The sequence below is a fragment of the Vreelandella massiliensis genome, from assembly GCF_900155385.1.
GTDB classification, from domain to species: domain Bacteria; phylum Pseudomonadota; class Gammaproteobacteria; order Pseudomonadales; family Halomonadaceae; genus Vreelandella; species Vreelandella massiliensis.
Genome location: NZ_LT699745.1, coordinates 763140 through 872195 on the forward strand (window position 1 = coordinate 763140; position 109056 = coordinate 872195).

The 109056-nt window shown below is 59.8% G+C and carries 116 protein-coding genes, 4 tRNA genes, 1 other RNA gene and 1 pseudogene (1 of these 122 cut by a window edge); 77 read left to right on the plus strand and 45 right to left on the minus strand.

The window, feature by feature from the left end:
• The first annotated feature begins 96 nt into the window (after positions 1 to 96).
• Complete coding sequence (ilvA, locus tag BQ9846_RS08150; RefSeq protein ID WP_075880525.1) at positions 97 to 1611, plus strand: threonine ammonia-lyase, biosynthetic; 1515 nt, start codon at positions 97 to 99, stop codon at positions 1609 to 1611.
• A gap of 472 nt (positions 1612 to 2083) precedes the next feature.
• Here ilvA and BQ9846_RS08155 read toward each other — a convergent pair whose 3' ends face one another.
• From BQ9846_RS08155 to BQ9846_RS08165, 3 genes are all read right to left on the minus strand, one after another.
• Entirely contained in the window at positions 2084 to 2722 is a 639-nt protein-coding gene (locus tag BQ9846_RS08155; protein ID WP_075880526.1) for a 5-formyltetrahydrofolate cyclo-ligase, read from the minus strand.
• Between the two features lie 20 nt (positions 2723 to 2742).
• Positions 2743 to 2925, minus strand: a non-coding RNA gene (ssrS, locus tag BQ9846_RS08160) — 6S RNA.
• 47 nt (positions 2926 to 2972) lie between these two features.
• Entirely contained in the window at positions 2973 to 3275 is a 303-nt protein-coding gene (locus BQ9846_RS08165) for a cell division protein ZapA (RefSeq protein WP_075880527.1), read from the minus strand.
• Positions 3276 to 3440: 165 nt separating this feature from the next.
• Here BQ9846_RS08165 and BQ9846_RS08170 point away from each other — a divergent pair, with 165 nt between their 5' ends.
• The 4 genes from BQ9846_RS08170 to BQ9846_RS08185 all read left to right on the plus strand — a co-directional run bounded on the left by BQ9846_RS08170 (position 3441) and on the right by BQ9846_RS08185 (position 8011).
• Complete coding sequence (locus tag BQ9846_RS08170; protein WP_075880528.1) at positions 3441 to 4019, plus strand: UPF0149 family protein; 579 nt, start codon at positions 3441 to 3443, stop codon at positions 4017 to 4019.
• Between the two features lie 62 nt (positions 4020 to 4081).
• Positions 4082 to 5449 carry a Xaa-Pro aminopeptidase gene (pepP, locus tag BQ9846_RS08175; RefSeq protein ID WP_075880529.1) on the plus strand — a complete coding sequence of 456 codons (1368 nt, stop codon included), beginning with the start codon at positions 4082 to 4084 and terminating at the stop codon, positions 5447 to 5449.
• A gap of 58 nt (positions 5450 to 5507) precedes the next feature.
• The gene (ubiH, locus tag BQ9846_RS08180; protein ID WP_075880530.1) at positions 5508 to 6725 is read left to right on the plus strand and encodes a 2-octaprenyl-6-methoxyphenyl hydroxylase; all 1218 of its coding nucleotides are present in this window, start codon (positions 5508 to 5510) and stop codon (positions 6723 to 6725) included.
• A complete protein-coding gene (locus tag BQ9846_RS08185; RefSeq protein WP_083651528.1) occupies positions 6725 to 8011 on the plus strand; it encodes a UbiH/UbiF/VisC/COQ6 family ubiquinone biosynthesis hydroxylase in 1287 nt (428 codons plus the stop codon). The genes ubiH and BQ9846_RS08185 overlap by 1 nt, the downstream gene beginning before the upstream one ends.
• Here the strand turns inward: BQ9846_RS08185 and BQ9846_RS08190 are convergent.
• The 3 genes from BQ9846_RS08190 to gpmI all read right to left on the minus strand — a co-directional run bounded on the left by BQ9846_RS08190 (position 8008) and on the right by gpmI (position 12141).
• Complete coding sequence (locus BQ9846_RS08190; RefSeq protein WP_075880531.1) at positions 8008 to 9351, minus strand: S41 family peptidase; 1344 nt, start codon at positions 9349 to 9351, stop codon at positions 8008 to 8010. The two genes, BQ9846_RS08185 and BQ9846_RS08190, sit on opposite strands and share 4 nt — an antisense overlap.
• 66 nt (positions 9352 to 9417) lie before the next feature.
• On the minus strand, positions 9418 to 10569 hold the full coding sequence (locus tag BQ9846_RS08195) for a murein hydrolase activator EnvC family protein (protein WP_075880532.1): 1152 nt from the start codon (positions 10567 to 10569) through the stop codon (positions 9418 to 9420).
• Between the two features lie 6 nt (positions 10570 to 10575).
• Positions 10576 to 12141, minus strand: coding sequence for a 2,3-bisphosphoglycerate-independent phosphoglycerate mutase (gene gpmI, locus BQ9846_RS08200; protein WP_075881698.1), 1566 nt, complete (start codon positions 12139 to 12141; stop codon positions 10576 to 10578).
• 190 nt (positions 12142 to 12331) lie between these two features.
• On the opposite strand from gpmI, the gene BQ9846_RS08205 reads away from it, so the two are divergent.
• The 7 genes and pseudogenes from BQ9846_RS08205 (at position 12332) to BQ9846_RS08230 (ending at position 15968) form a co-directional block, all read left to right on the plus strand.
• Positions 12332 to 12754: a rhodanese-like domain-containing protein gene (locus BQ9846_RS08205; protein ID WP_075881699.1), complete on the plus strand. Its 423-nt coding sequence runs from the start codon at positions 12332 to 12334 to the stop codon at positions 12752 to 12754.
• 68 nt (positions 12755 to 12822) lie between these two features.
• On the plus strand, positions 12823 to 13365 hold the full coding sequence (gene secB, locus BQ9846_RS08210) for a protein-export chaperone SecB (RefSeq protein ID WP_075880533.1): 543 nt from the start codon (positions 12823 to 12825) through the stop codon (positions 13363 to 13365).
• Positions 13366 to 13854, plus strand: a pseudogene (locus tag BQ9846_RS08215) (16S rRNA (uracil(1498)-N(3))-methyltransferase); the annotation flags it as partial.
• Between the two features lie 345 nt (positions 13855 to 14199).
• The gene (locus tag BQ9846_RS16695; RefSeq protein WP_159437919.1) at positions 14200 to 14358 is read left to right on the plus strand and encodes a hypothetical protein; all 159 of its coding nucleotides are present in this window, start codon (positions 14200 to 14202) and stop codon (positions 14356 to 14358) included.
• Positions 14359 to 14497: 139 nt separating this feature from the next.
• Positions 14498 to 15277 carry a 3'(2'),5'-bisphosphate nucleotidase CysQ gene (gene cysQ, locus BQ9846_RS08220; protein ID WP_422821894.1) on the plus strand — a complete coding sequence of 260 codons (780 nt, stop codon included), beginning with the start codon at positions 14498 to 14500 and terminating at the stop codon, positions 15275 to 15277.
• Positions 15267 to 15485 carry a hypothetical protein gene (locus tag BQ9846_RS08225; protein WP_075880535.1) on the plus strand — a complete coding sequence of 73 codons (219 nt, stop codon included), beginning with the start codon at positions 15267 to 15269 and terminating at the stop codon, positions 15483 to 15485. Before cysQ ends, BQ9846_RS08225 begins: the two co-directional genes overlap by 11 nt.
• 210 nt (positions 15486 to 15695) lie before the next feature.
• The gene (locus BQ9846_RS08230) at positions 15696 to 15968 is read left to right on the plus strand and encodes a hypothetical protein (RefSeq protein WP_075880536.1); all 273 of its coding nucleotides are present in this window, start codon (positions 15696 to 15698) and stop codon (positions 15966 to 15968) included.
• A gap of 30 nt (positions 15969 to 15998) precedes the next feature.
• On the opposite strand, the gene BQ9846_RS08235 is transcribed toward BQ9846_RS08230, so the two are convergent.
• The 3 genes from BQ9846_RS08235 to BQ9846_RS08245 form a co-directional block, all read right to left on the minus strand.
• Entirely contained in the window at positions 15999 to 16331 is a 333-nt protein-coding gene (locus BQ9846_RS08235; protein WP_075880537.1) for a type II toxin-antitoxin system PemK/MazF family toxin, read from the minus strand.
• Complete coding sequence (locus BQ9846_RS08240) at positions 16331 to 16585, minus strand: AbrB/MazE/SpoVT family DNA-binding domain-containing protein (protein WP_075880538.1); 255 nt, start codon at positions 16583 to 16585, stop codon at positions 16331 to 16333. Before BQ9846_RS08240 ends, BQ9846_RS08235 begins: the two co-directional genes overlap by 1 nt.
• 302 nt (positions 16586 to 16887) lie before the next feature.
• Entirely contained in the window at positions 16888 to 17745 is an 858-nt protein-coding gene (locus BQ9846_RS08245) for an Rpn family recombination-promoting nuclease/putative transposase (RefSeq protein WP_075880539.1), read from the minus strand.
• Positions 17746 to 18174: 429 nt separating this feature from the next.
• On the opposite strand from BQ9846_RS08245, the gene BQ9846_RS08250 reads away from it, so the two are divergent.
• From BQ9846_RS08250 to BQ9846_RS08270, 5 genes are all read left to right on the plus strand, one after another.
• Positions 18175 to 18783, plus strand: coding sequence for a hypothetical protein (locus BQ9846_RS08250; protein ID WP_075880540.1), 609 nt, complete (start codon positions 18175 to 18177; stop codon positions 18781 to 18783).
• A gap of 95 nt (positions 18784 to 18878) precedes the next feature.
• Complete coding sequence (locus BQ9846_RS08255) at positions 18879 to 19235, plus strand: hypothetical protein (protein ID WP_075880541.1); 357 nt, start codon at positions 18879 to 18881, stop codon at positions 19233 to 19235.
• 199 nt (positions 19236 to 19434) lie between these two features.
• Positions 19435 to 20817, plus strand: a complete 1383-nt coding sequence (gene fliD / locus BQ9846_RS08260) for a flagellar filament capping protein FliD (RefSeq protein WP_075880542.1) — start codon at positions 19435 to 19437, stop codon at positions 20815 to 20817.
• Positions 20818 to 21066: 249 nt separating this feature from the next.
• Entirely contained in the window at positions 21067 to 22476 is a 1410-nt protein-coding gene (gene fliD, locus BQ9846_RS08265; protein WP_075880543.1) for a flagellar filament capping protein FliD, read from the plus strand.
• A 43-nt stretch (positions 22477 to 22519) separates the two neighbouring features.
• The gene (locus BQ9846_RS08270) at positions 22520 to 23920 is read left to right on the plus strand and encodes an MBL fold metallo-hydrolase RNA specificity domain-containing protein (protein WP_075880544.1); all 1401 of its coding nucleotides are present in this window, start codon (positions 22520 to 22522) and stop codon (positions 23918 to 23920) included.
• A 71-nt stretch (positions 23921 to 23991) separates the two neighbouring features.
• On the opposite strand, the gene nhaD is transcribed toward BQ9846_RS08270, so the two are convergent.
• Positions 23992 to 25470 (minus strand): sodium:proton antiporter NhaD, encoded by a 1479-nt coding sequence (nhaD, locus tag BQ9846_RS08275; RefSeq protein ID WP_075880545.1) that lies wholly within the window; start codon positions 25468 to 25470, stop codon positions 23992 to 23994.
• A gap of 427 nt (positions 25471 to 25897) precedes the next feature.
• On the opposite strand from nhaD, the gene BQ9846_RS08280 reads away from it, so the two are divergent.
• Positions 25898 to 27760: a putative bifunctional diguanylate cyclase/phosphodiesterase gene (locus tag BQ9846_RS08280; RefSeq protein ID WP_075880546.1), complete on the plus strand. Its 1863-nt coding sequence runs from the start codon at positions 25898 to 25900 to the stop codon at positions 27758 to 27760.
• Between the two features lie 3 nt (positions 27761 to 27763).
• On the opposite strand, the gene BQ9846_RS08285 is transcribed toward BQ9846_RS08280, so the two are convergent.
• The 9 genes from BQ9846_RS08285 to BQ9846_RS08325 all read right to left on the minus strand — a co-directional run bounded on the left by BQ9846_RS08285 (position 27764) and on the right by BQ9846_RS08325 (position 36637).
• Positions 27764 to 28279, minus strand: a complete 516-nt coding sequence (locus BQ9846_RS08285; protein ID WP_075880547.1) for a DUF2878 domain-containing protein — start codon at positions 28277 to 28279, stop codon at positions 27764 to 27766.
• Positions 28279 to 29601: an SAM-dependent methyltransferase gene (locus BQ9846_RS08290; RefSeq protein WP_075880548.1), complete on the minus strand. Its 1323-nt coding sequence runs from the start codon at positions 29599 to 29601 to the stop codon at positions 28279 to 28281. The genes BQ9846_RS08285 and BQ9846_RS08290 overlap by 1 nt, the downstream gene beginning before the upstream one ends.
• Before the next feature lie 2 nt (positions 29602 to 29603).
• Complete coding sequence (locus BQ9846_RS08295; protein WP_075880549.1) at positions 29604 to 30389, minus strand: DUF1365 domain-containing protein; 786 nt, start codon at positions 30387 to 30389, stop codon at positions 29604 to 29606.
• Complete coding sequence (locus BQ9846_RS08300) at positions 30386 to 31759, minus strand: NAD(P)/FAD-dependent oxidoreductase (protein WP_075880550.1); 1374 nt, start codon at positions 31757 to 31759, stop codon at positions 30386 to 30388. Before BQ9846_RS08300 ends, BQ9846_RS08295 begins: the two co-directional genes overlap by 4 nt.
• An 11-nt stretch (positions 31760 to 31770) precedes the next feature.
• Entirely contained in the window at positions 31771 to 32541 is a 771-nt protein-coding gene (locus BQ9846_RS08305; protein ID WP_075880551.1) for an SDR family NAD(P)-dependent oxidoreductase, read from the minus strand.
• A gap of 42 nt (positions 32542 to 32583) precedes the next feature.
• Positions 32584 to 33015 carry a nuclear transport factor 2 family protein gene (locus BQ9846_RS08310; protein WP_075880552.1) on the minus strand — a complete coding sequence of 144 codons (432 nt, stop codon included), beginning with the start codon at positions 33013 to 33015 and terminating at the stop codon, positions 32584 to 32586.
• 55 nt (positions 33016 to 33070) lie between these two features.
• Positions 33071 to 34480 carry a deoxyribodipyrimidine photo-lyase gene (gene phrB / locus BQ9846_RS08315; protein ID WP_075880553.1) on the minus strand — a complete coding sequence of 470 codons (1410 nt, stop codon included), beginning with the start codon at positions 34478 to 34480 and terminating at the stop codon, positions 33071 to 33073.
• A gap of 26 nt (positions 34481 to 34506) precedes the next feature.
• Entirely contained in the window at positions 34507 to 35427 is a 921-nt protein-coding gene (locus BQ9846_RS08320; protein WP_075880554.1) for a MerR family transcriptional regulator, read from the minus strand.
• 166 nt (positions 35428 to 35593) lie between these two features.
• A complete protein-coding gene (locus BQ9846_RS08325; RefSeq protein WP_075880555.1) occupies positions 35594 to 36637 on the minus strand; it encodes an NAD(P)/FAD-dependent oxidoreductase in 1044 nt (347 codons plus the stop codon).
• Between the two features lie 127 nt (positions 36638 to 36764).
• Between BQ9846_RS08325 and BQ9846_RS08330 the strand changes: the two genes are divergently transcribed.
• Complete coding sequence (locus BQ9846_RS08330; RefSeq protein ID WP_075880556.1) at positions 36765 to 37670, plus strand: TIGR01777 family oxidoreductase; 906 nt, start codon at positions 36765 to 36767, stop codon at positions 37668 to 37670.
• Here the strand turns inward: BQ9846_RS08330 and rapA are convergent.
• Together rapA and BQ9846_RS08340 are read right to left on the minus strand one after the other, a co-directional pair.
• Entirely contained in the window at positions 37667 to 40612 is a 2946-nt protein-coding gene (gene rapA / locus BQ9846_RS08335) for an RNA polymerase-associated protein RapA (protein ID WP_075880557.1), read from the minus strand. The genes BQ9846_RS08330 and rapA overlap by 4 nt on opposite strands.
• A 137-nt stretch (positions 40613 to 40749) precedes the next feature.
• A complete protein-coding gene (locus BQ9846_RS08340) occupies positions 40750 to 41550 on the minus strand; it encodes a TlpA disulfide reductase family protein (RefSeq protein WP_075880558.1) in 801 nt (266 codons plus the stop codon).
• A 110-nt stretch (positions 41551 to 41660) separates the two neighbouring features.
• Between BQ9846_RS08340 and BQ9846_RS08345 the strand changes: the two genes are divergently transcribed.
• The 3 genes from BQ9846_RS08345 (at position 41661) to BQ9846_RS08355 (ending at position 44721) form a co-directional block, all read left to right on the plus strand.
• Complete coding sequence (locus tag BQ9846_RS08345) at positions 41661 to 41897, plus strand: hypothetical protein (RefSeq protein ID WP_075880559.1); 237 nt, start codon at positions 41661 to 41663, stop codon at positions 41895 to 41897.
• Positions 41894 to 43357 (plus strand): SLC13 family permease, encoded by a 1464-nt coding sequence (locus BQ9846_RS08350; protein WP_144049402.1) that lies wholly within the window; start codon positions 41894 to 41896, stop codon positions 43355 to 43357. Before BQ9846_RS08345 ends, BQ9846_RS08350 begins: the two co-directional genes overlap by 4 nt.
• 152 nt (positions 43358 to 43509) lie before the next feature.
• On the plus strand, positions 43510 to 44721 hold the full coding sequence (locus tag BQ9846_RS08355; RefSeq protein WP_075880560.1) for an ABC transporter substrate-binding protein: 1212 nt from the start codon (positions 43510 to 43512) through the stop codon (positions 44719 to 44721).
• Positions 44722 to 44792: 71 nt separating this feature from the next.
• On the opposite strand, the gene BQ9846_RS08360 is transcribed toward BQ9846_RS08355, so the two are convergent.
• The 6 genes from BQ9846_RS08360 to typA all read right to left on the minus strand — a co-directional run bounded on the left by BQ9846_RS08360 (position 44793) and on the right by typA (position 52228).
• Entirely contained in the window at positions 44793 to 46103 is a 1311-nt protein-coding gene (locus BQ9846_RS08360) for a branched-chain amino acid ABC transporter permease (protein WP_075880561.1), read from the minus strand.
• Complete coding sequence (locus tag BQ9846_RS08365; protein ID WP_075880562.1) at positions 46103 to 47107, minus strand: branched-chain amino acid ABC transporter permease; 1005 nt, start codon at positions 47105 to 47107, stop codon at positions 46103 to 46105. The genes BQ9846_RS08360 and BQ9846_RS08365 overlap by 1 nt, the downstream gene beginning before the upstream one ends.
• 30 nt (positions 47108 to 47137) lie before the next feature.
• A complete protein-coding gene (locus BQ9846_RS08370) occupies positions 47138 to 47842 on the minus strand; it encodes an ABC transporter ATP-binding protein (RefSeq protein ID WP_075880563.1) in 705 nt (234 codons plus the stop codon).
• Positions 47843 to 47921: 79 nt separating this feature from the next.
• Positions 47922 to 48692, minus strand: coding sequence for an ABC transporter ATP-binding protein (locus tag BQ9846_RS08375; RefSeq protein ID WP_075880564.1), 771 nt, complete (start codon positions 48690 to 48692; stop codon positions 47922 to 47924).
• Between the two features lie 56 nt (positions 48693 to 48748).
• Positions 48749 to 50194 carry a sodium-dependent transporter gene (locus BQ9846_RS08380; RefSeq protein WP_075880565.1) on the minus strand — a complete coding sequence of 482 codons (1446 nt, stop codon included), beginning with the start codon at positions 50192 to 50194 and terminating at the stop codon, positions 48749 to 48751.
• 207 nt (positions 50195 to 50401) lie between these two features.
• The gene (typA, locus tag BQ9846_RS08385; protein WP_075880566.1) at positions 50402 to 52228 is read right to left on the minus strand and encodes a translational GTPase TypA; all 1827 of its coding nucleotides are present in this window, start codon (positions 52226 to 52228) and stop codon (positions 50402 to 50404) included.
• Between the two features lie 143 nt (positions 52229 to 52371).
• On the opposite strand from typA, the gene BQ9846_RS08390 reads away from it, so the two are divergent.
• The 48 genes from BQ9846_RS08390 to BQ9846_RS08625 all read left to right on the plus strand — a co-directional run bounded on the left by BQ9846_RS08390 (position 52372) and on the right by BQ9846_RS08625 (position 88119).
• Positions 52372 to 53355, plus strand: a complete 984-nt coding sequence (locus BQ9846_RS08390; protein ID WP_075880567.1) for a biotin--[acetyl-CoA-carboxylase] ligase — start codon at positions 52372 to 52374, stop codon at positions 53353 to 53355.
• Positions 53352 to 54191 (plus strand): type III pantothenate kinase, encoded by an 840-nt coding sequence (locus BQ9846_RS08395; RefSeq protein ID WP_075880568.1) that lies wholly within the window; start codon positions 53352 to 53354, stop codon positions 54189 to 54191. Before BQ9846_RS08390 ends, BQ9846_RS08395 begins: the two co-directional genes overlap by 4 nt.
• A gap of 131 nt (positions 54192 to 54322) precedes the next feature.
• Positions 54323 to 54406: transfer RNA gene (locus BQ9846_RS08400), tRNA-Tyr, on the plus strand.
• A gap of 77 nt (positions 54407 to 54483) precedes the next feature.
• Positions 54484 to 54557, plus strand: a tRNA-Gly gene (locus BQ9846_RS08405).
• A gap of 30 nt (positions 54558 to 54587) precedes the next feature.
• Positions 54588 to 54662, plus strand: a tRNA-Thr gene (locus tag BQ9846_RS08410).
• 161 nt (positions 54663 to 54823) lie between these two features.
• A tRNA-Trp gene (locus BQ9846_RS08415) sits at positions 54824 to 54899 on the plus strand.
• 70 nt (positions 54900 to 54969) lie between these two features.
• A complete protein-coding gene (gene secE / locus BQ9846_RS08420; RefSeq protein WP_075880569.1) occupies positions 54970 to 55353 on the plus strand; it encodes a preprotein translocase subunit SecE in 384 nt (127 codons plus the stop codon).
• An 8-nt stretch (positions 55354 to 55361) separates the two neighbouring features.
• Positions 55362 to 55895 carry a transcription termination/antitermination protein NusG gene (gene nusG, locus BQ9846_RS08425; RefSeq protein ID WP_075880570.1) on the plus strand — a complete coding sequence of 178 codons (534 nt, stop codon included), beginning with the start codon at positions 55362 to 55364 and terminating at the stop codon, positions 55893 to 55895.
• Between the two features lie 100 nt (positions 55896 to 55995).
• A complete protein-coding gene (gene rplK, locus BQ9846_RS08430) occupies positions 55996 to 56427 on the plus strand; it encodes a 50S ribosomal protein L11 (RefSeq protein ID WP_075880571.1) in 432 nt (143 codons plus the stop codon).
• Between the two features lie 2 nt (positions 56428 to 56429).
• A complete protein-coding gene (rplA, locus tag BQ9846_RS08435; protein WP_075880572.1) occupies positions 56430 to 57122 on the plus strand; it encodes a 50S ribosomal protein L1 in 693 nt (230 codons plus the stop codon).
• A gap of 322 nt (positions 57123 to 57444) precedes the next feature.
• The gene (rplJ, locus tag BQ9846_RS08440) at positions 57445 to 57948 is read left to right on the plus strand and encodes a 50S ribosomal protein L10 (RefSeq protein ID WP_075880573.1); all 504 of its coding nucleotides are present in this window, start codon (positions 57445 to 57447) and stop codon (positions 57946 to 57948) included.
• A gap of 97 nt (positions 57949 to 58045) precedes the next feature.
• Positions 58046 to 58417, plus strand: coding sequence for a 50S ribosomal protein L7/L12 (gene rplL, locus BQ9846_RS08445; RefSeq protein WP_075880574.1), 372 nt, complete (start codon positions 58046 to 58048; stop codon positions 58415 to 58417).
• Positions 58418 to 58623: 206 nt separating this feature from the next.
• Positions 58624 to 62700, plus strand: coding sequence for a DNA-directed RNA polymerase subunit beta (rpoB, locus tag BQ9846_RS08450; RefSeq protein ID WP_075880575.1), 4077 nt, complete (start codon positions 58624 to 58626; stop codon positions 62698 to 62700).
• A 10-nt stretch (positions 62701 to 62710) separates the two neighbouring features.
• Complete coding sequence (rpoC, locus tag BQ9846_RS08455; protein WP_075880576.1) at positions 62711 to 66928, plus strand: DNA-directed RNA polymerase subunit beta'; 4218 nt, start codon at positions 62711 to 62713, stop codon at positions 66926 to 66928.
• A gap of 157 nt (positions 66929 to 67085) precedes the next feature.
• Positions 67086 to 67460 (plus strand): 30S ribosomal protein S12, encoded by a 375-nt coding sequence (rpsL, locus tag BQ9846_RS08460; protein WP_043529100.1) that lies wholly within the window; start codon positions 67086 to 67088, stop codon positions 67458 to 67460.
• A 152-nt stretch (positions 67461 to 67612) separates the two neighbouring features.
• Entirely contained in the window at positions 67613 to 68083 is a 471-nt protein-coding gene (rpsG, locus tag BQ9846_RS08465) for a 30S ribosomal protein S7 (RefSeq protein WP_016915771.1), read from the plus strand.
• A 108-nt stretch (positions 68084 to 68191) separates the two neighbouring features.
• Positions 68192 to 70315, plus strand: a complete 2124-nt coding sequence (fusA, locus tag BQ9846_RS08470) for an elongation factor G (protein ID WP_075880577.1) — start codon at positions 68192 to 68194, stop codon at positions 70313 to 70315.
• 29 nt (positions 70316 to 70344) lie between these two features.
• Complete coding sequence (gene tuf / locus BQ9846_RS08475) at positions 70345 to 71538, plus strand: elongation factor Tu (RefSeq protein ID WP_075880578.1); 1194 nt, start codon at positions 70345 to 70347, stop codon at positions 71536 to 71538.
• Positions 71539 to 71709: 171 nt separating this feature from the next.
• On the plus strand, positions 71710 to 72021 hold the full coding sequence (rpsJ, locus tag BQ9846_RS08480; protein ID WP_009098983.1) for a 30S ribosomal protein S10: 312 nt from the start codon (positions 71710 to 71712) through the stop codon (positions 72019 to 72021).
• Positions 72022 to 72185: 164 nt separating this feature from the next.
• Positions 72186 to 72824 carry a 50S ribosomal protein L3 gene (gene rplC, locus BQ9846_RS08485; RefSeq protein ID WP_075880579.1) on the plus strand — a complete coding sequence of 213 codons (639 nt, stop codon included), beginning with the start codon at positions 72186 to 72188 and terminating at the stop codon, positions 72822 to 72824.
• Positions 72825 to 72838: 14 nt separating this feature from the next.
• Complete coding sequence (gene rplD, locus BQ9846_RS08490; protein WP_075880580.1) at positions 72839 to 73444, plus strand: 50S ribosomal protein L4; 606 nt, start codon at positions 72839 to 72841, stop codon at positions 73442 to 73444.
• The gene (gene rplW / locus BQ9846_RS08495; protein ID WP_075880581.1) at positions 73441 to 73737 is read left to right on the plus strand and encodes a 50S ribosomal protein L23; all 297 of its coding nucleotides are present in this window, start codon (positions 73441 to 73443) and stop codon (positions 73735 to 73737) included. Before rplD ends, rplW begins: the two co-directional genes overlap by 4 nt.
• A 17-nt stretch (positions 73738 to 73754) precedes the next feature.
• Positions 73755 to 74582 carry a 50S ribosomal protein L2 gene (rplB, locus tag BQ9846_RS08500; protein WP_075880582.1) on the plus strand — a complete coding sequence of 276 codons (828 nt, stop codon included), beginning with the start codon at positions 73755 to 73757 and terminating at the stop codon, positions 74580 to 74582.
• A gap of 32 nt (positions 74583 to 74614) precedes the next feature.
• Positions 74615 to 74890 (plus strand): 30S ribosomal protein S19, encoded by a 276-nt coding sequence (gene rpsS / locus BQ9846_RS08505; protein WP_009098993.1) that lies wholly within the window; start codon positions 74615 to 74617, stop codon positions 74888 to 74890.
• A gap of 18 nt (positions 74891 to 74908) precedes the next feature.
• Entirely contained in the window at positions 74909 to 75241 is a 333-nt protein-coding gene (gene rplV, locus BQ9846_RS08510; RefSeq protein WP_010626471.1) for a 50S ribosomal protein L22, read from the plus strand.
• A gap of 11 nt (positions 75242 to 75252) precedes the next feature.
• Complete coding sequence (gene rpsC / locus BQ9846_RS08515; protein WP_075880583.1) at positions 75253 to 75954, plus strand: 30S ribosomal protein S3; 702 nt, start codon at positions 75253 to 75255, stop codon at positions 75952 to 75954.
• 15 nt (positions 75955 to 75969) lie between these two features.
• A complete protein-coding gene (rplP, locus tag BQ9846_RS08520) occupies positions 75970 to 76383 on the plus strand; it encodes a 50S ribosomal protein L16 (RefSeq protein WP_075880584.1) in 414 nt (137 codons plus the stop codon).
• Positions 76383 to 76574 (plus strand): 50S ribosomal protein L29, encoded by a 192-nt coding sequence (gene rpmC, locus BQ9846_RS08525; protein ID WP_016915779.1) that lies wholly within the window; start codon positions 76383 to 76385, stop codon positions 76572 to 76574. The genes rplP and rpmC overlap by 1 nt, the downstream gene beginning before the upstream one ends.
• Before the next feature lies 1 nt (position 76575).
• A complete protein-coding gene (gene rpsQ, locus BQ9846_RS08530; RefSeq protein ID WP_009099001.1) occupies positions 76576 to 76836 on the plus strand; it encodes a 30S ribosomal protein S17 in 261 nt (86 codons plus the stop codon).
• A gap of 51 nt (positions 76837 to 76887) precedes the next feature.
• Complete coding sequence (gene rplN / locus BQ9846_RS08535) at positions 76888 to 77259, plus strand: 50S ribosomal protein L14 (protein WP_075880585.1); 372 nt, start codon at positions 76888 to 76890, stop codon at positions 77257 to 77259.
• A 14-nt stretch (positions 77260 to 77273) separates the two neighbouring features.
• On the plus strand, positions 77274 to 77588 hold the full coding sequence (gene rplX, locus BQ9846_RS08540) for a 50S ribosomal protein L24 (RefSeq protein WP_054640903.1): 315 nt from the start codon (positions 77274 to 77276) through the stop codon (positions 77586 to 77588).
• A gap of 18 nt (positions 77589 to 77606) precedes the next feature.
• On the plus strand, positions 77607 to 78146 hold the full coding sequence (rplE, locus tag BQ9846_RS08545) for a 50S ribosomal protein L5 (protein WP_075880586.1): 540 nt from the start codon (positions 77607 to 77609) through the stop codon (positions 78144 to 78146).
• A 10-nt stretch (positions 78147 to 78156) separates the two neighbouring features.
• Positions 78157 to 78462, plus strand: a complete 306-nt coding sequence (gene rpsN, locus BQ9846_RS08550) for a 30S ribosomal protein S14 (protein ID WP_075880587.1) — start codon at positions 78157 to 78159, stop codon at positions 78460 to 78462.
• A gap of 33 nt (positions 78463 to 78495) precedes the next feature.
• Positions 78496 to 78888, plus strand: coding sequence for a 30S ribosomal protein S8 (rpsH, locus tag BQ9846_RS08555; protein WP_075880588.1), 393 nt, complete (start codon positions 78496 to 78498; stop codon positions 78886 to 78888).
• Positions 78889 to 78897: 9 nt separating this feature from the next.
• Positions 78898 to 79428 (plus strand): 50S ribosomal protein L6, encoded by a 531-nt coding sequence (gene rplF, locus BQ9846_RS08560; protein WP_075880589.1) that lies wholly within the window; start codon positions 78898 to 78900, stop codon positions 79426 to 79428.
• Positions 79429 to 79437: 9 nt separating this feature from the next.
• A complete protein-coding gene (gene rplR / locus BQ9846_RS08565; protein ID WP_075880590.1) occupies positions 79438 to 79788 on the plus strand; it encodes a 50S ribosomal protein L18 in 351 nt (116 codons plus the stop codon).
• Positions 79789 to 79799: 11 nt separating this feature from the next.
• Positions 79800 to 80300: a 30S ribosomal protein S5 gene (gene rpsE / locus BQ9846_RS08570; protein ID WP_075880591.1), complete on the plus strand. Its 501-nt coding sequence runs from the start codon at positions 79800 to 79802 to the stop codon at positions 80298 to 80300.
• 5 nt (positions 80301 to 80305) lie between these two features.
• Positions 80306 to 80488, plus strand: a complete 183-nt coding sequence (rpmD, locus tag BQ9846_RS08575) for a 50S ribosomal protein L30 (protein WP_075880592.1) — start codon at positions 80306 to 80308, stop codon at positions 80486 to 80488.
• A gap of 3 nt (positions 80489 to 80491) precedes the next feature.
• Complete coding sequence (gene rplO / locus BQ9846_RS08580) at positions 80492 to 80926, plus strand: 50S ribosomal protein L15 (RefSeq protein ID WP_075880593.1); 435 nt, start codon at positions 80492 to 80494, stop codon at positions 80924 to 80926.
• The gene (secY, locus tag BQ9846_RS08585) at positions 80927 to 82258 is read left to right on the plus strand and encodes a preprotein translocase subunit SecY (RefSeq protein WP_075880594.1); all 1332 of its coding nucleotides are present in this window, start codon (positions 80927 to 80929) and stop codon (positions 82256 to 82258) included.
• A gap of 30 nt (positions 82259 to 82288) precedes the next feature.
• Positions 82289 to 82402: a 50S ribosomal protein L36 gene (gene rpmJ / locus BQ9846_RS08590; protein WP_008959154.1), complete on the plus strand. Its 114-nt coding sequence runs from the start codon at positions 82289 to 82291 to the stop codon at positions 82400 to 82402.
• A gap of 159 nt (positions 82403 to 82561) precedes the next feature.
• On the plus strand, positions 82562 to 82918 hold the full coding sequence (gene rpsM, locus BQ9846_RS08595) for a 30S ribosomal protein S13 (protein ID WP_075880595.1): 357 nt from the start codon (positions 82562 to 82564) through the stop codon (positions 82916 to 82918).
• Between the two features lie 52 nt (positions 82919 to 82970).
• On the plus strand, positions 82971 to 83357 hold the full coding sequence (gene rpsK, locus BQ9846_RS08600; protein WP_009723883.1) for a 30S ribosomal protein S11: 387 nt from the start codon (positions 82971 to 82973) through the stop codon (positions 83355 to 83357).
• Positions 83358 to 83369: 12 nt separating this feature from the next.
• Positions 83370 to 83990 carry a 30S ribosomal protein S4 gene (gene rpsD / locus BQ9846_RS08605; protein WP_075880596.1) on the plus strand — a complete coding sequence of 207 codons (621 nt, stop codon included), beginning with the start codon at positions 83370 to 83372 and terminating at the stop codon, positions 83988 to 83990.
• 115 nt (positions 83991 to 84105) lie between these two features.
• Complete coding sequence (locus tag BQ9846_RS08610) at positions 84106 to 85101, plus strand: DNA-directed RNA polymerase subunit alpha (RefSeq protein ID WP_075880597.1); 996 nt, start codon at positions 84106 to 84108, stop codon at positions 85099 to 85101.
• Positions 85102 to 85140: 39 nt separating this feature from the next.
• On the plus strand, positions 85141 to 85527 hold the full coding sequence (rplQ, locus tag BQ9846_RS08615; RefSeq protein ID WP_075880598.1) for a 50S ribosomal protein L17: 387 nt from the start codon (positions 85141 to 85143) through the stop codon (positions 85525 to 85527).
• A gap of 234 nt (positions 85528 to 85761) precedes the next feature.
• Positions 85762 to 87162 (plus strand): D-alanyl-D-alanine carboxypeptidase, encoded by a 1401-nt coding sequence (locus tag BQ9846_RS08620; protein WP_083651531.1) that lies wholly within the window; start codon positions 85762 to 85764, stop codon positions 87160 to 87162.
• A gap of 81 nt (positions 87163 to 87243) precedes the next feature.
• Entirely contained in the window at positions 87244 to 88119 is an 876-nt protein-coding gene (locus BQ9846_RS08625; protein WP_075880599.1) for a DMT family transporter, read from the plus strand.
• Here the strand turns inward: BQ9846_RS08625 and thiE are convergent.
• Together thiE and BQ9846_RS08635 are read right to left on the minus strand one after the other, a co-directional pair.
• The gene (thiE, locus tag BQ9846_RS08630; protein WP_075880600.1) at positions 88097 to 88747 is read right to left on the minus strand and encodes a thiamine phosphate synthase; all 651 of its coding nucleotides are present in this window, start codon (positions 88745 to 88747) and stop codon (positions 88097 to 88099) included. The genes BQ9846_RS08625 and thiE overlap by 23 nt on opposite strands.
• Before the next feature lie 63 nt (positions 88748 to 88810).
• Positions 88811 to 89155 (minus strand): hypothetical protein, encoded by a 345-nt coding sequence (locus BQ9846_RS08635; protein ID WP_075880601.1) that lies wholly within the window; start codon positions 89153 to 89155, stop codon positions 88811 to 88813.
• Between the two features lie 164 nt (positions 89156 to 89319).
• On the opposite strand from BQ9846_RS08635, the gene gloA reads away from it, so the two are divergent.
• Positions 89320 to 89853, plus strand: coding sequence for a lactoylglutathione lyase (gene gloA, locus BQ9846_RS08640; RefSeq protein ID WP_075880602.1), 534 nt, complete (start codon positions 89320 to 89322; stop codon positions 89851 to 89853).
• Between the two features lie 2 nt (positions 89854 to 89855).
• The gene (locus tag BQ9846_RS08645; RefSeq protein WP_075880603.1) at positions 89856 to 90221 is read left to right on the plus strand and encodes a DUF6164 family protein; all 366 of its coding nucleotides are present in this window, start codon (positions 89856 to 89858) and stop codon (positions 90219 to 90221) included.
• Here BQ9846_RS08645 and BQ9846_RS08650 read toward each other — a convergent pair.
• The 8 genes from BQ9846_RS08650 to BQ9846_RS08680 all read right to left on the minus strand — a co-directional run bounded on the left by BQ9846_RS08650 (position 90218) and on the right by BQ9846_RS08680 (position 96731).
• On the minus strand, positions 90218 to 90883 hold the full coding sequence (locus BQ9846_RS08650) for a cupin domain-containing protein (RefSeq protein WP_075880604.1): 666 nt from the start codon (positions 90881 to 90883) through the stop codon (positions 90218 to 90220). The two genes, BQ9846_RS08645 and BQ9846_RS08650, sit on opposite strands and share 4 nt — an antisense overlap.
• Positions 90884 to 91020: 137 nt before the next feature.
• Entirely contained in the window at positions 91021 to 92043 is a 1023-nt protein-coding gene (locus tag BQ9846_RS08655) for a metal ABC transporter solute-binding protein, Zn/Mn family (protein WP_075880605.1), read from the minus strand.
• Between the two features lie 54 nt (positions 92044 to 92097).
• Positions 92098 to 92988 (minus strand): metal ABC transporter permease, encoded by an 891-nt coding sequence (locus BQ9846_RS08660; protein WP_075880606.1) that lies wholly within the window; start codon positions 92986 to 92988, stop codon positions 92098 to 92100.
• Positions 92972 to 93703, minus strand: a complete 732-nt coding sequence (locus tag BQ9846_RS08665) for a metal ABC transporter ATP-binding protein (protein WP_075880607.1) — start codon at positions 93701 to 93703, stop codon at positions 92972 to 92974. Before BQ9846_RS08665 ends, BQ9846_RS08660 begins: the two co-directional genes overlap by 17 nt.
• Positions 93700 to 93849, minus strand: a complete 150-nt coding sequence (locus BQ9846_RS16780; RefSeq protein ID WP_165697906.1) for a hypothetical protein — start codon at positions 93847 to 93849, stop codon at positions 93700 to 93702. The genes BQ9846_RS08665 and BQ9846_RS16780 overlap by 4 nt, the downstream gene beginning before the upstream one ends.
• A 229-nt stretch (positions 93850 to 94078) precedes the next feature.
• Positions 94079 to 95338, minus strand: a complete 1260-nt coding sequence (locus BQ9846_RS08670; RefSeq protein ID WP_075880608.1) for a dicarboxylate/amino acid:cation symporter — start codon at positions 95336 to 95338, stop codon at positions 94079 to 94081.
• Positions 95339 to 95717: 379 nt separating this feature from the next.
• Positions 95718 to 96035, minus strand: a complete 318-nt coding sequence (locus BQ9846_RS08675; protein WP_075880609.1) for a hypothetical protein — start codon at positions 96033 to 96035, stop codon at positions 95718 to 95720.
• A 75-nt stretch (positions 96036 to 96110) separates the two neighbouring features.
• Positions 96111 to 96731: a hypothetical protein gene (locus BQ9846_RS08680; protein ID WP_075880610.1), complete on the minus strand. Its 621-nt coding sequence runs from the start codon at positions 96729 to 96731 to the stop codon at positions 96111 to 96113.
• 505 nt (positions 96732 to 97236) lie between these two features.
• Here BQ9846_RS08680 and glnA point away from each other — a divergent pair.
• From glnA to BQ9846_RS08705, 5 genes are all read left to right on the plus strand, one after another.
• Positions 97237 to 98643, plus strand: coding sequence for a glutamate--ammonia ligase (gene glnA / locus BQ9846_RS08685; RefSeq protein ID WP_075880611.1), 1407 nt, complete (start codon positions 97237 to 97239; stop codon positions 98641 to 98643).
• A 100-nt stretch (positions 98644 to 98743) separates the two neighbouring features.
• Complete coding sequence (locus tag BQ9846_RS08690; RefSeq protein ID WP_075880612.1) at positions 98744 to 99268, plus strand: DUF4124 domain-containing protein; 525 nt, start codon at positions 98744 to 98746, stop codon at positions 99266 to 99268.
• Positions 99269 to 99536: 268 nt separating this feature from the next.
• Positions 99537 to 100610 (plus strand): nitrogen regulation protein NR(II), encoded by a 1074-nt coding sequence (glnL, locus tag BQ9846_RS08695; protein ID WP_075880613.1) that lies wholly within the window; start codon positions 99537 to 99539, stop codon positions 100608 to 100610.
• The gene (gene ntrC, locus BQ9846_RS08700; RefSeq protein WP_075880614.1) at positions 100603 to 102033 is read left to right on the plus strand and encodes a nitrogen regulation protein NR(I); all 1431 of its coding nucleotides are present in this window, start codon (positions 100603 to 100605) and stop codon (positions 102031 to 102033) included. The genes glnL and ntrC overlap by 8 nt, the downstream gene beginning before the upstream one ends.
• A gap of 125 nt (positions 102034 to 102158) precedes the next feature.
• Complete coding sequence (locus BQ9846_RS08705; RefSeq protein ID WP_083651533.1) at positions 102159 to 103322, plus strand: GGDEF domain-containing protein; 1164 nt, start codon at positions 102159 to 102161, stop codon at positions 103320 to 103322.
• Between the two features lie 23 nt (positions 103323 to 103345).
• On the opposite strand, the gene BQ9846_RS08710 is transcribed toward BQ9846_RS08705, so the two are convergent.
• From BQ9846_RS08710 to phnC, 8 genes are all read right to left on the minus strand, one after another.
• A complete protein-coding gene (locus tag BQ9846_RS08710) occupies positions 103346 to 104245 on the minus strand; it encodes a ChaN family lipoprotein (protein WP_075880615.1) in 900 nt (299 codons plus the stop codon).
• Between the two features lie 44 nt (positions 104246 to 104289).
• Entirely contained in the window at positions 104290 to 104460 is a 171-nt protein-coding gene (locus BQ9846_RS16545; protein ID WP_144049403.1) for a DUF6435 family protein, read from the minus strand.
• A gap of 73 nt (positions 104461 to 104533) precedes the next feature.
• The gene (locus BQ9846_RS08715; RefSeq protein WP_075880616.1) at positions 104534 to 105058 is read right to left on the minus strand and encodes a YqiA/YcfP family alpha/beta fold hydrolase; all 525 of its coding nucleotides are present in this window, start codon (positions 105056 to 105058) and stop codon (positions 104534 to 104536) included.
• Between the two features lie 97 nt (positions 105059 to 105155).
• Positions 105156 to 105695 carry a phosphatase PAP2 family protein gene (locus tag BQ9846_RS08720; RefSeq protein ID WP_075880617.1) on the minus strand — a complete coding sequence of 180 codons (540 nt, stop codon included), beginning with the start codon at positions 105693 to 105695 and terminating at the stop codon, positions 105156 to 105158.
• Positions 105667 to 106830, minus strand: a complete 1164-nt coding sequence (locus BQ9846_RS08725) for a glycosyltransferase family 4 protein (protein WP_075880618.1) — start codon at positions 106828 to 106830, stop codon at positions 105667 to 105669. The genes BQ9846_RS08720 and BQ9846_RS08725 overlap by 29 nt, the downstream gene beginning before the upstream one ends.
• Before the next feature lie 97 nt (positions 106831 to 106927).
• A complete protein-coding gene (gene phnE, locus BQ9846_RS08730) occupies positions 106928 to 107743 on the minus strand; it encodes a phosphonate ABC transporter, permease protein PhnE (protein WP_075880619.1) in 816 nt (271 codons plus the stop codon).
• 21 nt (positions 107744 to 107764) lie between these two features.
• Entirely contained in the window at positions 107765 to 108592 is an 828-nt protein-coding gene (gene phnE / locus BQ9846_RS08735; RefSeq protein WP_075880620.1) for a phosphonate ABC transporter, permease protein PhnE, read from the minus strand.
• Positions 108589 to 109056 carry the 3' portion of a phosphonate ABC transporter ATP-binding protein gene (gene phnC, locus BQ9846_RS08740; RefSeq protein WP_075880621.1) on the minus strand. The gene runs 387 nt beyond the window's last position, so only the last 468 of its 855 coding nucleotides appear in the window; its start codon lies beyond the right edge, outside the window; the stop codon is at positions 108589 to 108591. Before phnC ends, phnE (BQ9846_RS08735) begins: the two co-directional genes overlap by 4 nt.

Genomic DNA, 109056 nt, shown 5'->3' on the forward strand with positions numbered 1-109056 from the left:
CGCTGAAGTGCTAGACGCCACTAGGCGCTATCTGCTACCAATAGGGGCTTTGTCCGATCTGCGCCGCGATGGCCATCACTCCTGTGGGATACCAGCATGCTCGAAGCTACCGTGAAGAAAATCCTCCAAGCCCGCGTTTACGAAGCGGCTTGCGAGACCCCGATTTCCCCCGCGCCTTTTCTCTCACGCCGCTTCAACAATACGATTTTAATTAAGCGTGAAGATCTACAGCCGGTCTTCTCCTTTAAGATTCGGGGCGCCTATAACAAGATGGCGCAGCTAAACGATGAGCAGAAAGCCAAGGGCGTCATTGCCGCTTCCGCCGGTAACCATGCCCAGGGGCTGGCCATGGCGGCCAAACAGATGGGGGTCAAAGCCACCATCGTCATGCCGCGGATCACCCCAGAGATCAAGGTACAAGCGGTGCGCGCCCGTGGCGCGAAAGTCGTGCTGAAAGGCGATGCGTTCGCCGCGGCCGCCGAGCATGCCCAGGCGTTGATCCAAGAGCACGGCTACACCTACATTCCGCCGTTTGACGATATCGACGTGGTGGCCGGCCAAGGCACCATCGCGGTGGAGATGCTGCGCCAGCACGCCGGGCCCATCGATGCGATTTTCGTCCCCGTGGGCGGCGGCGGGCTCATTGCCGGTGTGGCGGCTTACGTGAAGTATTTGCGCCCGGATATCCAAGTCATCGGGGTGGAGTCCGAGGATAGCGCCTGCCTAAAAGCGGCGCTTGCCGCCGGTGAGCGCGTGGTGCTGGATCAAGTCGGGGTATTTGCCGAGGGGGTCGCGGTGGCGCAAATTGGTGAGGTGCCGTTCTCGATCATGCAGCACCTGATCGAAGATGTGATTACCGTCACCGCCGATGAGATGTGCGCCGCGGTGAAGGATATTTTCGAGGATACCCGCGCGGTGTCGGAAACGTCCGGGGCGCTGTCGCTCGCGGGGTTGAAGAAGTACATTCAGCAGACGGGCGCGGAAGGCCAGACGCTGATGTGCATCAATTCCGGCGCGAACACCAATTTCGACCGGCTGCAGCATATTGCCGAGCGCACTTCGCTTGGCGAGCAGCGCGAGGCGATTTTAGCCGTCACCATCGCCGAGAAGCCCGGCAGCTTTAAAAAGTTCTGCCGCACGCTGGGTAAGCGTATGGTCACCGAGTTTAGCTACCGCTACGCCGATGAAAACGAAGCGCATATTTTTGTCGCCGTGCAGGTCAAGCCGGGCGGAGAGGATCGTCAAGCCGTGATCGACAAGCTCACCGAGGCGGGGTATCAGGTCGAGGATTTGACCGACAACGAGCTGGCCAAGCTGCACATTCGCCACTTGGGTGGTGGGCGGCCGAGCGAGCACTTTGCCGAAGAGCTCTACCGCTTTGAATTCCCCGAGCGCCCGGGGGCGCTGATGAACTTTCTCACGCAGCTGCCACAAGACTGGAATATCTCGCTGTTCCACTACCGCAACCACGGGGCGGCCTACGGTCGTGTGCTGGTCGGGATGCAGGTGCCTAACGGCGACCGGGTGAACGTGGAGAAGCACCTGGATACGATCGGCTACCGCTACTGGAAGGAGAGCGATAACCCTGCCTACCGGCTCTTTATGGCGTAGGGTTATGGATCAGTGTCTCTATGCGGTAGTGTAACGTAATGTGTTTGAAGTGAGTGGATACTTACTCGCTACCCCTGCACTGCCGTGCTGTGTGATCAAAGGCAAACGCTTAAACTAACGCTGTTCGATAACGCCTTTAGCCATTGCGAGACGTAGCCGATTGGCCCTATAGTCGCTAATGAAATAGTCGTCAGCAAAATAGTGTAAAAACCTCATCTCTTGAGCACCGACCGACTAGCAAAGAAAAATTATTATCTAACGTTTGGCACTGTGGTAAATCGTGGAGAAGTAACATGCGTCGGAAAAAGCCAGATATGGTCATGTCTTTGATGGTGGTGTTTGCGCTGGGGGTATTGGTAACGGGGTACGCGCAGGCGCTCGCCGGCAGCTAACGCTTCCTACTCGCGCTAAAACATCCCAAAAAGGCCGCGTTGCATTTAGCCACGCGGCCTTTTTGCGCCTGTGTATGGCGTTAGGGCCGGACGATGTGGGTATCGGTGACAATGGCGCTGAGCGGGATATCCCAGGGTTCCGTGGGCAGCTTATCCACCTCCTGGCAAGCGTGGGCGACACCGATCAGCCTCGGGGCCGGGCGGCGGTGGCGGATAAACGCCAGCGTGCGGTCGTAAAAGCCGCCGCCCATGCCCATGCGATTGGCGTTGGCGTCAAACCCCACTAGCGGAACGAGCATCGTGTCCAGCGCCCAAGCGGGCAGGCGGTTGCGGCGCTGGGCGCTAAAGCGCAGCTCAGGCTGCCAAATGTTGAAGCGGTTTTTGATCATCGGGGTGTCGGGGCGATAAGCCACAAACCAGAGCGAATTGTCCGCTAACGGGCGCAGGACGGGCAGGTAAACGCCGACGCCACGCTGGCGCAGCCAGGGAATGATCGGTGTGGGGTCGATTTCACCGTGAACGGGGAGATAGAGGCTAATGCGCTTGGCGCGCTGGATCTCGGGCAGTGCTTTGAGGCGCTTGCTCAGTTTTTCGGCGGCAAGGCGCTGTGCTTGGGGCGAGAGAAGGCGGCGGCGGCGTTTTAGCGCGCGGCGCAGGGCAGTTTTTTCAAGCGGTGTTGTGGTGGCGCGATGGTGGGCGGTGGCGTCGTCAGTGAGCATGTTAAGCCTTTCTTGGCAGTGGGTTCCCCAGAGTGCCGCTGTCGTTCTGGCCCTGAACCCAAAGGTTCAGGTGGGTGGCCGCAGCCAAACCGTTAGGCTTTCCGTCGCACGGACATGCACACGGGTCTGGCTAGCATTTGGCCCCCTAGGTATTGCGCATAGGCTCAAGGGACGTAAACGACTGGCGCACACCCCAGGGAACCTCTTCATCCTAACAGAGCGATGGCCGATACCAAAGGCAAGCGTGTCATTAACGCCGGTGGGAGGCTTTTTCCAGCGCGCTCTCCAGCCGTTGGCTCAAGCGGGTGAGTTCGGCTTCGTCATCGCGGCGTTCATCCAGCGTTTCGAGTAACTCATGGGTAATATTGAGTGCCGCCATGATGGCGATGCGCTCGCTGCCTAAAACGCTGCTTTGTGCGTGAATGCCGTGCATGGCGCGGTCTAAGTAACGCGCGGCCCGCTCAAGCTTAGTCTCTTCGCCCGAGTCGCAGGCAATCATATAGCTGCGACCGAGGAGGGTAATTTCTTTGGTTGGCCGCTTAGCGGTACTCATAAAGGCTCCGGCACGGGTCATTTGATTGACCGATGCGTTAACATCACTGCACAGGAAGGATAACCGGCGTTTACTATAAGAGAGCCGCTTGCGCGGGGTCAACGCGCGGGGCTGGGCGCTGCGTTTTTCTCATTCACACGATCTTTTGCCAAGCGAGTGATTTTTATGTCCCTAATCGACGAGCGCCAGGATTTTTCCGACATCGCAGATGTGTTTCTCCTTCACGGCAGCATGCAGTCGCCGGCCTTTTTAGACGGACGGCTATGCGCGCTGTTGGCGCTAAAAGACCTGTCCGCTGAAGCGTGGCTTGACGAGGTGTGTATCACGCTAGGGGTCGACCAGCCCAAGGATCAAGAGAGCGGTGAGCGGCTACTCGGCTGGCGCAAACAGACCCTTGAGGCGCTGAGTGCCAGCGAAATGCACTACGCTCCGCTGCTGCCCGATGAACTTTTCTCCCTGGCCGAGCAGGCTCAAGGGCTCAAGGAGTGGGCGCAAGGTTTTGTCGAAGTGCTCGATGAAGCGGTGGATGACACCTTGCGCCAACGCTGGTCGCAAACCTTGCGTGAGGCGCTCGATGACTTGCCGGCGCTGGCGCAAATCGAGACCGAGATCGACGATAGCCCAGAAAACGAGAACGATCTGTTCGCCCTTACCGAGCACGCGCGCATGGCGGCGATGATGCTGTATACCGAACAGCATCCCGGCCAGCCTCAGGTGGAGCAGTCCGATGCTCCGGTCCACTGACCGCCCCCGCTCTTTGCCCTCACGTGGCCACCATCCGTCTTACCGATTGAAAAGGAGTTTGCATGCTGCCCGATGTCCTCCCGCGCCCCGACGCTATCTCGCCGGAGGTCTACCGCGCCCGCCGCGCCGCCCTGATGCGCCAGCTGCCCGCGAATGCCGCCGTCCTGCTGCCCGGTGCCTCGCTGGTGACGCGCTCCCATGACAGCGAATTCCCTTTCCGCCAGAACAGCGATTTTTATTACCTGACCGGTATCACCGAGCCCGATGCCCTGCTGGTGCTGCTACCGGGTGCTAAAGGCAGTGGAGAGGGCGACGAAGACGTAAACGGTGAGAGCATCCTGTTCTGCCAAGAGCGCGACCCCACCCTGGAGGCGTGGACCGGGCGTCGTCTGGGGGCTGAGGGGGTGGTGCGCGAACACGGTTTGGATCAGGCCTTTGAGAACGGCGAGCGCGATGAGCGCCTAAGAGAACTGCTGCAGGGGCGCGAACAGCTCTACGTGCCACTAGTCAGCGCTGACGCCGTGGCCCTGGCCGAAGACGCCTATCAGCAAGCGAAAGCGGGCCAGCGGCGCGGCCAAGCAGCGGTACGCGGTTGGCAGGACATCAGCCCGCTGATCCACGAGATGCGGCTGATCAAAAGCGCGCAAGAGATCGAGGTGTTGCGCCACGCCGCGGCGATTTCCGCCCGTGCGCACTGTCGTGCCATGCGAGCCGCCGCGCCGGGGCTTTTTGAGTACCAGCTGCAGGCGGAGTTAGAGCATGAATTTATGTGGCAGGGCGGCAGTGGGCCGGCGTACAGCACGATTGTCGGCGGTGGCGCCAATGGGTGTGTCTTGCACTACATTGAGAACAGCGCGGTGCTGAAAGCAGGGGAGCTTGTATTGATTGATGCCGGCGCTGAGTTTGATCTCTACGCTGGCGACATTACCCGTACCTTTCCGGTCTCCGGTACGTTCAGCGCCGCGCAGCGCGCCGTTTACGAGGTAGTGCTGAAGGCTCAAGCGCGCGCGGTTGCCGCGGTTAAGCCGGGGAACACACTGTTCGATATTCATCAGGGCGTGGTGCGCGACCTGACGAGCGGGCTGATTACGCTTGGGCTGCTGGAAGGCGACGTGGACGCGCGCATCGAAGACGAGAGCTACCGGCGCTTCTATCTGCACTCGACGTCGCACTGGCTCGGGCTTGATGTTCACGATGTGGGCACGTATCGCCTTGACCCTGATACGCCGCGCCCACTCTCGCCGGGCATGGCACTGACCGTTGAGCCGGGGCTCTATATTCCCACTGACGACGATATCCCCGCTGAGTACCGGGGTATCGCCGTCCGTATCGAAGACGATGTCGTGGTGACGGAAAGCAGCCACGAGGTGCTCACCGCCGATGTGCCCAAACAGGTGGCGGATATTGAGGCGCTGATGGCGAAGAAATAACCAGCCTTGTCTGCCCTTTAGTGCTGTTATGTAATTTACATTACGATTGGAGTGCGCGATGGTGACGCCCAAAAAAGCAGTGACACACGATATCGTGATTATTGGCGGTGGCTTGGTCGGCGCGAGTCTCGGCTGTGCCTTGGCGCCGCTCATCGAGCGCCACGCGCTGCGTGTGGCGGTCATTGAGGCTGCCCCATTGCCGTCCAGTGAGGCGCCGCTCACCTGGCAGCCGAGTTTTGATGCGCGCGCCAGCGCCATCGCCGAGGGGGCTGCACAGCGTTTTCGCCGCTTGGGGGTATGGGAGGCGATGCGCCAAGAGGCCGCGCCCATCAAGCGTATCCATATCAGCGAGCGTGGGCGCTTTGGCGCCACACGCCTCAACGCGGCCGATGTGGGCGTCGACGCGCTCGGCTATGTCATTCCTAACGCCTGGATGGGGCGCGTGCTCCACTACCATTTAACGGGGCTTCCCCTTGAGTGGCACTGCCCGGCGCGGGTGGAGACGATCGCGCCGATCGCCGAAGGGCACCGGCTGACGCTGTCTGATGGCAATGAGCTGGTGGGAGCGCTGACGGTGCTCGCCGATGGCGGACGCTCGGGGTTAAAAGAGCAGCTAGGCATCGACAACGCGCATGCGCCTTATGAGCAAACGGCGCTGATTGCCAATGTGGCGGTGAGCCAGCCGCATCAAGGCATCGCCTATGAGCGCTTCACCCGCGACGGGCCGATTGCGCTCTTGCCGCTACCGGGTAACGCCATGGAGTTGGTATGGACGCACCCGGCCGGGGAGGAAAAAGCCCGCATGACGCTTTCAGACAGTGAGTTTCTGGCCCAGCTACAGGGGGCCTTTGGCGACCGCGCCGGGCGCTTTACCCATGTCGGCAGCCGCCACGCCTACCCGCTCACCCTCACCACGGCGCGCGAGCCGGTGCGACCGGGGCTTGCGGTGCTGGGTAACGCCGCCCACGCGCTGCATCCGGTGGCGGGGCAAGGATTTAACTTGGCGCTGCGCGGGGTGACCGATCTGGTCGATACGCTGAGTGACGGCCTCGCTGCCGGTCAGCCGCTAGGGGCAATGGCGTTGCTTGAGGCGTTCGAGCGCCGCCGCGAGGATGACCGCGCCAATGTCATTCGTTTTAGCGACGGGCTGGTGAGGCTCTTTGGTCTCGATCTGCCGCTATTGAGCCACGCCCGCGCGGCGGGGCTTATCGGTCTCAACCTCGCCGGGCCGCTGCGCCGCAGCCTGGCGCGTCGCGCCATGGGAGTCGAACGCTGATGAGCAAAGGGAATACAGATACCGTGAACCAGGACACCGTGAACGGAAATAACAGCCGCGATACGAGCGAGTTTGACGCCGTGATCGTCGGCGGCGGCATGGTCGGGACAACGCTGTGCGCGCTGCTCGTTGAGGCGGGCATGCGCGTGGCGCTGGTGGAAGCCCAAGAAGCGCCGGTACGTTTGGAGACGCTGGATCTGAACCAGCCCGCCCCACGGGTTAGCGCGCTGACGCCGGTATCGCAACGGCTTTTAACGCACTTGAACGTATGGCCGGCAATGGCGGCGGCGCGAGTCACGCCGTATCACTTTATGCACGTGTGGGATGGCGAGGGCAGCGGTGAAATTCGCTTCTCCGCCGACGAAGCCGGCGTGCCGGCGCTGGGGCATATTGTCGAAAACCAGGTAACGCTCGCGGCCCTCAACGACCTGCTGGCCGGGCACCCGAAGGTCACGCGTATCGATGGCGCCCGCGTTGAGGCGCTGCAAACCTCGGCGAAGGGGCGCTGGCTGGTGCTGGATAAGGGCCGCGAACTGCATGCGCCGCTGGTGGTGGCCGCGGACGGGGCGCGCTCGGTACTGCGCGACTTGGCCGAGATCGACGTTAGTGAGGACGACATGGATCAGCACGCGGTAGTGACCACGGTGCGTTGTGAAAAGCCCCACGGCGGCACCGCGCGTCAGGTGTTTCGCGACGGTGAGCCGCTGGCGTTTTTGCCGCTCACTATCGCCGGTGACGACCACTACTGCTCGATTGTCTGGTCCACCTCGCCCAAGCGGGCCAAGGTGCTATGCGAGTTCGACGCAGACGCGCTCGGCGAGGCGCTGGGGCGGGCCTTCGAACACCGCTTAGGCAAGGTTGAGGTGTGCGATAGCGCTTACCGCTTCCCGCTGGTGCAGCGTCATGCGCGGCGGTATGTTCAGCCGCACTTGGCGCTGGTGGGGGATGCGGCGCACAGCATCCACCCGCTGGCGGGACAAGGCGTTAATCTTGGGCTGATGGATGCCGCGGTGCTGGCGGAGGAGGTGGTGCAGGCTTGGCGGCGCGGCGCGCCCTGGGGAAGCGAGGCGATTCTGCGCCGTTACGAGCGCCGCCGCCGGGGGGATAACGCCGCGATGCTGGGGCTGATGAAAGGCTTCAAGCTGCTGTTCGGTGCCGAGCACCCTGCCTTGACCCTGGCACGCAATGTCGGCATGAGCGGCATGGACCGGCTGGTGCCGCTCAAGCGCGTGGTGATGCGCCAAGCCACCGGCGAGCGCGGCCGCTTGCCGGCGAGTTGCCGCTAGTTGCGGCGGCGGTCCACCACGTTGAGCGCTTTGAGCAGGTTCAGCGCTTCGCTAAGCTGGTAGTCGTCGCGCAGGCGCTGAGACAATGCTTGGCGCTCGCGGGTCTCGCCTTGGGAGCGCAGGTGGCCCTCCAAGTCAGCCTCGCGCAGTTGGCGCTGGTTCTCGGCGACTTCAAGCCGGCCGCGCACCACGGCCACGTCGGGCTCGATGCCCTGGGCCTGAATGGAGCGGCCGCTGGGCGTGTAGTAGAGCGCGGTGGTGAGCTTTAGCCCCTCGCCGTTACCCAGCGGCATGATCTGCTGTACCGAGCCCTTGCCGAAGCTGTCGGTGCCCATGATCACCCCGCGGCGCTGATCTTGAATCGCGCCGGCGACGATTTCCGCCGCCGAGGCGCTGCCGCCGTTGATCAGTACCACTAGCGGAATATCACCGGCGGGTGTGTTGGGTGTGGCGGAGAACTCCATTTGCGTGTCCGCCAAACGTCCTTCGGTATACACCACAAGCCCTTCGTCCAAGAACAGGTCGGCGACATCCACGGCGCTCTGCAGCACGCCGCCGGGGTTGTTGCGCAGGTCGAGCACAAGCCCGTTCAGTTCGGCCTCGTCCGCCATGCTTTGCAGCGCTTCGCGGGCTTGCTCGGCGGTGCGCGACTGGAACTGGCTGATGCGTAGGTAGCCGTAACCGGGTTCTAGGCGTTCGTACTTAACGCTTTCGGTACGGATTACCTCCCGCGTGAGAGTAAATTCTCGCGGGCTCTCCTCGCCGCTACGCAGTACCGATATTTCCACTGTGGTGCCCGGCTCGCCGCGCATCAGGCTAACGGCTTCCTGCAGCGATAGGCTTTCGGTTGGCGTGCCGTCAATGCTGATAATGATATCCCGCGACATTAATCCCGCTTTGGAAGCAGGGGTATCGTCTATCGGGGTAATCACCATCAGCTGGCCATTTTCCATGCCCACCTCGATGCCGATACCGCCAAACTCGCCCTGAGTCGATTCGCGCAGGCTTTGAAACTCCTCTTCATCGAGGTAAGCCGAGTGCGGGTCCAGCTCGTTGAGCATGCCGCGCATGGCGTTACGCAGTAGCGTGCGATCGTCGACCTCCTCCACGTAGGCGCGTTTGATGCGCTCAAACACTTCCGCCAAGGTTTGGATCTCTTCCAGCGGTAAGTCGTCTAGCTCGCTCGATGCCGACAGGTTGTCGCTCGGCAGCATCTCGGTGGTCTGCGCCTGGGCAAAAGGAGCCATCGAGACGAGCGAGGCCGTGAGGAGCGCCACTGGCATCACAGAGGCCAAAAGCCGCTTGGCCGGTGAGGTGACCGCATTGATAAGTCGCGTCATGAAGACTCCGCTGACGATCGGCAGCTGGCTGCCAAAAAATGAGGGTAATGGCGCAAGCTTATCCCGTCAGCGGCGGGCAATCCAACGCTTGGGGTTAATTGGTTCGCCACTTTGGCGCACTTCAAAGTAGAGCGCGGCTTGCGCTTGCCCGCCGCTGTCGCCGACACGGCCAATTTCGTCGCCGCGATTGATGCTTTGCCCAGGCCGAGCGCTGAAGCGTTGCAGGTGGGCGTAGAGGGTCATCACATGGTCGCCGTGGTCGATAATCAACAGGTTACCAAAGCCGCGCATCCAGTCGGCGAATACCACGCGCCCAGCGTGAACGGCGGCAACCGGCGTCCCGGCGCGCGCCTCGATCACAATGCCGTTGTAGTGGACACCCTTTTGGTCGTGATACGCCGCGCTAATCGTGCCGTGTACTGGCCACGGCAAGTCGCCCTGCGTGCGGCTAATTTGCGTGCTGGGGGCGGGCCCGTCAAGGCGCGCCATCTCCTGGCGTATTTGCTCCAGGGCGCGCTGAGCCTGTTCGCGCTCTTGCTCTAAAGCGGCGAGTCGCTGCTCTTCGCTTTGAAAGCGCGAATCGAGCGTGGCGACAAGCTCTCGCCGCTCGGCGGTACGCTTTGCAAGGGTGGCGCTTTGGCGCTCGAGCTGTTCGCCGAGGCTATCCAAACGCTGCCGGCGCTTGGCGAGTTCCGCCTCGGTGTCGGCGAGGGCGGTATCGAGTTCGGCAATCGCCTCGATCCGGGCTTGGCGTGCCTGGGTTAAGCGGTTGAGGTAGGCCTGCATGCGGTCGAGTTCGGCGGGGTCACCCTGGTTGAGCAGCAGCTTGAGTTGCGGCGTGGGGCCGAGACGGTAGAGCGCCGCTAACTGCTCGGCAAGCGCATGAGACTGCTCGCTGCGCTGACGCTCCAGGCGCTCGCGATGGGCGCGCAGTTGGTCGCTTTCGTCGGCGAGCTCGCGCCGCTCGGCTTGTAGCGCGTCCAGGCGTTGGTGCGTTTCGGCGAGCTGGGTTTCAATCTCGCGCAGCTCGCGCGAGGCGTCGCTGCGGGCGGTGTCGGTGGCGCTTAAGCGCTCATTGAGCGTTTCAATCTCCTCGCCGAGCGCATCGAGCTTGCGCTCGGCATCCGCTTCGCTGGCTTGGCTAGGAGCCAGCGAAAGCCTGCCTCCCCCTATCAGGATGAAAGCGAGCAGGGCGCAAGCGAACGCAAGACGCCGCATCAAGATTTAACGCAGCGTGATCAGCGATTGGCCGGTCATGGCCTCGGGCACCGGCTGATTCATAAGGGTTAACAGCGTGGGGGCGAGGTCGCAAAGGCGCCCCTCATCGAGGGTGGCGTGACGCTCGCCGACGTAAATCAGCGGCACCACAAAGGTGGTGTGGGCCGTTTGCGGGGCGCCGGTGTCGGGGTTGACCATCTGCTCGGCGTTGCCGTGGTCGGCGGTGATCAGGCAGGCGCCGCCGGCGCGCTCGATGGCTTCGACCACGCGACCCACGCAGGTATCGACGGTCTCGATGGCTTTTACCGCCGCATCGAAATCACCGGTATGGCCGACCATATCGCCGTTGGCGTAGTTGCACACGATCAAATCAAAGGTGCCACCGTCGATCGCCTCCACCAGCTTGTCGGTGATCTCAAAGGCGCTCATTTCGGGCTTTTCGTCGTAGGTGCGCACGTCTTGCGGCGAGGGCAGCAGAATACGGGTTTCCCCCTCGAACTCCGTTTCCTGCCCGCCGGAGAAGAAGAACGTCACGTGAGGGTACTTCTCGGTCTCGGCGATGCGCAGTTGCGTAAGCCCGCGCTTGGCGACCACCTCACCCAGGGTGTCGCTGAGATCCGATGGCGGGAACGCCGTGGGCGCGGGAATATCGGCGGCGTACTGGGTCATCATCACGATGCCGTCGCCGGCAAGCGCCGGGTGGGCGTGGCGATCAAAGCCGGTGAAGTCGGGTTCGGCAAAGGCGCGGGTGAGCTCGCGGGCGCGGTCGGCGCGGAAGTTGGCGAAAATGGCGGCGTCGCCGTCACCAATCACTACCGGCTCGCCCTGCGGGCGAATGCGGGTGGCCGAGACGAACTCATCGGTCTCGCCGCGCGCGTAAGCCTCTTGTAGCGCGGTTTGGGCATCCACCGCCTCATACTCGGCGCTGCCTTGGGTTAACAGCGCATACGCCTGCTCGACGCGCTCCCAGCGGTTATCGCGGTCCAGCGCGTAGAAGCGCCCGATGATCGACGCCACGAAGCCGTTCTCCGCGCCCACCAGTTCCGCCAGGCGGGCGTTGGCGCGCTCGATGGAAGGCAGCGCGCTTTTGGGCGGCATATCGCGGCCATCGAGAAAGGCGTGAATATAGATGTGTGTTGCGCCGCGGCGGGCGGCAAGCTCGGCGAGCGCGAGTATATGGTCTTCGTGACTGTGCACGCCGCCAGGGGAGAGAAGCCCTAGAAGATGCACCGCGCGACCATTGGCGATGGCTTCGTCAATCGGCTGCGTTAGCGTGGTGTTCGTGTCGAGCTCAACATTTTCCACCGCTTTGGTGATGCGGGTGAGGTCTTGGTAAATGATGCGCCCGGCGCCGAGGTTCATGTGGCCCACTTCAGAGTTGCCCATTTGCCCGTCCGGAAGGCCCACATGGTGGCCGTCGGTGTGGACGAACGCGTGCGGGCGCTCCGCCCAGAGCCTGTCCATGACCGGCGTGTTGGCGGCGGCCACGGCGTTGTGCTGGGTGTCGGGGTTGTGGCCGTAGCCGTCCAGGATAATCAGCGCCACCGGGCGCGGCGTGTTTGACGTGTCCATGAAAACCTCATAATGACCGAACAGCGACGCGGGGTCGCGGCGAGCGTAAGCTTGGGGCATGATAGCGCAGGCAGCCACCGCGCGTCATGACGAGTCCTGCGCGCAACGCCGTGTGGGGTGTATACTGTGGCGCTTTCACGGCGGCGAAGCCGCTTTCAATTTGTGCATTGACCAAGAGATTGTGCTCGCGATGATCGATCAGCTGTTCGAATTCGTACAGAACCACCCGTTGCTGGTGGGCATGTTTTTGCTCGTCTTAATCGCCTGGATTATTTACGAGACGCGCAGCGCTTCCACGAGCGGCGTGACCTCGGCGCAAGCCACGCAGCTTATCAACCGCGAGGATGCGGTGGTGCTGGATGTGCGTGAGAGCAAAGACTTTAAAGCCGGGCATATTGCCGGGGCGCGTAACATCCCGCAAAGCAGCCTCGATAGCCGCATGAACGAGTTGGAAAAGCAGAAGAGCCAGCCCATCATCGTGGTCTGCAAGCACGGCCAGAGCTCAGGGGCGGTGCAGGCGAAGCTTGCCAAAGCGGGTTTCGAGCGCGCCTTTAAGCTCAAAGGCGGCATGATGCAGTGGCAGGCTGACGGCTTGCCCGTGGTAAAAAAATAAGCGCTTTGACATTAACCTAATCGAAGGCGCGCCGTACGGCGCCTTATCTTAATTTAGCAGGAGTTAACATGGCGGAAGAGAACAATACCCAGCAGGGCGGCAGCCAACCCACCAATGCGCAACAGGCCGGCGCGCAAGCGGGTGAAAAATCGCAGCTGAAATTCTCGCTGCAGCGCATTTACGTCAAAGATATCTCCTTTGAAGCGCCCAATTCGCCGAGCGTGTTTAAGCAGGCGTTCAAGCCCAAGGTGAGCCTCGACCTGAACACCTCAAGCACCAAGATTGCCGACGACCAGTACGAAGTCGTGGTCAAAGTGACCGCGCAGGTCAACGACAACGAAACCGGCACGGCCTCGTTTCTCGCCGAAGTCGAGCAGGCGGGGCTTTTCCGTATCGCCGGGATCGAAGGCGCGCAGCTGGATCAAACCCTGGGTGCGTTCTGCCCCAACCTGCTGTTCCCTTACGCCCGCGAGTGCGTCGATAGTCTGGTCAACCGTGGCGGCTTCCCACCGCTGATGCTGGCGCCGGTCAACTTCGAGGCGATGTACGCCCAGCGTAAGCAGCGTGAAGCGCAGCAGGCGCAAGCGGCGCAAGAGGAAAACGCGCAATAAATGCAAGCGGCTGACTGGTACGCCGTTCACGGCAAAATGCCGCGCGTTTATGTGCCGGCGACCTTCGAACAGGGCGCAACCCTTACGCTGCCAGAGGGCGCGGCGCGCCATGTCACCCGCGTGCTGCGCATGGGCGAGGGCGCGCCGCTGGTGCTGTTTGACGGCCACGGCGGTGAAGCGGGGGCGCGTATCAGCGAGGCCTCGCGCAAGGGCACCACGGTCACGCTTGAGGCCTTATGGCCGGGCACCGGGGAGTCGCCGCTGGCGGTGCACCTGGGCCAGGCGATCTCCAAGGGCGACCGCATGGACTACGCCATTCAGAAGGCGGTGGAACTTGGTGTGGCGGCGATCACCCCGCTCTATACCGCGCGGGGCGATGTGCGCTTGAAAGGCGAGCGCGAAGCAAAAAAGCTCGCCCACTGGCAAGGCGTGGCGGCGAGCGCCTGCGAGCAGTGCGGCCGCGCGGTGGTGCCGCCGCCAAAAACTCCTGAAAGTACCCTTCCAACGCCATCTTCCACGGACTGTCGTGGTCAGCGGTTCGGGAGGTATCCGTTTCGCTCATGCGCACTCCTATTTCAATAGGTCGATTCTACTACGGCAGGGCTTGTCAAGCGCTATCGCCGCTCATGCTATCGGCCTGCTACGTCAAGAAAAAAGAACCCACCTAAAAAGCCCTGCCCCACGCTGCCGATTAAGGGCAGGCGTGAGGCAGGGGCATGGCCGACGATAATATGCAGCCATCCGTACTGCCTCGGTGACCATTTTGCGGGTGGTTGATTACCACATGTCTCCCGTCATTGTTTGCTACTATCGGGCCATCTTTGCATAGCGCCGGTGACGCTCGTCGACATCCGCACGGCGCTGGCCGCCGTGGCGAAGGATAAACGCCAAGATATGTATCTCGCACTGGATGAGCACGAAGCCACAGCGATTAACAATGCCAAAACGCTTTATCAGCGCGTACAAGCGCTGCAAACCCGTGGAAGCGCATGATCAGCGTGAGCGAGGAAAACCTCAGGCCGAGTGGTATCCGTTCATCCTGAGCCTGTCGAAGGAGGGTCTTCGACAAGCTCAGACCGAACGGAGCTTCGACAAGCTCAGCGTGAATGAATGAGGCAGCGACAAAATGAACATGACGAAGCGATTAGACGATGTCGAACGCATTGCCCGCGAGGCGGGCGATGCCATCATGGCGGTGTACGCGCGTGAGTTCAGCGTCGAAGAGAAGGCAGATAAAAGCCCGCTGACCGAGGCGGACAGAGCCGCGCATGAGATTATCGTCCGTGAGCTCAACGCGTTGCCCGAAGGCATTCCGGTGCTCTCCGAGGAGGATATCGACGCCTTCTCAGGCCCGGACGAGAAGGGCCGCTACTGGCTGGTGGACCCGCTCGATGGCACCAAAGAGTTCATCAAGCGCAACGATGAGTTTACCGTCAACATCGCCCTGATCGAGCAGGGCAAGCCGGTGCTTGGTGTGGTGGTGGCGCCCGCGCTGGGCACGGCGTATCTCGCTGCGGAAGGCCTGGGCGCGACAAAGGTGGATCCGTTTGGCACTCGCCATACCCTGCAAGTGGCGGGAAGACCCGAGACCACGACGCCGTGGCGTGTCGTGGGCAGCCGTTCGCACCCGAGCCCGTATCTCGCGGAGTGGCTTAACACGCTTGGCAAGCACGAGATGCTGCCCATGGGCAGCTCGCTCAAGCTCTGCGTGATCGCCGAGGGCAAGGCCGATGTCTACCCGCGCCTGGGGCCCACCTGCCTGTGGGATACCGGTGCTGCCCAAGCGGTAGTGGAGCAAGCCGGCGGCCGGGTGGAAACGCTACAAGGTGAGCCGCTTTCCTACGCCACCCCGAGCAAGAAACTCAACCCGCATTTTGTGGTATGGGGCCACAGGGACATTCATGACACCTGATGAGCACCAATACGTTATCGATGAGCTGCAAGCCGTGATTGATGAGACACAGCAAACGATCGAGCGCTTTGAGCACACGGGAATGGATGCGGAGATGCCGGAGGATTACGAAAAGCTGCTCGCGATTCTGGATGACGCGGTGAAGCAGCAGCGCGAGCATACGCAAGCGATGTTGGGCGAGGATGACGCTTCGACAAGCTCAGCGTGAGCGGTAGACGTGATGGATTGACCTGCCCCTCCTCAACGTCGTGGGTTATGTTGAGGTTGAGGCAACAGCGCAGAGCCACTATTGAGGGAGGGTCTTCGACAAGCTCAGCGTGAGCGGTAGACGTGATGGATTGACCTGCCCCTCCTCAACGTCGTGAGTTATGTTGAGGTTGAGGCAACAGCGCAGAGCCACTATTGAGGGAGGCAGATCATGACACAGTCTAGCGTAAATCAAGCGTCTTTTGGGGAGCGCCTTAGCGGTGCCTGCGACGTCCACGCCGCGTATATAGTGCTGGATGTGCATAAAGCCACTATCGCTGTTTCGATCGCCGAAGCGGGGCGGAAAGAGCCTGAGTTTCGTGGCGAGATTCCTAACGAGCCCAAGGCCATTGACAAGATGATTCGCCAGCTCAGCCAGCGTTTCGACGGGCAGCCGCTGTTGTTCAGTTATGAGGCTGGCCCTTGCGGCTGTAGATGTGCTTAATGGCGCGCTTACCGGCAGAGTGAATCGGCATCAGCTAACCAAAGTTGCCAGCTTCGCCAGAACGTCGTCCATCACTTCTTGAGGAACGCTTTCCAGGCGCCGCCCTTGCCGCGCTTCGATATCCAGGGTTCGTAGCTGATTGCACAGCACAACGCCGGTTGTGGTCGTGCCGATACCGTCCAATGAAACGCTGAACCCTCGTGATCGAGCGAAGCCGCCGCCAGTGCTGATAGGCGCGACCAGTGGCGTACCCATTGCGAGATTGAACGCGTCCGGCGACACGATCAGTACTGGGCGCACTCCTTGCTGTTCATGGCCCCGAGTGGGGTTGAGCGAGACGAGATAGATATTACCACGCCGCATTAAAAAAGCTCACGCCCGATAGGGCCGGAATCCAGCCACTCGCGCTCGTCGGCGGGCATCTCCGCTGTGGTGTCGCACTGAGCCAGAAGCTCCTCAAGGGAATACGTCGGTTTGGCAGGTGCCATGATCAGGCGTCCGTGCTCGATTTTGACCTCGACTTGGGAGCCTGCGTCCAGGTGTAGCTGATCAAGGAACGCACGCGGCACCGACATCATGACGGAACCGCCGACACGGCGAAGGTTGGTTGTGCTCATACAAGCCCCCTGCGCATGGCAGCGCATTGATGCTTTGTTAAAAAATGAAAGTTATATGAAAGTATAACTTACTGGCTTCTGTGCGACAAGCGGTTGAGTCCTTCAAAGCCGATTTGGGTGCCCGGCCAAGCTTGGAGGGCCGCGGCGCTTCCAAGGCTGATATAGGGGTGGGAGGGCGATTTATCGTGCGATGTGTTTGGGTGGCTAGGCCAACCCCTCTTCTCGCAGCGCTCGTTCACGCAAAAACGCCAAGCGGCGGGTTTCTTCATCGGCGCTGAGCTCGCGGATGCGGTTCATCGCCATCAATGCCTCACCTCATCGCGAAGCGCCTTTACGTCGGATTCTGTTAAACCAGAGGCAGCAGCGATTTGAGCATCGTCCAACAGGTGCATCGAAATCAGTCTTCTTGCCACCTCCAGGCGTCCTTTCTCGATGCCCAGCTTTTCGCCTTCGCGCCTCGCATCATTCAAAAACGACACTTCATCCCGCAATGCTCGTTCCCGCACAAAGGCCAAGCGGCGGGTTTCTTCATCGGCGCTGAGCTCGCGGATGCGGCTCATCGCACGCTTGACGGGTTCATGGGCGACATTGGCCATGGTGAGTTCCTCCTGCCAGTGCTTGAAGAAAGTGATCCAGGCGCGCAACGGGCCTTCCGGCAAGCCCAGGCGATCCGCCTTGTTCAGTTCGATCAGGTTCATCTGCAAAACGTTCCCCAGCGAAATATGGGGTTGGCGTTCATCGCGCATCTCGAAGCGCCAAATGGCTTGCTCGCGCTCGGCGGTGGTTTCCCTGAACAGGTCGAAGTCCAGCAGGTGCAGGCCCACCGAGGCCCGCAGCTCTTCGTAGTCCTCCCCAGCACTAAGCTGATTGCCCAGCGTGCGAGTCAGGTAGAACAGACCTCGCTTGTGCCAGGCGCCGTAGCGACGCACCTGCACCTCGACATTGTAGCAGTGGCCGTCACCGTCACGGGCCAGCACGTCAAGGATGATGTATTTGCCGGTGAGTTCGGTTGGCTCGATGTTGGGGTTAAGAATTTCAACGGAGGCAATATCAGGCAAATCCGGGCGCAGATCGTTGATCAGATCCACCAGCAGGTCTGGAGCTTCAGCGAACAGCCGCTTGAAGACGTAATCGTTGGTGGGATCAAGTAATGCGCTCATGCAACCTCCTGCGTATTGTTTCCATTTTACCACGGCAGTAGCTGCAAGGCGCTCGCTATGCCATACCTAGAGAGAAATGAAACCCGCATTTTGTGGTGTGGGGGCACGAGAAGCTGCTCGCGATTCTGGATGTTGCGCTGAAGCAGCAGCGTGAGCATACGCGGGTGATGTTGGGTGAGGATGACGCTTCGACAAGCTCAGCGTGAGCGGGTTCGCGCCTCGGGCTTTTCGAGGAACGGTCATCCTGAGCCTGTCGAGGGAGGGTCTTCGACAAGCTCAGCGTGAACGGCGCCTTCATTTATATTAGAAAGTATAGATTCATTAGTTGGTCTAACTGGCGTAGGCTATCAGCCTTGATGTACCTCAAATTGTGTTAGCGGCACCTCTGGCAGGCTGTGTTGGGTGCGGCAACAAAAATGAGAAACGGCCATGGAACCCACAACACTCCCGCTTTTAATCGCGATTTTGGCGGTTTGGGCAAGCCTTAACGGCGGCTTGGTGGTGATTTACCTGCTGGTGTCGGGTGAAACACTGGGCTTTAACCTGGGCTTGAGTAAGCGCAAGCCCCGCAAGCAAGTCGACGATGTGGCGTCAGCCCCCACGGATGACGCCCCTGTGCTGGTGGATGAAAGTGCCGGCGCCTGGGGGCTTTTTGTGATGTTTGATGACCCCACGATCGCCTCTAACGAGCGCTTGAGCATCGTGCTCTCGTCCGCCGGGGCGGTGTATGAGAGCAGCAGCAAATCCTTCACCGTGGCGGGGGATTCACCCCGTAACCCCATCTATATCGCTAACGCTTACCCGCCCGGCACCTTGCCTACCTTCAACCAGGATAACGGCCATTTCCCCGTGAAGGGTGTCAGTGTGAAGATGCTAAAAAAGAGCAAAAGCGCCACGCCCAATAAGCTTCAACTGGTACGCTTGGTGAATTTGGCAAAAGAGCTTTCCCGCATCGGCGGTAAGGTAGTCGATGCGGAGAAGCACCCCGTGACGGCTAGCGGTTTTCAGGCGGTTATCGACGGCAAGGCGAAGGTGTAGGGGGAAGTAGAGCGCCACACTTCGACAGGCTCAGTGTGAACGAGCTGTGCTATATTCGTTCGCGTTAATACTTTTATGCCGTTTCTGGGGGAGTTGTGAAGCAAGCGTCCGCGAGCATTTCCGCTTATGAGGTGATCTATGACCTCATCCCTAAGCTGAACACCATGAAAAAAGAAGTCAATACCACACTAAAGGTGACGGTGGAAACGAGCAAAACGGCGGCGCAGAAGGCGCGATATGAGTCGCTGCAAAAGGAGTTTGAGCTGGAGCTGATGATGATCCGCTTGAATTTGGAGCATCTACTCAACCGCTATGAGAATGAGCTTGAGGCGGTGACGCAAGATAAGCGCCGCGACGTTTACCTGTCTCTGGACGCGCATGAGGCCACGGCGGTTGAAAGCGCTAAAGCGCTGTACCAACGCTTGCAAGCGTTAACCCAGGCGGAGCGATAAGTGGATAGTAGGTATCGAGCGTTACACTTTGATACATGAAAAGCGGCACTTAGGGTCAAGTTCGCAATCAATAAGCCGAGAGGCTAAGGTATTAGGCAATTCAATAAGGCGCATGAGCGTCGAACACATATCAGTGTGGCGCGCCAGTAAGTAACACGCGTGCGTGTAAGTACGCACTGTGAAAGAGGATGGTTTTGGTATGTCGATTTCATCGCTTGGCATTGGCTCTGGGCTTGACCTTAACGGCCTTCTGGATCAGCTGCGCAGCGCGGAGCGTGAGAAACTAGCGCCTATCGAGCAGCAAATTGAGTCTGAGCAGACCAAAATTTCCGCGTATGGCCAGCTGGAGAGCGCCCTCTCGGAGTTCCAGAGTAGTGCCAGTGCGCTGGGTGACAGCTCGTTGTATGAAAGCCTCTCCGCGAGCACCAGCGGCGAGGCGGTCAGCGCGGCCGCTGATGAAACCGCGATGCCAGGGCGCTACGACATTGATGTGACGTCGCTTGCTACGCGTGGGACGCTGGCCTCAACCGGCGTTGCTGATCCGGAAGCAGCAATTTCAGGTGGTACTGATCAGCAGATGGAGTTCACTTTTGGTGATGATACAAACTCCAGCAAGAGTGTTGCCATCCCAGCAAATAGCTCTTTAGAGGAGATCCGCGATGCCATCAATGCCGACGAAAACGCGGGCGTCAACGCGACAATTATTAATGACGGCAGTGGCTCCAATGAGTTTCGTCTGGCTCTGACGTCACGTGAAACCGGTGCGGATGCTTCGATTTCTAGTTTTGAATTTAGTGAAACTGAGCCCTTTACGCCTGATGGGGCAAATAATACCAACACTCATCAAGCAGGCACCGACGCGAGCCTGGACGTGAATGGCATCACCATTACCAGCGCCAATAACCAGGTGGAAGGTGCGGTTCAGGGCGTGACCTTGAACCTGCAGAGCGAAGGCACCGGCACGGTGTCCGTCGAGCAAGACACCCTCGCCGTGCGCGAAGCGGTGACCGGCTTTGTGGACTCCTACAATTCGCTAAAAACCACCATCGGCGATCTAACGTCCTTTAACCAGGAGACTGGCCAAGCCGGCGAGCTAAACGGCGACAACACGGTGCGCCGGGTGGAGTCGACCTTGCGCAGCGCGTTGAGCGGGGGCGTTGCGTCGGGCGGTGATGGCTTCTCGATGCTGAGCGATATCGGCATTTCACTGGAGCTCGATGGCACGCTTTCCGTGGACGAAGGGCGTTTGGATGACGTGATCGCTAACGATCAGCAGGCGCTATCGGATTTCTTTGCCGGCGGTGAGAGCTCCACCGGCTTGGCTGAGCAAATTGATACCAGCGTCGATCAAATGCTGAGCCGTTATGGCACCGTGCAAGGCGCCATCAATGGCTCGGAAAATCGGGTGGAGTCGCTAGGTGAGCGCTACACGCGCATGGAGCAGTCCGTCGAACTCACGATCAGCCGCTACCGCGAGCAGTTTAGCCAGCTTGACGGCATGATTGCCGAGATGAACCAAACCAGCAACTACCTTAGCAACCAGTTCTCGGCGCTAGAGGCGCAGATGAACGCCGGTAGTTAACCCGCTGATGGTTTAATCCCGCGCTGATAGTAACAAAAGCCCGCTTAACGCGGGCTTTTTGCTGGCTAGCCGTTCGCCCTGACACAACGAGCTGATACACTTAAAGAACAAAAAGGCGCTAAAGGAAGCGCCTTTTTAGTCGATAATAAAATCAACGACAATTCCAACCGACAGTGCGCACTGTCCGCTTTTATGCAGGCGAAGCGCAATACGTGTTTGGTTTAGCCTTATTTACTGAGGATTTCCAGTATGGCGACAATAACCTCTCTCGGTATTGGCTCCGGCCTCGATCTTAACGGCCTGCTCGACCAGCTCAAGGATGCCGAGCGCGGCAAGCTTGCGCCCATCACGCGTCAGCAAGAGCAGCAGGAAGCCAAAATTTCAGCGTACGGCAAGATTCAGTCCTCCCTAGAGGGGCTGAAAGAGGCAGTCGACGGTCTCAAAGACCCCAAGCTTTTCCAGAGCCTCTCCGCTAGCGTGCGCGGCGACGAGATCACGGCTACCACGGATGCCAAGGCGCTGCCGGGCAGCTACCGCGTAGAGGTGAGCCAGCTTGCCACTAGCGGCACTCTCGCATCCAGTCAGATTGGCAATAGCAGCGAACCGCTAACGCTGGGTGGCGCGACGCAGTTAGAGCTTACCTTTAACGATAAAGAAAGTGTCACCATTGAGATTGCTGAAGATAGCAGCCTAGAAGATATCCGTGATGCTATTAATGCCAAGAAAGACGCTGGAGTAAGTGCCAGCGTGATTTTTGACGGTACCGGTTACCGCTTAGCGCTGAATTCTAGCGATACTGGCGATAAAGCTTCCATCCAAAGCTTTGATTTCTACGCCGGCGACGACCGTACAACCCCTATTACCGTCAAGGATTCAGATGAGAAAGAGTTGACGAACGGCACGCCTATCAGCGGCCAAGACGCGGCGTTGAAAGTCAACGGTATCAATATTACCAGCGACACCAACCAGGTCGAAGGCGCGATCCAGGGCGTCACCTTGAACCTGGGTGATCTCGATATTGGCAAAGATGAAACGGCAAGCAGCACCGTCACGGTCGAGCGCAATACGCTCAAAATTCGCGAAGCCGTGGGCGATTTTGTTGACGCCTTTAACGATATGAAGGACACCATCGGCTCGCTGACGAAATACTCCGGCGACCGCGAAACCGCCGGTGAGCTGGTGGGCGATAGCACGGTACGCACCATCGAAGGCCGCTTGCGTGGCGCGCTGACAGGCGGTGTGGTAGGCGGTGAGTTTTCCACGCTGAACCAGCTGGGGATTACGCTGCAGCGCGATGGCACCTTGGAAATCGACGAAGACGCGATTAGCGATCTGGCCAAAAACAGCCCCGATGCCTTGAGCGATTTTTTTGCCGGCGTTGAGGGGGAAAACGGCTTGGCCGATACCCTGAGCAAAACCGTGGCGCAGCTGACAGGGGATAAAGGTACTCTCGGGATTGCGATTAGCGGCGCGGAGAATCGCGTCGAGAGCTTGGGCGTGCGCTACGAGCGCATGGAGCAGAGCATCGAGCGCACGATTTCGCGCTATCGGGTACAGTTTGGTCAGCTCGACTCCATGATCGCGCAGATGAACCAAACCAGTACGTACCTGAACCAGCAGTTCGATGCCCTTGATGCGGCACTAGGCCGTAAGAAGTAATGGCGCTTTAAGGTAGATTGATAACTTCGGAAAAGGACTTCCCATGCTTGATATTCTCCACCACGGTGGCGCCAGCGGTGTCACCGGGAGTTGCCACCAGCTTGTGCTTGATCGCGAGCACTCCCTGCTTATTGATTGCGGCCTCTTCCAGGGCGAAGACGCCGCGCGCGACAGTTTCGAGCAGCTCACCGTTGAGTTTGATGTCAGCCCGCTGAAGGCGCTGATCATTACCCATGTGCATATCGACCATATCGGGCGGCTGCCGTACTTGCTGGCGGCGGGCTTTAGCGGGCCGATTCTCTGCTCCATCCCGTCAGCGAGGCTGTTGCCGCTGGTGATCGAGGACGCGCTCAAAATCGGCTTTACCCGCAACGCGCGCTTGATCGAGCAGTTTCAAGCCCAGCTTGAACGCCAGTTGGTGCCGCTGCCTTACGGCCAGTGGCATACGGTGGTGGATGCGAGTGGCATGACCACCCGGGTCAAACTCAAGCGCGCCGGGCATATTCTCGGCTCCAGCTACGTGGAAGTGTCGCACCAGGGTGCCCGTGGCGAGAAAGAGCGGGTGGTGTTCTCCGGTGATTTAGGCGCGCCCTACGCACCGCTACTGCCGGCACCCCAATCACCCTACGGCTGCGATCAGCTGGTGCTGGAGAGCACCTACGGCGACCGGCGCCACCCCGACCGGCGTGCGCGCCGGGCAACGCTCAAGGCGGCCATCGAGCAGGCGCTGGAGAACGGCGGCACGGTGATGGTGCCGGCGTTCAGCATCGGGCGCACCCAGGAGCTGCTCTACGAGCTGGAGACGATTATTCATCAAGCGCGCGGGCCGCAGGGTCGGCGCTGGCGGGCGCTGGAAATCATCGTCGATTCGCCCTTGGCGGCGCGTTTTACCCAGGTCTACCGCGAGCTTAAACCCTACTGGGACGCCGAGGCGCAGCGACGTCTGCGCGGTGGGCGCCATCCGTTAAGCTTTGACAACCTCTACACGGTGGAGAGCCACGCCGAGCATGAGCAGACGGTCGAGTATCTGGCGCGCAACGGGCGCCCGGCGGTGGTGATTGCCGCTAGCGGCATGTGCGCCGGCGGGCGGATCATGAACTACCTTAAGGCGATGCTGAGCGACGCACGCCATCAGGTCCTTTTTGTGGGGTACCAAGGCGCGGGCACGCCGGGGCGTGATATTCAGGCCTACGGGCCGCGCGGTGGCTGGGTCGAGATTGACGGCGAGCGGATCGATATCAAGGCCGGGGTTATCACGCTGAGCGGCTACTCTGCCCACGCGGACCAGGAAGACTTGCTCAATTTCGTCAAGCGCATGCGCCGCTGGCCGTGCCGCATCCGGCTGGTGCATGGTGAGCGGGAAGCCCGCGTGGCGCTCGCGCGGGAGCTAAAAGCGCTCTATCGGCGCAAAGGACGCGAGGTCGAGGTCATTAACGCTACGTGAGCGCCCATAAAAACGCCCCGCCGGTTTCCCGACGGGGCGTGCAGTTTTAACGAACCAAAGCGGTTAAGCGTTTAGCCAAATAGCGCGAAGCTCTCCGCGTTCAGCCACATGTGGACGACGATGCTGGCCACGTAACCCACGAAAATGACCGGCGTCCAGCGCAGGTGGCCCATGAAGGTGTAGGCGCCGCGTGCTTGACCCATCACGGCCACGCCGGCGGCGGAGCCGATGGAGAGGAGGCTGCCGCCCACGCCCGCGGTGAGAGTGATCAACAACCACTGGCCGTGGGACATATCCGGCTCCATGGTGAGTACCGCGAACATCACGGGGATGTTATCTATCAGCGCGGAAACAACGCCCAGGGTAATATTCGCCGCGGTAGCGTTCCAGCCGATATAGAGTGCTTCGGAGAGCATGGCGAGGTAGCCCATAAAGCCTAGGCCGCCGACGCACATCACCACCCCGTAGAAGAACAGCAGCGTGTCCCACTCGGCGCGCGCGACGCGGTTGAAGACGTCAAACGGCACCACGCTACCCAGCTGGGCCAGCTTCTTGTTGTCGCCACGGCGGCTGTAGCGCTCGCGCTTGCGCTCCAGCGAGCGTGGCAGGCTGCGGCGCAGGTAGTAGCCGAAGAATTGCAGGTAGCCAAGGCCGGTCATCATGCCCAGCACTGGTGGCAGGTGCAGCAGCGTATGGCAGGCAACAGCGGTGGCGATCGTGAGCAAGAACAGGGCGATAATGCGCCGCGCGCCGCGTTTGAGCCACACGTCTTCGTAAACGCTTTCGGGCTTGGCGTCCTTGATGAAGAAGTTCATGATCACAGCCGGGATCAGGAAGTTGACCAGCGAGGGCAAAAACAGGATGAAGAACTCCTGGAACTCGACCAGGCCCGCCTGCCAGACCATCAGCGTGGTGATATCGCCGAAGGGGCTAAAGGCGCCGCCGGCGTTGGCGGCCACGACGATATTGATACACGCCATGTTGATAAAGCGCTTATCGCCCTCGGCCACTTTGGTCACCACGGCACACATCAAAAGCGCCGTGGTCAGGTTATCGGCGATCGGCGAGAGCACAAACGCCAAGCCGCCGGTGAGCCAAAACAGCTTGCGGTAGTTGAAACCTTTACGCAGCATCCACGAGCGCAGCGCGTCGAACACCTTGCGCTCGTCCATGGCGTTGATGTAGGTCATCGCCACCAGCAGGAACAGCATCAGCTCGGTGAACTCCAGAAGCGTCATGCGGAAGGCGTGTTCTGAGTCCGCCGACATGCCGTTTTGGACATACACCCAGCCGATGAGGCTCCAGATAATACCGGCGGCCACCAGGACCGGCTTCGATTTGCGCATGTGTATCTTCTCTTCGGCCATGACCAGCAGGTAGGCCAAAACGAAGATCGCGACGGCGAAAAAGCCCACGCCGGTACTGGTGAGATCCAACTCACCGGTGACGGCGAAAGCGCCAGGGCTAAAAAAGAGCAGCAGAGTTGCCAACAAAAAAAGCCAGCGGCGATGGGATCGCGGCTGGCTTGAAGGCATGTACAACTTATTCATGGCGACGTTTTTCCTTTCAGTCAAGCGTCAAAGGGAGGGTGAAAAAACGGCGTTAGTTTAGCAGTTCATACTGCAGCGCAATACGGAATAAAAACGAATGAAACCAGGTAATGTCCGCATAATCGTGTCTTTTTTTAGGAAATTAGTCGTTTGTGCAATGGTATCTCAGCGGATATTGCGTTCCTTATTGGTGACAATTTGCCGCGCTTCAGTTTTACGCCTATCCGCCGATAGTATGTTGTAGGTCATGCATTCGTATTCAGCCATTGCCCCAGGTCTCTGCGCTGGTTTGACTGCTAGCGTACATTCGCAGCACTATTAAAGCGTTTTAGTCTCATCGTTTACCCTTCGACAAGCTCAGGGCGAACGGCAGTTAACAATACATTGCGTCTTTTACGCCCTTTATTTTGGGAGTCACCTATTTTTCATGTGGCCAACTGTTTCGCTTAATCGCCCGCTGGTGTGGGTCGCACTCGTGGCCCTGCCCGCTTGTGTCTGGATTCCCGATGCGCTGCTGCGTTTGGTGGCCGCGCTCTTTGTCGTGCTGGGGATATGGGATGCCTGGCGCATGGTGCGCCAGCAGCGGCTGGCCATGCAGCTCTCGCAGGATGCGCTGAGCTTAACCGGCGATGCCGTGGTGGTGAGCGATGCGGAGAACCGCGTGATCGCGGTAAACCCGGCCTTTACCGAAATCACCGGCTACGAGAGCCATGAAATGGTCGGGTTTAAGCTCGAAACCCTGGCCGCGCCGCGCCACGATAAAGCCTTTTACCAATCCTTTTGGAATACCTTGAAAAGCACCGGGCGCTGGGAAGGTGAGATGTGGAACCGGCGCAAGCACGGCGATGAGTACCCCGAGTGGTTGAAAGTGCGCGCGGTCACCAATAAGCGCGGCGAGATTACCCATTTCATCAGCCTGTTTACCGATATCTCCGCGCAAAAGGCCCGCGAGCAGGATTTACGCCGCATCGGCTATGAAGATCCTCTAACCGGCCTGCCCAACCGCCGGCGGCTGCACGATTTGATGGCTTCGCGCGTGCGCCACCTGCGCGCGGGTGAGAGCCTCGATCTGGCCCTGGTGGATATCGACGGCCTGAAAACCATCAACGACGGCTTGGGCGTCGAGCAGGGCGACCGTTTGCTGGCGCGCTTTGCGCAGCGTCTGGCGAGTTACGCCGCCGGCGGCGTCGTGGGGCGGCTAGGGGGCGATGAGTTCTTGGTCATTCGCACCACCACCTTTGATGATCATGACAAGTGGATAGAGGGCCTGCGTGATCACATGAGTAGCCCGTTTGAAATTGGCGAGCAGTCGCTGCGCCTGGGGCTCACCGTGGGCAGCTGCCGTGCGCCCGAAGATGGCAGCGACTCCGGCGTGCTGTTCCAGCGTTTGGAGTCGGCGCTGTATAGCGCCAAGCGCCTCGGGCGTAACCACAGCCTGCGCTTTCGTCCGGCGCTGGATAAGCAGGATAACCCGCAGCTCGCGCTGGTCAGCGACCTGCGCGCGGCGCTGGTCTCCGGGGATCAACTGGAGCTGCACTATCAGACCCAGCACCACCCAGGCTCGGGGGAGCTCACCGGGATGGAGGCGCTGCTGCGTTGGCGCCACCCCCGCGATGGCATGATCTCGCCCGGCGAGTTTATTCCCCTGGCGGAGCGCCACGGCCTGATGGCGGAGCTGGGCACCTGGGTGATCGAGAAAGCCTGCGCTCAGCAAGCGCACTGGCAAAATAGCGCCATGCCCAAGGTCACGATCTGGATCAATATCTCCGCGCTGCAGCTCTTTCAGGGGGATCTGGAGAGCCAGCTGTCGGGCTGTTTGAAGCGCTACCGCTTGCGCCCGTCGCAAATCGGCCTGGAGCTTACCGAGTCGGTGCTGTTGGATGAGCGCGCCGGCGATATGGGCCCGAGGCTGAAAGCGCTGCGCGATCAAGGCTTCCCGATTGCGATCGACGATTTTGGCACCGGCTACTCGTCGCTCGGTTATCTCAAGCGTCTGCCGGTGGATAAGGTCAAGCTGGATCGCGCCTTTATCCGCGAGCTGCCCGAAAGCCAAGCCGACTCGGCGATTGTGAAAGCCGTGCTCGCCATGGCCGAAGGGATGGGCCTGGACGTGGTCGCCGAGGGGGTCGAGACCAAGGCGCAGTGTCAGTTTCTGGTCGAGGCGGGCTGCGGTATCGTGCAGGGGTTCTACTTTGCCCGCCCGCTGCCGGTGCCGGAGCTGGAGTCGCAATGGCTGCGTGACGCCTCAGGGCGCGCCGAGGCGTCAATGGCGCAGCCTGCGTCTTCGTAGTCTTTACAGCTTCTCCACCCAGCGCGGATAGTAGCGCGCCATCAGTACGCAGAGGGCGCCCCAGAAGACGGCCTGCGCGGGCAGCAGCCAGGGCGCCAGCTCAACCCCGGCGAGCGTCGCGCCGCCGTAATAGGAGAGCGGGGCGCTGGTGGCACCGCCCAATAGCGCAAGCCACGGGTAGCGCCACAGCCAGCGCAGCGAGTGCAGAATCAAGGTGGCGAAAAGCGGCCACAGCATCCACAGCCATAGCGGCATCACCCCGAAAACCCGCGTATGGCCGCTGAAATCAAACCCGCCGAGCAGGCTTAAGCCACCGTCTACAAGAAACCCCAGTAGCGCAAAGCCCAACAGCAAACGCCACTCCCCCGGCACCGCCATCGCGCGTAAGTGCCAGGCAATCAGGGCGCTGCCACCGGCCAGCGCCAGCCAAGAGCCGCCCAGTACACACAGAAACCAGCCCGCTTGAAAGCGCAGGACGTTGGCGAGCAACGCCTGCCAGGAAGGAAGGGCTGCCGCCATCACAGCGCTCCCGTGAGCGGCACCGGTTTGGCCTGGGGCTTGGCCAGCAGTAAATGGCAGGTACCGATGGAGCGCTCCAAAAAACCGCCTTCGCAGTAGCACAGGTAGTAGCGCCACATGCGAATGAAACGCTCGTCGTAGCCCAGGTTGTGCACCGCCTCCAGGCTGGCTTCAAAGCGGTGGCGCCACTCACGCAGGGTACGCGCGTAGTGCTGGCCGATTTCGTCGAGCGCGACCATGTTGAGCGACGTTTTACGCGTCAGGCTTGAGAGAATGGCGTGGTGGGAAGGCAGAAAGCCGCCGGGAAAAATATAGCGCTTGATGAAGTCCATCTCGCGCTTGGCCGTTTCAAAGCGCTGGTCGCGGATAGTGATGGCCTGCAGCATGGCTTGGCCATCCTCGGCAAGCAGGCTGTCGATTTTGGCCAGATACGTATCCAGGTACTGATGGCCCACGGCTTCGATCATCTCCACCGAGATCACCCGGTCGTAGGTGCCGGCGAGGTCGCGGTAATCCTGTTTGAGCAGGGTGATCTGCTGCTCCAACCCCTCCTCTTTGATACGCGCGGCGGTGTGGGCGTGCTGCTCCTCCGAGATGGTGGTGGTGGTGACGCGGCAGCCGCGGGTCTTGGCGGCGTGAATGGCAAGCCCGCCCCAGCCGGTGCCGATCTCCAGCAAGTGATGCTCGGGGCGAACGTCGAGTTTCTCCAGCATCAGGTCGAGCTTGTAGGTGGAGGCCTCTTCCAGGCTCGCGTCCGGGTAAGGGAACACGGCGCTGGAGTACATCCAGTGCTCGCGATCGAGAAAGGTCGAGAACAGCTCGTTGCCGATGTCGTAGTGCGCGGAGATATTGCGCTTGGCGCCTTCGACGCTATTGCGCTGGAAGCGGTAGGCGGTGTTGAGCAGCCAGCGAGTAAAGCGCGCGCTGCCGGTTTCCAGTTTGCCGTTGACCTGCTCCAGATTGGCGGCGAACAGGCGCACCAGGGCGACCAGATCGTCGGCGTCCCAGTCGTGATCCATGTACGACTCCGCCGCGCCCACGGTGCCGCCGAAGGCGAGGCGCTTCCAGGCACGCGGATGACGGATCACCACCGTGACTTGCAGCGGCCCGCCTTGCCCCAGGTGGTGGCTGTGGGTGCCTTCGATCAGGGTGATGCGGCCGCCCTTAAAGGCGTCGAGTTGCTTGAGCAGGCGCGGCTTTAGCCAGCGCGTTAGCCTGTCGTGGGAGGTGCAGGATACGCTCCCGGGCGTGACCTTGCTCCCCGGCGACAGCGTCGAGGTGGAGGGCGTCGTTGACGAGCGGGTGGTACGCAGGGTGGTCATGATCATGTCTCCTTGCGTGAAGGATGGTCATAAAGGGGAGCGCGCTTGAGCCACAGCTTGAGCGCTTCAAAATGAATGCCCGCCACGGTTTTGAGGCTTAGCCACGGTTGGCGCGCCAACGTGCGCAGTAGCACGCCGCGCGTGGCGGGGGTGGCGTCGAGTGTCAGCGTGGCGTCGAACTGGCACTTGGGGGCATTGGGTGCGGGGTCGTTGTGCCAGTTCTCCATGTGCATCAGTAGCGTCTCGCCCGGCGTGTTGAAGCGCCACCGGTAGGTCATGTCCATGGGATTGAACGGCGAGACATGCATCGCTTTGGCAAAGGTCGCCGCGTGGCTGTGGCGCGCAGGGTCAACCGCGCAGGCGTAAGCGGTGCGCTCGCGCCAGGGCATATTGGTGACATCGCCGAGGACCGCCGCGAGCCTGTCATCGCGGTCGTAAACGTAGTAGAGCGAAATTGGGTTGAAGATCACGCCGAAGGTGCGCAGCTGCGTCAGCAGGCAGATCCGCCCTTCGGGAGCGCTGCCGAGCTGGCGTGTTAGCTCGGCGCGCACGGCCTCTTTCAAGGGCATATCGGTGGGGGCGAGGTAGTCTTCGCGGCGAAAGCGCGCCAACGCCGGGCGCCGGGCACTGAATCCCGGCACGCCGTCGAACAGCTCGGGTAATTCATCGAGATCCAGCCACGCCATCCAGATCTGATAGCGAAAGGCGTGGTGGCGCGGCGTGAAGCGCCGGTGACGCAGCGTGCCGCGATAAATACGCGAGTTAACCTGCTCGGCCGTTGCGCTCATCCGAGGCCGTCTCCCACGCCTGTTTCAGGCATCAGCTCATGCGCCGGCAGCGCGGGTGACATCTCGGGCGGTGTCGCGGCTTCGTCGCACCCCAGGGCGCGGGCGACGCGCAGCGCGCTCCATACCCCGTCTTCGTGAAAGCCGTTGCGCCAGTAAGCGCCGCAGAAGTGGGTGCGCCCAAAAGTGGCGGGCGCGGCGGAAATTTCGCTGTGGCGCTTTTGCGCGGCGTAGCCGTCAAGGGTGAACTGCGGATGAGCGTAGACAAAACGGCCGAGCACCTTGTCGGGGTCGATGCTCTCGCTGTCGTTGAGCGTCACGCAGAAGGTGGTATTGGCCTCCAGGCGCTGCAGGATGTTCATGTCGTAGGTAACCGAGACGCGCTCGCCGGCGTCGCGCTGATCCAGCCGGTAGTTCCAGCTCGCCCAAGCGCGCTTGCGCCGTGGCAGCAGGCGGGTGTCGGTGTGCAGCACCACCTCGTTATCTTGATACGGCATCGCGCCGAGAATCTCGCGCTCGGCGGCCGAGGCGTCTTTGAGCATCGCCAGCGCCTGATCGCTATGGCACGCCAGCACCACTTGGTCAAAGCGCTCCTCGCCCGCTGGCGATGTCACCGTTACGCCGGTGCTGTCGCGGTGCACGGCGCTGACCGGCGCATTGAGGCGAATGCGCGAGGCGTAAGGTGCGGTCAGCGCGGGAATGTACGCCTTTGATCCGCCCACCAGCGTGTACCACTGCGGACGGTTGCTGATACTTAAAAGCCCATGGTTGCGAAAAAAGCGCACGAAAAATGTCAGCGGAAAGGCGCGCAAATCGTCAATGCTCGCCGACCAGATCGCCGCGCCCATGGGCAGCAGATAGCGGCGCTGAAACGCCTCGCCGTAGCGATTGCGGTCAAGGTACTCGCCGAGCGTCGTGCCGGCGGGCAGCCGCTCGTTGTCCAAATCCTGGGTTGCCTCGCGGTTAAAGCGCACGATGTCGCCTAGCAGGCGGTAAAAGGCCGGGTTGAGCAGGTTACGCCGCTGGGCGAACAGCGAGGTAAGGGTGTGGCCGTTGTACTCGAAATCGACCTCGGTTTCATGCACCGAAAAGCTCATCTCGGTAGGTTGTGTGGCCACCCCGAGGGTTTCCAGCAAGCGCTGAAAGTGCGGGTAGGTCCAGTCGTTAAAGACGATAAAACCGGTATCGATGGCATACGCCTTGCCGTCCGCTTCCACGTCGATGGTTGCGGTATGGCCGCCCAAACGCTCGGCGGACTCAAACAGCGTCACCTCGTGCTGCGCCGACAGGTACCACGCGGCGGCCATGCCACTGATGCCGCTGCCGATCACGGCGATGCGCTGCGAGGCGTGAAGTGGAGCGGGTTGCGTCATGCGTGCTCTCCTTACGAGCGGACCATGCGCAGGCCGATGGCGCGGCGCAGCCGGGGGGGCAAAATACCCATGAATTTGACCAGGTAGGTAAAGCGGCGCGGAAAGTGAATATCCAGCCGGCCTTTGGCCAAGCCGTTGAGGATAGCGTTGGCGGCGTGCTCGACGCTGACACGCATGGGCATGGGGAAATCGTTGCGCTCGGTGAGCGGCGTTTTCACAAACCCAGGATGAATCAGGCTAACGTCGATGCCTTCCGGGTGCAGGTCAAGGCGCAGCGATTCCAGAAAGTAGCTCACCGCCGCCTTGGAGGCGCCGTACGCTTCGGCGCGGGGCAGCGGCAGGTACGCCGAGGCGCTGGAAGTGGCGGCAAGCCGCGCGGGGCGCCCTTCCTTACGTGCGGCGCGCAGCAGCGGCAAGGCGGCCTCCACGCCGTAGAGCGTGCCGTAAAGGTTGGGAGTGAGCACCCGCTCGATCAACGCCATGTCGAAATCGGGCATGTCCACGTACTCGCAGGTGCCGGCGTTGAGCAGCACCAAATCCAGCGCGCCGAGGCGCTCGCGAATCGTCTCGCCGGCGGCGAGCACGGCGTCGCGATCGGTAATGTCCACGGGAAGCGCAATGGCGTTGTCGCGCTTGGCGCACAGGGCGTCGAGTTTGTCTTCGCTGCGCGCGCTGAGCACGACCTGGTGACCCTCGGCGAGAAGCTGTTGCGCCACTGCTTCGCCGATGCCGGAGGTGGCCCCGGTCAACCAAATGCGCTGCGGCGTTTGCCATCGACTCATGTGACTCTCCTGTAATTGACCTGCCCTGTGATTTACCTGCCGTTAATGGATGCGCCGTTTTAACAGGCGAATCACGCGGCCCAGCAGTGGGACGTGCTCGTAGAGCATGGCGCCGGCGTCGAAGTAGTCGCGGTGGTGCGCGACGCGGCCATCGTCGGCGAAGGTGAGGTGCGTGCATCCCTCGACGTCGATTACCCTGCCGCGCTTTAGTGACGGATGCGCGAAGTGCATGGTCCAAGTCACGAACGCCTTGTCATCCTGGCGCAGTGTCTGATGATAGCGAAAGCGGCACTCGGTCACGTTTTCATACATGGCGGCAAAGTAGCGCTCCAGCGCGTCTCGCCCTTCAATGCGGTGCAGCGGGTCGCAAAAAACGATGTCTTCAGTATATACCTCGTATAGCTTTTTTGTACAGGTACTGTCTAGTTTGTTAAAAAAAGCGCAGAAGTCGTCGAGCGCCGTGTCGTAAGACATACCGGTCTCCTTGAGGCTGACCCGTTCACCCCGAGCCTGTCGAAGGACAAAACACCTACTTCAGCGCTTTAAATGCCTCTAACGCACGCTGGCGGGCCGCTTTATGCTCGACAATCGGGGCCGGGTAGTCGAGCCGCGTGAGCAAGTCGCGCGGTGGCGCATGGCGCGCTTTTGCCGGCAGCTCGGCAAGCTCGGGCAGCCAGCGGGCGATAAAGTCACCGTCCGGGTCGAAGCGGGTGGATTGGGTGGTCGGATTGAAGATGCGAAAGTAGGGCGCGGCGTCGGTGCCGGTGGAGGCTGCCCACTGCCAGCCGCCGTTGTTGGCGCAGAATTCGCCGTCGATCAGATGGCGCAGAAAGAAGGCCTCGCCTCGGCGCCAATCGATGAGTAAGTGCTTGCTCAAGAACATCGCCGTGACCATGCGCAAGCGGTTGTGCATCCACCCGGTGGCGACGAGCTGGCGCATGGCGGCATCAACAATCGGGTAGCCGGTACGCCCGTCGCACCAGGCGTGAAAGCTGGTGTCGTCATCGCGCCATTCAAGCGCGCGGGTATGGTCCTGAAACGGCTGATGCCGGCACACCTTGGGAAAGCCCACGGCCACATGCTGGTAGAACTCGCGCCAGATAAGCTCGTTGACCCAGGCGGTTAGCCCGGCGTCGCCGTCCGCTAGGTGGCCGCCGTTTTCGCTCATCACCGCCTGCAGGCACTGGCGGTGCGAGATCATCCCTAGCGCTAGGTAGGGCGAAAGCTCACTCGTGCCGCGCACGGCAGGGAAGTCGCGCTGCGCCTGATAATGGCGCGCTCGAAAGCGGAGAAATCGCGCCAAATGATCCGCGGCGGCATGTTCACCCGCCGGCCACTGGCGGCCATCCACGGCGGTGTCATCAAGCCCCGGGAGCGTCGGGAGCGCGTCGCTTTGGATATCGAGCGGGGTTTGCGGCGTGGGCGTGTCGCGCAGCGCAAGCTGCTCGGGCGCAACGTTTTTATGCCACGCCTTGGCGAAGGGGGTAAAGACCCCGTAGTAGTCGCCTTTGCCAGTGAGAAGCGTGCCCGGGGCAAACGCCACGGCGTCGTGGTAGCCGTGGGCGGCGATACTGGCGTGATGAAAGGCGTCAAACACCGCCCGGTCGCGGCGCTGCTCGTTAAGCGGGTACTCGTAGTTAAGGTGAAGCGCTGAGATATCGTGCTCGCGAGCAATGTCCAAAAGCGCCTGCGGGGCGTTGTCGAAGGTATCGACGTCGCGGTGGAGCAGCGGGATATTGAGCCCGGCCAGCGCCTCTTTTAGCGCGGCGACCCCACGGGCGTAGAAATCGAGCTTGTTGGCGCCGTGGCCGTGGGCTTGCCACTGTTCGAGGCTGCGCAAAAACACCGCAACCACCGGCCCTTTCGCTGCCGCCGCTGCGAGGGCGCTGTTATCGTCGATGCGTAAGTCGCTACGAAACCAGACCAGCTGCCTTGCCATGCTGCCTCCATTGACGAAGGTGAGAACTACAGCACGCCCGACTCGCGCAACAGCGGCCGTAGGCGCGAGATCGCTTGAGGTAAGTCGGCGCCGAGTAGGTGCACCTCGTCATCGCTGAAATCCTGCTCGCGCAGGCGGGCCACTTCCCCGCATACGCCAAGCGGTACGTTGAGGTTTTTCGCCGCCTCGGGCAGAGCGTCGCGAATGTAGCTATCGCTCTCCTTTTGGCCGCTGGCCAGCAGCACCATCGAGGAGTGCAGGCGCGCCACGGCTTGGGGAAGGTCTTCAAGCGGAAGATTTTGATCCAAAAGCTGCACGCGGTAGCCCTGCTCGCTTGCCATCAGCGCCGCCATTAAAATCCACAGCGGGCCAGGGTCGTCGGGCATCACGTTGAGCAGAATCAGCGGCCCGCGTGTGGCTTGGTTGGCGTAGTGCAGGCGGATGCCGATCTGACTGCGCAAGAACGCTTCCAAGGTACGCCGCACCAAGGCATCGGGTTCGCGCTCCCACTGCGCTTCCAGACTGAGGATCACCGGCTGCCACAGCTCGTTAATCGCCACGCTCATGGGGTAGAGCGAAAGGCTTTGGTAATACAGCGACTCAAGCTTGGCTAGGTTCAGCGCTTCGATGGTGGTCTGCAGCTGCTGGCGCTGGCTCTCCCAGTCGCCGCTGACAGGCGCCGGCGCTTCCACCTTCTCCGGCTGGTCGAGCAGATCCCCCACCTGGCTGACCGGCACGCCGCGATTAAGCCACTGCAGGATACGCTCCACCCGGGTGATGTCGTCTTGCGCGTAGAGGCGATGCCCTTTCGGCGTGCGCTGGGGTCGAATGAGGCCGTAGCGTCGCTCCCAGGCGCGCAGGGTGACCGAGTTCACACCCGTTAAGCGGGAAACCTCCCGGATGGGATAAAGCGGAGTATCGGGTGGGTGGGTCGCCTTGTTGCTCATGGGCGCGAATGCCTCTTGATTGTCGTAACCGCGAATAAATAGTTGTCGTAACGCTACCCGCGCCAGGGGGAATTTCAACGCGTATTATACACGTCCTCTTTGTACAACTTGTAGCCGCTGGGTACAACCACTCAGCGCGGTTAAGCCGCTGCGGCCCTGTTCTCGATCAATTTTGCCCGCTAAGCGCTTGGGCAAGCTGGTGCCCCGAAAGCCAGGCGTCTTCAACGCGGCCACCGCGTAGGCTATCGCCGCAAAGCGAAAGTCCGTCGTGGCCAATCGCAAACCCCTCTTCTGGCATGTCGGCGTTTTCAGCGGGTTGCGAGTAGCGCCAGCGGTGGGCGCCCATGTCGACAATCTTGGGCCATCTCAGCGGCGCGGGGTAGAGGCTTCTCAGGGCGTCAAAGAGCTTCTGCGCGACGGCATCGCTCTCCTCTTCCAGATGTTCCTCGCTCCAGTCGAGTTGCGCGATGAGGCTGACGCTTTCGGGCGCGTCCTCGCGCCCGGGCTTGGTATGGTTGCGCGAGATAAGCCGCAGGGCTGGGTGCTGGGCGCGCGCCATCTGCCACTCGCTGGCCTCGCCGGGAAGCGCCGGAAGGGGGGCGTCAAACACCACCCAGCCGGCCCAGCAGCTGCGCTGGGGCAGGCGCTGGCAGAGCGAAAACAGGCGGTTATCCCACTCTTGTACCAGCTTGGCGGCTTGTGGCGGCGGCGCGCTGATGACGACGTGTGTATAAGGGCCAAATACCTCGTCGGTGGCGCTTTTAAGCTGCCAGCCGTCTGTCGTTGGGTTAAGCGTGGTAATCCGAGTTTGGGTATGCAGGGCGGCACCTTGGCTTTCGAGCGACTCGGCCAAGTGGCGGGTGATCGCGCTCATGCGCGGCGCGCCGACAAAGCGGTTTTGCCCATCGTGATGCACCTGCCAGCCACTTGGGCTAGCCTGATAAAGGCAGTTTGGCCACTTTGCGACGCAGCCGGCATCGCGCCAGCGCTCGACCTCAGCGGCGAAATCGGCGTGGCGCACGGTGAATGCCTGAGCGCCGAGATCCAAGGTCGCCTTAGGCCGACGCTTGCTGGACATGCGCCCGCCCGGGCCGCGCGCTTTATCAAATAGCGTAACGCTTTGGCCTGCGTTGCTAAGCCGCTTGGCACAGGCGAGCCCGGCGATACCGGCGCCAATCACGGCGATGCGAGAAGAGGGGTGAGCTGCCATCACGAGCATCCTCTGAAAAAGCAAAACGTTTTTTCATCGTACCAGATAGGTATAAATTTTGTGCAATACTGGTGGCTACATTTCGTCATTTACCGCGCCTAAAAGCCGCGTGGGCAAGGAGTTTTAAATGCGTGTACTCATCACCGGTGGTAGTGGGTTTGTGGGGCAACGGCTGTGCGAGCGCTTAGTCGCCGAGGGGCACGAGCCGCAAGTGGTATCGCGCTCGCCCAAGCAGGCGCGCCGCCACCTGCCCCAAGAGTGCGACGTGCGCGAAAGCGCCCAGGCCTTTGTCGATTCACCGCCCGAGGCGCTGGTGAATCTCGCCGGCGAATCGATCGCCGCCAAGCGCTGGAATGAGGCGCAAAAAAAGGAGCTGGTCGAGTCGCGCCTAAAGGTGACGCAGCAGCTCGTCACCCTTTGCGAACGCTTAAAAGAGAACGGCCAGCCGCTGCCGAAGGCCATGGTGTCCGCCTCGGCCATGGGCTACTACGGCGATCAGGGCGATAAAAAAGTCACCGAAGAGACGCCGCCCAACGATGAGTTTGTCCACCGCCTGTGTGCCCAATGGGAGGCGGCGGCCAAAGAGGTCGAGGAGTACGGCGTGCGCTTGGCGATTGTGCGCATTGGCCTGGTGCTGGATGCCGGCGGCGGGACCCTGCAAAAAATGCTGCCGCCGTTCAAGCTCGGCCTGGGCGGGCGGTTTGGCGACGGCACGCAGTTCATGCCGTGGATTCACCGCGATGATTTGGTGGAGGCGATCCTGTTTCTCCTCAAGGATGACAGCCTAAGCGGGCCGTTCAACGCCAGCGCTCCCAACCCGGTCACCAACGCGGAGTTCGCCCAAACGCTTGCCAAAACGCTCCATCGCCCGGCGATATTTCCCGCGCCCGCGTTCGTGCTCAAAATCGCCCTGGGGGAGATGGCGCGGCTGCTGCTCACCGGCGCCGATATGCGGCCCAAGCGCCTGGAAGAGGCGGGGTTTACTTTTCAATACCCCACGCTCGACAAGGCGCTGGACGCGATTCTGCGTTAGCGCTCGGCATCGACGGTGATTACCACCCGCACTGCGTCTAGGCGCAAGCGGGTGTTTTCGATCGCATCGCTTAGCGCGGCGCGCTCCTCTTTTAGCGCCTGGATCTCCGCGTCGCGCACCGCCGGGTTGTGCTCGGCCAGCGCCGTCAAGCGGGCAAGCTCGCTATCCAGCTGGGCGCGCATGCGGGTTTCCGCGGCCTCGATAATGCTGGGTAGCTCGCGCTCGGCCTCTCCCTCGCCCTGGGTTAAAAGCTCGCGCAGCTGCTCGTGGCGGCTTTTGATCAAATCTCGCGCCAACGACTTGTTCACTTTCTGCACGTTCTTGGAGAGCCCGGTAAAGGAGATTTTGTCGGTCAGGTTGGCGCCTGACTCATCAAGCAGCACGCGCACCGCCGTGGGCGGCAGAAAGCGATTAAGGTGCAGCCGCTTGGGCGCTGGGCAGTGGGTGCGAAACACCAGTTCCGCCATCAGCCGCCCGCTGGCAATCGCCGGGTGGCGCAGCAGCGCCAGCGCCGTGTTGCCCATGGTGCCGTCGATAATCCGCCCCATCATTTCGCGCAGCAGCGGGTGCTCCCAGGAGAGCCGCTGAATGTCGTCGCGCGCCAGCGCTACATCGCGGCGGTAGGTGGCGGAGAAGCCTTCTTCACCTTTCGCCAACCCCGGCAGGCCGTCGAGCATTTGCTGGCTGGGGGAGAGCAGCATCACGTGGCCGCCGAGCTCCTGGCTCTCCACGCCGAAGATATCCAGCGCGCGCTCGACAAAGCGCGGCAGCGCCTTGTCGTCGTCCAATTCGCGTACCGCATCGATCACCGCTTGCGCCCGCGCGGGGCGGCAGGCGTTGAGTTCGAGCAGGCGATTGCGCCCGGCGTCGCGCTCGGCGAGCCTGGCCGTGAACATCTCACGGGTCTCCTCGACGATCTCGTCAAGCATCTCGTCGTCGAGTAGCGCATCGGCCAGGGCGTCGCCAAAGGCGTCGAACAGGTCGCTGCCCACGCCGTGAGGGGCGCTGAACGCGTCCATGCCGTCGTGGTACCAGCGCAATAGACGCTCACCCGGGCTGCCCTCAAAGGTGGGCACGTGAATCTCGATGGCGTGCTGCTGGCCGATACGGTCGAGGCGGCCGATGCGCTGCTCAAGCTGATCCGGGTGCTGGGGCAGGTCGAACATCACCAGGTGGCGGCAGAACTGAAAATTACGCCCCTCGGAGCCGATTTCCGAGCATACCAGCACTTGGCAGCCCTCTTCTTCGTCGGCAAAGGCCGCCGCGGCGCGGTCGCGCTCGATCAGCGAGAGGTCTTCGTGGAACACCGGGGCGTGGTAGCCGCCGAGCACGCGCAGGCCTTCGGCGATGCCCTCGGCGGTTTCGCGGTGGTGGGCGATCACCAGGACCTTATCGTTGGCAAAGCCGCTTTCGCTATCGTCGCTGAGTGTCTCCAACAGCCAGTTGATGCGCGGGTCGATGTGCCACCACTGCTCGGCGTTGAGCGGGTCGTTGGAGAGCTCGCGGTACATGGCGTCCGGGTAGATCAGCACATCCGGGTGATCCATGCCGGTTTCGATCAGAAGCTCATCGAGGTAGTCCTCGTCGCGCTCCAAACGGCGCAGCACGCGGCGATAGGCGGAAGGCAGCGCCAGCGGCACGGGGTGATAGCGCCGCTCGGGGAAGCCGCCCACGTGGCGGCGGCTGTTGCGAAACATCACTCGCCCGGTGCCGTGGCGGTCGAGCAGGGCGTCGCGCAGCTGCGTGCGGGCGGCGTCGTGCTGTGCTTCGCTGGCTTCGGGGTTGGTCAGCGTTTCGAGCAGCGCTTGGCTGTCGCGGTCGTCGGCCACGGCGTCGACCTTGGCGCGGGCACGGGTATCGCCGGGCAAGGCGTCCAGTGCCTCGATGGCGCTGGCCACTTCGACGTAGTGGCGCTCCTCCTCCTTAAAGCGCGCGAGGTCGTGGTAGCGCTCGGGGTCGAGCAGGCGCAGGCGGGCGAAGTGGCTTTCCAGCCCCATCTGCTCCGGGGTCGCGGTGAGCAGCAGCAGTCCGTCGATATCGGCGGAGAGGCGCTCCACGCAGCGGTAACCGGGGCCGCTGCCCTCTTCGTGCCAGTCGAGGTGGTGGGCTTCATCAACAATAAGCAGATCAAAGTGGCTCGCCAGCGCCTGCTCCTGGCGCGCGGGGTTGGAAAATAGCCAATCTTGGCTGGCGAGTATCAGCTGGCTGCTCTCGAACGGGTTGGCGCTGCCGTGGGCCTGGCTCTGGCTCTCATCGAGCAGCGTGACGTTAAGCGAGAAGCGGCGCAGCAGTTCCACTAGCCACTGGTGGGTGAGGCTATCGGGCACTAGAATCAGCGCGCGCTCGACGCGCCCCACGAGCAGCAGACGGTGAAGAATCAGCCCCGCCTCGATGGTCTTGCCCAGGCCAACCTCGTCGGCGAGTAGCACGCGTGGGGCGTGGCGGCCGGCGACCTCATCGGCGATATAGAGCTGATGCGGGATCAGATCGATGCGCGGCCCGGAAAAGCCCAGCGCGCTGTGCTGCTCGATGCGCTGATGGTGGTGCAGGGTGCGAAAGCGCAGGTCGAACCAGTCGTTGCGGTCGACCTGACCGGTCAGCAGGCGGTCGCGGGCCTGGTCGAACTGCATGGTATCGGCGAGCTTGGCTTCGGGCAGCTCGCGCAGCTCACCGCTGGCGTCCTGGCCGATATAGGTGATCAGCCCGCCCTGCTCTTTGCTGTCATCGACAAGCATCCGCCATCCATCGGCAGAGATAATCTGGTCACCGCTGCCAAACTGCACACGGGTTAGCGGCGCCTGGCGGGTATTGTAGGTACGGGTTTCCTGGCTGGCACTGAACAGAATTGTCACGCTGCGGGCGTCGCAGTTAAGCACGGTGCCAAGCCCAAGCTCAGCTTCGCCGTCGCTGATCCAGCGCTGGCCGGGAGAGAAATCGCTCATGGTGCCTCAAAGTGTGCTGAGTAAGGATGCTAGAAACGGGTCAACAACCGCCGGATGGGTGGCCGGCGGCTAATGGGGCGGGGGATTCTAACGCAAAGGGGGAGCAGGATTAAGCGCTAGTCGCGTTAATCTGAGGTTCACGGGTTAAGCCACTGATCCAGCTGCGCGCGGGTGAGCTCGCCGACGTGCTGGGAAAGCGCGCGGCCGTTGCCGTCAAACAGAACCGTGGTGGGCAAGCCGGGGGCGTCGAAGGCCACCATCAGCTGCTGATTTGGGTCGCGTAGCGCGTAGCGGAAATCGAGGCCTTGTTCGTCGAGGTAGCGGGCGATGGGGAGGAGGTCTTCGCCCTGATTGGCGACTACCACGGTGACCCCCTGACGCTCGGCGGCCTCCGCCAGCAGCGGCATTTCGCGCAGACACGGCGGGCACCAGGTGGCCCACAGATTGACGATGATCTTGCCCTGGCCGTCGGCCAGGTCGGGCAGCGCCACGGCGTTGCCGTCGAGATCTTCCAGTTTAATGTCGGGCAGCGCCGCGACGCTGCCGCCGCCAAGTGGCGCAAGGGTTACCAGCACCAGCCAAAGGCTAGAGGCGCCGATGAGCAGCGCCATCGCACCGCCCATGGCGATCAGCCGCTCGCGCAGCGCCCAGGCGCTCCAGATCAGCCCGGCGAGCATTCCCCAGAGGCCGTGATACCCTGGCTGCCAGAGTTTGATGGCGTCTAGCGGCGCGGCGGCGTAGCTCTCAACGTAGAGAGCGATATACCCCACGCGGGCGCCTACTAGCCAGGCGATCATCAGCCCGGTGACCCAGCGCTGGCGCAGTGATTGGGGCAAGCCGAGTAAATAGCGCGCGGCGATGATCAGCAACAGCGCGCAGGCAAAGGCGTAAAGGCGCGGAAGCGAAAGCAGCAAAGGGCCTAGAGCGATAGCATTCATGGTGTTCTCAATACATAGTTGCCCTGCATTGTTATTACACTAGGGCGACCGGGTTAGCACGCCTTCGTTGGACAAACCCTATCACGCATTTACCCACATTCGGAGAGATTATGCCTCAGCCCACTTTTGATCCGTTACGGGCGCTGGCGATTGGCTCGCAAGCGCTAGGCTTGACCGTGATCATCACCCTAGAAACCGTGCTCGACGATGCCGCGCGGCCCTGGCAGGGCGTTACGCTGGCGGCGATGGTGACGGCGGCGCTGGGGATTGCGCTAGTGCGGCTCTACCAGCGCAACAAGGCGCGCAAACGCTGGGCTGCACGCATTGAGGATGAGGAGCAGAAATGATGGATGTCGCACGGACAAAAGTGACGCTAGGGCTCTTTCTGGGGCCGCTATTGGCGCTGCTGCTGTCATGGGTGGAGGCGCCCGCCGATATGCCTCCCGTGGCGTGGAGCGTGGTTGCGCTCACCGCGTGGATGGCGGTGTGGTGGATTCTGGAGCCGGTGCCGATGGCGGTCACGGCGCTGCTGCCGGTGGCGCTGCTGCCGCTGTTGGGCGTGGGGGATATCAGCGCGGCGGCCGAGTCTTATGCTAACCCGTTGATTTTTCTCTTTCTGGGCGGCTTCATGCTCGCCGAGGCGATCCAGCGCTGGAACTTACACCGGCGTATCGCCCTCGGCGTGCTGTCGGTGGCGGGCAAGCGCCCCGACCATCTGGTGGCAGGCTTTATGGCGGCCACGGCGTTTTTGAGCATGTGGGTGAGCAATACCGCCACGGCGGCGCTGATGGTGCCGATCGGCATGTCGGTGCTGGCGCTGATGGAGCGCGACGACGAACTCAATGCCGATCAGCAGCGTGCCCTGGCGCTCTGCATGCTGCTGGGGATCGCCCTGGCGGCCAATATTGGCGGTATGGGAACGCTGATCGGCACGCCTCCGAATGCGCTATTGGCCGGTTTTATCGGCGATAACTACGGCATCCAGATCGGGTTTGCGCAGTGGATGCTGGTGGCGATTCCGCCGGCGGCCATCATGCTGGTCGCGGCCTGGTGGCTGTTGACGTTTACGATTTTTCCCGTGTCGCACGCGCCGCTGCACGGCATCAGCGCCATGTTGAGCCAGCAGGCGGAGGATCTGGGCGCCATGAGTGGCCCCGAAAAGCGCGTGGCGGCGGTGTTTTCCCTGGTGGCGGTAGCGTGGATTACGCGCCCGCTTCTACAAGAGTGGACAGGGTTAACGCTAAGCGACGGCGGTATCGCCGTGATGGGGGCGCTGTTGCTGTTCGTGGTGCCGGCGCGCTGGCGCCAGCGCCAGTTCCTGCTCGACTGGGAGAGCGCGAAGAACTTGCCCTGGGGCGTGCTGCTTCTGGTGGGCGGCGGTTTGAGCCTGGGAACGGCGATCGAAAGCTCGGGGCTTGCGGGCGTGGTGGCCAATGGCCTGGCGGTGTTTGGTGCTTGGCCGAGCTGGGCGATGATTTTGATGGTGGTGGTGATCGTCATGCTAATGAGCCACGTCACCAGCAACAGCGCCACGGCCGCGGCGATTTTGCCGCTCACGGCCGCGCTGACGGTGAGCCTTGATGCCAGCCCCTTGCTGTTGGCGGTGCCAGTGGCGATGGCGGCGTCGTGCGCGTTCATGCTGCCCGTGGCCACGCCGCCCAATGCGGTGGTATTCGGCAGCGGCAAAGTCCGCGTGATGGACATGCTGCGCGCCGGGGCGGTGATGAGCGTGATCGCGGTGGTGATGATCTGTTTGGCGATGTTTGCCCTCGCGATGCCGATTTTGGGCTTTGGCTGGGCCGCCTAGCGTGCGACCTGGCGCGAGCGTTAAAAGCGCCAGTTGTATTTTTTCCCATTTGGTTCCAAATTGTGACAGGGCCTTTGAATGAAGAACCTTTTAATTTAACACGCCCTAATGCTGGACATTTTAGGGACCATTTATCGGGAGTGCTAAATAACATGATCAATAAACGCATACTCGCTAGTGCCGTCGCCGCCTCAACGCTGGCGTTGACCGGGGTGGCCAACGCCGAAGTGAAAGTGGGCTTTTTGGGCGGCTTCACCGGGCCGATCGAAACCTTGACCCCGCCGGTGTATGACGCCGCGCAGCTGGCCATGCAGCATGTCAACGAGCATGGCGGCATCCTCGGGGGCGAAGAGGTGACCATGCCCAGCGGCGACACCACCTGCTCGGACGCCTCGGCGGCCTCCAACGCCGCGGATCGCCTGGTCAACAGCGAAAATGTCACCGCAATTGTCGGCGCGCTCTGCACCGGGGCGACGATCGCCGCGGCCAATAACGCAGCGATTCCGGGCGGTGTGGTGATGGTCTCGCCGGCGTCAACCGCTCCCGCGGTCAGCGAGCTCGACGATGATGACCTGGTCTTCCGTACCGTGCCCTCCGATGCCTTCCAGGGCGAGGCGCTGGCCAAGATGCTGCTTGAAAAAGGCATCGAGGAGGTCGCGGTAACCTATGTGAACAACGACTACGGTCGCGGCCTGGCCGATGCCTTCGTGGCGACTTACGAGGCCGAAGGCGGCACCGTGGCGGAGAACCTCGCCCACGAAGACAACCGCGCCGACTACCGCGCCGAGCTTGGCACTCTGGCCGCTACCGGCGTGCCCAATTTGGTAGTGCTGGCCTATGGCGATACCTCCGGGCAGACGGTCGTTCGTCAAGCCTACGAGAGCGGCATGTTCACCCAGTACATCGGTGCCGACGGCATGGTGATTTCGGGGCTGCTCGACGGCGTGGGGGTTGAGGTGCTCAACGACAACTTTATCGCCACGCGCCCCGGTAACCCGGACTCCCCCGGCACCCAGCGCTTTGAGGAGCTGGCCGAGGCGGGGGGTATTTCTCATGAAGCGGTCTTTGCCGGCCAAGGCTACGATGCCGCCTTCTTGCTCGCGCTTGCCATCGAGCAGAACGGCAGCGCCGAGCGTGAGGGGCTCTCCGAGGCGCTGCGTAGCGTCGCGACCGCGCCTGGCGAAGTGATTCTCCCCGGCGAGTGGGAAAAGGCGGTGGAGTTGATCGCCGCCGGCGAGGAGATCAACTACGAAGGCGCCTCCGGCAGCCATGAATTTGACGAAAACGGCGACGTGCCGGGCATCGTCGAAGAGATGGCGGTGGAAGACGGCGAGTTTGTCAGCAAAGGCTTCCTCGACCAGTAAGCGCGCCTCGCGCATTAAAAAAGCCCCGGCGGAGAAATCTGCCGGGGCTTTTTGCGTAAGGCTTGGAGAGCTTAATCGTGGTAACGAATTTTCTCGGGCAGTAGCCCTTTGGGGGCAAAGCGCAGCACCAGCGTGATCAAAAGCCCGATCACAAACACCCGGGCCTGTAGCGCGCGGCTATCCAGGTTGGTGGGCGCGTCCCAGCCGAAGCTGCCCTCGCCGAAGGCCACGGCCAGCTCCAGCACGGCAAGCGCCAACGGCTCCGACATCACCCAGATCAGGTAGACCGCAACGGCGCCAAAAATCGTGCCCAGGTTGTTGCCCGGCCCGCCCAGGATCACCATCACCAGCACCAGAAAGGTGTGATTGAGCGGCATATAGCCTTGCGGGTCGAAGATGCCGTTAAAGCTGCCCAGGGCCGCGCCGCCGATGCCCATCAAGATGCAGCCGAGGACAAAAATCTCCAAGCGGCGCTTGTTGATATCCTTCCCCATGGCCGCGGCGGCGGTCTCGTTATCGCGAATCGCGCGGATCATCCGGCCCCAAGGGGCGTGGTAGGCGCGGTGCAGCAGGAAAAATATCACCGCGATCATCACCACCGTCACCGAGAGATAGAGCGCGCGGGCGAGGGTGAAGCCGACTTCTCCCGGCCCTGGCACCGGCCAGGGCAGCGGCGAGACGGTGGCGGTGCCGCGGGTCAGCCAGTCGGCGTTTTTGAGTACCGCCTTGATGATCTCGGCGATGCCCAGGGTGGCGATGGCCAGGTAGTCGCTGCGAAGCCCTAGGCACACGCCGCCGATAAAGTAGCCCACCACGCCGGCCACCGCCCCGCCGACAATCCAGCCCAGCCACGGCGGTAGACCCAGGCCGCCGATATAACCAAACTGCGACTCGATCTGTTCGGTCACCGCGCCCAGCTGGCTGGAGACAAGCAGGTACACCACCAGCGCGGCCAGCACCGCGAGCACGGTGCGCAGGCGCTTAGGCACACCCAAACGGTGCAGACGGCTGGCGCCGACCACCGCAGCAATACCGACGGCCGCGATAAGCAGCACCTGGCCCAGCTCGCCGGCCAGAGGGCTTGACCAAAACTCAGCATTGACCGGCATGCTGAACGCCATGGCGCAGTAGCCCCCCAAGGCCACAAAGCCCATGACCCCGGCATTGAACTGCCCCGCGTAGCCCCACTGAATGGTAAGGCCGAGGGCGAGAATGGCGTAGCAGGCCGCCTCGACCAGCATTCGCGTGCTGTAGGCCGCGCCCATCAAGGCGTAGATGCTCAGAATCGCGACGAGCAGGGCGCCGAAGAGTACCACCTCGCGCAGCGGAAAAGCCGAGGGCGCGGCGACCAAATCGTCGCGCTGTTTGTCTTGTGTACGCATCAGATCACCTTACCCTTGAACAGCCCGGTCGGGCGCCACACCAGAATGGCGACAAGAAGGAAAAACGGCACCACGATTTTGTACTCGGTGCTGACGAAGGCGAGATTGGTGGGCAGCTCCAGCCACGAAGGGAAGCTATCGCGGAAGGGGCGTAGAAGAATGTTCCAGTTGAACACCGCTAGCGTCTCGGCGAAGCCGACCACGAAACCGCCGGCAATCGCCCCGTAAGGGTGCCCCACGCCGCCGACGATCGCCGCGGCGAAGATCGGCAGCAGCAAGAAGAAACTCAAGTCCGGCTTGAAGGTGACATCCAGCGATAATAATGTGCCCGCGATGGCGGCAAGCCCGCCGGCGATGACCCAGGTCACGGCGACAATCAGGTGAGTATTGATGCCCGAGGCCTGAGCTAGCTCAGGATTATCCGACATCGCCCGCATCGCCTTGCCCAGCCGCGAACGGTTTAAGAACAGATGTAGGGCAATCACGGTCACCAGGGTAATCACAAAAAGGTAGACCTGGGGCTCGGTGACCACAATCGGCATACGCACGCCGTCAAACGGCAGCGCTAGGCGGAAAATCTCTTTGCGGTCATCGACGTAGAGGCTTTGCCCGCTGGTACCGGAAAACAGGCGAATCAAGCCTTGCAGCATCAGCGTCACGCCCAGCGAGCCGATCACCAGCACAATGGGTTTGACGCCGTGGCTGCGCAGCGGCTTGTAGAAGAGCCGGTCGATCCCTACGGCCAGCCCTGCGGTGAGCAGCATCGCCAGCGGCAGCATGACAAGCGCGGTGGGCACGCCGATGGCGGCGCCGGCGGCGGGAAAGGCGGTGGTCAAGAGCAGCACCATAAAGGCACCGAAGGTCATCATATCGGCGTGGGCAAAATGGGCGAAGCGCATAATGCTGAAGATCAGCGTCACGCCCACCGCGCCGATGGCGTAGATGGAGCCGGTCACACTGCCGGCGACCACCACGTTGTTAATAAAAAAGACCAGTTCGTTCACGGCATGATTCTCCAGTACGGGCTCCGGGGGCTACCCACCGAGGAAGCTCTTGGCGACATCTGGGTCGGCCAGCAGGGCTTGCCCGGTATCGGTGAAGCGGTTTTGGCCGGCCGCGAGGACAAAGCCCTTATCCGCGATTGCCAAGGCCTGCTTGGCGTTCTGTTCGACCATCAAGATGCCCACGCCGGCGGCGTTGATCTCTTTCACCCGCGCGAAAATGTCGTTCATATATAGCGGCGAAAGCCCGGCGGTCGGCTCGTCGAGCAGCAACAGGCTGGGTTCGGCCATCAGCGCGCGCCCCATGGCGACCATCTGGCGTTGCCCCCCTGAAAGCTCGCCGGCGGGCTGGCGGCGTTTGTCATATAGCGGCGGGAAGAACTCATACACCTGGGCGAGCATGCGCTTGACGTTGTGCGGCTTGAGAAACGCCCCCATCTCTAGGTTTTCTTGCACCGAGAGGCTCGGGAAGACGTTTTTCTCCTGGGGAATAAACCCCATGCCGCGCTGCACCAGCTTGTTGGGCGGCAGGTTGTGGATGGGCTCGCCCAGCAGCAGGATCTCGCCCTGGTTGACATTCAGCAGGCCAAAAATGGCTTTCAGCATGGTCGATTTACCGGCGCCGTTGGGGCCAACAATCACCCCCACTTCATCCGCTTCCAGCGTCATGTTGACCCCGTTGAGGATGTTCATGCCGCCGTAACCGCCGTACACGTCGCGTGCTTCAAGTAAAGGCATGGTCGTGATGTCTCAAAGTGGTATCTCAGAATGTTTTTAGCGTTGTTGTGTGCTCGCGCTGTCGCCACGCGCTTTAACGTCAGGCCGCGCTGCCGCCGAAGTACGCTTCGATCACCTCGGGGTTATTCTGCACCGCCTCGATGGTGTCCTCCATCATCACGCTGCCTTGGGCCAGCACGATCACCGGGTCGCACAGCCGCGCGATCATCTCCATGTCGTGCTCGATGACCAGGAAGGTGTAGCCCATCTCCTGGTTCAGCCGCTCGATATTACCGATCAAGTCGCCAAGCAGGGTGCGGTTAACCCCGGCGGCGATCTCATCGAGCAGCACCACCTTGGCGTCGGTCATCATGGTGCGGCCAAGCTCAAGAAGCTTTTTCTGGCCGCCGGAGAGGTTGCCGGCAAGCTCGTTGCGCACGTGCGAAAGACCGATGAAGTCGATGACCTCCCGTGCCCGGCGGCGCACCTCGCCCTCGTGCTCGCGCACCTGCCCAGGCTTCAACCAGGTGTTAAACAGGCTTTCGCCGGGCTGGTGGGGGGGCACCATCATTAGGTTTTCCAGCGCACTCATGTGGCCAAACTCATGGGCGATCTGAAACGTGCGCAACAGCCCCTTATGAAAGCGCGCGTTTGCACTCAGTGCGGTGATGTCCTCGCCGTTGAGCAACACGCGGCCGCTATCGGGGGTCAGGGCGCCTGCGATCACGTTGAACAGGGTCGATTTCCCCGCCCCGTTGGGGCCGATCATCCCGGTGACCGAGCCCTTGGCCACCTGGATAGAGCAGTCATTGATCACCTGCAGGCCGCCAAATGCCTTGTTAACCCGCTGCACCTCGATGATGGGTGTCATGAAGCGACCTCGTTGGGTAGTGGATGATTGTGGTAGTCGATCATTTTGGTGGTCGATTATTGTTGTTGGGCGTTATTGACCAGAAAGGTACGCCCGGCGGCAAAGGCGCCGACGATCACTAGCGCGCCGATGGCCGGAATCCAGTAGCCCTCAACCTGCGGCAGGGTGCGCAGGAACACAAACGCCACGGCCGCCGGGGCGATAAAGCGCACCAAGAAGCGCCACACGGCAAACCAGGTGTCATGGCCACCGAGCTCTTTGGCGACCTCGCTTTGCGTTAGCGCCCAGCCGGCAAACAGCGCAATCAATAACCCACCGAGCGGCATAAAGATATTGGTCAAAAGCTCAATAAACTCAAACGCGCTGCGGCCAAAGAGGGTGTGGAAAATAGTGCCTTCCGCCCAGAGGTTGAAGCTCACCACGGTTAAAAGCCCCAGCGCCCAGCTCGCGATGACCATCAGGGCGACCGACTGCGGGCGGGTGAGATCAAAGCGCTCGACCAAAAACGCGGCGACCGGCTCAATCAGCGAGATCGATGAGCTAAGCGCGGCACCTAGTACCAGGATAAAGAACACCCCGCCGACCAGCGCGCCGAACGGCATCTCAGCGAACGCCAGCGGTATGGTGACAAACATCAGCCCCGGTCCTTGGCCGGTTTCGAGGCCGGCGCCAAAGACCAGCGCAAAAATTGCCAGGCCGGCGACCAAGGCTACGGCGGTATCCACAAACGCCACTGCAAGCGCTGTGCGGGTGAGCGAGGCCGTGCTCGACATGTAAGCGCCGTACGCCATGATCGCGCCCATCCCCAAGCTCAGGGTGAAGAACGACTGCCCCATGGCTTGTAGCCAGCCTTCTAGGCTCAGATCGGCAAGGTTAAACGTGAACAAAAAGCGGGCAGCGGCGCCGATATCGCCATTGACCGCGCTGTAGCCGAGCACCACCAGCAAAATAATAAACAGCGCCGGCATAATGATGCGCAGGCCGCCTTCGATGCCCTTGTGAATCCCCATGCCCACGATCAGCGCGGAGAGGGCGATAAAGAGAGTGTGGTAGAGCGTCATCAGCCCCGGCGAGGCGAGCAGGCTGTTAAAGCCCGCCCCGATGGTCTCGGCATCGGCGCCGATCAACGAGCCGGTGAGCATCTGCCAGGTGTAGTGCAGCGACCAGCCGGCGACCACCGAATAAAAGCTCAAAATCAGAAACGCGGAGGCGGCACCCAGCCAGCCGATGGTCTCCCAACCGCGTGAGGTGTTATGGGTTTTGGTTAGGTGACGCATGCCCATGATCGGGCTTTGACGGCTGGTGCGGCCGAGCATGATTTCCGCGATTAAAATGGGGATGCCCACGGCGAAAATGGTCAGCGCGTAAACCAGAATGAAAGCGCCGCCACCATTTTCGCCGGTGAGATAGGGAAAGCGCCAAAGGTTCCCCAGCCCCACGGCGGAGCCTACCGCCGCGAGCAAAAAGGTACCTTTGTGTGTCCAGACGTTGTGACCGCTCATGGGGAGTGTCCGTGTTATATCCGTTGAAGGTGATGTTGGGTAGCGGCATTTTTCATACTCGCGTTTAACGCCCAACTTTGCGTGATTAAAGCGTTGGGTGCCAGCCGTCTAGCGTTGGCCGTATTAACGGGCAAGCGCGTTAGGCAAAGGCGATACCCAAAAAAGCCCGCTGTGTCAGCGGGCTTGGTGCGTGGTGCGGTGCGAGCGTTACTTTTTATTGGCGCGCTTACGCTCGTTCTCTTTGAGCAGCTTCTTACGCAGGCGGATGTGGTTGGGCGTCACTTCCACCAGCTCATCGGAGTCGAGGAACTCGATGGCCTGCTCCAGGGTGAACTTGATCGGCGGCGTGAGCACGATGTTTTCATCGTTGCCCGAGGCGCGCATGTTGTCGAGCTTCTTGCCCTTGGTGGGGTTGACCACGAGATCGTTGGCGCGGCTGTGGATACCGATCAGCATGCCTTCGTAGACTTCGGTGCCGTGATCGACGATCAGCTTGCCGCGCTCTTGCAGGGTGTAGAGGGCGTAGGCCAGCGCCTTGCCATCCACCATCGAGACCATGACGCCGTTACGGCGCTCGATGGCCGCGTCGGGCTTGAGCGCGCCGTAGTGGTCAAAGCGGCTGGTCAAAATGCCGGTGCCGGAGGTCAGGGTTAAAAACTGACCGCGAAAGCCAATCAAGCCCCGCGCGGGGATAATGAAGTCCAAGCGTACCCGGCCTTTGCCGTCCGGGTTCATGTTGGTCATTTCGCCCTTGCGATAGCCCAGCTCCTCCATAATGGCGCCCTGGTGCTGCTCTTCGCAGTCGATGATCACCTCTTCGTACGGCTCTTGCTTCTCGCCGTCGATCTCTCTGATGATCACTTCCGGGCGGCCGACGGCAAGCTCAAAGCCTTCGCGGCGCATGGTTTCGATCAAAACCGACAGGTGCAGCTCGCCGCGGCCGGAGACTTTGAACTTCTCCGGGGTTTCGCCCTGCTCGACGCGCAGCGCCACGTTGTGGATCAGCTCTTGTTCCAGGCGATCTTTGATGTTGCGGCTGGTGACGAACTTGCCGTCTTTGCCCGCGAACGGCGAGTCGTTGACCTGGAACGTCATCGACACCGTGGGCTCATCGACGGTCAGCGGCGTTAGCGCTTCGACGTGGTTGACATCGCATAGCGTATCGGAGATGGCCAAGTCCTCGATGCCGGTGATGCAGACGATATCGCCGGCGGTGGCTTCATCGGTCTGCACCCGCTCCAGGCCCATGTGGGTCATCACCTGACCAATTTTGCCGCGACGCGTGTTGCCCTCTTTGGTCACCACGGTGATTTGCTGGTTGGGCTTAACGCTGCCGCGGGTAATGCGGCCAAGGCCGATAACGCCGACGTAGCTGTTGTAATCCAGCGCGGAAATCTGCATCTGGAAAGGCCCGTCGATCTCAACTTTAGGCGGCTCGACGATATCGACGATGGACTGGAACATCGGCGTCATGTCGTCGGCGAGCTCTTCGGGCTCTGGGCCGGCGATGCCGTTAAGCGCCGAGCAGTAGATGATCGGGAAGTCGAGCTGGTCATCGGACGCCCCGAGGTTATCGAACAGATCAAAGATCTGGTCAATCACCCAGTCCGGACGCGCGCCGGGACGGTCGATCTTGTTGACCACCACGATCGGCTTCAAGCCACGGTCAAAGGCTTTCTGTGTGACAAAGCGGGTTTGAGGCATCGGGCCATCAACGGCGTCCACCAGCAGCAGTACTGAGTCCACCATGGACATCACGCGCTCGACTTCGCCGCCGAAATCGGCGTGCCCCGGCGTATCGACGATATTGATGTGGTAGTCGGTGCCGTTGGGGGCTTGCCACTTAATCGCGGTGTTTTTGGCCAGGATGGTAATCCCGCGCTCTTTCTCCTGGTCGTTGGAGTCCATGACACGCTCTTGCCCTTCGGCTTTGCGGTCTAGGGTGCCTGACTGACTCAGAAGTTTGTCGACGAGGGTGGTTTTACCGTGGTCAACGTGGGCGATAATGGCAATGTTGCGAAGATTCTCGATCACGACGCGATCCTGCTAAAAAAATAGGGCGGCATTATAGGGTCTGGGAGCGGTCGACTGCCAGCGTTGTGTTGATTATGTTCGGTTTGTTTTCGCCCTGTGAACGCTTCCGGTAAGATGTGGCTTTTCCCAGGTGGGGCAGAATAATGACCATCGGCAATCTGATGCGTTTACTAAGCGATGGTGAGGTGCACTCCGGCGAGCAGCTAGGCGAGGCACTGGGTATCTCCCGCGCGGCCGTTTGGAAGCAGCTAAAAAAGCTAGAGGCGCTAGGGGTCGAGATGGAGGCGGTCAAGGGCCACGGCTACCGTCTCGTACAGCGACTAGAGCCGCTTGAGGGCGCGAAAGTGGTTGCCCACCTTCCGGCAAGCGCGCGCCACCACTTGGCGCGGCTTTTTATTGAAGACCAGCTGCCCTCAAGCAATGAGTATCTGCGTCAGCGTTTTCAGCAAGGCGCCGGCCACGGCGAGGTGTGCCTGGTCGAGCTGCAAACGGCCGGCCGCGGGCGCCGCGGGCGTACCTGGACCACGCCTTGGGGGCAGAGCTTGATGCTCTCCGTCGGCTGGCGTTTTGAAAGCGGGGTGGTGGCGCTTGAGGGGTTAAGCCTTGCCGTGGGCGTGGTGGTGGCGCAAGCGCTGGAGCGTTGCGACGCAGCGCCCAAGCTCAAATGGCCCAACGACGTGCTGCTCGAAAACCGCGACGGCGAGCTCTCCAAGCTTGCGGGTATCTTGGTGGAAGTGACCGGCGATGCCGCGGGGCCGTGCGAAGTGGTGATCGGCATGGGGATGAACCTCTGGCTGCCCGAGGCGATGCGCGCAGCGATTGGGCAGCCGGTCGCCGCCCTGGCGGACGTCTGCCCGCACGTTGAACGCAACCGATTGGCGGCCGATGTCATCGCTGGGCTTTTGGATATGCTCGCTACCTTTGAAGCGCGCGGCTTTAGCGCCTGGCAGGCAGCATGGAATCAGCGGCACGCCTTTGAGGGGGAGCCCGTCTACGTCCTTCAAGGTAATGAGAAGTACGAGGCCACGGCTGGCGAAGTGGATGCCAGCGGTAACCTCTGGGTGACGCAAGCAGGACATTCTCGGCGCCTTGCCGGTGGCGAGATCAGCATACGCAGGCGCTTATGATTCTGGATCTGGATATTGGTAACACGCTCTCCAAGTGGCGCCTCAAGGAGACGCAAAGCAGTGAAATCCGTTCGCGCGGTGCCGTGTGGACGCGTGAGGAGTGGCGCCCGGGCGCGGATATTCCCGATCTGGATGTCGTGGAGTCGGTGCGCATCTCGAGTGTCGCGCGGGCGGCGGTGCTGGATGAGACGGTCGCTTTGTTGCGCCGGCAGGTGCCGCATGTCTTCGTTGCCCGTTCGACGCGGGAGGCGCTCGGCGTGGTGAACGGCTATGACGAGCCCGGGCGCCTAGGGGTCGACCGCTGGATGGGCGCGCTGGCGGGGTATCAGCTGGCCGGCGGTTGCTGCGCGGTGGACTGCGGTAGCGCCATCACGGTGGATTTCGTCCTCCCGGGGGGTAACCACTTAGGCGGCTATATCATTCCTGGCTTGCGCTTGATGAAAGAGAGCTTGAAGCTCGGCACCCGTAACGTGGCCATTGACCCTGAAAGCGAGGCCGAAGAACTCCTGGAGCCGGGACGGCGTACCGTCGAAGCCGTCAATCACGGCATCTATATGGCAGCGGTGAGTGCGATCAACCGTGTCTACAGTGAAGTGTGCGACCAGCAAGGCGTGGCGCTGCCGATGCTGCTCACCGGCGGCGATGCCCGGGTGATATCCCGAGGTGTGCAGGTGCCGCACGCGGTATGGCCCGATATGGTGTACGGCGGGCTGGAGGCGTGTTTTCCCTTAACGCTTGCCGAGCGGGCAGGGAGAATGTCGGGTGCGCCCAGCGTGCCCGAGCCCGTGGCATTAGAAAAAATACGCGCGGGGCTTGCATTCTCCATGCTGCTTTGACAGAATGCAGCGCGTTCCAGGGCGGAAAGGCAGGCGAGCCTGTCGACAAGTTGATGATTTATATTGCTTAACGCAAACGCAATCTTCACTTGACACTGCTTTGGAGGCTGGCATAATGTGCCGCCACAGACGGAGGGGTTCCCGAGTGGCCAAAGGGAGCAGACTGTAAATCTGCCGCGAAAGCTTCGAAGGTTCGAATCCTTCCCCCTCCACCAGATTTGCTGACTAGCAGCCATAAGTTGCTGAGCGGGCAAGTGGGTCTGATTACTTGAAAGCTCTGCTAGCGTGTTTTGCGGGCATAGTTCAATGGTAGAACCTCAGCCTTCCAAGCTGATGATGCGGGTTCGATCCCCGCTGCCCGCTCCAAACAAGTTTGTGTGGTTTGTGCAGTAAGTTGCTCATGTAGCTCAGGGGTAGAGCACACCCTTGGTAAGGGTGAGGTCGACGGTTCAAATCCGTCCATGAGCTCCACATTTCAATAAAGGCGAGCAGAGCTCGCTTTTTTTGTCCCTGCTTTTAAGCGGTGCTTAAAAGTGGAAAAGGGTTGTCAAGTAGAAGTGCTTTCGCTACTATGGCGCCCGCTGTTGCGTAGAGCCGGGCAGATAAAGCTAAAAAGCGGCGCAACACGATACAGGCCAGTAGCTCAATTGGCAGAGCAGCGGTCTCCAAAACCGCAGGTTGGGGGTTCGATTCCCTCCTGGCCTGCCAACCTTCCCCAGGTTGGCGTGCCCTCAAAGAATTCCTTTATCGTTCGCTGCACCCTGAGGAGTCTCGTTTTATGAAGCCTAGTCCTGTAAAGCATGGCGCTGAGGTGCAACCGTCGCGTCATGACGGGCTCAAGTGGGCAGCGGTCGTAGCGCTATTGGTGGTTGCTATTGTGGGTAACACCTATTTTGCCGATTTGGCCCTTTTGTATCGCGTGCTAGGCGTTGTCGTGCTGTGCATTATGGCCGGCGCGGTGGCGTTGACCACCACGAAAGGGCGTAATCTGGTTATCTTGGCGCAAGAGGCCAAAAAAGAGATTCAGCGCGTGGTCTGGCCGACACGCCCCGAGACAGTGCAGACCACGGCGATCGTGCTGGCGGCTGTTTTTGTTGTTGGTCTGGCGTTGTGGTTGATTGACACGCTTCTCAGCTGGGCGATGTCCGGCGTCATTGGTTAGGAGTTTTCATGTCCAAGCGTTGGTACGTCGTACACGCCTACTCCGGTTTTGAAAAGCATGTCATGCGCTCGCTTATCGAGCGCGTGAAGATGTATGGCATGGAGGATCGCTTCGGTGAAATCCTCGTGCCGACCGAAGAAGTGGTTGAAATGCGTGACGGCAAGCGCCGCAAGAGCGAGCGCAAGTTCTATCCCGGCTACGTGCTGGTCGAGATGGAAATGGCCGACGATACCTGGCACCTGGTTAATGAGACGCCGCGTGTTATGGGCTTTATCGGCGGTACTAAAGAGAAGCCCGCGCCGATCACGACCCGCGAGGCGGAGTCGATTCTGCGTCGCGTCAAAGATGGCACCGATAAGCCGCGACCCAAAACCGTTTTTGAGCCGGGTCAATCCGTGCGCGTGATCGATGGGCCCTTCGCTGACTTTAACGGTGTGGTCGAAGAAGTTAACTATGAGAAGAGTCGCCTTCAGGTGAGTGTGCTGATTTTTGGTCGCGCAACGCCGGTCGAGCTTGAGTTCTCTCAGGTTGAAAAAGAGTAGTTATTTAAGATAGTTGAGAAACTGTTTTCGCGAGCCGGCCATGTGCCGGCTGGTTGTCACCGGGGAGCCGTAAGGCGTTAGGACCCAATTGGAGTGAATCATGGCCAAGAAAGTACAGGCTTACATCAAACTGCAGGTAGCTGCAGGTAAAGCCAACCCAAGTCCGCCCGTCGGCCCCGCGCTGGGTCAGCACGGCGTGAACATCATGGAGTTCTGTAAAGCGTTTAACGCCGAGACTCAAGACATTGAGCCCGGCCTGCCGACGCCTGTTGTGATCACGGTTTACTCGGATCGCAGCTTTACCTTCATCACCAAGACGCCGCCGGCGGCCGTGCTGCTCAAGAAGGCAGCGGGTATCAAGTCCGGTTCTGGTGAGCCGAACAAGAAGAAGGTAGGTACGGTGACCCGTGAGCAGCTTGAAGAGATCGCCAAGACCAAAGAGCCGGATCTCACGGCTGCTGATCTCGATGCCGCTGTGCGCACCATTGCCGGTAGCGCTCGCAGCATGGGCTTAAACGTGGAGGGTCTCTGATCATGGCTAAATTGTCGAAGCGCGCGCAGCAGATTCGCGAAAAAGTCGACCCGAACAAGTCTTACTCGGTGGAAGAAGCCGTGGTGCTGCTCTCTGAGTTGTCGAAAGTCAACTTCAAAGAGTCCGTTGACGTGGCGATCAACCTTGGCGTCGACCCGCGTAAATCCGACCAAGTAGTACGTGGCGCTACCGTTATGCCCAACGGCACCGGTAAAGACGTACGCGTGGCGGTTTTCACCCAGGGCGCTAACGCCGACGCGGCCAAAGAAGCCGGTGCTGATATCGTCGGCATGGAAGATTTGGCTGAGCAAGTCAAAAAAGGCGTAATGGACTTCGACGTTGTCGTGGCTTCTCCCGATGCCATGCGCGTTGTCGGTCAGCTGGGTCAGATTCTGGGTCCGCGCGGCCTGATGCCGAACCCGAAAGTGGGTACCGTGACGCCGGACGTCGCGACCGCGGTGAAAAACGCCAAGGCCGGTCAGGTGCGTTTCCGTACCGACAAAAACGGCATTATCCACACTACTGTGGGTAAGGTCGACTTTGACGCCGACGCCATTAAAGGCAACCTTGACGCGCTGATCGCTGATCTGAAAAAGCTCAAGCCTAGCACGTCGAAGGGTGTTTACTTCAAGAAGATGACCCTGTCCAGCACCATGGGGCCGGGCTTGACCATCGATCACAGCGCCTACATTTAAGGCGTGGTCGAGAAGGGCGTAGGCGCGCTATAAGCCTGCGTCTGGTCTATCAAGAACAATTGAGCAAGAACTTTGCGGTCCCCGTACGGACAAAAAACGTCAGGGCGGGGCGCCGTCAAAGACCGCAGGTGTCGAGCGATTCAGCTCGACTTAATGACAAGCGCCTGCGCAGATGGTGTTGCCGCCAGTTGGTCGATGCTTTTAGCAAGCCCGCTTTCTGGTGAGCACCATCCCCTAGGCTTCTCGGCGCAGTTTTCGGCTGAGAAGAGATGGTAACCACCGGAACCTGCCCTTAAGGTTTCGGCACGAAGGAGTGATCACTGTGCCACTAGCACTTGAAGGCAAGAAAGCGATTGTTGCCCAGGTCAGTGAAGCGGCTAAAGACGCTCTCTCCGTCGTAGTTGCCGACTCTCGCGGCGTTGCGGTTAGCAAGATGACCGACCTGCGCAAGCAGGCGCGTGAGAATGGTGTAGAGCTGCGTGTTGTGCGTAACACGCTGGCTCGCCGCGCTTTGGAGGGCACTCAGTGGGAGTGTCTGAACGAAAGTTTTGTGGGTCCGACACTGTTGGCCTTCTCTAACGAACATCCGGGCGCTGCTGCGCGGTTGTTCAAAGAGTTTGCCAAGGACGACAAGAATTTCGAAGTTAAAGCGCTGGCCTACGAAGGTGAGCTGATTCCGGCTGCTGACATCGACCGTCTGGCAACCCTACCGACCTACGACGAGGCAATCGCCAAGTTGATGTCGGTAATGAAAGAAGCCTCCGCTGGCAAGCTGGTTCGTACTTTGGCCGCCTTGCGCGACCAAAAGCAAGAAGAAGCGGCGTAAATCCGCTCACTTGTTGGCGGCTTAACGCTGCCTGATACGAGCAATGAATCCTGAGTCCTCGGGTGGCCGAGACTCCCGCAAAGTTAGGAATGAAACAATGGCACTGACCAAAGACGATATCATCAACGCCGTCGCCGACATGTCCGTGATGGAAGTTGTCGAGCTGATCGAAGCGATGGAAGAGAAATTCGGTGTTTCTGCCGCAGCCGCTGTCGTGGCTGGCCCGGGTGGCGGTGAAGCCGCTGCCGAGGAAGAGCAGACCGAATTTGACCTGGTACTCACTTCTGCGGGTGACAAGAAAGTTAACGTCATCAAAGCGGTTCGTGAAATCACCGGCCTTGGCCTGAAGGAAGCTAAGGGTGCCGTTGACGGCGCACCGGCGACCATCAAAGAAGCAATGTCCAAGGAAGACGCTGAAGCAGCGAAAACGAAGCTGGAAGAAGCAGGCGCAAGCGTCGAGCTCAAGTAATTTGTGGCTCGTGGCTTTACGCGCTGCGTAAGCTTCCACGGCTGGCGGCGGGCAACTCCCGCTGCCGGCCTTTTTCTGTTGTAACAGATTAAAGAATTTTTGACGGCGAGCTGCCCTTTCCAGGAGCTTGCTGTCTGCGTCTGAAACGCCCGCGGGGCAGATGACCACGCATCGGTCACCCATGGTGAACAAGCTGGGGAAAACAGATGGCTTACTCATACACTGAGAAAAAACGCATCCGCAAGGATTTCGGCAAACTGCCCCAAGTAATGGATGTGCCTTATTTGCTGGCCATCCAGCTTGATTCCTACTACGACTTTCTCCAGCAAGACCGTTCGCCCGACGAGCGCCACGAGGTTGGCCTGCACGCGGCGTTCAAGTCAGTGTTCCCGATCGAGAGCTTCTCCGGTAACGCGGCGCTGGAATATGTCAGTTATCGGTTTGGCACGCCTGCCTTTGACGTTAAAGAGTGTCAGCTTCGCGGCGTGACCTACTCCGCACCGCTGCGCGTCAAAGTACGTTTGATTATCTATGATCGCGACTCGTCGAACAAAGCGATCAAAGACATCAAAGAGCAAGAAGTCTACATGGGGGAGATCCCCCTGATGACCGAGAACGGTACCTTTGTGATCAACGGTACCGAGCGCGTTATCGTGTCTCAGCTCCACCGCAGCCCCGGTGTGTTCTTCGATCATGATAAGGGCAAGAGCCACTCCTCCGGCAAGCTGCTCTACTCGGCGCGCGTGATTCCTTATCGCGGCTCCTGGCTCGACTTCGAGTTTGATCCCAAAGACAACGTCTTTGTGCGTATCGATCGCCGCCGGAAATTGCCGGCATCGGTCTTAATGCGGGCGCTCGGAATGAGCACCGAAGAGATCCTCGACGAGTTCTTCGAAACCACCGTGTTCCACATTGAGAAGTCAGGCTTCTCTGTGGAGCTTGTGCCGTCACGCCTGCGCGGCGAGACCGCGACCTTCGACATCAAGGATGGCGAGGGTAACGTGATTGCCGAAGAGGGGCGTCGCATCACCCAGAAGCATATCCGCCAGCTGGAAAAAGCCGGCATTGAGCGTCTGGAAGTGCCGATGGAGTACCTGTTCGGCAAAACGCTGGCCAAAGACCAGGTCGATACCAAGACCGGCGAGCTGATCGTTGCGTGTAACACCGAGATCACGCCGGAAGTGCTGGAGCGCATGGCGCAGGGCGGTATCACGCGCATTGAAACGCTCTACACCAACGATCTTGATTGCGGTTCATTCGTCTCCGATACGCTGAAGCTCGATACCACCGGTTCGCAGCTTGAAGCGCTGGTCGAAATCTATCGCATGATGCGCCCCGGCGAGCCGCCGACCAAAGAGGCCGCCGAGACGCTGTTCCACAATTTGTTCTTCACCGAAGACCGCTACGATCTTTCCAACGTCGGCCGGATGAAGTTCAACCGCCGCCTGCGCCGCGACGAAGACACCGGCTCCGGCGTGTTGGATCGCAAAGATATCCTCGATGTGCTGCGCGAGCTGATCAATATCCGCAACGGCTTTGGTGACGTTGACGATATCGATCACCTGGGTAACCGCCGTATTCGCTGCGTGGGCGAGATGGCCGAAAACCAGTTCCGTGTCGGCCTGGTGCGCGTTGAGCGCGCAGTCAAAGAGCGTCTCTCCATGGCCGAAAGCGAAGGCTTGATGCCGCAGGACTTGATCAACGCCAAGCCGGTCGCGGCGGCGGTGAAAGAGTTCTTTGGCTCCAGCCAGCTCTCGCAGTTCATGGACCAGAACAACCCGCTCTCCGAGGTGACGCACAAGCGTCGTGTCTCGGCGCTTGGCCCGGGCGGTTTGACCCGCGAGCGCGCCGGCTTTGAGGTGCGCGACGTCCACGCGACCCACTACGGTCGCCTGTGCCCGATCGAAACGCCGGAAGGCCCGAACATCGGTTTGATCAACTCGCTGGCGACCTACAGCCACACCAACAGCTACGGCTTCCTTGAAACGCCGTACCGTAAAGTAGTGAACAGCCAGGTCACCGACGATGTGGTCCACCTCTCGGCCATTGAAGAGGGGGATTACGTTATCGCCCAGGCCTCGGCCGCCGTCGATGAATCCAACAAGCTCTCCGACGATCTGGTACAGGTGCGCCACCGCGGTGAAACCACCTTTATGCGCCCGGAGCAGGTCACGCTGATGGACGTATCGCCGCGCCAGGTGGTCTCCGTGGCGGCCGCGCTGATTCCGTTCCTTGAGCACGATGACGCTAACCGCGCCTTGATGGGGGCGAACATGCAGCGTCAGGCGGTACCGACGCTGCGGGCGGACAAGCCGCTCGTGGGTACCGGCATGGAGCGCTTTGTCGCGCGTGACTCCGGCGTTTGTGCCGTGGCGCGCCGTGGCGGCGTGATTGATTCGGTGGACGCGCGGCGTGTCGTAGTACGGGTGAACGAAGATGAGATCATCGGCGGTGAAGCCGGGGTCGATATCTACAACCTGACCAAGTACGTGCGCTCCAACCAGAACACCTGCATGAACCAGCGTCCCATCGTCCGCCCGGGCGACGACGTGGCGCGCGGCGATATTCTCGCCGACGGCCCCTCGGTGGACATGGGGGATTTGGCGCTAGGGCAGAACATGCGCATCGCCTTCATGCCCTGGAACGGCTACAACTTCGAGGACTCGATTCTGCTCTCGGAGCGTGTCGCCCAAGAAGATCGCTTCACCACGATCCATATCCAGGAGCTGACCTGTGTGTCGCGCGACACCAAGCTCGGCCCGGAAGAGATCACCTCGGACATTCCCAACGTGGGTGAGTCCGCGCTAGGGAAACTGGACGAAGCCGGTGTGGTCTATATCGGTGCCGAAGTCGGCCCGGGCGACATCCTGGTGGGTAAGGTGACGCCCAAAGGCGAAACCCAGCTCACGCCGGAAGAGAAGCTCCTGCGCGCCATTTTCGGCGAGAAAGCGTCGGACGTGAAAGATACCTCACTGCGTGCCCCGACCGGCATGAAAGGGACCGTCATCGACGTGCAGGTCTTTACCCGCGACGGTGTCGAGAAAGACTCACGTGCGCTCTCCATTGAGCGTATGCAGCTTGACGAGGTGCGTAAGGATTTGCAGGAGACGTACCGTATCGCCGAGGATGCCACCTTCGAGCGCTTGAAGCGCACGCTGGAAGGGCAGGTGGTCAACGGCGGTCCGCAGCTCAAGAAGGGCGATGTGCTCGACGAGGCGTACCTCGATGAGCTGCCGCGTCAGCAGTGGTTCAAACTGCGCATGCAGGATGAAACCTACAACGAGCTACTGGCTCAGGCCGATGAGCAGCTGGAAAACCGCCGCAAAGAGATGGACGAGCGCTTTGAAGATAAGAAGCGCAAGCTCACCCAGGGCGATGACCTGGCGCCGGGCGTGCTCAAGATCGTCAAGATCTATATGGCCGTGAAGCGTCGCATTCAGCCGGGTGACAAGATGGCCGGCCGTCACGGTAACAAAGGGGTTATCTCGGCGATCATGCCGGTCGAAGACATGCCCTTTGACGAGCAAGGCGAGTCGGTGGATGTCGTCCTCAACCCGCTGGGCGTACCGTCGCGCATGAACGTAGGGCAGGTATTGGAGACTCACCTGGGGATGGCGGCCCGCGGCTTGGGCGTCAAGATCGATGCCATGCTCCGCGACGCCCGCGAACAGCAAGTGGCAGAAATCCGCGACTTCCTGGGGGAGATCTACAACACGCCGGGTACCCGCGTGGAGGACATTAGTTCGCTGTCTGATGACGAAGTCATCGCGCTGGCGAAAAACCTCAAAGGCGGCGTGCCGATGGCGACACCGGTATTTGACGGCGCCCAAGAGCACGAAATCAAGCACCTGCTGCGTCTGGCGGATGTGCCTGATTCCGGTCAAATGACGCTTTACGACGGCCGTACCGGCGATGCCTTTGATCGCCCGGTCACCGTTGGCTACATGTACATGCTGAAGTTGAACCACTTGGTGGACGATAAGATGCACGCCCGTTCTACCGGCTCTTACTCGCTGGTGACCCAGCAGCCGCTGGGCGGTAAGGCGCAGTTCGGTGGTCAGCGTTTCGGTGAGATGGAAGTGTGGGCGCTGGAAGCGTATGGCGCCGCCTATACACTACAAGAGATGCTTACCGTCAAATCGGACGACGTCGAAGGCCGCACCAAGATGTACAAGAACATCGTGGATGGCGACCACACTATGCAGGCAGGCATGCCGGAGTCCTTCAACGTTCTCGTGAAGGAAATCCGCTCGCTGGGCATCGATATCGAGTTAGAGAGCTAGGAGCCGTCAAATGAAAGATTTGGTGAAAGTCCTCAAATCGCAGTCTCAGTCCGAAGAGTTTGACGCGATTAAGATTACGCTGGCGTCGCCGGACATGATTCGCTCCTGGTCCTTCGGCGAGGTGAAAAAGCCCGAGACCATCAACTACCGCACCTTTAAGCCGGAGCGGGATGGTCTTTTCTGCGCCAAGATTTTTGGCCCGGTGAAAGACTACGAGTGTTTGTGCGGCAAGTATAAGCGCATGAAGCACCGCGGGATCATCTGTGAAAAGTGTGGCGTCGAAGTCACCAAGGCCGCCGTGCGCCGTGAGCGCATGGGCCATATCGAGCTGGCCTCGCCGGTCGCGCACATTTGGTTTTTGAAGTCGCTGCCGTCGCGCATTGGCATGTTCCTCGATATGACCCTGCGGGATATCGAGCGCGTGCTGTACTTTGAAAGCTTCGTCGTAATCGACCCCGGCATGACCACGCTGGAGCGTGGTCAGCTGTTGAACGACGAGCAGTACTTTGAAGCGCTGGAAGAGTTTGGCGACGACTTCGATGCCCGCATGGGCGCCGAAGCCGTGCAGGAGCTGCTTAAAGACATCGATCTGGAAGAAGAGATCAACCATCTGCGCGAAGAGATTCCGCAGACCAACTCGGAAACCAAGATCAAGAAGCTCTCCAAGCGCTTGAAGCTTCTCGAAGCGTTCTACCACTCCGGCAATGCGCCGGCGTGGATGGTCATGGAAGTGCTGCCCGTGCTGCCGCCGGATCTGCGTCCGCTGGTACCGCTTGATGGTGGCCGCTTCGCGACCTCGGATCTCAACGACCTTTACCGTCGCGTGATCAACCGTAACAACCGCTTGAAGCGTCTGCTGGACCTCAATGCGCCGGACATCATCGTGCGCAACGAGAAGCGCATGCTGCAGGAAGCGGTCGACGCGCTGCTGGATAACGGCCGCCGCGGCCGGGCGATCACGGGCTCCAACAAGCGCCCGCTGAAATCGCTGGCTGACATGATCAAAGGTAAGCAGGGGCGTTTCCGTCAGAACCTGCTGGGTAAGCGTGTCGACTATTCGGGCCGCTCGGTCATCACCGTAGGGCCGACTTTGCGCCTGCACCAGTGCGGTTTGCCGAAGAAAATGGCGCTGGAGCTGTTCAAGCCGTTTATCTACTCCAAGCTGCAGTCGCTGGGTTACGCCTCAACGATCAAAGCGGCGAAGAAGATGGTCGAACGCGAACTGCCGGAAGTGTGGGACATTCTCGCCGATGTGATCCGCGAGCACCCGGTGCTGCTCAACCGCGCGCCGACCCTGCACCGTCTGGGCATCCAGGCGTTCGAGCCGCTTTTGATCGAAGGTAAAGCGATCCAGCTGCATCCGCTGGTGTGCGCGGCCTACAACGCCGACTTTGACGGTGACCAGATGGCGGTCCACGTGCCGCTGACCCTGGAAGCACAGCTCGAAGCCCGCGCGCTGATGATGGCCACCAACAACGTGCTGTCACCGGCTAACGGCGAGCCGATCATCGTACCCTCGCAGGACGTGGTCTTGGGTCTCTATTACATGACCCGCGAAAAGGTTAACGCCAAAGGCGAAGGCATGGTGTTCTCGGACCTCAATGAGGTTGAGCGCGCCTTCGGTACCCAGACGGTATCGCTGCACGCCAAGGTAAAAGTGCGCCTAGACGAAGTGGATGTCGATGAACAGACCGGCGAGCGCTCCGAGCACCGTTGCCTTTACGACACCACCGTGGGTCGCGCGCTGCTGTTCCGCATTCTGCCGGAAGGCGTGCCGTTTGAGCTGATTGATCAGCCGATGAAGAAAAAGGCGATCTCCGGCTTGATCAACGAGGTGTATCGCCGCTCAGGGCTCAAGCCGACCGTTATCTTCGCCGATCAGCTGATGTACACCGGTTTCCGTCTGGCCACCTGGTCGGGCGCCTCGATTGGGGTCAACGACTTTGTTATTCCCGAAGCCAAGACGGAGATCGTCGATGCGGCCGAAGCGGAAGTCAAAGAGATCGAAGATCAGTTCTCTTCGGGTCTCGTGACCGCCGGCGAGAAGTACAACAAGGTGATCGATATCTGGTCCAAGGCCAACGATAAGGTGGCCAAGGCGATGATGACCGGTATCTCCAAGGAGACCGTGATCGATCGCGACGGCAACGAGGTCGAACAAGACTCGTTCAACAGCGTCTTTATCATGGCGGACTCCGGCGCCCGTGGCTCGGCGGCGCAGATTCGTCAGCTCGCGGGTATGCGTGGCCTGATGGCCAAACCGGACGGCTCGATCATCGAAACCCCGATCGTCGCCAACTTCCGTGAAGGCCTGAACGTACTGCAGTACTTCATCTCGACCCACGGCGCGCGTAAAGGTCTGGCGGATACGGCACTGAAGACCGCGAACTCCGGTTACCTCACGCGTCGTTTGGTCGACGTGGCGCAAGACTTGGTGATCACCGAGACCGACTGTGGCACTGAAAACGGCTTGACCCTGCACCCCATTATCGAGGGTGGCGATATCATCGTACCGCTGTCACAGCGTGTTCTGGGGCGTGTCGTGGCGCAGGACGTGATCGACCCCGGCACCGAAGAGGTCTTGATTCCGCGCAATACCCTGCTCGATGAGAAGTGGTGCGCCGATCTGGATACCATGGGTGTCGATGAGATCATCGTGCGCTCGACGATCACTTGTGATACGTCGCACGGTGTCTGCTCGGCGTGTTATGGCCGTGATCTGGCGCGGGGTCATCAGGTGAATATCGGGGAATCCGTCGGCGTTATCGCCGCGCAGTCCATCGGTGAGCCGGGTACCCAGCTGACCATGCGGACGTTCCACATCGGTGGCGCGGCGTCGCGCTCCTCGGCGGTGGACAGCGTTCAGGTTAAGCACGGCGGTAAGGTGCGCCTGCACAACATCAAGCACGTTGAGCGTGCCGATGGCAAGCTGGTGGTGGTATCGCGCTCCAGCGCCTTGGCCGTGGCCGATGAGCATGGCCGCGAGCGCGAGTACTACAAGCTGCCCTACGGTGCCGAGCTCTCCGTGCGCGACGGCGATGTCGTGGACGCCGGCACCGTGGTGGCCAAGTGGGATCCGCACACCCACCCGATCGTCGCCGAAGTCGAAGGTCAAGCGCAGTTTGTCGATCTCGACGAGGGTGTGACCATGCACCGTAGCGTCGATGAGATGACCGGCCTCTCCTCGATTGAGGTGATTGAGTCGGCGGCGCGGCCGATGGCGGGGCGCGATAAACGTCCGATGATCATGCTCAAAGACGCCGCCGGCGAGTACGTGGCGGTGTCGGGCTCGAATACCCCGGTGCAATACCTGCTGCCGGGCAGGTCGATCATTTCCGTCGATGATGGCGCGACCATCGGTGTCGGTGAAGTGGTCGCCCGTATTCCGGTCGAAGCGTCGAGCAACAAGGACATCACCGGGGGTCTGCCGCGCGTGGCGGATCTGTTCGAGGCGCGCAAACCCAAAGAGTCGGCGATTCTGGCCGAGATCAGCGGCGTCATCAGCTTTGGTAAAGAGACCAAGGGCAAGCGCCGCTTGACGATTACGCCTGAAGATGGCGATCCGTTCGAAATGCTGATCCCGAAGTGGCGTCAAATCGCGGTCTTCGAAGGGGAGAGCGTTGAGAAGGGGGAAGTCATCTCCGACGGGCCGAGCAACCCTCACGATATCCTGCGCTTGCTGGGTGTCGCGGAGCTAGCCAAGTACATTACGGCAGAGGTACAGGACGTTTACCGCCTGCAGGGTGTGGGCATCAACGATAAGCACATCGAAGTGATCGTGCGCCAGATGCTACGTAAGGTCGAGATCACCGATGCCGGCGATTCCGACTTTATCACCGGCGATCAGGCAGAGTTGGTGCGGGTGCTGGAGCAGAATGCGCGCTTGGAGAAAGAGGGCAAATTCCCGGCCAAGTACCAGCGTCTGCTGCTGGGTATCACCAAGGCGAGCCTGGCCACCGAGTCGTTTATTTCCGCGGCCTCCTTCCAGGAGACCACCCGCGTATTGACCGAAGCGGCGGTGACCGGCAAGCGCGACTACCTGCGCGGCCTGAAAGAGAACGTGGTGGTGGGGCGTCTGATCCCTGCGGGTACCGGTTTGACCCACCACGCCGAGCGTCGTCGCAAGCGCGAAGACGCGGATCGACTGCTCAACCCATCGGCGATGGAAGTCGAGCAGGAGCTTGGGGCTCAGTTAACGGCGTTGGATTCCGACGACGAAGAGCTCTAACCCCGTTGGCTTCAGGATTAGGCCGTGGCGATAGAACCGTCGACACGGCTTGACGATCACTGGGGCGAACCATTAGAATGCGCAGCCTTTAACAGTGGGGCGGGTGCGCCCGCACCCATTGGAAAGGCAAGGCAACCATTGGAGTCAGCTACAGACTATGGCAACGATTAATCAGCTAGTGCGCAAGCCGCGCAAGCGCCCCGTCACCAAGAGTGACGTGCCGGCGCTGCAGGCCTGCCCGCAAAAGCGCGGCGTCTGCACCCGCGTTTACACCACTACCCCGAAGAAGCCGAACTCGGCGTTGCGTAAGGTTTGCCGTGTGCGCCTGACCAACGGCTTTGAAGTCTCTTCTTACATCGGCGGTGAAGGCCACAACCTGCAAGAGCACTCCGTCGTGTTGATTCGCGGCGGTCGTGTTAAAGACTTGCCGGGTGTGCGTTATCACACCGTTCGCGGTGCGCTGGATACCTCGGGTGTTCAGAACCGTAAGCAGGGTCGTTCTAAGTACGGTACCAAGCGTCCGAAGGCTTAATTCGGTCGTCAAGGTTCGAGAGGTAGCCGCTTAAGGGCTACCAGGCAGTCAATACGAATATGATGGTCTGATAAGAGTAAGGTCGAGCGGTGCTTTTTGATCAGCGCGTGCGTCTCGGGTTTACCTGAAGGATCCTTAATTGAGGGCTTATCATGCCTAGAAGAAGAGTTGTAGCGAAGCGCGAGATCCTGCCGGATCCGAAATTCGGAAGTGAGCGCCTAGCCAAGTTCATGAACCACCTGATGGTCAGCGGCAAGAAGTCCGTAGCTGAGCGCATCGTTTACGGTGCGCTGGACAAGGTTGCCGAGCGTAGTAAAGAAGAGCCGCTGGAGATCTTTGACAAGGCGCTGGAAACTATCCAGCCGATGGTCGAAGTGAAATCGCGCCGCGTCGGTGGTGCGACCTATCAGGTGCCGGTTGAAGTTCGTCCGTCTCGTCGTCAAGCGCTAGCGATGCGCTGGTTGGTTGACGCGGCGCGTCGTCGCGGTGAAAAAACGATGGTGCAGCGTCTGGCGGGTGAAATGCTGGATGCCGCTGAAGGCAAAGGCTCTGCGGTTAAGAAGCGCGAAGACGTGCACCGTATGGCAGAAGCCAACAAGGCGTTCTCTCACTATCGTTTCTAAGCTCGAATGTTTTTGATGTGCTGCTTGGGTGGTGGCAATGGTTTGTCACTGTAAGACCAAGCGCATATCGCAACATTTCGCGCATTGCCAACAACGGGAGTTATCACCGTGGCACGCAAGACTCCACTAAATCGCTACCGCAATATCGGTATCGTCGCTCACGTTGACGCGGGTAAAACCACGACAACCGAGCGCGTATTGTTCTATACCGGCCTGTCGCACAAGGTGGGTGAAGTTCATGATGGCGCCGCCACCATGGACTGGATGGAGCAGGAGCAGGAGCGTGGTATTACCATCACCTCTGCTGCGACCACCTGCTTCTGGCAAGGTATGAGCAAGCAGTTCGATGAGCACCGCATCAATATCATCGATACCCCAGGGCACGTTGACTTCACCATCGAGGTCGAGCGTTCCTTGCGCGTACTCGATGGTGCTGTTGTCGTTCTGTGTGGCTCCTCCGGTGTTCAGCCGCAGACCGAAACCGTTTGGCGTCAGGCCAATAAGTACGAAGTGCCGCGCATGGTCTTCGTCAACAAGATGGACCGCACCGGTGCCGACTTCTTCATGGTCGTTGATCAGCTGAAGGAGCGCCTGGGCGCGAACGCCGTGCCGATCCAGATTAACTGGGGCACGGAAGAGGACTTTAAAGGCGTCATTGACCTGATTCAGATGAAAGCTATCTTGTGGGATGAAGATAGCCTGGGGATGAATTACGACCTGGTCGATATCCCGGCGGATCTGCAAGAGACTGCCGAGAAGTACCGCGAAGAGATGGTCGAAGCGGCTGCCGAAGCGTCTGAAGAATTGATGGACAAATACCTCGAAGAAGGTGAGTTGACCATTGATGAAATCAAGGCCGGTCTTCGCCGTCGTACGCTCGATAACGAAATCGTCCTGGTGACCTGCGGCTCCGCGTTCAAGAACAAAGGCGTTCAGGCGGTACTCGACTGTGTTATCGAGTACATGCCGTCTCCGACCGAAGTTAAAGCGATCGAAGGCGAGCTGGACGACAAAGAGGGCACGGTTGATACACGCGAAGCCGATGACAGTGCGCCTTTCGCCGCGCTGGCATTTAAAATCGCCACCGACCCGTTCGTGGGTACTTTGACCTTTATTCGCGTTTACTCGGGCGTGTTGAACTCCGGCGACGGGGTATACAACTCGGTCAAGAGCAAAAAAGAGCGTGTGGGTCGTATCGTTCAGATGCACTCCAACTCGCGCGAAGAGATCAAAGAAGTGCGTGCTGGCGACATCGCCGCCTGTATCGGTCTAAAAGATGTCACCACCGGCGACACGCTGTGTGATATCAACCACAAGATCGTGCTTGAGCGCATGGAGTTCCCGGATCCGGTCATCTCGGTTGCCGTTGAGCCGAAGTCCAAGGCCGATCAAGAGAAGATGGGCGTTGCGCTGGGCAAACTGGCTCAGGAAGATCCGTCCTTCCAGGTTAAGACCGACGAAGAGACCGGTCAGACCATCATCTCGGGTATGGGTGAGCTGCACCTCGATATCATCGTTGACCGCATGCGTCGCGAGTTCAAGGTGGAAGCCAACATCGGTAAGCCGCAGGTGGCCTACCGTGAAACCATTCGCGGCAGCGTCGAGCAGGAAGGCAAGTTCGTACGCCAGTCCGGTGGTCGCGGTCAGTACGGTCACGTCGTGTTGCGTATCGAACCGCTGACTTATGAAGAGAAAGGCGAAGGGGATGACGAAATCTTCTTCAAATTTAACTCTGAAATCGTGGGCGGCGTGGTTCCCAAGGAATACGTCCCGGCGGTAGAGAAAGGGGCTTTCGAGCAGCTGCAAAACGGTGTCATCGCGGGTTACCCGATGATCGACGTTAAGGTCACGCTGTTTGACGGTTCCTACCATGACGTGGACTCTAACGAGACCGCGTTTAAGATTGCCTCTTCTATGGCAGTCAAAGAAGGTGCCAAGAAGGCGAAAGCCGTGCTGCTGGAACCGGTGATGAAGGTCGAGGTCGTGACCCCCGAAGAGTTTATGGGTGACGTCATGGGCGACCTGAACCGTCGTCGCGGTCTGGTGCAGGGCATGGATGACTCTTCCTCCGGTAAAGTCATCCGCGCAACGGTACCGCTGGGTGAGATGTTCGGTTACGCAACCGATCTGCGCTCTCAAACCCAGGGCCGTGCGAGCTACTCCATGGAGTTCGCGAAGTACGACGAGGCGCCCTCCAGCGTCGTAGAAGCCGTCATCAACCAAAACGGTTAACCGTTAGCTAACGTAAAGAGGTTATAGCAGTGGCTAAGGAAAAATTTGAACGCTCCAAACCGCATATTAACGTCGGTACCATCGGTCACGTTGACCACGGTAAAACGACCCTGACTGCGGCCCTGACTCGCGTTTCTGCTGAGGTTTTCGGCGGCGACTGGCGCGAGTTCGATACCATCGATAACGCTCCTGAAGAGCGCGAGCGTGGTATCACCATCGCAACGTCCCACGTTGAGTACCAGTCAGAAGAGCGCCACTACGCGCACGTTGACTGCCCGGGACACGCTGACTACGTCAAAAACATGATCACCGGTGCCGCCCAGATGGACGGTGCGATCCTGGTATGTTCCGCCGCTGACGGCCCGATGCCGCAGACGCGTGAGCACATCCTGCTGTCTCGTCAGGTTGGCGTTCCGTTCATCGTTGTGTTCCTGAACAAAGCGGACATGGTCGATGACGAAGAGCTCCTCGAGCTGGTCGAAATGGAAGTACGTGAACTCCTGAGCGAGTACGACTTCCCGGGTGACGACACCCCGATCATCACCGGTTCTGCCCTGATGGCGCTGGAAGGTAAAGACGACAACGGCATGGGTACAACCGCTGTTGCTAACCTGATCAAGGCGCTGGACGAGTACATTCCGGAGCCGGAGCGTGCGATCGATCAGCCGTTCCTGATGCCGATCGAAGACGTCTTCTCTATCTCTGGTCGTGGCACCGTTGTGACCGGTCGTGTAGAGCGCGGTATCGTGAAGGCCGGTGAAGAAGTGGAAATCGTGGGTATCCGCGACACCACCAAAACCACCGTTACCGGCGTTGAAATGTTCCGTAAGCTGCTCGACGAAGGTCGTGCGGGCGAGAACGTTGGTGCACTGCTGCGCGGTACTAAGCGTGACGACGTAGAGCGTGGTCAGGTACTGGCCAAGCCGGGCACCATTACGCCGCACACCGTTTTCGAAGCGGAAGTTTACGTCCTGTCCAAAGAAGAAGGTGGTCGTCACACGCCGTTCTTCAAAGGCTATCGTCCGCAGTTCTACTTCCGTACCACTGACGTTACCGGTACGTGTGAGCTGCCGGAAGGCGTTGAGATGGTCATGCCGGGCGACAACGTGAAAATGGTTGTTACCCTGATCGCGCCGATCGCGATGGACGAAGGTCTGCGCTTCGCGATCCGTGAAGGCGGTCGTACTGTCGGTGCTGGCGTTGTCGCCAAAATCGTACAGTAAGAAGATCCTTTAGGATCAAAGGGGGCTCTTATGAGCCCCCTTTTCTACGCATCAGCGAGACGCTTGGCTGAGAAACGTTTGACATGCCTCGCTGGCGTGCCTATAATGCGCATCCTTTGAATGCGTGGGTAGACGGCTCGCGCCGTCGACATCCATTGGAGTTTAAGGCAAATGCAGAACCAGAAGATTCGCATTCGGTTGAAAGCATTCGACCACCGCCTGATCGATCAGTCCACTGCGGAGATCGTTGAAACCGCAAAGCGCACTGGTGCTCAGGTTCGTGGCCCGATCCCGCTGCCGACCAATCGCGAGCGCTACACCATACTGATTTCGCCGCACGTCAACAAAGATGCGCGTGACCAGTATGAGATTCGCACTCACAAGCGTGTGCTCGATATCGTTGAGCCCACTGAGAAAACAGTTGACGCGCTGATGAAGCTCGATCTCGCCGCAGGCGTAGACGTGCAAATCAAGCTCGACTAATCACACTAGACACTCGCGGCCCAGCGCTTTTCATCACATCGATACGCACGATACGAAAAGCAGCAGCCGCCGCGCCGTGAGGCGCCACACAATGTGCTAGTGGAATGCTCTGGAAAGGGCAGCCATAGCGGGTGATAGCCCCGTACACTATAGGAGAACTGAGAATGACTATCGGTTTGGTCGGTAAAAAGGCCGGGATGACCCGCGTCTTTACCGAAGACGGTGCATCAGTGCCCGTAACCGTTATTGAAGTTGATCCTAACCGTGTTACACGCGTTAAGTCTGTCGAGTCCGACGGCTACGCGGCGGTTCAGGTAACAACTGGCTCTCGTAAAGCGAAGCACCTCACCAAAGCGCAAGCGGGTCAGTTTGCCAAGGCGGGTGTTGAAGCTGGTCGTAAATTGATGGAGTTCCGCCTGGAAGAAGGCGAGCAAGCTCCTGAAGTTGGCGGCGAACTCACCGTATCCCTCTTCGAAGCTGGTCAGATGATCGATGTGACCGGTACCTCTAAGGGTAAAGGTTTCCAGGGTGCTGTTAAGCGCTGGAATTTCCGTACCCAAGACAATACCCACGGTAACTCCCTGTCGCACCGCGCGCCGGGTTCCATCGGCATGTGTCAAACGCCGGGTCGCGTATTCAAAGGCAAGAAAATGGCCGGTCAGATGGGCAATGTCCGTTGCACCGTGCAGAGCCTTGAAATCGTCCGTGTCGACGCCGAGCGCAACCTGCTGCTAATCAAGGGCGCCGTTCCGGGAGCAACCGGCAGCGACGTTATCGTTCGCAGCGCCGTGAAAGCTGGCTGAAGGGGATATTACCAATGAATCTGAATCTTGCTGCAGGCGCGGGTACCGTTGAAGTAGCCGACGCCACTTTTGGCAAAGAATTCAATGAGGCGCTGGTTCATCAGGTTGTCACTGCTTATTTAGCCGGTGGTCGCCAGGGAACACGCGCACAGAAAAACCGTTCTGAAGTTCGCGGTGGCGGTAAGAAGCCGTGGCGTCAGAAGGGTACCGGTCGCGCACGCGCCGGCACTATCCGTTCTCCGCTGTGGCGCAGCGGCGGCGTTACCTTCGCGGCGCGTCCGCAAGACTACACCCAGAAGGTAAACCGCAAGATGTACCGCGCGGCGATGCGCTCCATTCTCTCTGAGCTGGTGCGCCAAGAGCGCTTGGTCGCAGTGGATGAGTTCACCGTTGAAGCGCCGAAGACCAAGCAGGTCGCTGCCAAGCTGAAAGAGTTGGATCTGGAAAAAGTACTGATCATCACCGAAGAGGTTGATGAGAAGCTCTACTTGGCCGCGCGCAATCTTCCCCATGTCGACGTGGTGGATGTTGCAGCCGCTGATCCGGTGAGCCTGGTCGCCTTTGATAAGGTGTTGGTCACCGTCTCCGCCCTGCGTAAATTCGAGGAGAAGCTGGCATGAACCAAGAACGCGTATTCAAGGTTCTGCTTGGGCCGCACGTGACCGAAAAGGCCGCGATGGCAGCAGAGCGCAATCAGTACGTTTTCAAAGTGGCGAGCGACGCTACCAAGCCTGAGATCAAAAAAGCCGTTGAGGCGCTGTTCGGCAAGAAAGTCGACCGCGTTCAGACGCTAAACGTCAAAGGCAAGACCAAGCGTACCGCACACGGCGTTGGCATGCGTAAAGGGTATCGCAAAGCGTATGTCACCCTGGCCGCGGGCGAAACGCTCGAAGACTTCTCTGGCGCCGAATAAGGGCAGGAGTACGGATAATGGCAATCGTCAAGACCAAACCCACATCCGCCGGTCGTCGCCACGTCGTTAAGATTGTTGGCGAGGAGCTTTACAAAGGCCGTGCGTATGCGCCGCTTTTGGAAAAGCAGTCCAAGTCCGGTGGACGTAACAACTACGGTCGCATCACCACCCGTCACGTGGGCGGTGGTCACCGTCAGCACTACCGGTTGATCGACTTTAAGCGCACCAAAGATGGCATTCCGGCCACCGTTGAGCGTTTGGAGCACGACCCCAACCGTAGCGCGCACATCGCGCTTTTGAAGTACGCCGATGGCGAGCGTCGTTACATCATTGCGCCGAAAGGCGTCAGCGCGGGTGACGTGCTGGAATCGGGTGTTAACGCGCCGATCAAAAAAGGCAATGCCTTGCCGCTGCGCAATATCCCGCTGGGTTCTACCGTTCACGGTATTGAGCTAAAGCCGGGTAAAGGCGCGCAGATTGCTCGCAGTGCCGGCACAAGCGCCCAGCTGGTTGCTCGTGAAGGTAACTACGCGACCCTGCGTCTCCGCTCTGGCGAGATGCGCAAAGTCCTGGCCGAATGTCGTGCGACCTTGGGCGAAGTGAGCAACTCCGAGCACAGCCTGCGTCAACTTGGCAAGGCCGGTGCGAAGCGCTGGAGAGGCGTGCGCCCAACCGTTCGCGGTGTCGCAATGAACCCGGTGGATCACCCACACGGTGGTGGTGAAGGCCGCACCAGCGGTGGCCGTCACCCGGTTACACCTTGGGGTGTGCCGACTAAGGGTCATAAGACGCGTAAGAACAAGCGCACCGACAAACTGATCGTCCGTCGCCGTAAGGCGCGGTGATTGAAACGCCAAGAGATTAAGGGGTAACGGCTGTGCCACGTTCACTTAAGAAAGGTCCCTTCATTGACCTTCATCTTTTGAAGAAGGTCGAGGCTGCAGTGGAAAAGAACGACCGTAAACCGATCAAGACCTGGTCGCGTCGTTCGATGATCCTACCGAACATGGTAGGTCTGACCATCGCAGTACATAACGGTCGCCAACACGTCCCGGTGCATGTCTCCGAGGAAATGGTTGGTCACAAGCTAGGCGAATTCGCTGCCACCCGCACTTATCGCGGCCATGCGGCGGACAAGAAAGCCAAACGGTAAGCCAAAGAGGATTGAGAGATGGAAGTCACAGCTAAGCTGCGTGGCGCTCGTTTATCCGCCCAGAAGGCCCGTTTGGTGGCTGACCAGGTGCGCGGTAAACCGGTCGCCGAGGCACTTGACCTTCTGACCTTCTCACCGAAGAAGGCTGCCAAGCTGGTCAAGAAAGTGCTGCAGTCCGCCATTGCAAACGCGGAAGAAAACAACGGCATGGATATCGACGAGCTGCGTGTCTCGACCATCTGCGTCGATGAGGGCATGACGCTCAAGCGTATCAAGCCGCGTGCCAAAGGGCGTGCGGATCGTATCTTGAAGCGCACCTGCCACATCACCGTTAAGGTAGCCGAGAAGTAGGAGTCGACCAGATGGGTCAGAAAGTCAATCCAACGGGCATTCGACTGGGCATCGTCAAAGACCATGCTTCTGTCTGGTATGCCGAGCGCGGCGCCTATGCCGATAAGCTCAACAATGATCTCGTAGTGCGCAGCTTCCTGGATGAGCGTCTTAAAAACGCCTCCGTTAGCCGCATTCACATCGAGCGTCCGGCGAATAACGCCCGCATCACCATTCACACTGCCCGTCCGGGTATCGTGATTGGTAAAAAAGGTGAAGATGTCGACCGTCTGCGTCGCGACCTCACCGAGATGATGGGTGTCCCGGTGCATGTGAACATTGAAGAAGTTCGCAAGCCGGAGCTGGATGCCAAGCTGGTAGCTGCTAACGTTGCGGGTCAGCTAGAGCGTCGCGTCATGTTCCGTCGTGCGATGAAGCGCGCGGTACAGAACGCCATGCGTCTAGGTGCCGGCGGCATCAAGATTCAGCTGTCAGGTCGCTTGGGTGGTGCTGAAATCGCACGTACCGAATGGTATCGCGAAGGTCGCGTTCCGCTGCACACGCTGCGTGCGGATATCGACTACGCCACTTACGAAGCTCACACCACCTACGGCGTCATCGGCGTCAAAGTGTGGATCTTCAAGGGTGAAATCCTCGGCGGTATCGAGGAAGTTCGTGCCAAGGCGAAGCAACAGCCTGCCGGCAACGCGCCCAAGAAGAAAGGTTCCAGGTAAGGGGAGAGCGAGTCGATGTTACAGCCCAAGCGTTTAAAATTCCGCAAGGTGCAGAAAGGTCGCAACCGTGGCCTAGCGCATCGCGGAAGCAAGATTAGCTTCGGGGAGTACGGCCTCAAAGCGACTGGCCGCGGACGTATCACCGCGCGCCAGATCGAAGCCGGCCGTCGTGCGATCACACGTCACGTTAAGCGTGGCGGTAAGATCTGGATCCGCGTTTTCCCGGATAAGCCGATCTCCAAAAAGCCGCTCGAAGTTCGTATGGGTAAGGGTAAAGGCTCCGTCGAGTACTGGGTCGCTCAGATCCAGCCGGGTCGGGTCTTGTACGAGATTGAAGGTGTGTCCGAGGAGCTCGCGCGTGAAGCGTTTGAGCTGGCCGCACAGAAAATGCCCGTATCCACCACCTTTGCGAAACGGACGGTGATGTGATGAAAGCCCAGGAAATTCGTGAAAAGTCAGTCGGCGAGTTGCAAGAGCAACTCCTCGAACTCCTCCGCGAGCAGTTTAACCTGCGCATGCAGAAGGCCACCGGCCAACTGAGCCAGACTCATCTGCTCAAGCAGGTCCGTCGGGATATCGCCCGCGTGAAGACTGTGCTCAACGAGAAGGCAGGTGACTGAGATGGCCGAAGAAAAGAAAGCCCGTACGCTCACCGGTAAAGTGGTGAGCGACAAGATGGATAAGTCCATCGTCGTAATGATCGAGCGTCGTGAGCGTCACCCGATCTACGGAAAATACGTTAAGCGCTCCACCAAGCTGCACGCCCATGACGAAGCGAACCAAGCGAAGGCAGGCGATACGGTCTCTATTCAAGAGTGCCGTCCGCTGTCCAAGAAGAAAGCTTGGACGCTGGTCGAGGTGGTCGAGCAGGCTAAAGGTTAACTTCCTGCGTCTGTTCAACCAGTGCAGTCAGATTAGGTTTGGAGAAAACCGATGATTCAGACTCAGACAATGCTGGATGTCGCTGACAACAGCGGAGCGCGCCGGGTGCAGTGCATCAAGGTGCTAGGCGGCTCACACCGTCGTTACGCTCGCGTGGGTGACATCATTAAAGTATCAGTAAAAGAAGCGATTCCGCGCGGCAAGGTCAAAAAAGGCCAAGTCATGAAAGCGGTAGTCGTTCGTACCAAGAGCGGCGTCCGTCGTCCTGACGGTTCGCTGATCCGTTTCGACGGAAATGCGGCGGTTCTGTTGAACAACACCAACGAACAGCCGGTCGGTACCCGTATTTTCGGGCCGGTCACTCGTGAACTGCGTAACGAAAAGTTCATGAAGATCATTTCCTTGGCGCCTGAAGTGCTGTAAGGAGCGAGGCGGATATGCAAAAGATCAAACGTGACGATGAAGTCATCGTCATCGCCGGGAAGGATAAGGGCAAGCGCGGTACGGTGAAGCGTGTGTTAGACAATCGCTTTGTCGTATCCGGTGTGAACATGATTAAACGTCACACCAAGCCAAATCCCATGGCGGGAAATCAGGGCGGTATCGTGGAGCGTGAGGCTCCGATTCACGCGTCCAACGTAGCCATCTTCAATTCGGAGACCGGTAAGGCGGATCGCGTCGGCTTCCAAGTCAAAGAAGACGGTACCAAGGTACGTATCTACAAGTCGACGCAGACGCAGATCGACGCCTAACGTGAGTCGGGTAGCAAAATGGCGAACTTGAAAGAACGTTATCAAAACGAGGTGGCAGCTCAACTCAAAGAAGAGTTTAGCTACGCCAACGTAATGCAGGTGCCGCGGATCACGAAAGTGACCTTGAACATGGGCATCGGCGACGCGGTCAGCGATAAAAAGCTGATCGACAATGCCATCGGCGACCTGGAGAAGCTCTCCGGCCAAAAGCCGCTGGTGACCAAGGCACGCAAGTCCATCGCGGGCTTCAAGGTGCGTGAAGGTTGGCCGATTGGTATCAAGGTGACCCTGCGCGCCGAGCGCATGTGGGACTTCTTGGACCGTCTGGTAAACATCGCGATTCCTCGCGTGCGTGACTTCCGTGGTCTCAACCCGAAGTCTTTCGACGGTCGCGGCAACTACTCTATGGGTGTGCGTGAACAGATCATCTTCCCGGAGATCGAGTATGATAAAATCGATCGTATCCGGGGGCTTGATGTCACTATCACCACGACCGCCAACACCGACGAGGAAGGCCGTGCGCTGCTGCGTGCGTTGAACTTCCCGTTCAAGAAATAAGGGTGGGATCATGGCCAAGAAAAGCATGGTAGAGCGTGAGCTCAAGCGCACTAAGCTGGTCGAGAAGTACGCGGCCAAGCGTGCTGAACTCAAAGCGATCATTCAGAACGTGAACGCTTCCGACGAAGAGCGCTTCGACGCGCAGCTTAAGCTGCAGCAACTGCCGCGCGACTCAAGCCCGGTACGCCAGCGTAACCGCTGCCGCGTTACCGGCCGTCCGCACGGTTTCTACAACAAGTTCGGCCTCGGCCGTAACAAGCTGCGTGAAGCCGCCATGCGTGGCGACGTCCCTGGACTCAAAAAGTCCAGCTGGTAAGTGCCACGTAGAATCATCAGGAGCGCACATTAAATGAGCATGCAAGACACTCTGGCGGATATGTTTACCCGTATCCGCAATGCGCAGATGGCCACCAAGGAGACGGTCACCATGCCGTCCTCCAAGCTGAAAGTGGAAGTGGCCCGCGTGCTGAAAGAAGAGGGCTACATCACCGATTACGCGGTGGCTGAAAGCAGCAAGCCCGAACTGTCCATTACGCTCAAGTACTTTGAGGGTAAGCCGGTTATCGACCACATCCAGCGGGTTTCCAAGCCGTCTCTGCGCCAGTACAAGGGCAAAGACACTTTGCCCAAGGTCGCCGATGGTCTGGGTATCGCGATCGTCACCACCTCCAATGGTGTGATGACCGATCGTGCCGCACGCCAGGCGGGTGTCGGTGGCGAAGTCATCTGCACCGTATTCTAGGAGGCTGGAATGTCCCGCATAGCGAAATATCCGGTTAAAGTGCCCGCCGGCGTCGACATCAAAATTGATGCTGACCAGCTGACCGCTAAAGGTGGCCAGGGCACGCTGTCTATGCCGATCCACGCGGATGTCGTGGTTGGCCAGGAAGACGGCCAGCTAACCTTCGCCCCGAGTGAGTCGGCGAAGAGCTGGGCGATGGCCGGCACCACGCGTGCCCTGGTTCAGAACCTGGTCACGGGCGTATCAGAGGGCTTCACCAAGTCTCTCGAAATTGTTGGCGTCGGTTATCGCGCTCAAGCGAAGGGCCAGACGCTCAATCTTTCACTGGGCTTCTCGCACCCGGTCGACTACCAACTGCCTGAAGGTGTCACGGCGGAAACGCCGAAGAACACCGTGATCGTGCTGAAAAGCGCGGACAAACAGAAGCTTGGTCAGTGCGCCGCGGAAATCCGCGCCTTCCGTCCGCCCGAGCCGTACAAAGGCAAGGGTGTCCGGTACGCCGACGAGCAGGTGCGTCGCAAAGAAGCCAAGAAGAAGTAAGGCAGGGTTATGAACGCGAAGAAAGAATCTCGTCTCCGTCGTGCCCGCCGTGCTCGCGCCAAAATTCGCGAGCTAGGCGCGTTCCGCCTGTGCGTCAACCGTACTCCGCGTCACATCTATGCGCAGATTATCTCGCCGGATGGTGGCAAGGTGCTGGCCAGCGCTTCTACGCTGGACAAGGCGCTTCGCGAGGGTGCGACCGGTAACTCAGAGGCCGCGACGAAAGTCGGCGCCCTGATTGCCGAGCGCGCAAAAGAAGCAGGCATCACCCAGGTGGCCTTTGACCGTGCTGGCTTTAAGTATCATGGTCGCGTCAAGGCCTTGGCCGACGCCGCTCGTGAAGGCGGCCTGGAATTCTAAAGGGTTTTACGATGGCGAAGAACGAACAGCAAAACGGCGATCTGCAAGAGAAGTTAGTGCAGGTCAACCGTGTCGCCAAGGTGGTCAAAGGGGGTCGTATTTTCGGCTTTACCGCACTGACCGTCGTTGGTGATGGTAAAGGTCGTGTCGGCTTTGGTCGTGGTAAGGCGCGTGAAGTGCCGGTGGCCATTCAAAAGGCGATGGACCAAGCGCGTCGCAACATGGTCAAGGTGAACCTCGCTGGCCACACGCTGCAGTACCCGGTAAAAGCCCGTCACGGTGCTTCCAAGGTGTACATGCAGCCGGCTTCCGAAGGTACCGGTATCATCGCCGGCGGCGCCATGCGCTCTGTACTAGAGCTCGCTGGTGTCCACGATGTACTGGCCAAGTGCTACGGTTCCACCAACCCGGTCAACGTCGTCCGCGCTACCGTTAACGGTCTCGCGTCCATGCAAGCACCGGAAGACGTGGCCGCTAAGCGCGGTCTGTCTGTCGAAGCGATTACGGGGTGAGCACCATGGCAGCTTTGATCAAGGTTACCCAGATCCGCAGCACCATCGGCGTTCTGCCCAAGCACAAGGCTACTATGCAGGGCCTAGGGTTACGTCGCATCGGTCACACGGTTGAGCTGGAAGACACCCCCGCCGTACGCGGCATGATTCACAAGGTTAACTACCTTGTGCGCGTTGAGGGAGAGTAATCCATGAAACTCAATACCTTGAGCCCGGCACCGGGCTCCAAGCAGGCTGAAAAGCGTGTTGGTCGTGGTATCGGCTCCGGTCTGGGCAAGACCGGTGGCCGTGGCCATAAAGGCCAGAAGTCACGCAGTGGCGGTAGCGTTAAGCCAGGTTTCGAAGGCGGTCAGATGCCGTTGCAGCGTCGTCTGCCGAAGTTTGGTTTTACGTCTGCCAAGTCGCTGGTGTCAGAAGAAGTACGTTTGGCGGAACTTTCGAAAGTCGCCGGTGACGACGTCACCCTGCAGACGCTGAAAGATGCCAACGTGCTGAAGGATGCAACGCGTCACGCGAAGATCATCCTTTCTGGCGAATTGAACAAGGCAGTTACCGTTCGCGGCATCAAGGTCACCAAGGGTGCCCGTGCTGCGATCGAAGCTGCTGGCGGCAAGGTAGAGGACTAAATGGCCAAGTCAGGAAATATGCCGGCGATGGGCAGCGGTCTGAGCGAACTATGGGCGCGTTTGCGCTTTGTGCTCCTCGCCATCGTGGTGTACCGCATCGGTGCCCACATCCCCGTTCCCGGTATCAATCCTGACCAGCTTGCTGCCTTGTTTAGGGAGCAACAGGGCACCATTTTGGGCATGTTTAACATGTTCTCGGGTGGTGCTCTGGAGCGCATGAGCGTCCTCGCCCTGGGTATTATGCCCTATATCTCGGCGTCGATTATCATGCAGCTGATGACTGCGGTTTCACCCCATCTTGAGCAGCTTAAGAAGGAAGGTGAGGCCGGCCGCCGCAAGATCAGCCAGTACACCCGCTACGGCACGGTGCTACTGGCGCTTGTTCAGGCCACCGGTATGTCGGTAGGCCTGGCTAGCCAAGGCATCGCGTACAGCGCTGACTTTAGCTTCTATTTCACTGCCGTGGTGACATTCGTTTCCGGTGCAGTGTTCATGATGTGGCTAGGTGAGCAGATCACCGAGAAGGGTATCGGCAACGGTATTTCACTGCTGATCTTCGCGGGGATCGTCGCTGGGCTACCCAGTGCCGTGGGGCAGGCCTTTGAGCTTGCTCGCAATGAAGGGGCCTGGAATGTTCTGCCGCTGTTAGCGTTGTCCGTGCTAGGTATTGCCACCGTGGCGTTTGTGGTCTTCATCGAGCGTGGCCAACGCCGCCTCAAGGTGAATTACCCGCGTCGCCAGGTGGGCAACAAGATGTACGCAGGTCAGAGCAGCTACTTACCGCTGAAAGTGAATATGGCCGGGGTTATTCCGGCGATCTTCGCCTCCAGCATTCTGCTCTTTCCCGCGTCGATCGGCCAATGGGTCGGTGCCGGAGACGGTATGGAATGGCTACAGCGCGCTTCGCAGGCGTTAGGACCAGGCCAGCCGCTTTACATCTTGCTTTTCGGCGCGGCGGTGGTATTCTTCTGCTTCTTTTACACAGCGCTGGTCTTCAACCCCAAGGACGTAGCTGACAATTTGAAAAAGTCAGGTGCTTTCTTGCCGGGTATTCGCCCCGGCGAGCAGACCGCTCGCTACATCGATAAAGTCATGACGCGTTTGACGTTGTTCGGTGCACTGTACATCACTGCCGTTTCCTTGATGCCTCAGTTTTTGATCGTGGCGTGGAACGTTCCGTTCTTCTTTGGCGGAACATCGCTACTGATTGTGGTCGTCGTTATCATGGATTTCATGGCGCAGGTGCAGTCGCATCTTATGTCGCACCAGTATGACTCAGTGATGAAGAAGTCCAACCTGAAAGGCTACGGTAGCGGCGGCATCATGCGCTAAGGCGCGCCGTCGCGAATTGGAGAAAGATCGATGAAAGTTCGAGCTTCCGTAAAGAAGATGTGCCGTAACTGCAAGATTATCCGTCGCAATGGCGCTGTACGCGTTATTTGCTCGGAGCCGCGGCACAAACAGCGCCAGGGTTAATTCCTGGGCTGACGTTAAGCGGGCGCTGGCATACCCCTGGTACGGTATTGCAACACAGTAGAGCGTTATCTGTTTGCATCTGTATCTGAGAAGGGGTATGCTACCGCGCCTTTTGTAGATGAACACACGAGCAAGCCGCTCAAACTTCGGAGTAAGCTGATGGCCCGTATTGCAGGCGTCAATATCCCGGATAACAAGCATGCGGCGATCTCGCTGACCTATATCTTCGGGATCGGTCGTACCCGCGCAGAGCACATCTGTGCTGCTGCTGGTATCGCACCGAATGCCAAAATTCAGGACCTGTCTTCTGAAGAAGTCGACACACTACGTTCTGAAGTTGGTAAGTACACCGTAGAAGGTGATCTTCGTCGTGATGTGACGCTGAACATTAAGCGTCTCATGGACTTAGGTTGCTACCGTGGTCTGCGTCATCGTCGTAGTCTTCCGCTGCGTGGTCAGCGGACTAAGACTAACGCGCGTACCCGTAAGGGCCCGCGTAAGCCGATCCGCAAATAACACGAAGGCTCTTTCATAGAGAGTCGGCGTAAAGACAGGAATAGACATCAACATGGCTAACCCGCGCAGTAACCGTAAAAAGGTTAAAAAGCAGGTAGTGGATGCCGTTGCGCATATCCATGCCTCTTTTAACAACACGATCGTGACGATCACAGACCGCCAGGGCAATGCTCTCTCTTGGGCAACTGCCGGTGGTTCGGGTTTTCGTGGTTCTCGTAAGAGCACCCCGTTCGCTGCTCAAGTGGCAAGCGAACGTGCAGCTACCGCTGCAGCCGAGTATGGTGTGAAAAACGTCGACGTGCTGGTCAAAGGCCCAGGTCCTGGCCGTGAATCCGCCGTGCGCGCACTGAATGCCGCCGGCTTCCGCGTGCAAAGCATCACCGACGCGACGCCCATTCCCCATAATGGTTGCCGTCCGCCGAAGAAACGCCGCGTTTAAGGAGACAGATTCATGGCTCGTTATATTGGACCGAAGTGCAAACTGTCTCGTCGTGAAGGCACCGACCTCTTTTTAAAGAGTGGTGTGACTCCCTTCGAGAAAAAGTGTAAATCCGAGCAAATCCCGGGTGTACACGGCCAGCGTCGTCAGCGTCTTTCCGACTACGGCTTGCAGCTTCGCGAGAAGCAGAAAGTACGCCGTATGTATGGCGTACTCGAAAAGCAGTTCCGCAACTACTACAAAACCGCTGCCCGCCTGAAAGGCGCCACCGGTGAAGTATTGCTGCAGCTGCTTGAATCCCGACTGGACAACGTCGTCTACCGGATGGGCTTCGGCTCGACGCGCTCTGAAGCGCGTCAGCTGGTCAGCCACAAGGCGATTGTCGTGAACGGCAAAACCGTTAACGTGGCTTCTTATCAAGTGAAGCCAGGTGATGTGGTTTCCGTTCGCGAAAAGGCGAAGAACCAGGCACGCATCCAAAACGCACTGGCACTGGCTGCCAACCGTGGCGATGTGGCGTGGATCGAAACCGACGCCAAGAAGATGGAAGGCACTTTCAAGGCTCTGCCTGAACGCGGTGACCTGACTGCCGACATCAACGAAAACCTGATCGTCGAGCTGTACTCGAAGTAAGCCGTTAATCGCTTCTTCAAGCCCGGGCGGAGTAGCGCTGCTTCCCGCCCGGATGCTCTTGAGTTAAGTGCTCTTGAGTACTCAGTATCCGTTTGGCAGCCTGAAAGGTGTTCTTATGCAGCGTTCAGTGACCGAGTTTCTCCGTCCTCGCGACATCAAGGTCGAAGAAATCAACGCACATCACGCCAAAATCGTTCTCGAACCGTTCGAGCGCGGCTTTGGTCACACCCTGGGGAATGCACTGCGTCGCATTCTGCTTTCATCCATGCCCGGCGCCGCCGTGGTAGAGGCTGAAATCGCCGGTGTCGAGCATGAATACAGTGCGCTCGAAGGGGTGCAGGAAGATGTCATTGAAATCCTCCTGAACTTGAAAGATGTTGCGATCAAGATGCACAGCCGCGATGAGGCGGTGCTCTCGCTGAACAAGCAGGGCCCAGCCGTCGTCACCGCTGGCGACATTGCGCTTGATCATAGCGTCGAAATTGTCAACCCGGACCACGTGATTGCCCACGTCAATGAAGGTGCCGAGCTGAAAATTCAGCTTAAGGTAGCGATGGGTCGTGGTTACGAGCCGGCTGACGTTCGTGGCTCTGATGAAGAGTCTCGCACGATTGGCCGCCTGCAGCTGGATGCCACCTTCAGCCCTGTGCGTCGTGTTTCCTACGCCGTGGAAGCCGCTCGTGTTGAGCAGCGTACCGACCTCGATAAGCTGATTATCGATTTGGAAACTGACGGTACTTTGGACCCGGAAGAGGCTATCCGCCGCAGTGCGACCATCCTGCAAGAGCAGCTGGCCGCCTTCGTCGACCTGGAAGCTGATAAAGAGCAGGAAGTCGAAGAGGAAGAAGATCACGTAGATCCGATTCTACTGCGCCCCGTAGACGATCTTGAGTTGACCGTTCGCAGCGCTAACTGCCTAAAAGCCGAGAATATTTATTACATCGGCGATCTTATTCAGCGCACAGAAGTGGAGCTGTTGAAGACGCCGAACCTCGGTAAAAAGTCTTTGAATGAAATTAAAGACGTGTTGGCAGCTCGCGGCTTGTCCCTCGGCATGCGGTTAGAGAATTGGCCGCCCGCTAGCCTGAAGGACGACAAGGCCTCTGCGTGAGTGTCGACTTGAGTCCCAGTTTGGTAAGGAATCACAACCATGCGTCATCGTAAGAGTGGTCGTCAATTAAATCGTAACAGCTCGCATCGTCAGGCCATGTTCAAAAACATGTCTGTATCGCTGGTCGAGCACGAAGTGATTAAGACAACCCTACCCAAAGCCAAAGAACTGCGTCGCGTTATCGAGCCGCTTATCACTTTGGCCAAGCAAGACAGCGTTGCCAATCGCCGTTTGGCGTTTGCCCGTACGCGCTCTAAAGAAGCCGTCGGCAAATTGTTCAACGAGCTGGGCCCGCGTTACGCAGAGCGTCCGGGCGGCTACGTCCGTATCCTCAAGTGCGGTTTCCGCACTGGCGACAACGCGCCGATGGCATACGTTGAGCTTGTTGATCGCCCGGTAATGGAAGAAGCTGCAGCTGAAGAGTAATTTTCAGTACTAGCCGTTTCATCGCCGGTAAAGCCGGCCTTATCCTGATAGCGCCTTTGCACTTGGATAAGGTCGGTTTTTTTTTGCCTATTGAATTAGCTTTATCTGATTTTTGTTTTGTGCCTTACCCCATTTTCCTTCGATTTACGCTTGATTTGACATGGCAAATAAGGCGAAGCTGTTCATAATAAAAATGCGGCCGTGCATATAGCGGCAAGGTAGCGAGGGCTTCACATGCAAGGGATATCTAGCTCTAGGCTGCGCGTTTTACAACGCGGCCTATTTCGGGTTTGGCATGTCTTTATCGTGTTATGCGTTGTCTTTTTTGCCTACTCAAGCGCCCAAGCGAATCCCCGCTATGCCGGTATGGTGGTCGACCTTGAAAACGGCGAAGTGCTCTATGCCGAAAATGCCGATGCACGTCGCTATCCCGCCTCTCTCACCAAAATGATGACGCTCTATCTGACCTTCGAGGCGCTTGAGAAGGGTCAATTACACCTGCATCAGCCTCTACCCGTCTCTTCTCAGGCGGCCTCAATGCCCGCCTCAAAACTCTGGCTTGCCGCCGGCAGCGCCATTACCGTCGATGAAGCGATCCGCGCCCTCGCGGTGCGTTCGGCCAATGATGTGGCGGTTGTAGTGGCTGAGGCGCTTGGCGGCACGGAGGCTGGCTTTGCGCGGCAAATGACGCAAAAGGCGCGCGAGTTAGGGATGCAGGCGACCACTTTTCGCAATGCGTCTGGCTTGCCGGATGCGCAGCAAGTGACCAGCGCGCGTGATATGCTGACGCTCTCAGTTCGGGTCATGCAGGATTTTCCTCAGCACTATCACTACTTTTCCCTGCAAGAGTTCGTTTATCGCGGTACTAAGCATAAAAGCCATAACCGCCTGGTGAAAAACTACCCGGGTGCCGATGGGTTGAAAACCGGTTTTATTCGCGCGTCAGGCTTTAACGTCGCCACCACGGCCACGCGAGGCGATCGGCGCCTGGTCGGTGTGGTGATGGGTGGGTTTAGCTCGCAATCGCGCGATGCGCACATGGCGGATTTGCTCGATCGCAGTTTTATGCGTGCGGGATTGCGCGATCAGCGCTCGTGGCTTGCTAATGCGAATTTCTCGCGGGAGTTTATGCGCTTCGGCGGGCGGGAAAGGCGGCAACCCGCTTCCCCGCCGCCGGGCGCAACATCCCCCACGCTACTCGCCGCACTCGACACGAGCGTTAACACTCACACTCTCCCACGTGAACGTGAGGAAGGCGAGCACCTCGGCGCCAACCGCAATGGCGCAGACATGGTAGGTAATAGAGAGCCTAAATCACCCGTTGCCTCGGGCAGTGACCCCCTTAGCGCGTTGATAGCCGGCAGTGCATCATTTTCAGGCTCCCATGCCACGGATGCCTGGGGTATCCAAGTAGGGGCTTTCAGTCGTATTGATCAGGCCCAGCAGTTTGCCAAGCTTGCCGCTGAGCGTTTGCCGCACGAGATGAGTGGCCGTATTGCGGTGGATGCGTTGGATAGCCAGCGCTCACTATTCCGTGCGCGCCTCATGGCATTAGGAGAGGGCCAGGCGCGACAAGCTTGCAAACAGCTTAAGGCCCAAGGGATGGAGTGCCTGGTGGTCAACGCCAGCCTTTAAGTCACCCTTCATCACGACACCCCGCCAGGGTAACTTGGCGGGGTGTTTTTGCTATCGGTTAATGTCTACAAAGGAGAAAGGATGAGCCCATCGCTAAAAGGGATTGGCTGTATGTGTGCCGGCGTCCTGTTTCTTGCTCTTGGGGACGCGGTATCGAAGTGGCTGGGCGAGGTGCATTCGCCGTTGCAGATAATTTTTTTCCGTACGCTGGTCTCGCTGCCATTCATCGCGCTGTTGGCGTATTTCGCTGGTGGAATGAGTAAACTCCGCACCCAAAGACCTAAAGTTCACCTGCTGCGGGGTGTGATTTACACCGGCACGATGGGGTTTTTTGTACTCGGGCTGACGCTGCTGCCTTTGGCCGAAGCCACGGCGATTGCGTTTGTGGCACCGCTTTTTGTTACGCTGCTGTCGGTACCGCTGCTTGGCGAGAAAATTGAACCGCCGGTGCTGGCTGCCTCGCTAGTCGGCTTTGCCGGCGTCCTTATCGTCGTTCGCCCCGGGGGTAGCGCCTTTGATTTGGGCGCGCTGGTATTGGTCGCTGCCGCCTTGTGTTATGCCTTGATGATGATTACCGCCAGGCGTTATGGCGGGCACGAGCACCCGTGGGGGGTGGGCTTCTATATGACCTTGGTGCCGCTCGTGCTGACCGCCGCCCGCCCGCCCTGGGTATGGCAAACCCCGCAGACCTGGCACTGGTTGGGGTTTCTGGGTTCGGGGGTGTTTGGCGTCGGAGCAACGGCGTTTATCACACTGGCGTTTCGTTTTGCCCCGGCCGCTATTGCCGCCCCCTTTGATTACACCGCGATGCTTTGGGCCGTGCTTTTAGGCTGGTGGTTCTGGGGCGAGCTGCCGGATGTTTGGGTATGGGTGGGAAGCGTGTTGATTATTGGCAGCGGTTTGGCGATTGCCTACATGGAGCGCCGCACCAGTCTCAAGCGCCGCCCGAGTGCGTAACGAAAGCGTCGCGCCAGCGGGCAGCAATATCCTGTGCGGCCGCCCTGGGTGACGCTTGGCCGCAAATAGCCGAGATGACGGCCATGCCATTAGCGCCGCTCTGTTTAACTGCTTCAACATGGCGCGTTTTTAATCCGCCAATCGCGACGCTGGGTATGGCGCTCGCCTCTACTAGGGCCGCCAATCCGGCAAAACCCAACGGTTGGGCGTGATCCTGTTTGCTCGCGGTGGCGAACACGGGACCGAGACCCACGTAATCCAGCCGCTCAACGGGGGCGTCGTTTAGCTGCGCCAGGGTGTTGATCGACAAGCCGATAATGGCATCCGGACCCAATGCCTCGCGCGCCTCGGCCACGCTAGCATCCCCCTGACCCACATGCAGGCCATCGGCGCCGCTAGCAAGCGCCACCCCAAGGCGGTCGTTAATGATCAGGGGGACGCCGCTTGGTGCCAATAGGGCTTTCAGGCGCTTGGCTTGCTCGACCATCGCTTCCTTGCTGGCGTGTTTATCGCGTAGCTGAACGATACTTACGCCGCCTTCCACGGCCTCTTTCACGGTGCGCTCAAGGCCGTAGGGTTGGCATAGGTCGGGGTCGGTGACGAGATACACCGAAAGGTCTAAGCGCATTGGCGAACTCCAGAAAGGTAAGGAATAGGCGCTCGGCCGTGGCGCGCTATCCTAGCCGATCTGTTAGCGAAAGGCGATTCGCGTGCCGTAAGCGAGCATTTCATCCGGCGTCATGGCGTGCCCAGGAACCCCGATCATCTCATCGCCGCACTGATCGGAGAAGGTCAAAATACCGTGCTCTAGGCCCAGCGCGCCCAGCTTGTCGCGAATCTCGCCGGTACCGAGAAACGTTAACGTTTTGCCCTGCTCGTCGCTGAGCTCGGACACCCCCTCGGCGTGGTGAAAGCGTACGGTGTAAATGCCATCCATCGACTCCACTTCTACGATAGGTGAAAAGCCGTTGTCGATAGCGTGGGAGAGCTGTTTATAGGTCAAGTGATCACCCAGAACATAATCGTTATTAGACATGACGTCATCCTCTCAGCTTGGCAGTATGTATCGTCTATGGTCATTCAATGTAGAAGTTTTGTGATATTTTTCCAGCCTTATCAGCGTGACAGTCAAGTTTCTGCCACCCGTGTCGACTGATAGAGTTTGAGGGATTGTCCACCACAAGAGAGAGGAGGTACGCGATGGCTTTTCAGGGTGAACAGCACCCCGGTGTCAAAACCTCACCGGCGCAGACCCAAGGGTTTCGTCTTAACCACACGATGTTGCGCATCAAAGACCCCGAGCGTTCGCTGGCATTTTACTCCCAGGTGTTCGGCATGCAGGTGATGCGGCGGCTTGATTTTGACGAGATGAATTTTTCCCTCTATTTTCTCGCCAAGCTGGAAGCCGGTGATGATGTTCCCGACGACACCCAGCTTCGTACCGTTTGGACCTCCAGCCAGAAAGGGCTTTTGGAGCTAACGCATAACTGGGGTACGGAGGACGAGGAGAATTTTGCCTATCATGACGGCAACGCCGAACCGCAGGGGTTTGGCCATATCTGTTTCAGTGTGCCCCATTTAGAGGGTGCTCAAGCTTGGTTTGACGAGCACGACGTGACCTTCGTTAAGCGCGCCGACCAAGGCAAGATGAAAGACGTCATTTTCGTGAAAGACCCCGACGGCTACTGGATCGAAGTGATTCAAGCCGACCGGATGGCTGCCATGGGCGATTAAGCATGGCGCATTTGCTGTTTCGGCTACGCCATGTGACAGACGAAGAGGCCATGGAAGTCCGCCAATTGCTTGAAGCTCACGGCATGGATATTTACGAGACTCAGGCGGGCTTCTTCCGCTTGGGCGTGGACGCGATTTGGCTGCGTGACCCAAGCCAGCTCAATGAGGCCAAGGCGCTGCTTGCTGAGTATCAAGCGCAGCGCCAGGATCGCGCCAGGCGCGAGCATCAAGCGGCCATTGAGCGCGGTGAGGCACCGACACTGTGGAAGCGCTTCACCGCCCAGCCGCTTCAGGTGTTACTGGTGCTGGTGGCGGTGGTAGTGATTGCGCTACTCACGCTCCTGCCTTTTATCGGCCTGGCCCGTTAGGCTGCCGATAAGTGGCCGCGCTTTAGGTAGAACATGGCGCCCTCGTTGCCTGCGCGAAGCTGCGGCGCCGCGCCCACCGGGTAACGGCACCAGCTGCCCGCCGGATACTCGGTGGCGTTATCCCATAGCGAGCCTTCCAGCACCAAGAGTTCCAAGCCGCCAGTGAGGGTGGGGTAATCGACTGCGATATCCGCCTCCCAGCGCTCTAGGCTGACCCGCTCCTGGCCAAAGGTGTGCAGCATTTTGTAGGTGATGCCAGGGCGCCGGTCGGGCTGCCAGGGGTGCTGGTGGGCGGGAATGGCCAGCTGCAGCGTGTCATTTAGGTCAAACTGGTGGAGTTTAACGAAAATCAGCGCGCCCTCCGCGCCGATATGCGGTGTGTGGCCGGTGCCGATAGGGTTGCGCAGATAACTTCCCGCCGGGTAGGTGCCATGCTCATCGGCGAAGACGCCCTTCAGCACCAAAATCTCTTCGCCGCCATCGTGCGTGTGGCGACCGAACTGGCTGTGCGGCGCATAGCGCACCAAGCTGGTCGCGCGCGCGACTTCATCCCCAATTCGGTCTAGCATCATGCGTTCAACGCCGGGGCTGGGGGAGTCAACCCAGCGGTAGTCACTGGGCCTGATGGCGGCAAACTGAGAAAAATCCGCGTTTAAACGCATAGGGGCGGCTCTTGCTAGCTGAGTGAGACGCTTAGTCTCCCCGATCGGTGTGGCAAAATGCAATGCAGGCGGCAGGTAGACGACGCGGAGGATAAAAAAATACCGCCCGAAGGCGGTATAGGCTTGAGGCTCAAAGGTTAGTGGGAGTGACCATCGTGGTCATGGTCATGGTCATGGTCATGGTCATGGTCATGGTCATGGTCGTCATCGTGGTCGTGGCCATTGTCGTGGCCCGGCTGTGCCAGCGCTTCGTGTAACACGCGAGCATTGTGGCGCATCATGCCCAAGTAGGTGCTTGCTTCCCCCTCAGCAGAGAGCGCGTCGGCGTACAGCGTGCCGGCAATGGGCAGCCCACTCTCTTCGGCGAGCTGCGTGATCATCGACTGGTTGGTCATGTTTTCATGGAACAGCGCCTGGACGTTCTCTTCCTCGATCACATCCACCAGCCTTGCCATGTTCGCGGCACTGGGTTCGGACTCCGTGGATAAGCCGGTCGGAGAGAGAAAGCGCACGCCGTACGCCTCGGAGAAGTAGCCAAAGGAGTCGTGCCCGGTAATCACGCTGGTAGCGTCCGGGATCTCATCGATAAGCGCGCGAATCTCCGCGTCGGTCGCCTCCATGTCGGCTAAATAGCGTTCAGCGTTATCGCGGTAGGTCGCGGCATTTTCAGCGTCGGCTTCGATCAAGCCATCGCGGATGTTGGTGACGTACACCTTGGCTTGGCGCAAATCCTGCCAGGCATGAGGATCGTCATCGCCGTGGTCATGATCGTGATCGTGTGCTTCGTGCTCGTCGTGCCCGTGGGCATCGCGGTGCCCCAGTCTCTCGATGCCGTCGGTCGCGGTGACGAGCACGCCATCGTAGTCGCTGGCATCAATCAAGCGCTCCATCCAGCCCTCAAACAGCAAGCCGTTAAACACCACGACGTCCGCTTCTGACAGCGCGCGGGCATCACCGGGGCTAGGCGAGTACACATGGGCGTCGCCGTCGGCGGCCACCAGCGGCGTCACGTCCACGTGTTCGCCGCCCACGTTTTCCACCATATTGGCGAGAATCGAGAAGCTGGCGACCACCTGGAGACGGTCGTTTGCCATGGCGGCAGGCAGCGCGAGCAGGGCGGAAACCCCCACCATCCAACGGGAAGAGGAGAGTGACAACATAAAAGGCTCCTTAGAGAGTCGTCGTATAAGCGTCAGGGTTAAGGGGCGCCGTTATCACGTGCTCGGATCCGCCGAAAGCGGTGTCGTTTTGCGCCGCCATTTAGCGGCCAAGCTGTGATAGCGCCCAAATAGCGCGGAGAAAAAGTAGCCCACGCCCGCCAGCAAAATAATGCTCGGGCCCGAAGGCGTATCAAGGTGAAACGACAGCAAGAGCCCGCCGGTACTCGCGAGCATGGCCAGCACCACCGCGATGCCGATCAAGCCTTCCAAGCGTTTGCTCCAAAAGCGCGCCGAGGTAGCGGGTAGCATCATTAGCCCCACCGCCATCAGCGTGCCCAGGGTTTGAAAGCCGGCCGTGAGGTTGAGCACCAAAAGCCCGAGAAACACGCTATGCACCCAGGCGCTGCGGCGGTTTTGGCCACGTAAAAACAAAGGGTCTAAACACTCCACCACCAAAGCGCGGAAAATCACCGCCAGCGTGATTACAATCAGCGTACTGATGCCGGCGATCAACAGCAGCGCGGTCGAGTTGATGGCCAGCACCGAGCCGAAGAGCACATGGGTCAAATCCACGCTGCTCCCTCCCAGCGAGATCAACAGGACCCCTGCCGCCAGCGAAATGATGAAAAAGCTTGCCATGGCGGCGTCTTCGCGCTGGCCGCCCATCTTGGAGACGGCCCCGGCGAGCAGCGCCACCATCACACCAAACATGACGCCGCCCAGGCTCATCACCGGCAGCGAAAAGCCCGCCAGCAAAAAGCCCAGGGCAATGCCGGGCAAAATCGCGTGTGCCATGGCATCGCCGATCAGGCTCATCCCGCGCAGCACCAAAAACACCCCTAGCGGCGGCGCGGCGAGCGACAACGCTAAGCCGCCCACCACCGCCCGGCGCATAAAGCCGTAGTCAAACGGTGCGATGAACCACGCATCAAGCAGTGCCAGCATGCGACACCTCCTGCAGCGCCAGGCGCATGGCATTTGCGGAGGCCGAGGCGGCAAGCGCGCTGGGCGCCATCCAGCGGCCATGACCGCCGCTAAGCATCAATACATCGTCGGCCAAGCGGTGCAGGTGATCCATATCGTGCAGCACCACAATGATCGTCACGCCGTCATCCGCCATCTGGCGTAGGATACGGATCAAAATATCCACCGTTTCGCTATCGACGTTGGCAAACGGCTCATCCAGGAGTAAAAGCTCGGCTTCTTGCATCAGCGTACGGCCAATCAGCGCGCGCTGGCGCTGCCCGCCGGAAAGCTCGCCCAATGGGCGGTGAGCCAGGTGAGAGATGCCTAGCCGCGCCATGATGTCGCGCCCCTTGCGGTAATGCGCCGCGCAGTAGCCTTTCAGCGCCCCGTGGCTAGGCCAACTGCCGGTCATCACCAGCTCCTCGACACTCATGGGAAAGGTCAAATCCAGCGCCAATTGCTGCGGCAGCCACGCCCGGCGCTTTTGGGGGATGGTACACACCACCTCACCGCTGATCGGGCGAAGCTCGCCCATCAACGCCTGGATCAGGGTGCTTTTTCCCGCGCCGTTGGCGCCAATCAGCGCCGTGATCGCGCCGGGCTGAAAGCGGCCATCCACGTGCTCCAGCACCGTGCGTTGGCCCTGGGCAAGGTGCAAATCATGCAGCTGCAACCGGGGTGCCTGCTCGCTCATAACGGCCACCCGCCGGCCCACGCCACTAACAGCCACAGCGCGGCCAGCGGCAGTGTCACCAGCCACAGCCGCTTCACCGCCGACAGCGACATCAGCGAAAAATGGCAAGGCCCTTCTTTATTATGGCGGTGCAAATGCTCACCCATACCGCAGCCCTCGTGAATAACAAAATAGGTTATAACATAACATTTAGCGTCGCCAAAATGCCCAGTGCAATTTCTAGCTTGAGATTTTACCGGCTACGAAAAAAGGGGCAACGGACTTATGAAAGATTGCGCAAAGCACAAAGGTATTCCGATGGTCCTATGCCATTTAGGCAGATTAGGAGGTGGTCGACGTGAAAACTGAAGGCCGGCAAGTGCCGGCCTGGAAGGATTAACTTTTACGCGGTGCGTTGTAGATGGATTCGTCGAGTTCGCCTTCACTTTTGCCGACAAGGGTGGTGACCATCAAGTCACCAGCGACGTTCACGCTGGTGCGAGCCATGTCGAGGATGCGGTCGATACCTGCGATAACCGCAATGGCTTCGAGGGGTAAGCCGATCTGGGCCATAACAATGGAGAGCATAACCAGCCCGGCGCCGGGCACGCCAGCCGTGCCAATAGACGCTAGTGTGCCGGTGATGATGATCATGCCGTAGTCGGCAAAGCTCAAGTCAACGCCAAGCAACTGAGCAATGAATACTGCCACAACACCTTGGTAAATGGCGGTACCGTCCATGTTAATAGTGGCACCCACGGGCAGTACAAAACCGGATACGCCCTCAGAAACACCAAGGTTTTTCTGGGCGCAGCGGATTGATACCGGTAGGGTGCCCGAGGAAGAGGCAGAAGAATAAGCTACCACTAGAGCATCGAGTATACCTTGCAGATAACGTAGCGGGTTGAGCTTGCCCAGTAGTGCTAGCAGGCCTGTGTAGACCACGAGCACATGCAAAACGCTGGCAAGGTATGCCACGCCAATCACCTTGGCTAACGGGAGCAATACTTCCAGTCCGTAGCTACCGGCAACATGAGCGATCAAGCCGAACACACCAAACGGAGCGAATGCCATGACGAGACTAGTGAGTTTGTACATCGCTTCTGCAAAGCTCTCAAAGACACGTACTACCGGCTCGCCCTTGTTGCCGATCAAGGTCAGCGAGATACCTAAGCCGATGGCAAAGACAATAATCTGCAAAATATTGCCGCTTGCCAAGGCGTCAATAGGGTTTTGAGGGACAAGCCCCACCACAATCTCGATAAGGCTTGGTGCTTCTTTCGCTTCAACGCCAGACTCAAAACTCATTTCTAAGCCCGTGCCGGGCTGGAATATCCAGGAAGCCAGCAGACCAATAGTGATCGCAAAAGCGGTAGTTATCAGGTAAAGAGCGATGGTGCGTGCGCCAATGCGCCCCATTTTTTGAGGGTCGCGCATGGCAGTGATACCCACCACCAGCGTCGAGAATACCAGCGGCACAATCAGCATTTTAATCGCGCTAATAAAAATGTCGCCGATGGGTTTAAAGACACTGGCATCTTCGCCCATCAAGGCGCCTGCCAAAATACCTAGGACCAAACCGGTGAGGATTTTTTGCCATAACGGGATGCGGCGCCAGAGGTTGCTCTTGGCGCCGCCGCTTTGTGGCTTTGTCATGGGGTGGTTCCTTGCTGTTCAATGCTTGCTTTATAGGGGGATGTGTTGCGAAAAATAAATTATACAGAAATTAATGATATTAATAATGGGTAATGCGCTATGTTTCTGTTGCTCTTTCATGGTCGTGCCTAGCGCCCGTCTTGTTTGTCCGACTAAGAGTTGGGAACCGGAATGAGTTGAGTGCAGTAGGGAACGCTAGCGCCGAGAAGAACGACGATATGGACGGGTAACGCTCTAAATGCAGGGGTGAATTCTAAAATAGGATTAGCTGACTAGCCCGCTTGGGAGAGTCATGTAGGTGTTCGGGGCAAAAGCGGGCTACGAGGGCATCGTTTTTTAAAGGCGCGAATTTGTCTGCGATGGTAAGTGGACTACACCGTTAATCCTTTTCCTCCTCATCCTCAAACTGGGGCTCAAAGGCGCGTTTTTCGTCGGGCAGGCGGACGTAGTCGCCGAGGGTGAGCTTGCTGACGTGCTCAAGTCGTTGGCCTTGCGGATTGATAATCGCAACGACTTTGCCGATGCTCACCGCGTCGTCCTTGCGGTAGGCTTCCACTTTTACGCGTATCACGTGCCGTTGATAGCGGGCGGAGAGAATATCGCCCGGCCCTGTCTCTACACGAGCGTCTGGATCGTTGGCAAAGTTTGCTAGGACGCTTTGCTTACCCGGGTCGTCCCACTCAATGTGGCGGTGCATAGCCTTTCTCCTGCGTTAACGACTGGCGCATGAAGTGTAGCGCATTGAGGTAGGGGCTTTCGGTGCCTGGTCGCCCTAGCTTTTGGCGGGCTTGGACGGGGCGACGTTCTCCTGCGCATGAAAGGGAGGGCTTTGGCTGGTGGCGTTGAGGTGCTGGAAACTGATGGCATCCCAACGGGTAGGGCAGACGTTGAGCCGATGGATAATATCCCTGATCGCTTCGTCGTCGAGCTCTGGATCAAAGCCGCCAAGTTGCTCAAGCCACCCCCGGCGAATGGCGAGATAGGGCGGATGCGCTTGAACAGCGGCGACAAAGCGCTGCAGCAAGCGTTTGGGGAGTGCAGGGGTTGGCAGCCCAATCAGCACGGCATCAATGAGGTAAACGTTGAGCTTTGCGTTTAACGCCACCCATGCTTCAGGGGGAATGGGGCTTTTCTGCAGGGCGATAATCACCCATTCGGCGTTGAGTCTGTCGACGGCATAGTTAAGGCGTGCTCCAAGCGAAAGCGTGGGCGTTACCAGCGATTGTGAGTGGTAACGTTTTTGCAGCCGCATTAGACGGAGATCGGGTTGCAGCGTGGTTATCACAACGGGAGCGTCTGCCATTTCAGCTTGAGGCGAGCGTATGCTCACTAAATGGCGTGGCAGCTGAGCCCCCGTCACCAGAGCATCAAGGATAAAGCAAACAGATCTCATCACTTTATCCTCTCAAAGGCGCTCTACCGCTACGTGGTTATGGCGCTCATGCTGTTGACTGCCAACATGAGGGCATGTGTTTGTAATTTATTGTAGCTTGCGGTTTGTTTTTGCATCAACATGATTTTTATCGTGTTTAATCAACGCGTATGGATGAGTTGCGCTAAATTGGTGCGAAAAGATGCGGCGTTGATCTATTTTGGTGCAATATGAGAGCTTGCCGGTGGGTGATCGCTGGGCTATTGATGGGGTGCAACATAAAGGCGCACGTATTGTTGATATTAAAACTATTAAAATCAGGTGCTTGTGATTTTATTTTCTTTTGTGGTGCAGAGTTGGCATGCTCTCTGCATTGTTAATGTCAGCGGCTAGTGACGTAGGCAGTACTGCTTTGACATGCTAAAACAGTAGCCGATTTATCCTTTGCGCCACGTCTTTGCTTTACAGCTTGTTGGGCAAATCCTGGCGCGCAGAAACGCAAGTTACGCTTACACCGGAGGACACCATGTCAGCCAAGACGCTCGCACTGATTGAAGAGAACGACATTAAGTGGGTCGACCTACGCTTTACCGACACCCGCGGTAAAGAGCAGCACGTCACCATCCCGGCGCGCGATGTGGATGAAGAGTTTTTTGAAAACGGCCAGATGTTTGATGGCTCTTCCATCAACGGCTGGAAGGGGATCAACGAGTCTGACATGATCCTGCGCCCGGAAGACGGCACCGCCTATCTCGACCCCTTCACCGAAGACGCCACCCTGGTGCTGCGCTGCGACATCATCGAGCCGGCCACCATGCAGGGCTACGATCGCGATCCGCGCTCCATCGCTAAGCGTGCAGAGGCGTATCTGCAGTCCACTGGCCTGGGCGATACTGCCTTCTTCGGTCCGGAGCCGGAATTCTTCATCTTTGACGAGGTGCATTGGAAGTCCGATATCGAAGGCTCCATGTACAAAATCTCCTCGGAAGAGGGCGCTTGGTCGACCGATCGTCAGGTCGAAGGCGGCAACTTGGGTCACCGTCCGCGCGTGAAAGGCGGCTACTTCCCGGTACCGCCGGTGGATAGCTTCCACGATATGCGTGCCGCGATGTGTAACACCCTGGAAGCCATCGGTCAGTCCGTCGAAGTTCACCACCACGAAGTGGCGAACGCCGGCCAGAACGAAATCGGCGTTAAGTTCAATACGCTGGTGAAAAAGGCTGACGAAGTGCAGGAAATGAAGTATGTGATCCACAACGTGGCGCATGCTTACGGCAAGACCGCGACCTTCATGCCGAAGCCGGTCGTGGGCGATAACGGCTCGGGCATGCACGTGCACCAGTCGTTCTGGAAGGATGGCCAAAACCAGTTCGCGGGTGATGAGTACGCCGGTCTGTCGGAAATGGCGCTGTATTACATCGGCGGTGTGATCAAGCACGCTCGCGCGCTGAACGCCTTCGCCAACGCCTCGACCAACTCGTACAAGCGTCTGGTGCCGGGCTTTGAAGCGCCGGTCATGCTCGCCTACAGCGCGCGTAACCGCTCGGCGTCGATCCGTATCCCGTATACCGCTAGCCCGAAAGGCAAGCGTGTCGAGCTGCGCTTCCCCGATCCGACCGCTAACCCGTACCTGTGCTTCGCGGCAATGTTGATGGCGGGTATCGACGGCATCAAGAACAAGATCCATCCGGGCGATGCGATGGATAAAAACCTCTACGATCTGCCGCCGGAAGAGGGCAAAGCCGTGCCGACCGTGGCGCACAGCCTGGATCAGGCGCTTGAGGCACTCGATGCCGATCGCGCTTTCTTGACCGAAGGCGGCGTGTTCTCCGACGAAATGATCGATGCTTACATCGAGCTGAAGATGGAAGACGTGGATCGCCTACGCCTGGCCACGCACCCGCTTGAGTTCGATATGTACTACAGCTGCTAAGTACGAGCTGCTAAGCACGGCTTGTCCTATCTCTCACCGGAGGTGAGACGGTATCAGAAACCCCGCCTTGGCGGGGTTTCTGCATTTTGGAGAGATCATCATGCGATACACCCGCGCTAACACAATAGGGCTTTTGCTGTTCGTCGCACTGCTGGCGACACCGCTGGCGGCGCAGACCGTCTATCGTGTGGTGGATGAGCAGGGGCGCGTGACGTTTACCGACAATGCCGCAAGCGGCGGGGAGAGGGTGGAGATCGCCCCCTTGCCGAACGTCTCCTCTTCGCGCGGCGCGGCACCTGAAGCATCGGCGGCGCCTTCCCCCAAAAGTGCCCCAGGTCGGCCCTTTATGCCCTACGACCGCTTTGTGATCGAAAAGCCCGGCGACAACGCGCGTTTGGCGAGCGGAACCACTGCGGTAGAACTGTCAATAAGCCCGCGGCTGCACGATGACCATCAGGTACGCTTGCGCGTCAACGGGGAGGTAAGTCAGTCGGCGCTGCATAGCGAGGCATTCTGGCTGGCGAACTTACCCGAGGGCACCCATCAGGTGCAGGCGGAGTTGCTCGATAGCCAAGGGCAAGTCCGCCATCAAACACCGTCAGTGCATCTGCATATCGACCCTTAGTGCACTATATTGGTGCAATGAGGACCGCTTATCTTGTCGTTATTGCGCTGTGAATGAGCGAGCGCCATCGCGCCGTGCGCGCTTAGCGTGCAGTTGTGGCTCACTTAACATCGTTTAGCAAAAGCTGGCGTGCTTTTTGCAGCAGTTTTAGCGGCAGTTTTTGCACTAGTGCTTAGAAATAGTTTTTTGCCATAGCTCTTGTCACTGTTTTTGCCATGACGCTTATCTAGGCGTGGCAAAGGCCATTTTTGAACGCCCGGGACACGCCATGTATCAGCGATTACTCGAACATCTCACCACCGCGGTGCTGTTATTGGACGGAAAGCTTACCGTGCGCTGGATGAATCCGGCAGCGGAAGCGCTTTTGGCCGTGAGTATGAGCCGAGTTCAGGGCACCAGTCTCGATGCGCTGCTCGGCGGTGGCGCGGGAGTGGGGGATAGCATCGATAGCGTGCTGGCCAAAGCCCGCGACGCTTTCCACCCCTACACCCAGCGCGAAGCGCGCATCATGCCGCTTAACGGTGAGCCGTTAACGGTGGATTACACGGTGACACCGCTCTCCGCCGATGAGCTTTTGTTGGAAGTGGAGCCGCGCGACCGGTTGATGCAGATCTCCCGCGAGGAGGCGCTCACCACCCGCCAAGAGACGATTAAAGTGCTCGCGCGTGGGCTGGCCCATGAGGTGAAAAACCCCCTCGGCGGGATTCGCGGCGCCGCGCAGCTGTTAGAGCGCGACCTGGATGACCCGTCGCTGAAGGAGTTCACGCGTATTATCGTCGAAGAGGTCGACCGGCTAAAAGACTTGGTCGACTCAATGCTTGGCCCCAACCACATCGTCAAACACGAGTCGGTGAATATCCATAAGGTGCTTGAGCGGGTGCGCTCGCTGTTGATCGCCGAGCATCCCCAGGTGGAGATTATCCGCGACTACGACCCGAGTCTGCCGGATCTCTTCGGTGATGAAGCACAGATGATTCAGGCGGTGTTGAACGTGGCGCGTAATGCCGTGCAGGCGATGACGGATGCCCGTACCGCCTCGCCGACGTTGATACTGCGTACCCGCGCCAAGCGTCAGTTTACGCTGGGGGCGGAGCGTCACCGCTTGGTCAGCGAGGTCGGCATTATCGATAACGGCCCGGGTATTCCCGAATCGCTGCAGGAGACGCTGTTTTACCCCATGGTCTCCGGGCGCGCCGAAGGCAGCGGGCTGGGGCTTTCGATCGCGCAGTCGATCCTGCATCAGCACCAGGGGTTGATCGAGTGCGAATCGTACCCCGGCCACACCGAATTCCGTCTATTGATTCCCTTGTTTGTTGATTCATCGGAGACACGCGATGACTGAGTCAAGCCGTAACGACGTTGCCCGCGTGGTGATTGTCGATGATGACCGGGCCATCCGCTGGGTATTAGAGCGTGCCCTGGCCCAACCGGACCTCGATGTCGAGTGCATTGAGCGCGCCGACACCGCGCTAGAGCGTTTGATCGAGGACCCGCCCGATGTGCTGGTGACCGATATCCGCATGCCTGGTATCGACGGGCTGGATCTGATGGCGCGCATCCGTGAGGCGCACCCGGACCTGCCGGTGATCGTGATGACCGCGCACTCGGACTTAGACAGCGCCGTGGCCTCCTACCAAGGCGGCGCGTTTGAGTACCTACCCAAGCCGTTCGACGTGGATGAAGCGCTGGCGCTGGTGCGCCGGGCGGTGGCGCATGCCCGCGAACGCCAGCGGCCGATTACCGCCCCCGAAGGGCTCAACGCCGAGATCATTGGCGAGGCCCCGGCGATGCAGGAGGTGTTCCGCGCCATCGGGCGGCTGTCGCATTCGCATATCACGGTGCTGATTAACGGCGAGTCGGGCACGGGGAAAGAGCGCGTGGCGCAGGCGCTGCACCAGCACAGCCCGCGTGCGGGTAAGCCGTTTATCGCCCTGAACATGGCGGCCATTCCACGGGATTTGATCGAGTCCGAGCTCTTTGGCCACGAAAAAGGCGCCTTTACCGGGGCGACCGCGCAGCGCCAGGGGCGCTTTGAGCAGTCCAACGGCGGCACGCTGTTTCTCGATGAGATTGGCGATATGCCCGCAGAGGCGCAAACGCGCCTTTTGCGGGTATTAGCGGACGGCGAGTTTTACCGCGTGGGCGGCCATACGCCGGTGCGGGTGGATGTACGCATCATCGCCGCGACCCACCAAAACCTGGAGTCGCTGGTGGACGACGGGCGTTTCCGCGAGGATCTGTTTCACCGCCTCAACGTGATTCGCATACACCTGCCGCGGCTTTCCGAGCGGCGCGAGGATATTCCCCGGCTGACGCGCCACTTTCTGGCCGAGGCGGCCAAAGAGCTCTCCACCGATGTCAAAGTCCTCACCCCCGAAGCCGAAGCGCACTTAACCCGGCTGCCGTGGCCGGGCAACGTGCGCCAGCTAGAAAATATCTGCCGCTGGCTGACGGTGATGGCCTCGGGGCGCGAAATTTTGGTGGAAGACCTACCGCCTGAGCTTCTTGAAGTGAGCCCCGCCGAGGGCGCGACGTTGGGTGATTGGCGCAGCGCCTTTCGCGAATGGGCCGACCACGCGTTGGCGGAGGGCCATACGCACCTGCTCGAAGAGGCGGTGCCGGATTTCGAGCGCATTCTGATCGAGACGGCGCTCAAGCATACCGGCGGGCGCAAGGGCGAGGCGGCGGAGCTTCTGGGCTGGGGGCGCAATACGCTCACGCGGAAATTAAAAACGCTGCTGCCGGCACTGGCCGACGAGGGCTAATCGGGCCGCGATGCGGGTCGCCGGCATGTGGGCATGATGTATGTCATGACGCTCCTAGTAAAAGCGCGTTAGCGTTAGGCTCTTATTCGCTCCCTGTACGTCAATGATAAAAAGAGCCCAATGCTATGCCAACGCGCTTAGAACGTCGTCGCGACCCGAGTGTTGCCAAGCCAGCCGAAACGTCGTGGGTCGCTAGTACCATGAGTGCCTTAAGCGATACGTTAACCACCCGTCACCATAGCCGCGATTTTGTCTTCGCCCATGGCCACTATCTGCGTAGCCGCGTGATGGCCGTGGGGTTTATCTTTTTGCTTCTCTCGCCCTTGTGGCTATTGATTGACGCGTTAATGCTGCCGCAAGCCGTGCAGCGGTACACCCTGGCCGGGCGCGTGATCATGATGCTTGGTTTTGCCGGGGTGGTGTGGTGGGCATGGCGCAGTGAAGAGAATATTCGCCGAATCCGCTTTAGCGCCGGCGCGTTGATCGCGCTGCCCGCGCTTTTTTATGCCCTGGTGCTGAGCGTTGTGCCCCACGACGCCAATCAAGCGCTGGTGGGTTACAACTTTATCCCCTTTTTGCTCGTCGCGGCGTTAAGTGTCTTTCCGTTCACGCTGCTGGAGTCGCTGCTGGCCGGGCTTTTGTTGCAGGCTTTGTTGGTCTTCGCCCAACACGTTAACGGTAGCTGGCTCACCCCCGCCGGGCTTGAAGCGCAGTGGCTATTGGCCACGCTGCTGGTCGTCGCGCTGACCGCCAACCATTTTCAGCTCAGCCTGTTGCTGCGCCTGTACCGCCAGGCCACCCACGATGCGCTCACGGGGTTGTTAAACCGCGGGGCGTTGGAGCGGCGCCTGGCCGAGATCGAGCGGGAAGAGGCGCGAACAGGCAAGCCGGTGCCGTATGCCCTGCTCATGCTGGATATTGATCACTTCAAACGCGTCAACGACACCCACGGCCACTCGGTGGGCGATAAAGTGCTGCGCGAGTTCGCCCGGCTGATTGCGCTGCAGGTGCGCGCCGGGGATTTCGTCGCCCGCTACGGCGGGGAGGAGTTTGTGGTGGTGCTGCTCGGCGCTGACGCGGAGAACGCGGCCCTCGTGGCGGAGCGCATTCGCGAGACGGTCGAGGGGGCGACGCTGTTTGACCACGATGGCAACCCCGTGCCGGTGACGACCAGTATCGGCGTGGCCTGCCCCGACGCGCCGCAGGCCAGCGAGGCAACGCTGAAGGTAGCCGATGAGCGCCTTTATCACGCCAAAGAGAGCGGGCGTAACCGCGTGTGCAACGGCTAGTGGCGAGGGCATTGGCTAAGGGGCTAAGGGGTAGGGTGCTCTAAAAGATAGAGCGCGTCGGCGCGCGTGGGGTTCAGCGGCTCGCACGGCTCGGGGGTGACGGGCATCAACGTGAAAACCTCGTCGACGCCCAGGGCATCTAGCTGGTGCGGCACGCCATCGCCTAAGTGCCCGACGCCCATCAACCCCACGGCCAGCACGTCCTCTTGTGCGGCATCGGCGAGGGCACTTGCCATCGCCACATCCCAGGTGAGCTGGGCATTGAGAAAGCGCTCAAACGCAACGTCGCTCGGCGTATGATCGTTTTCGCCCATCGGGTGGGATTCAAAGACCGCTTGCAGCCGCTCGCGGTAGGCGGTGGTGGGGGCTGCCGGGGCGGGAATGTGGTGGCGGTCGTCCGCGGGCACGGCATCGAAGCCTTCCGCGGCAAGCTCCCGGCGCAGTGTCGGGCGAACGTTGAGCGCGATCAGCGGAATCTGCTCCATGCGCGCAAAGTGCAAAATGGGCCAGTAAAGCGCGGGGTCGATACCCCAGGCATTGTGCCAGTCGCTCTCGGTTAGAAATTCCTCCTCGTTAAGCTCCCCCGCGACCCAAGCGTCCAAGGCAGGCTGGGCCTCGCGCGGCAGCATCTCCAACCCGATGACCAGCGCCTCGCGGTGCGCGGCAAGCCCCGCCAGCGTATGCAGCTGCCAGCGGTGGTGATCCACGCGGTCATGGCGCTCACCTAGTAACACTACGTCTTGGCGCGCCGCTTGTGACAGCAGTTGCGGGGCTGAAACGCTAACGCCCGCTTGCCACCATGTCCCCGGCGGTAACGTGTCCGAGGAGAACGCAGACGGGTCGCAGTCGCTGGCGGTAGCGCTGGATGCAAGACTCAGCGCCAGCAGCGTGAAGGCAGCAGTGTGAGCGCGGCGTGTGGGCATGGCAACGTCCTGTTGGGTTCTCTTGGGGCGAGTGCTCTTGGGAATTAGCGGGCCTCGAGTTTTTTGATCTCGGCAAGCAGGGCTTCCGCCTCTTCGGTCAGGGTGGCGTTGGCGCGCATGTCGCCGTTGCGCGACGCCTCCATCGCTTGCTGGAGTTTGCGTTCGTACGCTTGCTGCAGTTTCTTCTTAGGATCGCGCTTGAATAGACCCAACATGGGTGATCTCCTCTGCGGTATACACGTCGGTGTGTATACTATTTGTAGAGGTTTTGCTTGCCCTTGTCTAATGCTAATCGCCTTGTCGTGCCAAGCAGCGCCGTAAGAAGTACTCAAAGTCGGTCAAAATAAGCGCCAAGCTGGCGTGCAGGCGGTGGTCGTCGTCGATCAGGCGTAACGATAGCCGCTGGCGCTGGGCAAACTCGATCACCGGCCCCGGCGGGACAATGTCATCCCGCCAGCCGTGGATGATATGCGTGTCGCGCGCCTGCAGCGTGGGGGAGGTCTCAGGGTAGCCGGCCAGGCCAATGGCGGGCGCGATCAAAAAGCAGCCCAGGCTTGGGTGCTCGGCGCTGATCATGGCGCTGAGCCAGCCGCCGAGGCTAGAGCCCGCCATCACGCAAGCGGCGGGGTTATCACCGCGGGCATTCAGCGTTTGCTGAAGGTGGTCAAGCCGGGCTTGCGGCTCGGGCATGTCGCGGTAATCCATCACCACCGGCTCGCAGTCGTCGAGCTCTTCCACAATGCCTTTAAGCGCCTGCATTTTCAGTGCCCCGGGGCCGCTTTCCAACCCGTGGGAGAGGTATACCGTGATCATGATACGTTCCGCTTGCTAATGTTAATCGAAGAGTGGCAATCAAATAGTGGCAACCAAATTACAGTAGCGCCTTCTATCCTCAATTGCCAAGCAAGCATCAGCCCCAAAACGCTAGGCTTAACAGGGCAAAACCGTAGCCCATGGCGCCACCGGCGACGACATCACTGACATAGTGCAGACCCAATCCCACGCGCGAGATGGCGATCAGCAGCGCTAGCGGCATCACTATTGGCAAAAGCCACGGCATGTGCGCCGCCACCAAGACGCAAAACATCACCGCGTGCAGGGTGTGGCCGCTGGGAAAACTGTAGCGGTCCCGGGCCGGTTCGCTGCACTGAATACCATTACGGTAGGTGATAAAGGGGCGCTCACGGCACAGCCGCGTTTTTACAAAGCGGTATACCCCAATGGCGATCAGTGCGGTGAGCGTATACTGCACCAGGCGCATTCCGCCGTCAGGCAGCATTAGCGGCAGCGCCGCCATCAGCGCCACCCAAGCGGGCCAGTCGCCGAGCCGACTGGCGATTTGCAGTGTCAGCCGCCAGGGCCGATAGAGCGAGTAGCGCGTCACACGCTGACAGAACTGCCATTCGAGCAAATCAAGACGATCAAATACGGCAAGAGGGCGAGGGCGCATGATAAGTCTCCTGGGCTTGGTGACAGTAGCGATAAAGTTGCTGGGCAATGCCCGACCAGCTCTGCTCAAGCGCGCGTAGTCGCGCTAAGCGGCCAAAACGGGCGTAATCGGCGGGACGTTGACAAAGCGATACCGCCGCTTGGCGAAACGCTTCACTATCCCCCGGCGCAATGGCCAGACCGTTGCAGCCACTTTGAATCAGCTCGGCGCTGGCCGCGTGTTGGTAGGCCACCACGGCCAAACCGCTGGCCATGGCTTCGGTGACCACGTTGCCCCAGGTTTCCGATAGCGAGGGAAAGATAAAAAGGTCGGCGCTGGCATAGTGGTGCCTAAGGGCCTCAGAGGGCAGAAAACCGGTGAAGTGGGCATCGGGCAGCGCTTTTTGCAACTGCGCGCGCGCCGGGCCATCGCCGACAATCACCTGGGCCATATCCGGGCGCACGCCGCGCATGGCGTGAAAGGTTTCTTGCAAAAGCGGCAGGTTTTTTTCCGCCGCCAGGCGGCCCACGTACAGGGCGACCGGCTGGTGCTCGCTCACGCCCCATGAGCGGCGCAAATTGGCATCGCGTCGCGCCGGGGAGAATTTATCCCCCTCGATACCGCGCGACAGCACCTGAACGTTATCGATGCCGTCGCCGCGCAACGCGTCCGCCTGGGCCTGGGTGGGCACCAGCGTCAGCGCGCAGCCGTTGTGAAAATAGCGTAGATAGCGGCGTGTCGTCGCGGCTAAAAAGCCCAGGCCATAGTGGTGGCAGTAGTGATCGAAATGGGTGTGCCAGCCGGCCAAAAGGGGGATATGGAGCTGCAACGCAGCCTGGCGCGCGGCCCAGCCCAGCGGTCCTTGCGTGGCCAAATAGACCACGTCCGGGCGCTGGTCGAGAAAGAAGCGGCGCATGCGCGCCGGCGTTGCCAGGCCGATTTGCACATCGCGATAGCCGGGCAGCGGCAGGCGCAGAGCGTGTAACTCGGTATCAATCGCCCCGGTATTACCACCGGGGGTGGCGCGTTGCGGCCGTGGGCGAATAAGGTCAACCGTGACGCCTAAACGTGTCAGCTCATGGCTTAAACGGCGCAGCGTATGCGCCACGCCGTTAATCTCCGGCGCCCAGGTTTCACTGACCATACATAGCCGCATCGCGAAGCCACTCCTACGTTTCATATGGGCTTATCTTGGCGCGCGGCGATGACAGTGCGGCGACAGGCAGGTGAAGAAGTGATGACGTGGCGAGCCGTTAAATGATCGCGTGGCGTACTTTGGCGGATACCCACTCGGAGGCGAGCACCGTGGCAAAGATCATCACGAAGATGACGCTCACTTGATCCCAGGCCAGGCTGTTAATCGAGGCGTTAAGTTGCAAGCCGATGCCGCCTGCACCCACCAGCCCCAACACGGTGGATTCGCGGATATTGATATCCCAGCGGTAGACGCTGATACCGGCAAAGGCGGGCAGTACCTGCGGCAGTACGCCGTAGCTCATCACCTGCATACGGCTGGCGCCGGTGGCGCTAATGGCCTCGACCGGCGTGGGGTGGATCTCCTCGATCGCTTCGTACAGAAGCTTGCCCACAAAGCCAATCGAGCGCAGCGCAATCGCGATCATGCCGGCCAGCACCCCGGGGCCTAAAATAGTGACCAGCAGCATGGCCCAGATCAGCGAGTTAATCGAGCGCGAGGAGACGATCACCGTTAGTGCGACACTGCGCACCAGCGGATGCGGCGAGGTATTGCGCGCGGCAAGAAACGCCACCGGAAACGCCAGCGCAATGCCCATTGCCGTGCCGAGCGTGGCGATATTGAGGGTGTCCCACATGGGCTTCCATAGCTGAGCGGCATAGCCCCACTCCGGCGGCAGCATGCGGCGAATTAAGTCGCTGCCCTGGCGCCCGGCATCCTCCACAAACACCCACATGGTGTTATCGGAAATCACTTTCCAGCAGAGCAGAAAAAGGCACGCGCCTGCGAGCCAGGCAAAATAGTGAAGCCACTGGGCACGGGTGGTGCGCCGGCGCCACTGCGGCTGCCCGTGGGGAGAGGTTGAAACAGGCATAAAAACTCCTTTGCCGGGCCGCTACTGCGTCCACCGGCGGACGTGGCTTGAGCTGTATTCCGATAGCAGCACGATAGCGATGATAATCAGCAAGATCGCCGCTGAGGTGTCGTACTCGTAGCGGCTGATGGAGGTGTTGAGCGTGGCGCCGATGCCGCCCGCGCCGACGATGCCGATCACCGCCGATTCGCGGAAATTGATATCCAGCCGGTACAGGGAAAGTCCGATCAAACGCGGCATGACCTGCGGCTGCACCGCATGGTTGAGGGTTTGCCACCAGCCCGCGCCGGTTGCCCGAATGGCCTCGACCTGGCGCCAGTCCAAATCTTCGATATCCTCGGCGAGTAGCTTGGCCATAAAGCCGATGGTGGCAAACGCCAGCGTGATCATCCCCGCCAGCGGACCGAAGCCGAACATCACCACAAACAAAATCGCGATGATGACCTCTTGGAAGGTGCGGGAAACGGCGATGATGCTGCGGCAGAGGGCGTAAACCGGGAGGGGCGCAATATTGCGCGCCGCGCCCAACCCCACCGGCACCGCCAGCGCGATGCCGAGCACCGTGGAGGTGACCGTCATGGTCAAACTCTCCAAAAGCCCGGCGAGAATGTCATCCCAGCGGCTGATAACATCCGGCTGCATGAAAGCGGCGAGAAAATTCGCTCCGCGGCTGGCGCCTTCGGCCACGCGGTCCCAATCCACCTCAATCGAAGCGAAGGCCACTACCAGGTAAAGCGCCAGCGCTAAGGAGAGCCCCCCGCGCAGCCCGGTGCTTCGAATCAGCGGTAGGCGGCGCCACCTTCCCTGTTGCGCCAAACGGTGGCGCCGCTCGGAGGGCGTTGCGCTCACAAGGCACCTCCCGCGGCCAGGGGCGGCACGTTGTTAACCGCTTGGCGGGGGGTTACCGCCGAGGAGGGGACGTTTTCCGTTTCCGACGCAAGGGGCTCGGGTGTGGTATCCCACTCCTCCTCGCCATAAATGGTGGTCAACATCTCGGCGGTTAATTCGCTCGGCGGGCCATCAAAGACGATCTCGCCGGCGCGCAGGCCAACGATGCGGTCGGCAAACTGCTGCGCGAGCGCGACATCGTGAATATTGATAATCGCCGCCAGCCCGCGTTCGGCGCACAGCTCGCGGATCAAACGCATGATCTGGCGCGAGGTTTTCGGGTCAAGGCTTGCCGTGGGTTCGTCGACCAGCAGCAGTTTCGGACTTTGCAGCAGCGCACGGGCGATTCCCACGCGTTGACGCTGTCCGCCAGAGAGCGCATCGGCGCGTTTATCCATCGCGTGGGCCAGGCCTACCCGCTCCAG

Excerpts from the sequence above, each read along its gene's own strand:
- ilvA (WP_075880525.1), top strand. The coding sequence starts at position 97 with ATGCTCGAAGCTACCGTGAAGAAAATCCTCCAAGCCCGCGTTTACGAA.
- BQ9846_RS08155 (WP_075880526.1), bottom strand. The coding sequence starts at position 2,722 with ATGCTCACTGACGACGCCACCGCCCACCATCGCGCCACCACAACACCG.
- BQ9846_RS08165 (WP_075880527.1), bottom strand. The coding sequence starts at position 3,275 with ATGAGTACCGCTAAGCGGCCAACCAAAGAAATTACCCTCCTCGGTCGC.
- BQ9846_RS08170 (WP_075880528.1), top strand. The coding sequence starts at position 3,441 with ATGTCCCTAATCGACGAGCGCCAGGATTTTTCCGACATCGCAGATGTG.
- pepP (WP_075880529.1), top strand. The coding sequence starts at position 4,082 with ATGCTGCCCGATGTCCTCCCGCGCCCCGACGCTATCTCGCCGGAGGTC.
- ubiH (WP_075880530.1), top strand. The coding sequence starts at position 5,508 with ATGGTGACGCCCAAAAAAGCAGTGACACACGATATCGTGATTATTGGC.
- BQ9846_RS08185 (WP_083651528.1), top strand. The coding sequence starts at position 6,725 with ATGAGCAAAGGGAATACAGATACCGTGAACCAGGACACCGTGAACGGA.
- BQ9846_RS08190 (WP_075880531.1), bottom strand. The coding sequence starts at position 9,351 with ATGACGCGACTTATCAATGCGGTCACCTCACCGGCCAAGCGGCTTTTG.
- BQ9846_RS08195 (WP_075880532.1), bottom strand. The coding sequence starts at position 10,569 with ATGCGGCGTCTTGCGTTCGCTTGCGCCCTGCTCGCTTTCATCCTGATA.
- gpmI (WP_075881698.1), bottom strand. The coding sequence starts at position 12,141 with ATGGACACGTCAAACACGCCGCGCCCGGTGGCGCTGATTATCCTGGAC.
- BQ9846_RS08205 (WP_075881699.1), top strand. The coding sequence starts at position 12,332 with ATGATCGATCAGCTGTTCGAATTCGTACAGAACCACCCGTTGCTGGTG.
- secB (WP_075880533.1), top strand. The coding sequence starts at position 12,823 with ATGGCGGAAGAGAACAATACCCAGCAGGGCGGCAGCCAACCCACCAAT.
- cysQ (WP_422821894.1), top strand. The coding sequence starts at position 14,498 with ATGACGAAGCGATTAGACGATGTCGAACGCATTGCCCGCGAGGCGGGC.
- BQ9846_RS08225 (WP_075880535.1), top strand. The coding sequence starts at position 15,267 with ATGACACCTGATGAGCACCAATACGTTATCGATGAGCTGCAAGCCGTG.
- BQ9846_RS08230 (WP_075880536.1), top strand. The coding sequence starts at position 15,696 with ATGACACAGTCTAGCGTAAATCAAGCGTCTTTTGGGGAGCGCCTTAGC.
- BQ9846_RS08235 (WP_075880537.1), bottom strand. The coding sequence starts at position 16,331 with ATGCGGCGTGGTAATATCTATCTCGTCTCGCTCAACCCCACTCGGGGC.
- BQ9846_RS08240 (WP_075880538.1), bottom strand. The coding sequence starts at position 16,585 with ATGAGCACAACCAACCTTCGCCGTGTCGGCGGTTCCGTCATGATGTCG.
- BQ9846_RS08245 (WP_075880539.1), bottom strand. The coding sequence starts at position 17,745 with ATGAGCGCATTACTTGATCCCACCAACGATTACGTCTTCAAGCGGCTG.
- BQ9846_RS08250 (WP_075880540.1), top strand. The coding sequence starts at position 18,175 with ATGGAACCCACAACACTCCCGCTTTTAATCGCGATTTTGGCGGTTTGG.
- fliD (WP_075880542.1), top strand. The coding sequence starts at position 19,435 with ATGTCGATTTCATCGCTTGGCATTGGCTCTGGGCTTGACCTTAACGGC.
- fliD (WP_075880543.1), top strand. The coding sequence starts at position 21,067 with ATGGCGACAATAACCTCTCTCGGTATTGGCTCCGGCCTCGATCTTAAC.
- BQ9846_RS08270 (WP_075880544.1), top strand. The coding sequence starts at position 22,520 with ATGCTTGATATTCTCCACCACGGTGGCGCCAGCGGTGTCACCGGGAGT.
- nhaD (WP_075880545.1), bottom strand. The coding sequence starts at position 25,470 with ATGAATAAGTTGTACATGCCTTCAAGCCAGCCGCGATCCCATCGCCGC.
- BQ9846_RS08280 (WP_075880546.1), top strand. The coding sequence starts at position 25,898 with ATGTGGCCAACTGTTTCGCTTAATCGCCCGCTGGTGTGGGTCGCACTC.
- BQ9846_RS08285 (WP_075880547.1), bottom strand. The coding sequence starts at position 28,279 with ATGGCGGCAGCCCTTCCTTCCTGGCAGGCGTTGCTCGCCAACGTCCTG.
- BQ9846_RS08290 (WP_075880548.1), bottom strand. The coding sequence starts at position 29,601 with ATGACCACCCTGCGTACCACCCGCTCGTCAACGACGCCCTCCACCTCG.
- BQ9846_RS08295 (WP_075880549.1), bottom strand. The coding sequence starts at position 30,389 with ATGAGCGCAACGGCCGAGCAGGTTAACTCGCGTATTTATCGCGGCACG.
- BQ9846_RS08300 (WP_075880550.1), bottom strand. The coding sequence starts at position 31,759 with ATGACGCAACCCGCTCCACTTCACGCCTCGCAGCGCATCGCCGTGATC.
- BQ9846_RS08305 (WP_075880551.1), bottom strand. The coding sequence starts at position 32,541 with ATGAGTCGATGGCAAACGCCGCAGCGCATTTGGTTGACCGGGGCCACC.
- BQ9846_RS08310 (WP_075880552.1), bottom strand. The coding sequence starts at position 33,015 with ATGTCTTACGACACGGCGCTCGACGACTTCTGCGCTTTTTTTAACAAA.
- phrB (WP_075880553.1), bottom strand. The coding sequence starts at position 34,480 with ATGGCAAGGCAGCTGGTCTGGTTTCGTAGCGACTTACGCATCGACGAT.
- BQ9846_RS08320 (WP_075880554.1), bottom strand. The coding sequence starts at position 35,427 with ATGAGCAACAAGGCGACCCACCCACCCGATACTCCGCTTTATCCCATC.
- BQ9846_RS08325 (WP_075880555.1), bottom strand. The coding sequence starts at position 36,637 with ATGGCAGCTCACCCCTCTTCTCGCATCGCCGTGATTGGCGCCGGTATC.
- BQ9846_RS08330 (WP_075880556.1), top strand. The coding sequence starts at position 36,765 with ATGCGTGTACTCATCACCGGTGGTAGTGGGTTTGTGGGGCAACGGCTG.
- rapA (WP_075880557.1), bottom strand. The coding sequence starts at position 40,612 with ATGAGCGATTTCTCTCCCGGCCAGCGCTGGATCAGCGACGGCGAAGCT.
- BQ9846_RS08340 (WP_075880558.1), bottom strand. The coding sequence starts at position 41,550 with ATGAATGCTATCGCTCTAGGCCCTTTGCTGCTTTCGCTTCCGCGCCTT.
- BQ9846_RS08345 (WP_075880559.1), top strand. The coding sequence starts at position 41,661 with ATGCCTCAGCCCACTTTTGATCCGTTACGGGCGCTGGCGATTGGCTCG.
- BQ9846_RS08350 (WP_144049402.1), top strand. The coding sequence starts at position 41,894 with ATGATGGATGTCGCACGGACAAAAGTGACGCTAGGGCTCTTTCTGGGG.
- BQ9846_RS08355 (WP_075880560.1), top strand. The coding sequence starts at position 43,510 with ATGATCAATAAACGCATACTCGCTAGTGCCGTCGCCGCCTCAACGCTG.
- BQ9846_RS08360 (WP_075880561.1), bottom strand. The coding sequence starts at position 46,103 with ATGCGTACACAAGACAAACAGCGCGACGATTTGGTCGCCGCGCCCTCG.
- BQ9846_RS08370 (WP_075880563.1), bottom strand. The coding sequence starts at position 47,842 with ATGCCTTTACTTGAAGCACGCGACGTGTACGGCGGTTACGGCGGCATG.
- BQ9846_RS08375 (WP_075880564.1), bottom strand. The coding sequence starts at position 48,692 with ATGACACCCATCATCGAGGTGCAGCGGGTTAACAAGGCATTTGGCGGC.
- BQ9846_RS08380 (WP_075880565.1), bottom strand. The coding sequence starts at position 50,194 with ATGAGCGGTCACAACGTCTGGACACACAAAGGTACCTTTTTGCTCGCG.
- BQ9846_RS08390 (WP_075880567.1), top strand. The coding sequence starts at position 52,372 with ATGACCATCGGCAATCTGATGCGTTTACTAAGCGATGGTGAGGTGCAC.
- BQ9846_RS08395 (WP_075880568.1), top strand. The coding sequence starts at position 53,352 with ATGATTCTGGATCTGGATATTGGTAACACGCTCTCCAAGTGGCGCCTC.
- secE (WP_075880569.1), top strand. The coding sequence starts at position 54,970 with ATGAAGCCTAGTCCTGTAAAGCATGGCGCTGAGGTGCAACCGTCGCGT.
- nusG (WP_075880570.1), top strand. The coding sequence starts at position 55,362 with ATGTCCAAGCGTTGGTACGTCGTACACGCCTACTCCGGTTTTGAAAAG.
- rplK (WP_075880571.1), top strand. The coding sequence starts at position 55,996 with ATGGCCAAGAAAGTACAGGCTTACATCAAACTGCAGGTAGCTGCAGGT.
- rplA (WP_075880572.1), top strand. The coding sequence starts at position 56,430 with ATGGCTAAATTGTCGAAGCGCGCGCAGCAGATTCGCGAAAAAGTCGAC.
- rplL (WP_075880574.1), top strand. The coding sequence starts at position 58,046 with ATGGCACTGACCAAAGACGATATCATCAACGCCGTCGCCGACATGTCC.
- rpoB (WP_075880575.1), top strand. The coding sequence starts at position 58,624 with ATGGCTTACTCATACACTGAGAAAAAACGCATCCGCAAGGATTTCGGC.
- rpoC (WP_075880576.1), top strand. The coding sequence starts at position 62,711 with ATGAAAGATTTGGTGAAAGTCCTCAAATCGCAGTCTCAGTCCGAAGAG.
- rpsL (WP_043529100.1), top strand. The coding sequence starts at position 67,086 with ATGGCAACGATTAATCAGCTAGTGCGCAAGCCGCGCAAGCGCCCCGTC.
- rpsG (WP_016915771.1), top strand. The coding sequence starts at position 67,613 with ATGCCTAGAAGAAGAGTTGTAGCGAAGCGCGAGATCCTGCCGGATCCG.
- rpsJ (WP_009098983.1), top strand. The coding sequence starts at position 71,710 with ATGCAGAACCAGAAGATTCGCATTCGGTTGAAAGCATTCGACCACCGC.
- rplC (WP_075880579.1), top strand. The coding sequence starts at position 72,186 with ATGACTATCGGTTTGGTCGGTAAAAAGGCCGGGATGACCCGCGTCTTT.
- rplD (WP_075880580.1), top strand. The coding sequence starts at position 72,839 with ATGAATCTGAATCTTGCTGCAGGCGCGGGTACCGTTGAAGTAGCCGAC.
- rplW (WP_075880581.1), top strand. The coding sequence starts at position 73,441 with ATGAACCAAGAACGCGTATTCAAGGTTCTGCTTGGGCCGCACGTGACC.
- rplB (WP_075880582.1), top strand. The coding sequence starts at position 73,755 with ATGGCAATCGTCAAGACCAAACCCACATCCGCCGGTCGTCGCCACGTC.
- rplV (WP_010626471.1), top strand. The coding sequence starts at position 74,909 with ATGGAAGTCACAGCTAAGCTGCGTGGCGCTCGTTTATCCGCCCAGAAG.
- rpsC (WP_075880583.1), top strand. The coding sequence starts at position 75,253 with ATGGGTCAGAAAGTCAATCCAACGGGCATTCGACTGGGCATCGTCAAA.
- rplP (WP_075880584.1), top strand. The coding sequence starts at position 75,970 with ATGTTACAGCCCAAGCGTTTAAAATTCCGCAAGGTGCAGAAAGGTCGC.
- rpmC (WP_016915779.1), top strand. The coding sequence starts at position 76,383 with ATGAAAGCCCAGGAAATTCGTGAAAAGTCAGTCGGCGAGTTGCAAGAG.
- rpsQ (WP_009099001.1), top strand. The coding sequence starts at position 76,576 with ATGGCCGAAGAAAAGAAAGCCCGTACGCTCACCGGTAAAGTGGTGAGC.
- rplN (WP_075880585.1), top strand. The coding sequence starts at position 76,888 with ATGATTCAGACTCAGACAATGCTGGATGTCGCTGACAACAGCGGAGCG.
- rplX (WP_054640903.1), top strand. The coding sequence starts at position 77,274 with ATGCAAAAGATCAAACGTGACGATGAAGTCATCGTCATCGCCGGGAAG.
- rplE (WP_075880586.1), top strand. The coding sequence starts at position 77,607 with ATGGCGAACTTGAAAGAACGTTATCAAAACGAGGTGGCAGCTCAACTC.
- rpsN (WP_075880587.1), top strand. The coding sequence starts at position 78,157 with ATGGCCAAGAAAAGCATGGTAGAGCGTGAGCTCAAGCGCACTAAGCTG.
- rpsH (WP_075880588.1), top strand. The coding sequence starts at position 78,496 with ATGAGCATGCAAGACACTCTGGCGGATATGTTTACCCGTATCCGCAAT.
- rplF (WP_075880589.1), top strand. The coding sequence starts at position 78,898 with ATGTCCCGCATAGCGAAATATCCGGTTAAAGTGCCCGCCGGCGTCGAC.
- rplR (WP_075880590.1), top strand. The coding sequence starts at position 79,438 with ATGAACGCGAAGAAAGAATCTCGTCTCCGTCGTGCCCGCCGTGCTCGC.
- rpsE (WP_075880591.1), top strand. The coding sequence starts at position 79,800 with ATGGCGAAGAACGAACAGCAAAACGGCGATCTGCAAGAGAAGTTAGTG.
- rpmD (WP_075880592.1), top strand. The coding sequence starts at position 80,306 with ATGGCAGCTTTGATCAAGGTTACCCAGATCCGCAGCACCATCGGCGTT.
- rplO (WP_075880593.1), top strand. The coding sequence starts at position 80,492 with ATGAAACTCAATACCTTGAGCCCGGCACCGGGCTCCAAGCAGGCTGAA.
- secY (WP_075880594.1), top strand. The coding sequence starts at position 80,927 with ATGGCCAAGTCAGGAAATATGCCGGCGATGGGCAGCGGTCTGAGCGAA.
- rpmJ (WP_008959154.1), top strand. The coding sequence starts at position 82,289 with ATGAAAGTTCGAGCTTCCGTAAAGAAGATGTGCCGTAACTGCAAGATT.
- rpsM (WP_075880595.1), top strand. The coding sequence starts at position 82,562 with ATGGCCCGTATTGCAGGCGTCAATATCCCGGATAACAAGCATGCGGCG.
- rpsK (WP_009723883.1), top strand. The coding sequence starts at position 82,971 with ATGGCTAACCCGCGCAGTAACCGTAAAAAGGTTAAAAAGCAGGTAGTG.
- rpsD (WP_075880596.1), top strand. The coding sequence starts at position 83,370 with ATGGCTCGTTATATTGGACCGAAGTGCAAACTGTCTCGTCGTGAAGGC.
- BQ9846_RS08610 (WP_075880597.1), top strand. The coding sequence starts at position 84,106 with ATGCAGCGTTCAGTGACCGAGTTTCTCCGTCCTCGCGACATCAAGGTC.
- rplQ (WP_075880598.1), top strand. The coding sequence starts at position 85,141 with ATGCGTCATCGTAAGAGTGGTCGTCAATTAAATCGTAACAGCTCGCAT.
- BQ9846_RS08620 (WP_083651531.1), top strand. The coding sequence starts at position 85,762 with ATGCAAGGGATATCTAGCTCTAGGCTGCGCGTTTTACAACGCGGCCTA.
- BQ9846_RS08625 (WP_075880599.1), top strand. The coding sequence starts at position 87,244 with ATGAGCCCATCGCTAAAAGGGATTGGCTGTATGTGTGCCGGCGTCCTG.
- thiE (WP_075880600.1), bottom strand. The coding sequence starts at position 88,747 with ATGCGCTTAGACCTTTCGGTGTATCTCGTCACCGACCCCGACCTATGC.
- BQ9846_RS08635 (WP_075880601.1), bottom strand. The coding sequence starts at position 89,155 with ATGTCTAATAACGATTATGTTCTGGGTGATCACTTGACCTATAAACAG.
- gloA (WP_075880602.1), top strand. The coding sequence starts at position 89,320 with ATGGCTTTTCAGGGTGAACAGCACCCCGGTGTCAAAACCTCACCGGCG.
- BQ9846_RS08645 (WP_075880603.1), top strand. The coding sequence starts at position 89,856 with ATGGCGCATTTGCTGTTTCGGCTACGCCATGTGACAGACGAAGAGGCC.
- BQ9846_RS08650 (WP_075880604.1), bottom strand. The coding sequence starts at position 90,883 with ATGCGTTTAAACGCGGATTTTTCTCAGTTTGCCGCCATCAGGCCCAGT.
- BQ9846_RS08655 (WP_075880605.1), bottom strand. The coding sequence starts at position 92,043 with ATGTTGTCACTCTCCTCTTCCCGTTGGATGGTGGGGGTTTCCGCCCTG.
- BQ9846_RS08660 (WP_075880606.1), bottom strand. The coding sequence starts at position 92,988 with ATGCTGGCACTGCTTGATGCGTGGTTCATCGCACCGTTTGACTACGGC.
- BQ9846_RS08665 (WP_075880607.1), bottom strand. The coding sequence starts at position 93,703 with ATGAGCGAGCAGGCACCCCGGTTGCAGCTGCATGATTTGCACCTTGCC.
- BQ9846_RS16780 (WP_165697906.1), bottom strand. The coding sequence starts at position 93,849 with ATGGGTGAGCATTTGCACCGCCATAATAAAGAAGGGCCTTGCCATTTT.
- BQ9846_RS08670 (WP_075880608.1), bottom strand. The coding sequence starts at position 95,338 with ATGACAAAGCCACAAAGCGGCGGCGCCAAGAGCAACCTCTGGCGCCGC.
- BQ9846_RS08675 (WP_075880609.1), bottom strand. The coding sequence starts at position 96,035 with ATGCACCGCCACATTGAGTGGGACGACCCGGGTAAGCAAAGCGTCCTA.
- BQ9846_RS08680 (WP_075880610.1), bottom strand. The coding sequence starts at position 96,731 with ATGAGATCTGTTTGCTTTATCCTTGATGCTCTGGTGACGGGGGCTCAG.
- glnA (WP_075880611.1), top strand. The coding sequence starts at position 97,237 with ATGTCAGCCAAGACGCTCGCACTGATTGAAGAGAACGACATTAAGTGG.
- BQ9846_RS08690 (WP_075880612.1), top strand. The coding sequence starts at position 98,744 with ATGCGATACACCCGCGCTAACACAATAGGGCTTTTGCTGTTCGTCGCA.
- glnL (WP_075880613.1), top strand. The coding sequence starts at position 99,537 with ATGTATCAGCGATTACTCGAACATCTCACCACCGCGGTGCTGTTATTG.
- ntrC (WP_075880614.1), top strand. The coding sequence starts at position 100,603 with ATGACTGAGTCAAGCCGTAACGACGTTGCCCGCGTGGTGATTGTCGAT.
- BQ9846_RS08705 (WP_083651533.1), top strand. The coding sequence starts at position 102,159 with ATGCCAACGCGCTTAGAACGTCGTCGCGACCCGAGTGTTGCCAAGCCA.
- BQ9846_RS08710 (WP_075880615.1), bottom strand. The coding sequence starts at position 104,245 with ATGCCCACACGCCGCGCTCACACTGCTGCCTTCACGCTGCTGGCGCTG.
- BQ9846_RS16545 (WP_144049403.1), bottom strand. The coding sequence starts at position 104,460 with ATGTTGGGTCTATTCAAGCGCGATCCTAAGAAGAAACTGCAGCAAGCG.
- BQ9846_RS08715 (WP_075880616.1), bottom strand. The coding sequence starts at position 105,058 with ATGATCACGGTATACCTCTCCCACGGGTTGGAAAGCGGCCCCGGGGCA.
- BQ9846_RS08720 (WP_075880617.1), bottom strand. The coding sequence starts at position 105,695 with ATGCGCCCTCGCCCTCTTGCCGTATTTGATCGTCTTGATTTGCTCGAA.
- BQ9846_RS08725 (WP_075880618.1), bottom strand. The coding sequence starts at position 106,830 with ATGCGGCTATGTATGGTCAGTGAAACCTGGGCGCCGGAGATTAACGGC.
- phnE (WP_075880619.1), bottom strand. The coding sequence starts at position 107,743 with ATGCCTGTTTCAACCTCTCCCCACGGGCAGCCGCAGTGGCGCCGGCGC.